Source organism: Nonomuraea roseola, from assembly GCF_039535395.1.
In the GTDB taxonomy this organism is placed as follows: Bacteria; Actinomycetota; Actinomycetes; order Streptosporangiales; family Streptosporangiaceae; genus Nonomuraea; species Nonomuraea roseola.
In genome coordinates this window covers 4,304,828-4,416,350 of record NZ_BAAAXC010000015.1, presented here as the reverse complement: position 1 = coordinate 4,416,350, position 111,523 = coordinate 4,304,828, and the positions used below count along the sequence as shown (strand labels likewise).

106 protein-coding genes, 3 tRNA genes, 2 pseudogenes and 1 riboswitch (2 of these 112 cut by a window edge) are annotated in these 111,523 nt (G+C 70.4%); of the genes and pseudogenes, 45 read left to right on the top strand and 66 right to left on the bottom strand.

Translation table 11 applies throughout. The features are described 5' to 3' along the window. Nucleotides 1–93, bottom strand: the beginning of a protein-coding gene (locus ABFX55_RS44405; RefSeq protein WP_312895838.1) for a helix-turn-helix domain-containing protein. Its footprint begins 501 nt before the window's first position; 93 of the gene's 594 nt are visible here — the first part of the coding sequence; its start codon is at nt 91–93; its stop codon lies off the left edge, out of view. Between the two features lie 26 nt (nt 94–119). On the opposite strand from ABFX55_RS44405, the gene ABFX55_RS44400 reads away from it, so the two are divergent. Then, complete coding sequence (locus ABFX55_RS44400) at nt 120–956, top strand: EamA family transporter (RefSeq protein ID WP_346129699.1); 837 nt, start codon at nt 120–122, stop codon at nt 954–956. Between the two features lie 24 nt (nt 957–980). Then, nucleotides 981–1,847 carry an anti-sigma factor RsbA family regulatory protein gene (locus ABFX55_RS44395; protein ID WP_346129697.1) on the top strand — a complete coding sequence of 289 codons (867 nt, stop codon included), beginning with the start codon at nt 981–983 and terminating at the stop codon, nt 1,845–1,847. On the opposite strand, the gene ABFX55_RS44390 is transcribed toward ABFX55_RS44395, so the two are convergent. Continuing rightward, the gene (locus ABFX55_RS44390) at nt 1,844–2,440 is read right to left on the bottom strand and encodes a sigma-70 family RNA polymerase sigma factor (RefSeq protein ID WP_346129695.1); all 597 of its coding nucleotides are present in this window, start codon (nt 2,438–2,440) and stop codon (nt 1,844–1,846) included. The two genes, ABFX55_RS44395 and ABFX55_RS44390, sit on opposite strands and share 4 nt — an antisense overlap. 236 nt (nt 2,441–2,676) lie before the next feature. On the opposite strand from ABFX55_RS44390, the gene ABFX55_RS44385 reads away from it, so the two are divergent. After that, complete coding sequence (locus ABFX55_RS44385) at nt 2,677–3,747, top strand: PLP-dependent cysteine synthase family protein (protein ID WP_346129694.1); 1,071 nt, start codon at nt 2,677–2,679, stop codon at nt 3,745–3,747. A gap of 103 nt (nt 3,748–3,850) precedes the next feature. Here ABFX55_RS44385 and ABFX55_RS44380 read toward each other — a convergent pair whose 3' ends face one another. After that, nucleotides 3,851–4,849, bottom strand: a complete 999-nt coding sequence (locus tag ABFX55_RS44380) for an ABC transporter substrate-binding protein (protein WP_346129692.1) — start codon at nt 4,847–4,849, stop codon at nt 3,851–3,853. 48 nt (nt 4,850–4,897) lie between these two features. Here ABFX55_RS44380 and ABFX55_RS44375 point away from each other — a divergent pair, with 48 nt between their 5' ends. From ABFX55_RS44375 to ABFX55_RS44365, 3 genes are read left to right on the top strand one after another with little or no spacing between them, the layout of a single operon-like run. Beyond that, on the top strand, nt 4,898–5,944 hold the full coding sequence (locus ABFX55_RS44375) for a FecCD family ABC transporter permease (RefSeq protein ID WP_346129691.1): 1,047 nt from the start codon (nt 4,898–4,900) through the stop codon (nt 5,942–5,944). Next, on the top strand, nt 5,941–6,984 hold the full coding sequence (locus ABFX55_RS44370) for a FecCD family ABC transporter permease (RefSeq protein WP_346129689.1): 1,044 nt from the start codon (nt 5,941–5,943) through the stop codon (nt 6,982–6,984). The genes ABFX55_RS44375 and ABFX55_RS44370 overlap by 4 nt, the downstream gene beginning before the upstream one ends. After that, nucleotides 6,981–7,763 carry an ABC transporter ATP-binding protein gene (locus tag ABFX55_RS44365; protein WP_346129688.1) on the top strand — a complete coding sequence of 261 codons (783 nt, stop codon included), beginning with the start codon at nt 6,981–6,983 and terminating at the stop codon, nt 7,761–7,763. Before ABFX55_RS44370 ends, ABFX55_RS44365 begins: the two co-directional genes overlap by 4 nt. 22 nt (nt 7,764–7,785) lie before the next feature. On the opposite strand, the gene ABFX55_RS44360 is transcribed toward ABFX55_RS44365, so the two are convergent. The 6 genes from ABFX55_RS44360 to ABFX55_RS44335 all read right to left on the bottom strand — a co-directional run bounded on the left by ABFX55_RS44360 (nt 7,786) and on the right by ABFX55_RS44335 (nt 16,343). Further along, nucleotides 7,786–9,438 (bottom strand): tetratricopeptide repeat protein, encoded by a 1,653-nt coding sequence (locus ABFX55_RS44360; RefSeq protein WP_346129686.1) that lies wholly within the window; start codon nt 9,436–9,438, stop codon nt 7,786–7,788. A 269-nt stretch (nt 9,439–9,707) separates the two neighbouring features. Beyond that, the gene (gene ftsY, locus ABFX55_RS44355; RefSeq protein WP_346129685.1) at nt 9,708–10,880 is read right to left on the bottom strand and encodes a signal recognition particle-docking protein FtsY; all 1,173 of its coding nucleotides are present in this window, start codon (nt 10,878–10,880) and stop codon (nt 9,708–9,710) included. Nucleotides 10,881–10,939: 59 nt separating this feature from the next. Then, the gene (gene smc, locus ABFX55_RS44350) at nt 10,940–14,635 is read right to left on the bottom strand and encodes a chromosome segregation protein SMC (protein ID WP_346129684.1); all 3,696 of its coding nucleotides are present in this window, start codon (nt 14,633–14,635) and stop codon (nt 10,940–10,942) included. Between the two features lie 173 nt (nt 14,636–14,808). After that, entirely contained in the window at nt 14,809–15,003 is a 195-nt protein-coding gene (locus ABFX55_RS44345; protein ID WP_183656443.1) for a hypothetical protein, read from the bottom strand. A gap of 190 nt (nt 15,004–15,193) precedes the next feature. Then, nucleotides 15,194–15,472, bottom strand: coding sequence for an acylphosphatase (locus ABFX55_RS44340; protein ID WP_346129682.1), 279 nt, complete (start codon nt 15,470–15,472; stop codon nt 15,194–15,196). Further along, nucleotides 15,465–16,343, bottom strand: a complete 879-nt coding sequence (locus tag ABFX55_RS44335; protein ID WP_346129680.1) for a LysR family transcriptional regulator — start codon at nt 16,341–16,343, stop codon at nt 15,465–15,467. Before ABFX55_RS44335 ends, ABFX55_RS44340 begins: the two co-directional genes overlap by 8 nt. Before the next feature lie 79 nt (nt 16,344–16,422). On the opposite strand from ABFX55_RS44335, the gene ABFX55_RS44330 reads away from it, so the two are divergent. Next, the gene (locus tag ABFX55_RS44330; protein WP_346129678.1) at nt 16,423–17,571 is read left to right on the top strand and encodes an MFS transporter; all 1,149 of its coding nucleotides are present in this window, start codon (nt 16,423–16,425) and stop codon (nt 17,569–17,571) included. Here ABFX55_RS44330 and mutM read toward each other — a convergent pair. From mutM to ABFX55_RS44290, 8 genes are all read right to left on the bottom strand, one after another. Beyond that, nucleotides 17,519–18,346 (bottom strand): bifunctional DNA-formamidopyrimidine glycosylase/DNA-(apurinic or apyrimidinic site) lyase, encoded by an 828-nt coding sequence (mutM, locus tag ABFX55_RS44325; protein ID WP_346129676.1) that lies wholly within the window; start codon nt 18,344–18,346, stop codon nt 17,519–17,521. The genes ABFX55_RS44330 and mutM overlap by 53 nt on opposite strands. 1 nt (nt 18,347) lies before the next feature. Further along, nucleotides 18,348–19,067: a ribonuclease III gene (rnc, locus tag ABFX55_RS44320; RefSeq protein WP_183660455.1), complete on the bottom strand. Its 720-nt coding sequence runs from the start codon at nt 19,065–19,067 to the stop codon at nt 18,348–18,350. Nucleotides 19,068–19,280: 213 nt separating this feature from the next. Further along, the gene (gene rpmF / locus ABFX55_RS44315; protein ID WP_183656428.1) at nt 19,281–19,460 is read right to left on the bottom strand and encodes a 50S ribosomal protein L32; all 180 of its coding nucleotides are present in this window, start codon (nt 19,458–19,460) and stop codon (nt 19,281–19,283) included. 1 nt (nt 19,461) lies between these two features. Further along, nucleotides 19,462–20,031 (bottom strand): YceD family protein, encoded by a 570-nt coding sequence (locus ABFX55_RS44310; RefSeq protein WP_379479040.1) that lies wholly within the window; start codon nt 20,029–20,031, stop codon nt 19,462–19,464. Between the two features lie 52 nt (nt 20,032–20,083). Next, nucleotides 20,084–20,560, bottom strand: a complete 477-nt coding sequence (gene coaD / locus ABFX55_RS44305) for a pantetheine-phosphate adenylyltransferase (protein WP_183656422.1) — start codon at nt 20,558–20,560, stop codon at nt 20,084–20,086. A 14-nt stretch (nt 20,561–20,574) separates the two neighbouring features. Then, nucleotides 20,575–21,138 (bottom strand): 16S rRNA (guanine(966)-N(2))-methyltransferase RsmD, encoded by a 564-nt coding sequence (gene rsmD, locus ABFX55_RS44300; protein WP_346129672.1) that lies wholly within the window; start codon nt 21,136–21,138, stop codon nt 20,575–20,577. A gap of 390 nt (nt 21,139–21,528) precedes the next feature. Continuing rightward, complete coding sequence (recG, locus tag ABFX55_RS44295) at nt 21,529–23,703, bottom strand: ATP-dependent DNA helicase RecG (protein WP_346129671.1); 2,175 nt, start codon at nt 23,701–23,703, stop codon at nt 21,529–21,531. Between the two features lie 34 nt (nt 23,704–23,737). Further along, the gene (locus ABFX55_RS44290) at nt 23,738–25,294 is read right to left on the bottom strand and encodes a DAK2 domain-containing protein (protein WP_346129669.1); all 1,557 of its coding nucleotides are present in this window, start codon (nt 25,292–25,294) and stop codon (nt 23,738–23,740) included. Between the two features lie 193 nt (nt 25,295–25,487). Between ABFX55_RS44290 and rpmB the strand changes: the two genes are divergently transcribed. Then, nucleotides 25,488–25,673, top strand: coding sequence for a 50S ribosomal protein L28 (gene rpmB, locus ABFX55_RS44285; RefSeq protein WP_183656410.1), 186 nt, complete (start codon nt 25,488–25,490; stop codon nt 25,671–25,673). A 72-nt stretch (nt 25,674–25,745) separates the two neighbouring features. Here rpmB and thiD read toward each other — a convergent pair whose 3' ends face one another. The 3 genes from thiD to ABFX55_RS44270 form a co-directional block, all read right to left on the bottom strand. Continuing rightward, nucleotides 25,746–26,552 carry a bifunctional hydroxymethylpyrimidine kinase/phosphomethylpyrimidine kinase gene (thiD, locus tag ABFX55_RS44280; protein ID WP_346129667.1) on the bottom strand — a complete coding sequence of 269 codons (807 nt, stop codon included), beginning with the start codon at nt 26,550–26,552 and terminating at the stop codon, nt 25,746–25,748. 8 nt (nt 26,553–26,560) lie between these two features. Then, complete coding sequence (locus ABFX55_RS44275; RefSeq protein ID WP_346129666.1) at nt 26,561–28,075, bottom strand: hypothetical protein; 1,515 nt, start codon at nt 28,073–28,075, stop codon at nt 26,561–26,563. A gap of 77 nt (nt 28,076–28,152) precedes the next feature. Continuing rightward, entirely contained in the window at nt 28,153–29,190 is a 1,038-nt protein-coding gene (locus ABFX55_RS44270; RefSeq protein ID WP_346129664.1) for a thiamine-phosphate kinase, read from the bottom strand. Between ABFX55_RS44270 and ABFX55_RS44265 the strand changes: the two genes are divergently transcribed. After that, the gene (locus ABFX55_RS44265; protein WP_346129662.1) at nt 29,174–29,407 is read left to right on the top strand and encodes an Lrp/AsnC family transcriptional regulator; all 234 of its coding nucleotides are present in this window, start codon (nt 29,174–29,176) and stop codon (nt 29,405–29,407) included. The genes ABFX55_RS44270 and ABFX55_RS44265 overlap by 17 nt on opposite strands. Next, entirely contained in the window at nt 29,404–29,826 is a 423-nt protein-coding gene (locus tag ABFX55_RS44260; RefSeq protein WP_346129661.1) for a DUF3515 family protein, read from the top strand. Before ABFX55_RS44265 ends, ABFX55_RS44260 begins: the two co-directional genes overlap by 4 nt. Here ABFX55_RS44260 and ABFX55_RS44255 read toward each other — a convergent pair. Genes ABFX55_RS44255 through ABFX55_RS44240 form a run of 4 tightly spaced genes read right to left on the bottom strand, consistent with a single transcriptional unit; the run spans nt 29,823 to nt 33,593 of the window. Further along, the gene (locus ABFX55_RS44255; RefSeq protein WP_346129659.1) at nt 29,823–30,917 is read right to left on the bottom strand and encodes a D-alanine--D-alanine ligase family protein; all 1,095 of its coding nucleotides are present in this window, start codon (nt 30,915–30,917) and stop codon (nt 29,823–29,825) included. The genes ABFX55_RS44260 and ABFX55_RS44255 overlap by 4 nt on opposite strands. Nucleotides 30,918–30,928: 11 nt before the next feature. Then, nucleotides 30,929–31,867 carry a PLP-dependent transferase gene (locus tag ABFX55_RS44250; RefSeq protein WP_346129657.1) on the bottom strand — a complete coding sequence of 313 codons (939 nt, stop codon included), beginning with the start codon at nt 31,865–31,867 and terminating at the stop codon, nt 30,929–30,931. After that, nucleotides 31,864–32,874 (bottom strand): NAD(P)H-dependent glycerol-3-phosphate dehydrogenase, encoded by a 1,011-nt coding sequence (locus ABFX55_RS44245; RefSeq protein WP_346129656.1) that lies wholly within the window; start codon nt 32,872–32,874, stop codon nt 31,864–31,866. The genes ABFX55_RS44250 and ABFX55_RS44245 overlap by 4 nt, the downstream gene beginning before the upstream one ends. A 5-nt stretch (nt 32,875–32,879) precedes the next feature. Next, nucleotides 32,880–33,593, bottom strand: a complete 714-nt coding sequence (locus ABFX55_RS44240; RefSeq protein WP_183656388.1) for a lysophospholipid acyltransferase family protein — start codon at nt 33,591–33,593, stop codon at nt 32,880–32,882. Between the two features lie 80 nt (nt 33,594–33,673). On the opposite strand from ABFX55_RS44240, the gene cofC reads away from it, so the two are divergent. Further along, the gene (gene cofC, locus ABFX55_RS44235; protein WP_346129655.1) at nt 33,674–34,321 is read left to right on the top strand and encodes a 2-phospho-L-lactate guanylyltransferase; all 648 of its coding nucleotides are present in this window, start codon (nt 33,674–33,676) and stop codon (nt 34,319–34,321) included. Between the two features lie 133 nt (nt 34,322–34,454). On the opposite strand, the gene ABFX55_RS44230 is transcribed toward cofC, so the two are convergent. Beyond that, the gene (locus ABFX55_RS44230; RefSeq protein WP_346129653.1) at nt 34,455–35,684 is read right to left on the bottom strand and encodes an MFS transporter; all 1,230 of its coding nucleotides are present in this window, start codon (nt 35,682–35,684) and stop codon (nt 34,455–34,457) included. A gap of 56 nt (nt 35,685–35,740) precedes the next feature. Between ABFX55_RS44230 and ABFX55_RS44225 the strand changes: the two genes are divergently transcribed. Next, nucleotides 35,741–35,941, top strand: a complete 201-nt coding sequence (locus tag ABFX55_RS44225; RefSeq protein WP_346129651.1) for a hypothetical protein — start codon at nt 35,741–35,743, stop codon at nt 35,939–35,941. Nucleotides 35,942–36,005: 64 nt separating this feature from the next. On the opposite strand, the gene ABFX55_RS44220 is transcribed toward ABFX55_RS44225, so the two are convergent. The 4 genes from ABFX55_RS44220 to leuC form a co-directional block, all read right to left on the bottom strand. Beyond that, on the bottom strand, nt 36,006–36,305 hold the full coding sequence (locus ABFX55_RS44220; protein ID WP_183656376.1) for an HU family DNA-binding protein: 300 nt from the start codon (nt 36,303–36,305) through the stop codon (nt 36,006–36,008). Between the two features lie 119 nt (nt 36,306–36,424). After that, nucleotides 36,425–36,646 carry an SCO5555 family protein gene (locus ABFX55_RS44215; protein ID WP_183656373.1) on the bottom strand — a complete coding sequence of 74 codons (222 nt, stop codon included), beginning with the start codon at nt 36,644–36,646 and terminating at the stop codon, nt 36,425–36,427. Then, a complete protein-coding gene (leuD, locus tag ABFX55_RS44210; protein ID WP_346129649.1) occupies nt 36,625–37,212 on the bottom strand; it encodes a 3-isopropylmalate dehydratase small subunit in 588 nt (195 codons plus the stop codon). The genes ABFX55_RS44215 and leuD overlap by 22 nt, the downstream gene beginning before the upstream one ends. A gap of 12 nt (nt 37,213–37,224) precedes the next feature. Then, complete coding sequence (gene leuC / locus ABFX55_RS44205; protein WP_346129648.1) at nt 37,225–38,610, bottom strand: 3-isopropylmalate dehydratase large subunit; 1,386 nt, start codon at nt 38,608–38,610, stop codon at nt 37,225–37,227. Between the two features lie 64 nt (nt 38,611–38,674). On the opposite strand from leuC, the gene ABFX55_RS44200 reads away from it, so the two are divergent. Beyond that, nucleotides 38,675–39,391 carry an IclR family transcriptional regulator gene (locus tag ABFX55_RS44200; protein ID WP_183656364.1) on the top strand — a complete coding sequence of 239 codons (717 nt, stop codon included), beginning with the start codon at nt 38,675–38,677 and terminating at the stop codon, nt 39,389–39,391. Between the two features lie 313 nt (nt 39,392–39,704). Continuing rightward, complete coding sequence (locus ABFX55_RS44195; protein WP_346129647.1) at nt 39,705–41,429, top strand: hypothetical protein; 1,725 nt, start codon at nt 39,705–39,707, stop codon at nt 41,427–41,429. 104 nt (nt 41,430–41,533) lie between these two features. On the opposite strand, the gene ABFX55_RS44190 is transcribed toward ABFX55_RS44195, so the two are convergent. Next, nucleotides 41,534–42,232 (bottom strand): CTP synthase C-terminal region-related (seleno)protein, encoded by a 699-nt coding sequence (locus ABFX55_RS44190; protein WP_346129646.1) that lies wholly within the window; start codon nt 42,230–42,232, stop codon nt 41,534–41,536. Nucleotides 42,233–42,302: 70 nt separating this feature from the next. On the opposite strand from ABFX55_RS44190, the gene ABFX55_RS44185 reads away from it, so the two are divergent. After that, on the top strand, nt 42,303–43,148 hold the full coding sequence (locus ABFX55_RS44185; RefSeq protein ID WP_346129645.1) for a LysR family transcriptional regulator: 846 nt from the start codon (nt 42,303–42,305) through the stop codon (nt 43,146–43,148). 46 nt (nt 43,149–43,194) lie between these two features. Here ABFX55_RS44185 and ABFX55_RS44180 read toward each other — a convergent pair. From ABFX55_RS44180 to ABFX55_RS44170, 3 genes are all read right to left on the bottom strand, one after another. Beyond that, nucleotides 43,195–43,267: transfer RNA gene (locus ABFX55_RS44180), tRNA-Glu, on the bottom strand. Between the two features lie 17 nt (nt 43,268–43,284). Further along, nucleotides 43,285–43,360, bottom strand: a tRNA-Glu gene (locus ABFX55_RS44175). A gap of 138 nt (nt 43,361–43,498) precedes the next feature. Continuing rightward, a tRNA-Gln gene (locus tag ABFX55_RS44170) sits at nt 43,499–43,570 on the bottom strand. Nucleotides 43,571–43,725: 155 nt separating this feature from the next. Between ABFX55_RS44170 and ABFX55_RS44165 the strand changes: the two genes are divergently transcribed. Then, on the top strand, nt 43,726–45,693 hold the full coding sequence (locus ABFX55_RS44165; protein ID WP_346129644.1) for a M3 family metallopeptidase: 1,968 nt from the start codon (nt 43,726–43,728) through the stop codon (nt 45,691–45,693). On the opposite strand, the gene ABFX55_RS44160 is transcribed toward ABFX55_RS44165, so the two are convergent. Further along, nucleotides 45,671–46,222 (bottom strand): PadR family transcriptional regulator, encoded by a 552-nt coding sequence (locus ABFX55_RS44160; RefSeq protein ID WP_346129643.1) that lies wholly within the window; start codon nt 46,220–46,222, stop codon nt 45,671–45,673. The genes ABFX55_RS44165 and ABFX55_RS44160 overlap by 23 nt on opposite strands. Before the next feature lie 30 nt (nt 46,223–46,252). Here ABFX55_RS44160 and ABFX55_RS44155 point away from each other — a divergent pair, with 30 nt between their 5' ends. Next, nucleotides 46,253–47,530 carry an MATE family efflux transporter gene (locus ABFX55_RS44155; RefSeq protein WP_346129642.1) on the top strand — a complete coding sequence of 426 codons (1,278 nt, stop codon included), beginning with the start codon at nt 46,253–46,255 and terminating at the stop codon, nt 47,528–47,530. On the opposite strand, the gene gltX is transcribed toward ABFX55_RS44155, so the two are convergent. Together gltX and ABFX55_RS44145 are read right to left on the bottom strand one after the other, a co-directional pair. Continuing rightward, nucleotides 47,424–48,791, bottom strand: coding sequence for a glutamate--tRNA ligase (gltX, locus tag ABFX55_RS44150; protein ID WP_346131435.1), 1,368 nt, complete (start codon nt 48,789–48,791; stop codon nt 47,424–47,426). The genes ABFX55_RS44155 and gltX overlap by 107 nt on opposite strands. 94 nt (nt 48,792–48,885) lie before the next feature. Further along, nucleotides 48,886–49,650, bottom strand: a complete 765-nt coding sequence (locus ABFX55_RS44145) for a fumarylacetoacetate hydrolase family protein (protein ID WP_183656342.1) — start codon at nt 49,648–49,650, stop codon at nt 48,886–48,888. A gap of 149 nt (nt 49,651–49,799) precedes the next feature. Here ABFX55_RS44145 and ABFX55_RS44140 point away from each other — a divergent pair, with 149 nt between their 5' ends. The 6 genes from ABFX55_RS44140 to ABFX55_RS44115 are packed head-to-tail and all read left to right on the top strand — an operon-like array spanning nt 49,800 to nt 52,278. Then, nucleotides 49,800–50,267 carry an Asp23/Gls24 family envelope stress response protein gene (locus ABFX55_RS44140; RefSeq protein ID WP_346131433.1) on the top strand — a complete coding sequence of 156 codons (468 nt, stop codon included), beginning with the start codon at nt 49,800–49,802 and terminating at the stop codon, nt 50,265–50,267. Next, entirely contained in the window at nt 50,264–50,542 is a 279-nt protein-coding gene (locus ABFX55_RS44135) for a hypothetical protein (protein WP_346129641.1), read from the top strand. The genes ABFX55_RS44140 and ABFX55_RS44135 overlap by 4 nt, the downstream gene beginning before the upstream one ends. Next, nucleotides 50,539–50,727 carry a hypothetical protein gene (locus ABFX55_RS44130; protein WP_183660650.1) on the top strand — a complete coding sequence of 63 codons (189 nt, stop codon included), beginning with the start codon at nt 50,539–50,541 and terminating at the stop codon, nt 50,725–50,727. The genes ABFX55_RS44135 and ABFX55_RS44130 overlap by 4 nt, the downstream gene beginning before the upstream one ends. Then, nucleotides 50,724–51,065, top strand: coding sequence for an Asp23/Gls24 family envelope stress response protein (locus ABFX55_RS44125; RefSeq protein ID WP_346129639.1), 342 nt, complete (start codon nt 50,724–50,726; stop codon nt 51,063–51,065). The genes ABFX55_RS44130 and ABFX55_RS44125 overlap by 4 nt, the downstream gene beginning before the upstream one ends. Next, nucleotides 51,062–51,700 carry a DUF6286 domain-containing protein gene (locus ABFX55_RS44120; protein ID WP_346129637.1) on the top strand — a complete coding sequence of 213 codons (639 nt, stop codon included), beginning with the start codon at nt 51,062–51,064 and terminating at the stop codon, nt 51,698–51,700. The genes ABFX55_RS44125 and ABFX55_RS44120 overlap by 4 nt, the downstream gene beginning before the upstream one ends. Further along, on the top strand, nt 51,697–52,278 hold the full coding sequence (locus ABFX55_RS44115; RefSeq protein ID WP_346129635.1) for an Asp23/Gls24 family envelope stress response protein: 582 nt from the start codon (nt 51,697–51,699) through the stop codon (nt 52,276–52,278). The genes ABFX55_RS44120 and ABFX55_RS44115 overlap by 4 nt, the downstream gene beginning before the upstream one ends. Before the next feature lie 41 nt (nt 52,279–52,319). On the opposite strand, the gene ABFX55_RS44110 is transcribed toward ABFX55_RS44115, so the two are convergent. Next, entirely contained in the window at nt 52,320–52,523 is a 204-nt protein-coding gene (locus ABFX55_RS44110) for a cold-shock protein (protein WP_183656327.1), read from the bottom strand. Nucleotides 52,524–52,629: 106 nt separating this feature from the next. On the opposite strand from ABFX55_RS44110, the gene ABFX55_RS44105 reads away from it, so the two are divergent. From ABFX55_RS44105 to ABFX55_RS44095, 3 genes are read left to right on the top strand one after another with little or no spacing between them, the layout of a single operon-like run. Then, nucleotides 52,630–52,917, top strand: coding sequence for a hypothetical protein (locus ABFX55_RS44105; protein ID WP_346129634.1), 288 nt, complete (start codon nt 52,630–52,632; stop codon nt 52,915–52,917). Beyond that, complete coding sequence (locus ABFX55_RS44100; protein WP_346129632.1) at nt 52,917–53,147, top strand: hypothetical protein; 231 nt, start codon at nt 52,917–52,919, stop codon at nt 53,145–53,147. The genes ABFX55_RS44105 and ABFX55_RS44100 overlap by 1 nt, the downstream gene beginning before the upstream one ends. Before the next feature lies 1 nt (nt 53,148). Beyond that, entirely contained in the window at nt 53,149–53,523 is a 375-nt protein-coding gene (locus tag ABFX55_RS44095; RefSeq protein WP_346129631.1) for an antibiotic biosynthesis monooxygenase family protein, read from the top strand. On the opposite strand, the gene ABFX55_RS44090 is transcribed toward ABFX55_RS44095, so the two are convergent. Continuing rightward, nucleotides 53,520–54,107: an HD domain-containing protein gene (locus ABFX55_RS44090; RefSeq protein WP_346129629.1), complete on the bottom strand. Its 588-nt coding sequence runs from the start codon at nt 54,105–54,107 to the stop codon at nt 53,520–53,522. The genes ABFX55_RS44095 and ABFX55_RS44090 overlap by 4 nt on opposite strands. Before the next feature lie 231 nt (nt 54,108–54,338). Here ABFX55_RS44090 and ABFX55_RS44085 point away from each other — a divergent pair. Further along, nucleotides 54,339–54,800, top strand: a pseudogene (locus ABFX55_RS44085) (heparinase II/III family protein); the annotation flags it as partial. Nucleotides 54,801–54,906: 106 nt separating this feature from the next. Further along, entirely contained in the window at nt 54,907–55,836 is a 930-nt protein-coding gene (locus tag ABFX55_RS44080; RefSeq protein WP_346129628.1) for a heparinase II/III domain-containing protein, read from the top strand. Nucleotides 55,837–55,879: 43 nt separating this feature from the next. Here ABFX55_RS44080 and cimA read toward each other — a convergent pair whose 3' ends face one another. Then, complete coding sequence (cimA, locus tag ABFX55_RS44075; protein ID WP_183656301.1) at nt 55,880–57,454, bottom strand: citramalate synthase; 1,575 nt, start codon at nt 57,452–57,454, stop codon at nt 55,880–55,882. A 189-nt stretch (nt 57,455–57,643) separates the two neighbouring features. After that, nucleotides 57,644–58,282 carry a DsbA family protein gene (locus tag ABFX55_RS44070; RefSeq protein ID WP_346129626.1) on the bottom strand — a complete coding sequence of 213 codons (639 nt, stop codon included), beginning with the start codon at nt 58,280–58,282 and terminating at the stop codon, nt 57,644–57,646. 80 nt (nt 58,283–58,362) lie between these two features. Between ABFX55_RS44070 and ABFX55_RS44065 the strand changes: the two genes are divergently transcribed. From ABFX55_RS44065 to sigJ, 4 genes are all read left to right on the top strand, one after another. Further along, nucleotides 58,363–59,007, top strand: a complete 645-nt coding sequence (locus ABFX55_RS44065; protein WP_346129624.1) for an O-methyltransferase — start codon at nt 58,363–58,365, stop codon at nt 59,005–59,007. A gap of 82 nt (nt 59,008–59,089) precedes the next feature. Then, nucleotides 59,090–59,665, top strand: coding sequence for a Uma2 family endonuclease (locus ABFX55_RS44060; protein ID WP_346129623.1), 576 nt, complete (start codon nt 59,090–59,092; stop codon nt 59,663–59,665). A 45-nt stretch (nt 59,666–59,710) separates the two neighbouring features. Beyond that, a complete protein-coding gene (locus tag ABFX55_RS44055) occupies nt 59,711–60,280 on the top strand; it encodes a GNAT family N-acetyltransferase (protein WP_346129622.1) in 570 nt (189 codons plus the stop codon). A 10-nt stretch (nt 60,281–60,290) separates the two neighbouring features. Beyond that, nucleotides 60,291–61,142, top strand: coding sequence for an RNA polymerase sigma factor SigJ (sigJ, locus tag ABFX55_RS44050; RefSeq protein ID WP_346129621.1), 852 nt, complete (start codon nt 60,291–60,293; stop codon nt 61,140–61,142). 487 nt (nt 61,143–61,629) lie between these two features. On the opposite strand, the gene ABFX55_RS44045 is transcribed toward sigJ, so the two are convergent. Next, nucleotides 61,630–62,727 (bottom strand): branched-chain amino acid aminotransferase, encoded by a 1,098-nt coding sequence (locus tag ABFX55_RS44045; RefSeq protein WP_346129619.1) that lies wholly within the window; start codon nt 62,725–62,727, stop codon nt 61,630–61,632. 162 nt (nt 62,728–62,889) lie between these two features. Continuing rightward, nucleotides 62,890–63,942 (bottom strand): 3-isopropylmalate dehydrogenase, encoded by a 1,053-nt coding sequence (locus ABFX55_RS44040; protein ID WP_346129617.1) that lies wholly within the window; start codon nt 63,940–63,942, stop codon nt 62,890–62,892. A 98-nt stretch (nt 63,943–64,040) separates the two neighbouring features. Then, nucleotides 64,041–64,184: riboswitch (cyclic di-AMP (ydaO/yuaA leader) on the top strand. A 60-nt stretch (nt 64,185–64,244) separates the two neighbouring features. Between ABFX55_RS44040 and ABFX55_RS44035 the strand changes: the two genes are divergently transcribed. Further along, nucleotides 64,245–64,811 (top strand): C40 family peptidase, encoded by a 567-nt coding sequence (locus ABFX55_RS44035; RefSeq protein ID WP_346129616.1) that lies wholly within the window; start codon nt 64,245–64,247, stop codon nt 64,809–64,811. A gap of 602 nt (nt 64,812–65,413) precedes the next feature. Here ABFX55_RS44035 and serA read toward each other — a convergent pair. Further along, complete coding sequence (gene serA, locus ABFX55_RS44030) at nt 65,414–67,003, bottom strand: phosphoglycerate dehydrogenase (RefSeq protein ID WP_346129615.1); 1,590 nt, start codon at nt 67,001–67,003, stop codon at nt 65,414–65,416. Nucleotides 67,004–67,231: 228 nt separating this feature from the next. Here serA and ABFX55_RS44025 point away from each other — a divergent pair, with 228 nt between their 5' ends. From ABFX55_RS44025 to ABFX55_RS44015, 3 genes are read left to right on the top strand one after another with little or no spacing between them, the layout of a single operon-like run. Further along, nucleotides 67,232–68,104, top strand: coding sequence for a hypothetical protein (locus ABFX55_RS44025; RefSeq protein WP_346129614.1), 873 nt, complete (start codon nt 67,232–67,234; stop codon nt 68,102–68,104). A 45-nt stretch (nt 68,105–68,149) separates the two neighbouring features. Beyond that, nucleotides 68,150–69,520, top strand: coding sequence for an MFS transporter (locus ABFX55_RS44020; RefSeq protein WP_346129612.1), 1,371 nt, complete (start codon nt 68,150–68,152; stop codon nt 69,518–69,520). Beyond that, nucleotides 69,468–70,217 carry a class I SAM-dependent methyltransferase gene (locus ABFX55_RS44015; protein ID WP_346129611.1) on the top strand — a complete coding sequence of 250 codons (750 nt, stop codon included), beginning with the start codon at nt 69,468–69,470 and terminating at the stop codon, nt 70,215–70,217. Before ABFX55_RS44020 ends, ABFX55_RS44015 begins: the two co-directional genes overlap by 53 nt. Here the strand turns inward: ABFX55_RS44015 and ABFX55_RS44010 are convergent. Genes ABFX55_RS44010 through ABFX55_RS44000 form a run of 3 tightly spaced genes read right to left on the bottom strand, consistent with a single transcriptional unit; the run spans nt 70,210 to nt 73,939 of the window. After that, nucleotides 70,210–72,741 (bottom strand): FtsX-like permease family protein, encoded by a 2,532-nt coding sequence (locus ABFX55_RS44010; RefSeq protein WP_346129609.1) that lies wholly within the window; start codon nt 72,739–72,741, stop codon nt 70,210–70,212. The two genes, ABFX55_RS44015 and ABFX55_RS44010, sit on opposite strands and share 8 nt — an antisense overlap. Next, on the bottom strand, nt 72,738–73,430 hold the full coding sequence (locus ABFX55_RS44005; protein ID WP_346129607.1) for an ABC transporter ATP-binding protein: 693 nt from the start codon (nt 73,428–73,430) through the stop codon (nt 72,738–72,740). Before ABFX55_RS44005 ends, ABFX55_RS44010 begins: the two co-directional genes overlap by 4 nt. Further along, nucleotides 73,427–73,939, bottom strand: coding sequence for a PadR family transcriptional regulator (locus ABFX55_RS44000; RefSeq protein ID WP_183656265.1), 513 nt, complete (start codon nt 73,937–73,939; stop codon nt 73,427–73,429). The genes ABFX55_RS44005 and ABFX55_RS44000 overlap by 4 nt, the downstream gene beginning before the upstream one ends. Nucleotides 73,940–74,028: 89 nt before the next feature. Here ABFX55_RS44000 and ABFX55_RS43995 point away from each other — a divergent pair, with 89 nt between their 5' ends. Beyond that, a complete protein-coding gene (locus ABFX55_RS43995; protein ID WP_183656262.1) occupies nt 74,029–74,583 on the top strand; it encodes an FHA domain-containing protein in 555 nt (184 codons plus the stop codon). Between the two features lie 143 nt (nt 74,584–74,726). Continuing rightward, nucleotides 74,727–76,271: a D-alanyl-D-alanine carboxypeptidase/D-alanyl-D-alanine endopeptidase gene (gene dacB / locus ABFX55_RS43990; protein ID WP_346129604.1), complete on the top strand. Its 1,545-nt coding sequence runs from the start codon at nt 74,727–74,729 to the stop codon at nt 76,269–76,271. Between the two features lie 86 nt (nt 76,272–76,357). On the opposite strand, the gene ABFX55_RS43985 is transcribed toward dacB, so the two are convergent. After that, nucleotides 76,358–76,696, bottom strand: coding sequence for a transposase (locus tag ABFX55_RS43985; RefSeq protein WP_346129603.1), 339 nt, complete (start codon nt 76,694–76,696; stop codon nt 76,358–76,360). Between the two features lie 113 nt (nt 76,697–76,809). Between ABFX55_RS43985 and ABFX55_RS43980 the strand changes: the two genes are divergently transcribed. Together ABFX55_RS43980 and ABFX55_RS43975 are read left to right on the top strand one after the other, a co-directional pair. Next, a complete protein-coding gene (locus tag ABFX55_RS43980) occupies nt 76,810–77,664 on the top strand; it encodes an NAD(P)H-binding protein (protein ID WP_346129601.1) in 855 nt (284 codons plus the stop codon). A gap of 315 nt (nt 77,665–77,979) precedes the next feature. Then, nucleotides 77,980–78,780, top strand: a complete 801-nt coding sequence (locus ABFX55_RS43975; protein ID WP_346129599.1) for a CAP domain-containing protein — start codon at nt 77,980–77,982, stop codon at nt 78,778–78,780. 952 nt (nt 78,781–79,732) lie between these two features. Here ABFX55_RS43975 and ABFX55_RS43970 read toward each other — a convergent pair. Beyond that, nucleotides 79,733–82,891 (bottom strand): AfsR/SARP family transcriptional regulator, encoded by a 3,159-nt coding sequence (locus tag ABFX55_RS43970; RefSeq protein WP_346129597.1) that lies wholly within the window; start codon nt 82,889–82,891, stop codon nt 79,733–79,735. A gap of 134 nt (nt 82,892–83,025) precedes the next feature. Between ABFX55_RS43970 and ABFX55_RS43965 the strand changes: the two genes are divergently transcribed. Then, nucleotides 83,026–84,552: an MFS transporter gene (locus ABFX55_RS43965; RefSeq protein ID WP_346129596.1), complete on the top strand. Its 1,527-nt coding sequence runs from the start codon at nt 83,026–83,028 to the stop codon at nt 84,550–84,552. Between the two features lie 58 nt (nt 84,553–84,610). On the opposite strand, the gene ilvC is transcribed toward ABFX55_RS43965, so the two are convergent. From ilvC to ABFX55_RS43940, 5 genes are all read right to left on the bottom strand, one after another. Continuing rightward, on the bottom strand, nt 84,611–85,600 hold the full coding sequence (gene ilvC, locus ABFX55_RS43960; RefSeq protein WP_183660450.1) for a ketol-acid reductoisomerase: 990 nt from the start codon (nt 85,598–85,600) through the stop codon (nt 84,611–84,613). A 22-nt stretch (nt 85,601–85,622) separates the two neighbouring features. Then, nucleotides 85,623–86,147 (bottom strand): acetolactate synthase small subunit, encoded by a 525-nt coding sequence (ilvN, locus tag ABFX55_RS43955; RefSeq protein ID WP_183656248.1) that lies wholly within the window; start codon nt 86,145–86,147, stop codon nt 85,623–85,625. Then, a complete protein-coding gene (locus ABFX55_RS43950; protein ID WP_183656239.1) occupies nt 86,144–87,880 on the bottom strand; it encodes an acetolactate synthase large subunit in 1,737 nt (578 codons plus the stop codon). Before ABFX55_RS43950 ends, ilvN begins: the two co-directional genes overlap by 4 nt. Before the next feature lie 208 nt (nt 87,881–88,088). Further along, nucleotides 88,089–90,734, bottom strand: coding sequence for an EAL domain-containing protein (locus ABFX55_RS43945; RefSeq protein WP_379479051.1), 2,646 nt, complete (start codon nt 90,732–90,734; stop codon nt 88,089–88,091). A 303-nt stretch (nt 90,735–91,037) separates the two neighbouring features. Then, a complete protein-coding gene (locus tag ABFX55_RS43940) occupies nt 91,038–91,946 on the bottom strand; it encodes a 2-hydroxyacid dehydrogenase (protein ID WP_346129592.1) in 909 nt (302 codons plus the stop codon). 38 nt (nt 91,947–91,984) lie between these two features. Between ABFX55_RS43940 and ABFX55_RS43935 the strand changes: the two genes are divergently transcribed. Continuing rightward, the gene (locus tag ABFX55_RS43935) at nt 91,985–93,049 is read left to right on the top strand and encodes a PQQ-dependent sugar dehydrogenase (RefSeq protein ID WP_346129590.1); all 1,065 of its coding nucleotides are present in this window, start codon (nt 91,985–91,987) and stop codon (nt 93,047–93,049) included. Here ABFX55_RS43935 and ABFX55_RS43930 read toward each other — a convergent pair whose 3' ends face one another. The 3 genes and pseudogenes from ABFX55_RS43930 to ABFX55_RS43920 all read right to left on the bottom strand — a co-directional run. After that, nucleotides 93,050–95,038, bottom strand: a complete 1,989-nt coding sequence (locus tag ABFX55_RS43930) for a VanW family protein (protein WP_346129589.1) — start codon at nt 95,036–95,038, stop codon at nt 93,050–93,052. Between the two features lie 74 nt (nt 95,039–95,112). Continuing rightward, a complete protein-coding gene (locus ABFX55_RS43925) occupies nt 95,113–95,766 on the bottom strand; it encodes a response regulator (RefSeq protein ID WP_346131431.1) in 654 nt (217 codons plus the stop codon). A 78-nt stretch (nt 95,767–95,844) separates the two neighbouring features. Continuing rightward, nucleotides 95,845–97,263, bottom strand: a pseudogene (locus tag ABFX55_RS43920) (ATP-binding protein); the annotation flags it as partial. 178 nt (nt 97,264–97,441) lie between these two features. Between ABFX55_RS43920 and ABFX55_RS43915 the strand changes: the two are divergent. Genes ABFX55_RS43915 through ABFX55_RS43905 form a run of 3 tightly spaced genes read left to right on the top strand, consistent with a single transcriptional unit; the run spans nt 97,442 to nt 100,518 of the window. Continuing rightward, nucleotides 97,442–98,416: a Bug family tripartite tricarboxylate transporter substrate binding protein gene (locus ABFX55_RS43915; protein WP_346129587.1), complete on the top strand. Its 975-nt coding sequence runs from the start codon at nt 97,442–97,444 to the stop codon at nt 98,414–98,416. Beyond that, nucleotides 98,416–98,994 carry a tripartite tricarboxylate transporter TctB family protein gene (locus ABFX55_RS43910; RefSeq protein ID WP_346129585.1) on the top strand — a complete coding sequence of 193 codons (579 nt, stop codon included), beginning with the start codon at nt 98,416–98,418 and terminating at the stop codon, nt 98,992–98,994. Before ABFX55_RS43915 ends, ABFX55_RS43910 begins: the two co-directional genes overlap by 1 nt. Continuing rightward, entirely contained in the window at nt 98,995–100,518 is a 1,524-nt protein-coding gene (locus ABFX55_RS43905) for a tripartite tricarboxylate transporter permease (protein WP_346129583.1), read from the top strand. 106 nt (nt 100,519–100,624) lie between these two features. On the opposite strand, the gene ABFX55_RS43900 is transcribed toward ABFX55_RS43905, so the two are convergent. The 10 genes from ABFX55_RS43900 to ligA all read right to left on the bottom strand — a co-directional run. Then, nucleotides 100,625–102,193, bottom strand: coding sequence for a heparinase II/III domain-containing protein (locus ABFX55_RS43900; RefSeq protein WP_346129581.1), 1,569 nt, complete (start codon nt 102,191–102,193; stop codon nt 100,625–100,627). Next, nucleotides 102,190–103,056, bottom strand: coding sequence for a hypothetical protein (locus ABFX55_RS43895; RefSeq protein WP_346129578.1), 867 nt, complete (start codon nt 103,054–103,056; stop codon nt 102,190–102,192). Before ABFX55_RS43895 ends, ABFX55_RS43900 begins: the two co-directional genes overlap by 4 nt. After that, nucleotides 103,049–103,609, bottom strand: coding sequence for an RNA polymerase sigma factor (locus ABFX55_RS43890; RefSeq protein WP_183656207.1), 561 nt, complete (start codon nt 103,607–103,609; stop codon nt 103,049–103,051). The genes ABFX55_RS43895 and ABFX55_RS43890 overlap by 8 nt, the downstream gene beginning before the upstream one ends. A gap of 150 nt (nt 103,610–103,759) precedes the next feature. Next, a complete protein-coding gene (locus tag ABFX55_RS43885; protein ID WP_346129576.1) occupies nt 103,760–105,082 on the bottom strand; it encodes an MFS transporter in 1,323 nt (440 codons plus the stop codon). A gap of 93 nt (nt 105,083–105,175) precedes the next feature. Then, nucleotides 105,176–106,660 carry an Asp-tRNA(Asn)/Glu-tRNA(Gln) amidotransferase subunit GatB gene (gene gatB / locus ABFX55_RS43880; RefSeq protein WP_346131429.1) on the bottom strand — a complete coding sequence of 495 codons (1,485 nt, stop codon included), beginning with the start codon at nt 106,658–106,660 and terminating at the stop codon, nt 105,176–105,178. 5 nt (nt 106,661–106,665) lie between these two features. Continuing rightward, nucleotides 106,666–108,156, bottom strand: a complete 1,491-nt coding sequence (gene gatA, locus ABFX55_RS43875) for an Asp-tRNA(Asn)/Glu-tRNA(Gln) amidotransferase subunit GatA (protein ID WP_346129574.1) — start codon at nt 108,154–108,156, stop codon at nt 106,666–106,668. Further along, a complete protein-coding gene (gene gatC, locus ABFX55_RS43870) occupies nt 108,153–108,452 on the bottom strand; it encodes an Asp-tRNA(Asn)/Glu-tRNA(Gln) amidotransferase subunit GatC (RefSeq protein ID WP_183656201.1) in 300 nt (99 codons plus the stop codon). The genes gatA and gatC overlap by 4 nt, the downstream gene beginning before the upstream one ends. Nucleotides 108,453–108,553: 101 nt before the next feature. Beyond that, nucleotides 108,554–110,620, bottom strand: coding sequence for a putative bifunctional diguanylate cyclase/phosphodiesterase (locus ABFX55_RS43865; RefSeq protein WP_379479037.1), 2,067 nt, complete (start codon nt 110,618–110,620; stop codon nt 108,554–108,556). Between the two features lie 127 nt (nt 110,621–110,747). Then, nucleotides 110,748–110,957: an EF-hand domain-containing protein gene (locus ABFX55_RS43860; RefSeq protein ID WP_346129572.1), complete on the bottom strand. Its 210-nt coding sequence runs from the start codon at nt 110,955–110,957 to the stop codon at nt 110,748–110,750. Nucleotides 110,958–110,982: 25 nt separating this feature from the next. Then, on the bottom strand, nt 110,983–111,523 hold the 3' portion of the coding sequence (gene ligA / locus ABFX55_RS43855; protein ID WP_346129570.1) for an NAD-dependent DNA ligase LigA. Its footprint extends 1,640 nt past the window's final position; 541 of the gene's 2,181 nt are visible here — the last part of the coding sequence; its start codon lies off the right edge, out of view; its stop codon occupies nt 110,983–110,985.

Here is a 111,523-nt window from a genome sequence, read left to right as displayed (position 1 = left end):
CGTCAGCCCTCGGTGGGCACGCTGGGCGCGCACGTTGGTGGCGATCGCCGCCGTGATCGTCTCGGGGTCCATGTAGTCCAGTGTAGTGAACACTCTTACCAATGTGGTGTACTAAGCCCATGACGGCGGTGATTCTGGCGACAGCATGCGCGATCGTGTACGGCACAGCGGACTTCTGCGGCGGACTGGCCACCCGACGCTCGCGCGTGCTCTCAGTCGTGGCGCTGTCGCAGATAGCCGGATTCGCCCTGGTACTGGCGATGATGCCGGTCCTGCCGGGGGCGGCCTCCGAGGCCGCGCTCAGCTGGGGCCTCGGCGCGGGCGTGGCCGGAGCGGCAGGGCTGGTGCTGTTCTACCGGGCGCTGGCCGCCGGCGTGATGTCGGTGGTGGCGCCCACGACAGCGGTCACCTCGGCGGCGCTGCCCGTGCTGTTCGGGCTGGTCAGCGGGGAGCGTCCGGCCGTCGTGCAGGTGGTGGGCGTCGTGCTCGCCCTGCTGTCGGTGCTGCTGGTCAGCAGGAGCCCCTCGACCGAGCAGCGCTCCTCGCCCGCCTCGATCGCCATGGCGCTGTCGGCCGGCGCCGGCTTCGGCGGCTTCTTCATCCTGCTCGCCCAGGCGCCCGACGGCAGCGGCCTGTGGCCCCTCGTCGGCGCCAGACTCGCCTCGATCAGCCTGGTGGTCCTGCTGGCCGTCGTCACCCGCAGGACGCTGAAGCCGGGCGGGGGCGCCCTCGGCATCATCGCGCTTGCCGGCGTGCTCGACATGGCGGCCAACGTCCTGTACCTGCTGGCCGAGCAGCAGGGCCTGCTCAGTCTGGTCGCCGTGCTGGTCTCGCTCTACCCGGCCAGCACGCTGGTGCTGGCGCGATACGTGCTCGGCGAGCGGCTGCAGGCGATCCAGATGGCGGGTGTCGCCTTCGCGCTCGGCGCGGTCGCACTGATAGCCGTTGCCAGTTAGTCAAGCGCTTGTTACGGTCTGGCCGTGCACGCCCATCGGACGTTCAGGCATGTCGCCGTGCCGTACGACTCCGATGAGGGTTTCCTCCGGATGGTCCTGCCCAGGGTGCGGCACGCGCTGGCCGAGGGCAGGCAGGTGCTGGTGGTCACCGACGAGGCCAAGCTGGCGCTGCTGGGCCTCGACGTCGACACCAGGCTCGCCAGCCGTTGGTACGGTCACCCGCACCGCACGCTGGCCGCCTATCTCGACTACATGCGCGGCAGGCGCACACTGGTCGTCGGCGAGCCGCCATGGGAGGGCTGGGACGAGCGCGAGTCCAGGGAGTGGATCCGCTACGAGTCGATCACCAACGCGGCGCTGGGCGGGGTCGACGCCACGCTGCTGTGCCTCTATCGCACGGAGTTCGCCTCGCGGGCCTACCTGACCCACCCCGAGGTGCTCAGCACCCGTTACGTGGAGCCGTGGTCGCTGGTGCTCGACGGCGACCTCGCCCCGCTCCCCGAGCCGGACGGCACCGCGGTGATCACACCGTTCGCCGACCGAACGCTCAACCGGTTGCGCAGGAGCGTCTCCGACTTCGCCAGGCAGGCGGGCATGGACCGCAACCTCGTCGCCTCCCTCGTGCTGAGCGTCTCGGAGATCGCCGCCAACAGCGTCGAGCACGGCGCGGGCCACGGCACGGTCGCCATGTGGACAGAGGGCGACGAGGTGGTGTGCGAGATCCTCGATCCGGGCGGCGGCGAACTGGACGATCCCTTACCCGGCTACATACCGCCAGAGCCCGAATCCCCTCGGGGATACGGGCTCTGGATAAGTCGTCAGTTGTGCGATCAGGTGCTGGTGCGGGCCGACAGCGGCGGCCTGCGCGTGCGCCTGCACATGAGGATCTAGGCGGCGGCACGCTGGGCGGGAAGGCGCACGGCGCCCTCCTCGCGGGCATACCCCTCCAACATGGAGCGCAGCTGGCGCCGGCCGCGGTGCAGACGCGACATCACGGTACCGATGGGGGTGCCCATCCGCTCGGCGATCTCCTTGTAGGGGAAGCCCTCCACGTCGGCCAGGTAGACCGCGACCCTGAAGTCCTCGGGAAGGGCGCGCAGCGCGTTCATCACCGCGCTGTCGGGCAGCCGCTCCAGCGCCTCGGTCTCGGCCGACTTCAATCCGCTCGACATGTGCGACTCAGCCGCGTGCAGCTGCCAGTCCTCGACCTCCTCGGCGGCGGCGAGCTTCGGCGAGCGCTGCTTCTTGCGGTAGTCGTTGATGAAGTTGTTGGTCAGGATGCGGTGCAGCCATGCCTTGAGGTTGGTGCCCTCGCGGAACTGGTGGTAGGACGTGTACGCCTTCGCCACCGTCTCCTGCACGAGGTCCTCGGCGTCGGCCGTGTTGCGGGTAAGGCGCATCGCGGAGGCGAACAGCTGTGAGGTCACCGGAACGACGTCGCGTTCGAACCAGTCCTGGCGCTGCTCATCGGTCATAGTGATCATGGATTCCCCCTCCGTGCTCTCCCCCCGGATGCCTGTCAATCGCCCAGGCGTAACCATCCTCGCAAGCCCGGCGTAAGGGCGGCGTTAGGGGTTCTACCTGGTCAGGGGGCCATTCGGTCCGTATGCTCGCGGCGTGCACCATCACGTCCACGGCCGGACAAGTCTCATTATCGTAACACTCTCTACTCGATTTTGCCTGAATAGTGGTCAGAGTCACATGAGATAGCGTATTGACCATGGAATACGTGGACCGTCACGACAGTCGAGCCCGGCGCTGGGTGGCTGAGGCCATTCGTAGGGTCGAGGCCGACACCAACCGCAGCTCTGACACTCACCTCCATGTGTTTCCGCTGCCCCCGCACTGGGGGGTAAACCTCTATCTGAAAGACGAGTCGGTCCACCCCACCGGTTCACTCAAACACCGGCTCGCCCGCTCCCTTTTCCTCTACGGGCTCGCGAACGGATGGATCGGCCCCACCACCACGATCGTCGAGGCCTCCAGCGGTTCCACCGCGGTCAGCGAGGCCTACTTCGCCAGGCTCGTCGGCCTGCCCTTCGTCGCGGTGATGCCGGCGACCACCTCTCCCGAGAAGATCTCGCTCATCGAGTTCTACGGCGGCAAGTGCCACCTCGTGGAGGATCCGTCCTCGATCTACGACGAGTCGCACAGGATCGCCGCGGAGACCGGCGGCCACTTCATGGACCAGTTCACCTATGCCGAGCGCGCCACCGACTGGCGCGGCAACAACAACATCGCCGAGTCGATCTACGCGCAGATGGCCATGGAGCCGTACCCGGAGCCCGAGTGGATCGTGGTCGGTGCGGGCACCGGCGGCACCTCGGCCACGATCGGCCGCTACATCCGTTACCGTCGCTACGACACGCGCCTGGCGGTCGTGGACCCCGCCGGCTCGGCGTTCTACCCGTCGTGGACCACGGGCGAGGAGGTCGGCGCGCCAGGCTCGCGCATCGAGGGCATCGGGAGGCCCAGGGTGGAGCCCTCGTTCCTGCCCGGCGTGATCGACAGGATGATCCAGGTGCCCGACGCGGCCTCGATCGCCGCGATGCGCTGGGTGCGCGAGGTCACGGGCCGCGACGTGGGCGGCTCCACGGGCACCAACGTGGCCGCGGCCGTGCAGCTCATCACCGAGATGCGGGCGGCGGGCGACCAGGGCAGCGTCGTCACGCTGATCTGCGACAGCGGCGACCGCTACCGGGGTACCTACGGCGACGACGCGTGGCTGGCCTCCAAGGACATCGACATCTCCGCCGATCTCGCGGCCTTCCGCTCCTTCCTGACCAGTTAGCACGCCAGGGACGCGCCGCCCGTCCGACGGCGCGTCGATGGAAAGACGTGAGCCCCGCGCCTTGGACGGCGCGGGGCTCGCGTGCTTCGGGAGAGGGAGGGGGTCAGGCGCCGCGCGCCGGGTCGACCTCGAAGATCTTGGCGAGGTCGTCCAGGATGGAGTGGGCGCCCTGGATGCCCACCGCGCTCATCCACGTGGTGTCGGTCACGTCGTGCTTCTCGCCCTTGAGCTTGCCCCACAGCGGGTTGTTCACGAACTGCTTCTTCGGCCCCTCGGCCGACGGGTCGGCGTAGGTCGAGACGAAGATGTGGTCGGCGTCGAACTCGGCGATGCGCTCTTGGCTGATGTCCACGGCGATCTTCTTCGGGTCCTTCGGCTGGTTGGCGGGGCGGGGGAAGCCGACGTCCTTCAGCACGATGCCCGAGTAGGAGTTCTCGACGTAGAGCCTGGTCGTCGGCTCACCGGCGAAACGGACCACCGAGACGGTCGGCAGCTCGCCGTCCTTCGCCTTGATCGCCTCGCCGACCTTCGCCGCGCGGGCCTCGAACTCCTTGAGCTTGGTGTCGGCCAGCTCCTCCTTGCCGAGCGCCTGCCCCATCAGGCGGACGTTCTCCTTCCAGATGGCGCCGGTGGTCTCGCTGAACACCGTGGGCGCGATCTGCGACAGCTTGGCGTAGAGGGCCTCGTGCCTGACCTTCGCCGAGACGATCAGGTCGGGCTTGAGCGCCATGATCTTCTCAAGGCTCGGCTGCTCGAGCGTGCCGACAGGGGTGGCCTCCTTGCCGTACTCGGCGGCAACGGAGCCGAGGTAGTCAGGCAGCTTGTCCTCGATCGAGCGGTAGGTCGTGTAGCCGACCACCGGGGTCTCCAGGGTGAGCACCGCGTCCACGAAGCTCTGGTCGAGCGCGACGACGCGCTTCGGCTGGGCAGGGATCTTCGTCTCGCCCATCGCGTGCTTGATCACGCGGAACGGCTGACCCTCAGCCGGCTGCGTCCCGGCGGGCTGGCTTCCGGCGGTGGTGCTGGTCGAGCCACAGGCGGCCAGGCCCACGCTCAGTACGGCCCCCGCCACGCCCATGGCCACGGCGCGAAACGCTCTCATCAGGATCCCTCTCAGGTTTAGGTAAGGCAAACCTCATTTAGATTAGCTATGCCTAAGCTGGCATACTTCACCCGGGTCAGCAACAGCGAGGAGGAGCAGGTGAGGAGACGCACCGCCGTGTTCGGCGCGCTTCTCGTCATCGTCCTGATCACCGTGGTGATGAGCATCACCATCGGCTCCAAGCCCGTCCCGCTGACCGACGCCTGGCACGCGCTGACCTCTCCGACCGGCACGGAGAACGACATCGTCATCCGCTCGCTGCGCGTGCCGCGCACCGTGCTGGGCGTCCTGGCGGGCATCGCCCTGGGCGTCGCGGGCGCGCTGATGCAGGGCCACACCCGCAACCCGCTGGCCGACCCCGGGCTGCTCGGTGTCACCCAGGGCGCGGCGTTCGCCATGGTGGCAGGCATCATCTTCCTCGGCATGACCAGCCTCTACGCCTACATCTGGTTCGGCATGGCAGGCGCGTTGATCGCCAGCGTCGGCGTCTTCGCGCTGGGCATGGTCGGCGGCAGAGGCGGCCCCACCCCCGTCACACTGGCCCTCGCGGGCACCGCCGTCAGCGCCTTCCTCTACGCGCTCACCTCGGCGCTGGTGCTGATCGACGAGCAGGCCATGGACGTCTTCAGGTTCTGGCAGTCCGGCTCCATCGCCGCAAGGGGCGAGGAGGTCGTGTGGCAGGTGCTGCCCTTCATCCTGGCGGGGCTGCTGCTCGCGCTGATCAACGCTCCAGGCCTGAACGCCCTCTCCCTCGGTGAGGACGTCGCCCGCAGCCTCGGCCAGAACATCGCGCTCACCAGGGGCATCGGCATCGCCGCCGTCACCCTGCTGTCGGGGGCCAGCGTCGCGGCGTGCGGCTCGCTGTCCTTCATCGGGCTCATCGTCCCGCACCTGGTCCGCCCGCTGTCCGGCACCGACCACCGGTGGCTGCTGCCGTACTCGGGGCTGGTGGGAGCGGCGCTGCTGCTGTTGGCCGACGTCATCGGCCGCGTGGTCGCGCCGCCCGGCGAGCTGGAGGTCGGCATCGTGCTCGCCCTGATGGGCGCGCCCTTCTTCGTCGCGCTGGTCAGGCGCAGGAAGCCGGTGCGACTGTGAGCGCTCTCGCCCTGCGGGTGGCAGGGCTGTCCTGGCGCGTACGACCGCGCGGCGTCGCGGTCACCGTCGGCGGTCTCGCCGTCGTGGTGCTGCTCATGGCGCTCAACATGCGCATCGGCGACATCCCGATGAGCGTGGCCGAGGTGCTGCGCGCGGTCGTGGACGCCGGCAGCGACAACCACTTCGTCGTCATGGAGCTGCGCCTGCCCCGCGCGCTGACCGGCGCGCTGGTCGGCGCGGCGCTCGCGCTGGCGGGCGCGATCACGCAGTCGATCGCCCGCAACCCGCTGGCCAGCCCCGAGATCCTCGGCGTCACCACGGGGGCCTCGGTCACCGTGGTCGCGGGCGTGGTGCTGAGCGGCAGCGCGGCCGGAGGGGTGAGCGGCGCGCTGGCCAGCTTCGGCATCCCCGCCCTCGCCCTGCTCGGCGGCCTGGCGGGCGCGGTGATCGTCTACTCGCTCGCGTGGCGGCGCGGCCTCGACGGCTACCGGCTGGTCCTCGTCGGCATCGGCGTGGCGGCGGTGTTCACCAACGTGAAGTTCTGGTTGCTGACCGTCGGCGACGTCAACGACACCAGCAGGGCCATGGTCTGGATCAGCGGCTCGCTCAACGGGCGCGGATGGGAGCACGTAGGACCCGTCGCCCTGGCGCTGGTCCTGCTGATCCCCGCCACGCTGCTCGGCGCCCGCTCGCTCGACGCGCTTCGCTTCGGCGACGACACCGTGACCTCGCTCGGCGTGCGGATGAACCTCGCGCGCGGGCTCATGATCTTCGCCGCCGTCCTGCTCGCCGCGGTCGCCACCGCCTCGGCGGGGCCCATCGCCTTCGTCGCGCTGGCCTCGCCGCAGATCGCGCTGCGCCTGACCAGGTCGGCGCAGCCGCCGCTGCTGGCCTCCGCGGTTGTCGGCGCGCTGCTCACCACCGCCGCCGACCTCATCGCCCGCACCGCCTTCTCCCCCATCGAGCTGCCCGTCGGCGTCGTCACGGCGGTGCTGGGCGCGCCGTACCTGATCCACCTCATCTGGAGGGCCCGTAAATGAGACTTCAGGCACGCGACGTCAGGCTCGCCTACGGCGAGCGCGTCATCGTGGACGGTCTCGACCTCGGCATCGAGGCGGGCACCGTCACCACGATCATCGGCCCGAACGGCTGCGGCAAGTCCACGCTGCTGCGCGCCCTCGGCAGGCTGATGAAGCCCACGGGCGGCGAGGTGCTGCTCGACGGCAAGCGCATCGACAAGATCCCGACCCGCGAGGTGGCCAAGGTCCTCGGCATGCTGCCCCAGTCGCCCACGGCGCCCGAGGGGCTGACCGTGGCCGACCTGGTGGCGAGGGGCAGGCACCCGCACCAGACCTGGTACCGCCAGTGGTCCTCCGACGACGAGTCGTCGGTCACCGAGGCGCTGACCATGACCGGCCTGGCCGACCTCGCCGAGCGCCCGCTCGACGAGCTGTCGGGCGGGCAGCGTCAGCGTGCGTGGATCTCCATGGCGCTGGCGCAGGGCACCGACCTGCTCCTGCTGGACGAGCCGACCACCTTCCTCGACCTGTCACACCAGGTGGAGGTGCTGGAGCTGGTACGCCACCTGCACCAGGAGGCGGGCAGGACCATCGTCATGGTGCTGCACGACCTCAACCTGGCCGCCCGCTACACCGACAGGCTGGTCGCCATGCGCGAGGGCAGGGTGGTCGCGGCGGGCACCCCGCACGAGGTGCTGACCGAGGGCCTGCTGCGCGAGGTGTTCGACCTGGACGCCAAGGTCATCGCCGACCCTGTCGCGGGCACCCCGCTGGTTGTGCCCATCGGCCGCAGGTCCTAGCCGACGCTCGACGCCGCGCGCGTCACTGCTCGGCCAGCGCCCGCCGTACGTCCTCGTCGCCGGGGGCCAGCTCCCTCGCCCTGACCAGATCGGCGCGCGCCTCTTCCAGCCTCCCCAGCGCCCGCAGCGCCACCGACCGGTTGAACCGCAGCTCGGCGCTGTCCTTCAGCTCGATCGCCCTGGTCAGGTCGGCGACCGACGAGGCCAGGTCGCCGTTCTCGTAGGAGAGCACGCCCCTGGCCGCCAGCGCGGTCACCATGGAGGGGTCGCGTTCGAGCGCGGAGCCGAACGCCTTGTAGGCCTCCTCCGGGTTCCCCTCGGCCGCCTCCACCTGTCCGAGCGCGCACAGGAGGTAGGGGTTGGCGGCGTCGCGCTCGGCGTCGGCCCTCGCCCTGCCGTACTCGCCCATGGCCACCAGCAGGCCGGCCCTGTTGACGTACGCGTCGGTGAAATCGGGGTCCAGCTCGATCGCGTAGTCGAGGTCGGCCAGCGCGCCTTCCAGGTCGCCCTCGGCGAACCGCAGCTCGGCCCTGTTGTAGTAGGGCTCGGGGAAGGGGGGACCGACCCGCATCGCCCGCTCGTAGTCGGCCAGCGCCTCCTGCGACCTGCCCAGCTTGACCAGCAGGTTTCCCCTGTCGAGGTAGTAGTCGGGGTAGCCGGGGTCGGCGGCGATCGTCTGGTCGAGGTCGGCCAGCGCCGCCGTGCTCGTGCCGCGAAGCAGCGCCCTGTTGGCGCGCAGGACCAGCTTGTGGATCGGCTGCTCGCCGGGACCGAGATCGCGCTCGGCCAGCTCGATGGCGCGTTCCACCAGCTCCATGGCCTCCTCGAAGCGGCCCCTCCGCACCTGCACCAGCGCCTTGCCGTTCAGGTCGAAGCTCAGGTGGAAGGCGCGCAGCTGGAGGTCGGGCAGCAGGTCGGTGATCGTGATGGCCTCGTTGATCCAGGCCAGCGCCTCCTCCGGGTCGCGCATGGCCGGGTCGTGGTGCCTGACCAGCAGCATCGCGGTCGCGTACGCGCACGTCGCCCGGTGCTTGGCGGTGACGCTCACCCGCCTCGCGTGGTCGAGCAGCGCCCGCGCCTCGTCCTCCCGCTCCAGCGCGGCCAGGGCCGTGGTGGTCCTGTGCAGGATCGTCCACCACTCCTCCGAGTCCTCGGCGAGCTCGGGCAGCAGCAGCCCGCCCGCCTCGGCCATCGCGTGGTGGAAGCCCTCGTTGCGGTAGCGGTCGGTGTCGAGCGGCAGCGTGCCGTCCCTGGGCGTGCTCGGCCCCTCCACGACCACCAGCAGCTCGGCGGGCACCCTGCGCCGAAGCACCTCGAGGAACTCGACATCGGTCGCGTCGGCCTCGCCCGCGTTGGCGACCGTGACCGTCAACGGCCCGCCGCGGGCCAGGTGGTCACGGACGAACTCGGCCAGCCCGTTGGCCAGCCGCAGCGTACGGCGGGGCGCCGGCACCAGGATGCGCTCCTCCTGCGCCACCCCGTCGGCCAGCGACGTGCGCCTGGCCGGAACGAGCTCCCTCAGCCCCGGCGCGGCCGCCCTGACCTCGATGTCGTGCGAGTGGACCAGCTCGGGCCACCGGGCGAGCGCCTCGGGCACGAGCACGTGCAGCAGCCCGCCGGCCAGCGTGTACGGCCCGCGCAATCGCCTGTCTGCGTCAAGAACGATCTGGTTCATAAGATGCGGAAGGGAGCCGATGCCCTCACCGTAGGCACCGACCCCCTCAGCCTTGGTCAGGCCGCGTGCTTCGGAGTCGCGGCACCGGTCAACCTGACCGTGCCGGGCTTGTGAACAACGACCTTCTTCATACGGCCTTCTTTCGGATCAATGACAGACGATCGCCCAATATCAACACGGGAACGGTGTACCCACAAGCCCCTGACCGGTAAGGGACATTTCCCTACTGGTTTCCCTACTGTCGCTTAAAGAGCGAGCTATTCGCCTGGTCAGTCACCCAGGATGGCGTCGACGAACACCTCCGGGTCGAAGGGCGCCAAATCGTCAGGGCCCTCTCCGAGCCCCGCCAGTTTGACGGGCACGCCGAGCTCCCGCTGCACCGAGATGACGATGCCGCCCTTGGCCGTGCCGTCGAGCTTGGTCAGCGCGATGCCCGTGATGTTCACCACTTCGGCGAAGACCTGCGCCTGGCGCATGCCGTTCTGGCCCGTCGTGGCGTCGAGGACCAGCAGGACCTCGTCGACCGTCGCCTTCTTCTCGATGACGCGCTTGACCTTGCCGAGCTCGTCCATCAGGCCCGTCTTGGTGTGGAGCCTGCCCGCGGTGTCGACGATGACCACGTCGACCTTGTCCTCGATGCCCTTGGCAGTCGCGTCGAAGGCCACGGAGGCGGGGTCGCCGCCCTCGGGGCCGCGCACCACCTCGGCGCCGACCCTGTCGCCCCAGGTCTGCAGCTGGTCGGCGGCGGCGGCGCGGAAGGTGTCGGCCGCGCCGAGCACGACCTTCTTCCCGTCGCCGACCAGCGAGCGGGCCAGCTTGCCCGTGGTCGTGGTCTTGCCCGTGCCGTTGACACCCACGACGAGCACGACCGCGGGACGCTCGCCGTGCTTGGCGACGTGAAGGGTGCGGTCGAGGTTGGGGTCGATCTGCTTGAGCAGCTCCTCGCGCAGCAGGCCGCGCACCTCCTCGGGGGTGCGGGTGCCGAGGACCTTGACCTTGGTGCGCAGCTCCTCGACCATGGCCTGGGTCGGCGCGACGCCGACGTCGGCGGTGATGAGGCTCTCCTCGATCTCGTCCCAGACCTCGTCGTCGAGCCGGTCTCTGGACAGCAGCTCCAGCAGGCCCTTGCCGAGGGCGCTCTGCGAGCGGGCCAGGCGCGAGCGCAGCCGGACCATCCGGCCCGCGGACGGCGGAGGAACCTCGAGCTCGGGCGCCTTGATGACGGTCTCGGCCGGCTTGACCGGTGGCGGCACCGTGGTGGTGCTGCCCTCCTCCTCCGGCGCGGGCGGCTTGACCTGCGGTTCGGGCGCAGGCTTCACCTCGGGCGGCTCGACCGGCGGGGGCACGGCCTTTCCGCCCGGCCTGAACAGGAAGTACATGCCGCCGGCCGCCAAGAGGGCGACGACGACCACGATCACGATGATGCCGAGGTAGTCGTTCACAAGCACTCAGTTTTCCAGATCGTCCGGGATGGTCACGCCTTACGACCCACCCTGGCGAGTCAGACCTTTTCCCTGAGCCGCTGGGAAACCACCTGGGTGACACCGTCGCCGCGCATCGAGACGCCGTAGAGGGCGTCGGCGATCTCCATCGTCCGCTTGTTGTGCGTGATGACGATCAGCTGGGAGCTCTGCCTCAGCTCCTCGAAGAGGGTCAGCAGCCGCTGGGTGTTGGTGTCGTCGAGGGCGGCCTCGACCTCGTCCATCACGTAGAACGGCGAGGGCCTGGCCTTGAAGATCGAGATCAGGAACGCCACGGCCGTCAGCGACCGCTCGCCGCCCGACAGCAGCGACAGCCGCTTGACCTTCTTGCCTGGCGGCCTGGCCTCCACCTCGATGCCGGTGGTCAGCATGTCGTCGGGATCGGTCAGCACGAGCCTGCCGTCGCCGCCGGGGAAGACCCTGGTGAAGATCTGCTCGAACTCGCGGGCGACGTCCTCGTAGGCGGAGGAGAACATCTGCTCGACCCTGTTGTCGACCTCCTGCACGACGGTCATGAGCTCGCGCCTGGTCTTCTTGAGGTCCTCCAGCTGGGAGGTCAGGAACGCGTGACGCTCCTCCAGCGCGGCGAACTCCTCCAGCGCCAGCGGGTTGACCTTGCCGAGCTGGTTCATCTGCCGCTCGGCGGCGCGCATCCGCTTCTCCTGCTCCGCCCTGACGTAGGGCACGGGAGGATCGCCTGGCACGGGCGCCGCGGGGCCGTACTCGCCGACCAGGGCCTCGGCCTCGACGCCGAACTCCTCCAGCGCCCGCTGCTCGAGCTGTTCGAGCCGGAGCCGCTGCTCGGTCCTGGCCACCTCGCTGCCGTGGACCCTGTTGACCAGCTTGTCGAGCTCCTGGCTCAGCTCGCGGACCCTGACCCTGACCTGCTTCAGCTCGGCGTCGATCGCCACCCTGGCCAGGTCGGCCTCGTCGCGCTCGCGCGCCGCCCGCTCGACCGAGGCGCCCAGCGCCTTCAGCACCTGCTTGGCCCCGAGCGCCACTGCTTCGGCGACCACCGCCTGCCTCCTGCGCCGCTCCCGCTGCGCGGCGGCCGTCAGCCGCTCCTGGCGCTCGCGCTGGGCGGCCCTCACCAGGCCCTCCGCCCTGCCCGCGATGCCCTTGACCCGCTCCTCGGCCGTGCGGACCTGCAGCCTGGTCTCCATCTCGCCCTGCCTGGCCACCTGGCAGGTCGCGGCCAGATCGTCGCGCAGCTCGGTGGTCGGCTCGGTCTCGAGCTCCTGGGAGTACTCGGCCTCGGCCAGCTCGATCTCCAGCTCCGAGAGCTCGGCCAGCCCCTCCTCGCGCGCCTCCTGCGCCGCGCGCACGCCGCCCGCGAGGCGCTCGGCCTCGTCGGCCGCCGCCTTGGCCGCGGCGCCGAGCTGGGCCAGCCGCCGCGCGGCCGCCGCGTTCGCCTGGTCGGCCTCCCGCTGGCGCGCCCTGACCTGGTCGAGCGTGCCCTGGGCGGCGTTGACCCCCGCCTGCGCGCCGCCTGCCGCGGTCTGCGCCTCGTTGACATGCGACTGCGCGGCCTCCAGCGCCGCCTGGGCCGCCTGCTCGGCCTGGACCGACTCCTCCAGCGCGATCGCGGTGTGCTCGGCCCGCTCCCTGGCCTCCTCCAGGTCGGCGACGGCGTCATCGAGGGCGGCCCTGACCTGCAGCACCGAGGTGCCGCCCGCGGAGCCGCCGACCGCCAGACGCGTGCCGACGAGGTCGCCGCCGCGTGTGACGGCCCTCAGCTCGGGATGCCGCTCCACCAGCGCGCGGGCGTCGTCGAGGTCCTGGACCACGACCACGTCGGCGAGCAGGTGGTCGACCGCCGCTCTGAGGTGGTCGGGCACGCCGACCAGCTCTGCGGCCCACCGCGCCTCTCCTGTCAGCTCGGCCCGCGCCCGGGACGAGCCCGCGTGCGAGGGAGAGCCTCCTGAAGCGCCTGCCACCAGGAGCGTCGCCTGGCCCGCCTCCTTGGCTCTGAGATGGTCGAGCGCCTCCACGGCCGCGCCCACCGACTCGACCGCCACCGACTCGGCGACCGAACCCAGCACGGCCGCGACGGCCATCTCGAAGCCCTGCGTCACCGTCATCGACGCGGCCAGCGGCCCGAGCACCCCTGGCAGCCCCGCCGCCAGCAGCGCGGCGCCGCCGTCGGCCCCCTTGGCCAGGCCGAGCTCCAGGGCCTCACGCCGGGCGTCGAGCGCCGCGACCGCGCGCTGGGCCTGCTGGTCGGCGGCGCGGGCCGTACCGACCGCCGACTTGGCGGCCATCAGGGCCGCTCGCGGGCCCGCCAGCGCCTCCTTGGCCTGCTCCACCATCTCGCGCGCCGCCTCGGCCAGCGCCCTGGCCTCCTCGACGGCACCCTGCGCGGCCGCCAGCTCCTCGGCGAGGGCGGGATCGACGGCGGGCTCCTCGCTCTCGTGCTCCTCGAGATCTTCACGCGCGCGCTGCGCCCGCTGCTCGGCCTCGGAGAAGGACCTGCTCAGCCTGCCGATCTCGTCCTCGGCGGCGCGCGCCCTGCTGCGGGCCGACTCGACCCGCCCGCGCAGCCTGGCCAGCGCTTCACGCCGATCGGCCGCCGCCCGCGAGGCCATGGCCAGCCGCCGCTCCTCGGCGTCGAGCGCGGCCTCTGCCTCCTCGCGCCTGGCGACGGCCGCCTCGAGCAGCTCCTGGGCCTGCTCCAGCGCGGCCGCCAGCTCCAGCTCCTGCTCGCGGACCTCGGCCGCCTCGCGCTCCAGTTCCTCGGGGTCGCGCCCGCGCCGCTCGATGGAGGCGGCGTCGAGCGCGTGCCTGTGCCGCTCGGCTGCCAGGTGCTCCAGCCCGGTGAAACGCTCACGCAGGGAGGCCAGCCTGAAGTAGGTCTCCTGGGCGGCGCTCAGCCTGGGCTGCGCCTCGGCCTCGGCCGCCTCCAGTGCCTGCTCGCGCTGCTGGCCCTCGGCCAGCTCGGCCTCCACCTGGGTCCTGCGCGTCAGGATCGCCGCCTCGTCGGCGGCCTCCTTCGCGAGGTTCTCCCTCAGGATGCACACATCGTCGGCCAGCAGCCGCAGCCGCGCGTCGCGCAGGTCGGCCTGGATGACCGCGGCCTTGCGGGCGATCTCCGCCTGCTTGCCCAGCGGCTTGAGCTGGCGGCGCAGCTCGGTGGCGAGGTCCTGGACGCGGGTGAGGTTGGCCTGCATCGCGTCGAGCTTGCGGAGCGCCTTCTCCTTGCGCTTGCGGTGCTTGAGTACGCCCGCGGCCTCCTCGATGAAGGCCCTGCGGTCTTCGGGACCGGCGTGCAGCACCGCGTCGAGCTGGCCCTGTCCGACGATGACGTGCATCTCGCGCCCGATGCCGGAGTCGGACAGCAGCTCCTGGATGTCGAGCAGCCGGCAGGTGTCACCGTTGATCGCGTACTCGCTCTGCCCCGACCTGAACATCAGGCGGCTGATCGTGACCTCGGTGTAGTCGATGGGCAGCGCGCCGTCGGAGTTGTCGATCGTCAGCGTCACCTCGGCCCTGCCCAGGGGCGGCCTGCTGGAGGTGCCGGCGAAGATGACGTCCTCCATCTTGCCGCCGCGCAGCGACTTGGCGCTGTGCTCGCCCATGACCCACGCCAGGGCGTCGACCACGTTGGACTTGCCTGACCCGTTGGGCCCCACCACGCAGGTGATGCCGGGCTCCAGGCGCAGGGCGGTGGCGGAGGCGAAGGACTTGAATCCGCGCAGCGTGAGCGTCTTCAGATACACCGAACGCTGCCCTCCCCTGAACCGACTGCGGGAAAGCCTACTGGCCCGCGCCGCCTGCCGCTGGTCACAGCGATCCAGCGGTCGGGTGGGCAGTAAAAAGACCCCCGCGGACGGGGGTCGAAAAATTACGAGGGACGCCTCTCCGAGACGTCCCTGATTCGCGCTCCGACCTCTCAGGTGAGAGCCGGCTCGCGCTCCTGCAGGCGGCTGAACGCCTCATCGCGGGTCTGCGCTGCAAGAGCGTCGTTCTGTGCCTGGAGCCGGGTGAGTTCTGCCTCCAGGTCGCGGATTCGCTGCTGCAAGCGGCGCATCTCCGAGACCATCCGAGGGTCAGGACCGCCGACGTGGCCGAGTAGAGCCTTCGCCATAGTAAAGGGTCCTCCACGCTGAGTGACCAGACTGGTTCGCGCACTTCGTGTTCCGCGGGAGGGGTGCGCGTGGTACCTAACAAGAGTCGCACCGGCAGTGTGGGCGGTCAAGTCGAACGCACCGCACAGGACTACCGTCGGGCACTCCCGACATATAAATATACCCTATTTGGCTGGTTTGGCGGAAGGGCTACCGCTCCACAAAGCCGCGCAAACTACCTCGGGGTTCACTCCAGCGTTCTACAACTCCATCGACTCGGCCGGGTGTGTCGCAACCCTTGATCAGCTCCAGGAGCTTGACTCCTGCCTCGCGGGGGCCCTCGGCCACCACCTCGACCCGCCCGTCGTCGGTGTTGCGCGCCCACCCCACCAGCCCGAGCTCCAGCGCCCTCGCCCTGGTCCACCATCGGAACCCGACACCCTGGACGCGTCCGCGCACCCAGGCGGTCAGCCTCACCACGTCACTCATGATCCACTCCTGCCTGCTGGAAGGCGCGCACCGCGGCCGTCTCCCCCTCCTTGCGCCAGACCAGGCCGAGCACCGAGTCGGGCAGGCCGGCGACCGGCACGAACCTGACGTCGCCCCGCCCGTGGTAGGCGGCCGTGGGGGTGCAGAAGAGCATGGCGCCCCTGTTCAGCGCGACCTGAGTCAGGCCTTCCTGGCTGGTGGAGACAGTACCCGCCGAGGGGATGGGCCGGCCCATCGGCGTGCTCGTCGGAGCGACGAGCTCACGCCACCTGCGGGGCGCGGGATCGTCGAGCCCGACCAGCGGCAGCTGCGCGAGCTCCTCGGCCTCGATGCGCGCCCTGTCCGCCAGTGGGTGCCGCGGCGAGAGCGCCACCTGCAGCGGGACCTTGTTCAGGCCCGCCCCCGTCTCGAGGTCGGGCTCGTCCACGGGCAGCAGGGTGAAGCTCACGTCCACCCTGCCGGCGCGCAGCTTGCCGAAGGGGTCGGCCATCGGCACCTCGACCAGCTCCACCTCACAGGCGGGGTTGCGCCGCTCGAACTCCCTGACCGTGCTGGTGACGACCTCCGTCGGCGTGCCGAGGAAACCGACCCGCAGCACGCCCTCGACCAACCTGGCGGCCGACCTCGCCCTGGTGAGCGCGGCTCCCAGCCCTTCGTAGGCGGGGTGCAGGTCGGCGAGGAAGCGCTCGCCCAGCGGCGTCAGCCGTACGCGCCTGCTGGTCCTGTCGAACAGCCTGGCGCCGACGCGGGTCTCCAGCGCCCGCACCAGCTGGCTGACCCTGCCGGGCGACAGGTAGAGCCGCTCGGCGGCCCTGGCGAAGTGCAACTCCTCGCTGAGCACGACGAAGCACTCCAGCTCCCTGAACTCCATCACGACTCCTTAGCCTGACTAAACCAAGGCTTCGATCTTCGCCATTGTTCCCGCACGTCGGGCCCAGAACGCTGGGGTCATGACGACAATCGAAACCGCCCGCGCGCCATGGCCTGCCGTGTCCTCCGTCGCGGTCGGCACCTTCACGATCGTGACGAGCGAGATGCTGCCCGTCGGCCTGCTGACGCCCATCGGCTCCACGCTGGGCGTCTCCGACGGCGTGGCCGGGCTGACCATGTCGGCGCCCGGAGTCGTCGCCGCCCTCTCCGCGCCTCTGCTGACCGTCGTGGCAGGACGGCTCGACCGGCGGATCGTGCTGATCGCGTTGATGGCCCTGCTGGCCGGCGCCAACCTCCTGGCCGCCTACTCCCCCACCTACGCGGTGATGCTGGTCGCCAGGGTGCTGGTCGGTGTGAGCATCGGGGGCTTCTGGGCGTTCGCCGCCACGCTCCCCACTCGGCTGGTGCCCGAGCAGCACGTCGGCAGGGCCGCCGCGATGATCGCGGGCGGTGTCTCCGTGGCGTCGGTGCTCGGCGTGCCGGCCGGCACGCTGATCCTGTCGCTGGCGGGGTGGCGGACGGCGTTCGTGGCGGTGGCCGTGCTCGCCGTCGTTGTCCTGGTCGCGCTGGTCCTGGTGCTGCCGCCGCTGCCCGCCACCCAGGCGGTACGGCCTGCCCAGCTGCTCGCGGTCTGGCGCGACAGCGCGCTCAGGGCCGCCCTGGTCGCCACCGCGCTCGTCGTGACGGGCCACTTCGCCGCCTACACCTACATCCGCCCGTTCCTCGAGCAGGTCTCCGGCGCGGGGCCGGCCCTGATCAGCGGCCTCCTCCTCGCGTACGGCGTCGCGGGCGTGGTCGGCAACTTCGGCTCAGGAGCCCAGGCCGCACGCGGGCCCAGGCAGATCATGGTGGTGCTCGCCGTGCTGATCGCCGTCTCCACCATGGGGATGCCGCTGGCGGGCGCCGTGATGCTGCTGCTGTGGGGCCTCTCCTACGGCGGCGTCTCGGTGACGGGACAGCTCTGGGTCGCCAGGTCGGGCGGCGGCGAGGCGGGCATGGCCATGCTGTCGTCGGTCTTCAACGCCGCCATCGCGCTGGGCGCGCTGCTCGGCGGCGTGATCGTGGACGCCGCCTCACCCAGCGCGGTGATGTGGTTCGGGGCCGTGCTCGCCCTGCTCACCGCGGCTTACGCTGGCACCTGGGGCAGGAGAAGGACGATCGGTTCATGAACGCCTCGCGCCTGATCGGCGTGCCGCACCTCGAGCACGGCTGGTCGCGCCTGCCGTACGCCTCGAGGGAGCGGTCGAAGTAGCCGCTCTCGCCGTTGACGTTGACGTAGAGGCTGTCGAAGGAGGTGCCGCCCTGCAGGAGGGCGGCGCCCATGACCTGGCGGACCGCGGCGAGCAGCTCGGCGATCTTGGGCTTGGTGAGGGTCTCGGTGGAGCGCGACCAGTGGAGCCTGGCAAGCCAGAGCGCCTCGTCGGCGTAGATGTTGCCGACACCGCTGATCAGCGACTGGTCGAGCAGGGCCCGCTTGATCTCCGTGCGCCTTGCCCTGAGCCTGCGGGCGAAGACGTCGTCGTCGAAGGCCGCCTCGAACGGGTCGGGGGCGATGTGCGCGATGGGCTCGGGCACGCCGTTGACCAGCGAGGTGAGCATGACGTGGCCGAAGGTGCGCTGGTCGACGAAGCGCAGGTCGTTGCCGCCGTCGGCGAAGGCCAGCCGTACCCTCAGATGCTTCTCCAGCAGGGAGTCGGGCGAGACCACGAGCAACTGGCCGCTCATGCCGAGGTGGGCGAGGATCGCCTCTTCGCCGTCGAGCGGCAGCCACAGGTACTTGCCGCGCCGCTCGGCGGAGGTGATCGTGCGCCCCGTGACCAGGAACGGCCCGATCTGGCGGCGTACGGCCCTTGGATGCAGGACCTCGGCGGTGCCGATCGTGCGCCCTGTCACCCAGTCGGCCAGGCCCCTGCGGACGACCTCTACCTCGGGAAGCTCAGGCATGCTAGCCCGCCGGCTGGCTCTCGCGCTGCTCTCTGCGCGCCCTGATGCGGGTCCAGGCCGCCTCGGCCGCCTGCTGCTCGGCCTCCTTCTTGCTGCGGCCCTTGCCCGAGCCGTAGGACTCGCCGCCGACCCGCACCTCGGCGGTGAAGGACTTGGCGTGGTCGGGACCGCTCTCCTCGACGTGGTACTCGGGGACGCCCAGCGCCTCCGAGGCGGTGAGCTCCTGCAGCGAGGTCTTCCAGTCGAGCCCCGCGCCCAGCGAGGCCGAGCGCGTGATCAGCGGGTCGAACAGCAGGTGCACGACCCTGAAGGCCTCGTCGAGCCCGAGGTCGACGTAGACGGCGCCGATCAGCGCCTCGAGGGTGTCGGCGAGGATCGAGGACTTGTCGCGCCCTCCGGTGCCCTCCTCGCCCCTGCCGAGCCGCATGAAGCGGCCCAGGCCGAGGTGGCGGGCCACGTCGGCCAGCGCGCGCATGTTGACCACGGCCGCCCGCAACTTGGCCAGCTGGCCCTCGGGCAGGTCGGGGTGGTTGCGGTAGAGCGTGTCGGTGACCACCAGGCCCAGCACCGAGTCGCCGAGGAACTCCAGGCGCTCGTTGGTGGGCAGGCCGCCGTTCTCGTACGCATAGGAGCGGTGCGTCAGCGCCCGCTCGAGAATGTCGGCGTCGAGCCTGACGGAAAGGACCCGCTCCAGCTCGTCTCTGGCGACCTCGACGGCCACCGGCTTGGGACCTGCGCCCACGTGTTACCTCCTCAGAGCATCTCTCCGAAGCGCGTGGGCGAGGGAACTGAGAGATGCCCGAAAACGTGGTGGGCGTCGGGGACCAGCCCCGGCGTCCACCACGGCCGCGGGCGAACCGCCGCCGCACGCACCTGAGACGGTGACGCCGACCGGAGCAGCATGGGCACCGGCCGGCATTCCGTCATTGTGCGATCAGGCAGACGGCTCGATGACCTGACGGCGGTTGTAGGTGCCGCAGGTCGGGCACGCGATGTGCGGCTGCTTGGGCGAACGGCACTGCGGGCAGCTCACCAGCGCGACAGCAGACGTCTTCCACTGGGCGCGGCGGGAGCGGGTGTTGCTCCGCGACATCTTCCGCTTCGGGACGGCCACGTCACTTCTCCTGATCGTTATCGTTCTCGGAAATCAGACCTTGCAACGACGCCCAGCGAGCGTCGATCTTCTCGTGCCCGTGGTCAGGGCCGGCCTGGGCCAGCTTGACCCCGCAGTCCACGCACAGCCCCCTGCAGTCTTCCCTGCACACGGGGCTGAGCGGCAGTGCGAGCACCACCGCGTCGCGGAACGTCGGCTCGAGGTCGAGAAGTTCACCGTCGAGCAGCGAGTCCTCCTCCGAGGCGTCCTCGTCGGAGTAGAAGAACAGCTCCTGCAGGTTGACCTCGATCTCCGAGGACAACGGGTCGAGACACCGCGAGCACTCCCCCGCGAGGGGAGCGTGTGCGGTGCCCGAGACGAGCACGCCTTCCATCACTGCTTCGAGCCTGATGTTCAGCTCGACTTCGGTGTCCTTGGGGACACCGATCATGTCGACGCCGAGATTTGCCGGTGCCGGGAGGGACAGAGTCATCTGCCGCATCGAGCCCGGCCGCCTGCCCAGGTCATGAGTGGAGATCACCCAAGGGGCGCGGGGGTCGAGGTGCTGAGTCATCCTGCTCTCGCTAGGCATGGCGAAATATCGCCGTCGTACAAGGCCAGATAGCAACGATACCAGGCGCGGGTCAGCCCCTGAGCCGTTCGATCAAGAGCTTGTGCACCAGATCAGGGACGAGCCCGGAAACATCGCCACCGTACCGGGCGATCTCCTTCACCCTGGACGACGACAGGAACGAATATTCCGGATTCGTCGGCATGAAAAGCGTCTCCACGCCCGACAGACGGTAGTTGAGCTGCGCCATCTGCAGTTCGTAGTCGAAGTCGCTGACCACGCGGATGCCCTTGACGATCGCGGGGATGTCGTTCTGGCGGCAGAAGTCGACGAGCAGGCCGTGAAACTTCTCGACCCTGACGTTGGGGTAGTCCTTGGTGACCGTGGTGAGGATGTCGATGCGTTCCTCGACCGTGAACAGGCTCTTCTTCTCGACATTGATCAGTACGGCGACTGTCACCTCGTCATACAGCCGGGCGGCCCGGCCGATGATGTCGAGGTGTCCGTTGGTGATGGGGTCGAACGACCCTGGGCACACTACGCGGCGCACATCGCCTCCCACGTTTACGGGTTCCCGGCGGCGCGACCGTACCAAACGGACGCTTCGCCGTAACGACGGACCCTCTCCTCCTCGTAGCCAGGGGGCCACACCAGGTCCTTCCCCCTGCTCTCGCGTTCCACCGCGACGAGCGCGTCCGGCGTGAGCCAGCCGTTGTCGCGCAGCAGTTCGAGCATCCTCGTGACGTCCTCGTCGGTGACCGCGTAGGGCGGGTCGGCGAACACGATGTCGTACGGCTCGCCCTGCCTGGCCAGCAGCCGCTCCACCCTGTCGGCCACCACCGTCGCCTCGCCGAAGCCGAGCTCCCTGATGTTGGCCTTGATGGTCTTCACCGCCCTGGGGTCGGACTCCACCAGCAGCGAGTGGGCCGCTCCCCTGGACACCGCCTCCAGCCCGACCGCCCCCGAACCCGCGTAGAGATCGATCACCCTCGCGCCGCCGAGCCCGTGCAGCGAGTCGAGCGTCAAGAAGATCCCTTCTCTTGCCCTGTCACTCGTCGGCCTCGTCGTACGGCCCTGCGGCACCGCCAGCCGTCTGCCACCCGCGCTCCCCGCGATGATCCGCGTCATGCCACCCATTGTTCCGCATGTCAGCGCAGGTCAAGAGTGGACAAGTGTCTGCCTCGACTGCGCAAGGGTCGTAGCTATCGCTCCGATCGGCCCGCATGATGAGTTCTGCGACCTTCGAGGTGACCCAAATGAAGGTCGACCGGCGTGATCGTGAGCCCTTCCGCACGCCGGTTCCCTCGGCACCTGACCCGAGGGTGGGCCCAGCCGGGGACGGCATTCGGGGGGAGGCCGTCCCCGGCGCTGGGCCCGTCACCACCGCATCGGCGGTGGTGACGGGCGGCGCAGGACGAACTCCCCCGCACGACGAAGCGTCCCCGCAGGACGAGCTTCCCCGCAGGACGAGCTTCCCGCAGGCCGGAGTATCCGGCCCGAACCTTCGCGGACCGGACCTCAGGTCTTCTCCAGGTATCCCGCCCGCTCGTCGGCCAGCAGCCTGTCGATCTCGGCGCGCAGGCCGGGCAGGGACGACAGCTCGGGGTCGGCCGACAGCAGCGCCGCCGCCTCCTCGCGGGCGGCCACGATCACGTCCTCGTCCCTGAGCAGCTGCAGCATCTTGAGCGAGGAGCGCTTGCCCGACTGGGCCGCTCCGAGCACGTCGCCCTCACGCCGCTGCTCCAGGTCGACCCTCGACAGCTCGAACCCGTCGAGCGTGGAGGCGACCGCCTCGAGACGCTCCCTCGCCGGAGTGCCCGCGGGGAACTCGGTGACGAGCAGGCACAGCCCGGGCAGCCCGCCTCGGCCCACGCGCCCCCTGAGCTGGTGCAGCTGCGACACCCCGAACCTGTCGGCGTCCATGATGATCATGACGGAGGAGTTGGGCACGTCGACGCCCACCTCGATCACCGTCGTGGCCACCAGCACGTCGACGGCGCCCTGCGAGAAGGCGCGCATGATCGCGTCCTTCTCCTCGGGAGGGAGCTTGCCGTGCAGCACCTCGACGCGCAGCCCGTGCAGCGGCCCTGAGGCGAGCATCTCGGCCACCTCGAGCACCGCCAGCGGCGGCCGCTTGTCGTCGTCGCCCGCCGCGAGGTCTCCCTCGTCGCCCTCCAGGTCGCCGATGCGGGGGCAGACGATGTAGGCCTGGCGGCCGAGGCCGACCTCCTCGCGCACGCGCTCCCACGTGCGTTCGAGGTAGTGGGGCTTCTCCGCGGCGGGAACGACGTGCGTGGTGATCGGCGCGCGGCCCGAGGGGAGCTGCGACAGCGTCGAGACCTCGAGATCGCCGAAGACGGTCATGGCGACCGTGCGCGGAATGGGCGTGGCGGTCATGACCAGCACGTGTGGACGCCCGCCCGACACCTTCTCGCGCAGCGCGTCGCGCTGTTCGACGCCGAACCTGTGCTGCTCGTCGACGACGACGAGGCCCAGGTCGGCGAACTGGACGTGCTCCTGCAGCAGCGCGTGGGTGCCGACGACGATGCCCGCGGTGCCCGACGCGGCGTCGAGCAGGGCCGATCGGCGCGCGGCCGTGCCCATGGAGCCGGTGAGCAGCCCCACCGCGGTGCCGCCGAACATGCCGCCGGCCGCCAGGTCGCCCAGCATCGAGGTGATCGAGCGGTGGTGCTGCTGGGCCAGCACCTCGGTGGGCGCCAGCAGGACGGCCTGCCCCCCGGCGTCGACGACCTGCAGCATGGCGCGCAGCGCCACCACCGTCTTGCCCGCGCCGACCTCGCCCTGGAGCAGCCGGTGCATCGGGTGCTCCAGCGTGAGGTCGGCCGCGATCTCCTCACCGACGGCCGCCTGCCCCTCGGTCAGCGAGAACGGCAGCCGCTCGTCGAAGGCCGCCAGCATGCCGCCCGCCACACGCGGGCGCGCCTTGGCGGGCCAGGCCACCGCTGCGGCCCTGCGCTGCAGCAGGACGGCCTGCAGCACGAACGCCTCGTCGAACTTCAGCCTCTTGCGCGCCCTCGTCACGTCGCCGAAGTCGCGCGGCCTGTGGACGGCCACCAGCGCGTCGGCCAGGTCGGGCAGCTCGTGCCTGCGGCGCAGCTCGGCGGGGAGCGGATCCTCCAGCGGGCCGAGCGTGTCGAGGACCACCCCGACGGCCCTGCGGATGGCCCAGGGGGTGAGGTCCTTGCCCGCGGGGTAGATCGGCACGGGCGCGGCGGCGAACTCGGCCGCGTTCGCCTCGGCCTCCTCTTCGAACAGCTCGAACTCGGGATGGGTCAGCTGCCAGCGCGGCGTCGCCCTGGCGCCGAACAGCCCCACCTTGCCCGCGAACATGCCGCGCCGCCCGGTCTTCAGGCGCGACTCGGCCACGTGGGAGCCCTTGCCGAAGAACGACAGGTAGATCTTCTTGCCGGTGCCGTCGACGACCTCGACCTCGAGCCAGGTGCCGCCCCTGTTGCGCATGGGTTTGCGCATGAGCCTGGTGACCTCGCCGACGACCGTGACGTGCTCGTCGACCTCGAGCGCGTCGAGCGAGGTCAGCTCGCCGCGCTCGGCGTAGCGGCGCGGGTAGTGGCGCAGCAGGTCGCCGACCGTCTCCAGGTCGAGCACGCTGTGCAGCAGCTTGGCGGTCTTGGGATCGAGCGCCTTGCTCAGGGGCTCGTCGAATCGACTCACGTCAACCAGTTGTACCGCCTGCGACCGACAGGATTCACTCGACACCGATGAGCAACGGGTAACCGCCCTGTTCTCCGTCGTACACCACGACCTCCACGTCGGGCCTGGTGGCCGCCAGACGCTCCTCCACCGACGCGGCGAGCCGTACCGGCGCGCCCGCCCCTGTGACCAGGGTGACCAGCTCGCCTCCGCCCGCCACCATCCTGTCCACGATCAGCGCCGCGACCTCGGTCAGCGAGCCGCCGATGACCGCGACGTCGCCGTCGATCATGCCGAGCACGTCGCCTGGCGTGCACATGCCCGCGCTGGTGAAGGCCTGCCTGTCGGCCACCGTCAGATGCCCGTAGCGGGTGTGGCCCGCGGCGTCCGTCATGGCCACCACGTCGTCGTCGAAGCGGCGCAGCGGGTCGTGGACGGCCAGCGCGGCCAGCCCCTGCACGGTCGCCTTGGTGGGCAGCACGCTCACCACCACGCCGTCCTCGCGCGCGATCTCCGACGCCGCGACCGCGACCGCCCTCACGCCCTCGTCGTTGGGCAGCACCGCCACCTCGCTGCCCGCCTCGCGGATGGCCGCCAGCATCGCCGGCAGCGGAGGGCTCGAACCTGGCTCCCGCCGTACGACGACGGCCCCGCACTCCTCGAACAGGGCGGCGATGCCGTCGCCCGCGGCCACCGCGACCACTCCCCTGCCGCCGCCGGCCCTGTGCGTGCGGCCGGGCGCGGCCAGGTAGGTCACCTTGATCCGGTGCGGCCTGCCCGCCCTCATGCCCGCCTCGATCGCCTGGCCCGCCTCGTCGACGTGTACGTGGACGTTCCACAGCCCGTCGCCGCCGACCACCACCAGCGAGTCGCCGAGCGAGTCGAGCTCGGCGCGCAGCTTGCCCACCGCCTCCTCGTCGGCGTCGAGCAGGAACATCACCTCGTAGCCGGCGCCCGACTCGGTCATCGGCGTCACCCTGCCCGTCGGCGGGGGCACGTCGTAGCGCTCGGCGTAGGAGTCGGTGATCACCGCGGCGAGCGCCTCCAGGATGATCGCCATCCCCGCGCCTCCGGCGTCCACCACGCCGCTGCGGGCCAGCACGTCGAGCTGGCCGGGGGTGCGGCGCAGCGCCGCCCTCGCCTCCGCCGCCGCTCCTCGCGCGGTCGCGGCGAGATCACCCGCGGGTACGGCCGAAGCCACCGCCTCGAGCACGGTCAGCACGGTGCCCTCGACCGGCCTGGCCACCGCCGACCTGGCCAGCTCCGCCGCCCGTGCCAGTCCCTCGCACAGGTCGGCGCCGGTGCCCTCGCGATCCTTGAGCACCTCGGCCAGCCCCCTGAGCGCCTGGCTGACGATGACGCCCGAGTTGCCCCTGGCCCCGACCAGCGCGCCGTACGCCATGGTCTGCCACACCACGGCGGCGCCCATGTCGTCGGGCAGCGCCTCCACGGCCTCGGCCGCGGAGATCATCGTGAGGTGCAGGTTGGTGCCCGTGTCGCCGTCGGCCACGGGGAAGACGTTCAGCGCGTCGATCTCCGCCCTCGCCCTTCCCAGGGTGTCGGCGGCCAGCCGCGCCCAGCGGCGCACCGCGGGCGGGTCGAGAACCTCCATGTGTGCTCCCTCGCGGCCCCGATGCGCTAGCGTTATTGCGGAGAATATCCCCAACACCCACCCGCTGCCGCTCGAGTTCGCGGTCAGGGGTGCGGATCGGATATCCTCGTCTGGCTGGCCGGTTGTCCCCGGCATGCCCTCCGCCCGCAACATCCAAGCGGACTGGGCTTATCGACTGAAAAGGAGCGATACCGTGGCTTCCGTCTGCGATGTCTGCCGCAAGGGCCCGACGTTCGGTAACAACGTGTCCCACTCCCACCGTCGCACCCGTCGTCGTTGGAACCCCAACATCCAGACGGTGCGCGCGGTCGTTGGTGGCACGCCGAAGAAGATGAACGTCTGCACCTCGTGCATCAAGGCTGGCAAGGTCACCCGCTAGTCTTCACAACTTCCGAAAGCCCGTCGCTCATCCGAGCGACGGGCTTTCGGCTTTTCACACCGTCTTTGACGGCTACGAGCGCCACATCCAGGCGTGGTCCACGGGGCCGATGCCGTCGCCCAGGGGAAAGCCGCGGCTGATCGCGCCCGTGACGTAGTCCTTCGCCTTGCCGGCCGCCGTCGGCACGTCGTCACCCATCGCCAGGTACGACGCGATCGCCGAGGCGAGCGTGCAGCCCGTGCCGTGGGTGTGGCGGTTGTCCAGGCGCGGCGCCCTGAAGCGGAACTCCGCAGCTCCGTCCGTCAGCAGGTCGACGGGCTCGCCCGGCAGGTGCCCGCCCTTGATGAGGACCCAGGTGGGGCCGAGCGCCAGGACGGCGTCGGCGGCTCGGCGCAGGTCGCGCTCGTCCTCGACCTTGACGGAGGTGAGCTGCTCGACCTCCCACAGGTTCGGCGTGACGACCGTGGCGACGGGCAGCAGCAGCGTCTTGAGGGTGTCGACGGCCTCGGGCGCGAGCAGCGAGTCGCCGTGCTTGGAGACGCCGACGGGGTCCACCACGACGGGGGCGCCGGCGGCGGCCAGCGCCTCGGCGACCGTCTCCACCAGAATGGGCGAGGCCAGCATGCCCGTCTTGACGGCCTGCGCGCCGATGTCGCTCAGCACCGAGTCGAGCTGGGCGCGCACCGCTTCGGGCGGCAGCTCCCAGTACCCCTGGACGCCCAGGGAGTTCTGGGCGGTCACGGCGGCGATCACGCTCATGCCGTGGACGCCGAGCGCCAGCATCGTCTTCAGATCTGCCTGGATTCCCGCGCCGCCGCCGGAGTCGGAGCCGGCGACGGTGAGGACGCGAGGAGGGGGCGAAACGGTCATGGCCTCCATCCAACCATTCAGGCGACCGTGCACTCCCCGCCCACCATGCCGCAGGTCTGGGGCTCGGTGGCGGTGCCGTCCGCGGTGAAGGTGATCTGGACGGCCTCCCCCGCCTCCAGATCCGCGTCGGGCTGGATGACCAGCAGGTCGCCGTCCTGGCTCCACTGCGCGCCTCTCACGGCGGACACGGTGCCGTCCACGGGGACGCTGACGGTCAGATCGGCCAGCGCCTTGCCCGACTCGTTGACGACCCGCAGCTCGGCGGTGTAGCCGGCCAGGCGCTGCCTGACCACGTCGAACCTGACGTTGACCGCGGCGCCGCCCCTGCTGCTGGTGCTCCTGCTGCTGTTGGTGCTGCTGGTGCCGCTGCCCACCTGCGAGGTGGCGGTCGGTCCCGGCTCCACGTCGCTGACGGGGGGCGGGGCGGTGTTGTCGGCCTCCCTCATCCCCGAGGGCTCGGCCGAGGCCGTGGGCTCCTCACTGGGCGCGAAGTCGTCCTCCGGCGTCGACCGCGGGGTGTTCTTGACGGTCGGCCTGGGCGTGCTGGTACGTCGGGGCGCCCGCGCCGAGGCCGTGGCCGTGGGGCGGGGCCGCACGTTCCTGGTCTCCGAGGGCTCCTCGCTCGGCTCCTCCGTGCCGCCGGCCACGGGAGCCTCCTCGGTGCCTTCGGGGGCGTCCGTGGGCTCAGGCTCCGGTTCGGGCTCATCCGAGATCGAGGGGGGCGCCTGGGTGACCGACACCTTGCCCGCCGTCGGCGTCTTCTCCGACGAGCCGACCATCCGCACGCCGACGACGGTGCCGCCGAGCACGATCGCGACGGCCGCCACCGACAGAATGGCGACCTTGCCCCTGCCGCCGGACCCCGCTTCACGCGGAGGGGCTGAGGGGCGTCGCCTCCCGCGCCTGCGGGAGCCCTTGTCACCTGGCTCCTCGTCCCAGCCCGCGGGTCCCTCGTCCCAGCCGCCCGCGCCGAGGAAGCCGGTCTCCTGCACGTCGGAGGGCTCCTCCCACGCGGCCACGGGCTGCCTGGGAGGCCCTGTGGCCACCAGCCGGTCCGTCGGCGGGTTGTAGGCGGCCGTGGGCTCGCTCTCCGGTCCCACGCCCTCACCGCCGAGGGGAGCGCGCTGACCGGCGGGCCCCGCGGGCTCACCGTAGGGCGCGGGCCCCCCCTGAGACCCTGGCACGCCGGCCTGGGGAGCGCCGCCGAAGGCGGACACAGGCCCGCCGAAGGCGTCGTTCGCCGACATCGGCCCCGTCGCGGGGCCGCCGAAGACGTCAGGGTGGTGCGGCGGCACGGCCCACTCTCCCGTGGAGGGCCCTGCCTGGACCTGCTGGTCAAGCTGGTCGGGCGGCGCGGGCCAGCCCGACTGCTCCACCACGGGTGCCATGAAGGCGCCCGTGGTTATGGGGTCGTCGAAGGAGCGAAAGTCCGCCTCCTGCGGGTCTTCCGAGTCGCGTCCCCCCTGAGACCACGCGTGCTCTGGTTCGCCGGTGCCGTGGCGGGCCATGGGCGCCCTTCCTGCCGGATACATGGGCCGCCCATCTTAATAACATCTTTAATACGCGTTTGTCTCAACTTTCACGGGGGTATCTTCTCGAAACCGACATTTCACTCTCTGAAGTGGTCCCACCCGCCGAGCCCTGTCGTACGGCCCGCGACCTGGACCTTCGTGCCTTCCACGACATGTCCGACGACCGTCCAGTGGGGCGGCAGCCGTACCTCGGGAGGGAAGACGGCGGCCAGAGCGTGATCTTCGCCACCCGTGAGCACCCAGTCGACCGGGTCGGCTCCGAGCTCCTTGGCGGCGGCGGCCACCGGCTCGCCGATCGGGAAGGCGGTGGGGTCGAGCGTGATGCCCACGCCGCTCGCGGCGGCCACGTGCCCGAGGTCCTGCAGGAAACCGTCGCTCACGTCGAGCATCGCGGCCGCGCCCATGCGCGCGGCCTCGGGCCCGCACGCGTACGGCGGACGCGGCCTCCTGTGTCCCTCGACCGCCTCGAGAAGCGGCCCACCCTCCGGCACCAGCCCCGCCTCCAGCAGGGCCAGGCCCGCGGCCGCGTATCCCAGCCGCCCAGCGAAGGCCACGACCTGTCCAGGACGCGCCCCCGAGCGGGTGACGGGCGCGTGCCCGCCGAGATCGCCGAGCGCCGTCACGCCGATGACCACAAGCTCGGAGCGGGTGATGTCGCCCCCCGCGACGCTGGCTCCCACCAGCGCGCACTCCTCGCGGAACCCGTCGGCGAGGCCGTCGACCCAGGCCACGGGAACGTCTGCGGGCATCCCGAGGCCCACCACGAGGGTCGTCGGAATCGCCCCCATCGCGGCGACATCGGAAAGATTCTGTGCTGCGGCCTTCCTGCCTACGTCATACGCGCTGGACCAATCGCGGCGAAAGTGCCTACCCTCGATCAACAAGTCCGTTGACACTACGACCCGCCCATCGGGCGCTTTCACCACCGCAGCGTCGTCACCGGGGCCGAGCAGCACGCTCTCGCCCTGTGGCAATCGTCCGGTGATACGTGCTACAACTCCGAATTCGCCGAGATCTCCGACTGTGATGGCGCACCTCCTGTCGGCACACAGGGTACGGTGGCCCTTCGGCGCTGATCCAATCGCCCGGGAGGACGTAATGGTGCAGGCGTACATCCTTATCCAGACCGAGGTGGGCAAGGCCGCGACCGTGGCACGAGAGATCGCCGGCATCACCGGGGTCACCCAGGCCGAGGACGTGACGGGCCCCTATGACGTCATCGTGCGCGCCGAGGCTCGCAACGTCGACGAGCTCGGCAAGCTCGTCGTCGCGCAGATCCAGGCCGTCGATGGCATCACCCGTACTCTGACGTGCCCTATTGTCCACATATGAAGCAAGGTGTTGCCGTCCTGGCGCTGCTCCTCCTCGCCGGGTGCGGCAGCGCGGTCCAGGTGGAGCCGCCCGTCCCCGAAGGTGACGCGGTGGCCGCCTGCACCAGACTCAGCCCCCTGCTGCCCGCCAAGCTCGACGGCGCGGAGCGCACGACCTCCACACCCGAGTCGCCCTACGTCGCCGTGTGGGGGTCGGCCGAGATCGCGCTGCGCTGCGGGGTGCCCCGCCCTGCGCGGATGGCGGCCACCGACCAGCTGGCCGAGCTCGACGGGGTCGGGTGGTTCGCCGACCCCACCGTGCCCACCCTGTTCACCGCCGTGACGAGCACCGCCTACGTGGAGGTGACGATCGCCAGGACGCACGAGGCCACCGGTGTCCTGATGGAGCTCTCCGGGCCGGTGAAGAAGGCCACCGGCTAGCGCAGACCCGCCTTGCGACCCAGCGCGAGCTGGATGAGGCGCTCGACCAGCTGGGCGTAGGTCAGGCCGCTGGCCGCCCACAGCTGGGGAGCCACCGACAGCGACGTGAAGCCGGGCATGGTGTTGATCTCGTTGAGGACGATCCTGCCGTCGGGGGTGTAGAAGAAGTCCACCCGCGACAGCCCCTCGCAGCCCAGCGCCTCGAAGGCGCGTACGGCCATCGCCCGCAGCTCCTCGGCCGTCTCGGCGGGGATGTCGGCGGGCACGGTCAGCGACATCTGGTCGGGGTAGTACTTGGCCTCGAAGTCGAAGAACTCCTGCCCGCCCTCGACCAGCACCTCACCGGGCGTCGAGGCGGCGGGCGGCTCGTCGCCGAGCGACTCCAGCACCGCGCACTCGATCTCGCGCCCGACGATGGCCGCCTCGACCAGCACCTTGGGGTCGTGGGCCTGGGCGAACTCGACGGCGGTCTCGAGCGAGGCCAGGTCGTGTGCCTTGGAGATGCCCTGGCTCGAGCCCGCGCGGGCCGGCTTGACGAAGACCGGCCAGCCCAGCTGCTCGACCTCCTTGACCACGCGGTCCCTGTCGAGGCGCCAGTCGCGCTCGCGCACCACCACGTACGGCCCGACGGGCAGCCCCGCGGCGGCCAGGATCGCCTTCATGTAGGCCTTGTCCATGCCGACCGCGCTGGCCAGCACGCCCGAGCCGACGTAGCGCACCCCAGCCATCTCCAGCAGGCCCTGGATCGTGCCGTCCTCGGCGAAGGGGCCGTGCATGACGGGGAAGACCACGTCCACCGTGCCCAGCTCGACCGGGATGCTGCCCGGCTCGTAGGCCACCAGCGCCGCCTCCCCCGAGGGCAGCGCCAGCTCCGCGCCCGAGGTGTCGACGACGGGCAGCTTGCCGTCCTCGATCGCGTATCGCTGGTCGCCGGCGGCCAGCACCCAGCGGCCGTCCTGGGCGATCCCGATGGGGACCACCTCGTACTTCGACCTGTCGATCGCCTCGAGAACGCTGCCCGCCCCCATGAGGGAGACGGCATGCTCCGAGTTGCGACCCCCGAAAACGACCGCGACGCGTGGCTTGCTCATGACGCCCGAATCTACCCTGCTTGTGAGTCAAGGGCTCGTGTCACGTCCGCGACGAGATCTTCGACGTCTTCGAACCCGATCGAGAAGCTGACCGCCTTGCCCTGTCTCACGGCCCACGTGCTGTCGCCGATCAGCCTCAGCGACTTGACCAGCTCGTCCGCGTCACCGCGTGGCGTGACGATCACGCGGGTGCCGAACCTGGTGCCCTCCGGCCCTGAGTCGAACAGCTGGCGCGCCAGGTGGTGGCCGGGATCCTGCGGCAGGCCCGGATAGCCGACGGCGACGACCGACGGATGCTTGGCCACGGCGGCGGCGAACTCCATGGCGGTCGCGCACCTGCGCCTGACCCGCAGCGTCAGTGTCCCCATGGCGCTGAGCAGGGCGGGCTCGTCGGCTGGCGACAGCGGGGCGCCGAGGTCCTTGGTGAGCCTGTGCATGAGGTCGTGCCTGCCGACCACGACGCCGCCCTCGCGGTCGCCGAGCAGGGCCCCTGTCGAGTGGAGCACCAGGTCGGCGCCGTGCTCCAGCGGCCGGCAGACGATCGGCGTGGCGAGGGTGGAGTCGACCACGAGCATCGCGCCGACCTCGCGGGCCAGGCGGTACAGGCCGCGCAGATCGGCCACGCCGGTGTCCGAGAGCGTCTCGGCGTAGATCAGCTTCGTGTGGCCGCGGACGGCCTGCCGTACCGCCGGCAGGTCGGCCGTGTCGACGAAGTCGGCGCTCACGCCGAACCTGCCGAGCACGTTGGCGACGAAGCCCGCCCTCGAGGGGGCGACCACGTGCGTGCCGCCGCGCAGGAACGACAGCAGGACGGCGGCGAGCGCCGCCTCACCCGTGGCGTAGGACTGGCCCGCCACGTTCTCCGGCGCCGCCGCCCCTTCGAGGGCCGCCACGGCGGCGGCGAACCGGCCCTCCGCCGGCGCGCGCACGCACCTGGTGTTCTCTCTCACACGCCGTATCTCTCCGGTTTGGGGGTGCGCGACATCAGCAGCACCCCTGCCTCGTCCGGGGTCATCCCGTCGTGGACGACGCCCACCACCACCTCGGTGATCGGCATCTCCACGTCGTGCTTCCTGGCCAGCTCGAGCACCGACTCGCAGGACTTGACGCCCTCGGCGGTCTGCTTGGTGGCCGCGATGACCTCGGCCAGCGTCATGCCCTTGCCGAGGTTCTCGCCGAAGGTGCGGTTGCGCGACAGCGGCGAGGTGCAGGTGGCGACCAGGTCGCCCATGCCCGCCAGGCCGGCGAACGTGTGCGGGTCGGCGCCGAGCGCCGCCCCCAGACGTGAGATCTCGGCCAGTCCGCGGGTCATGAGCATCGCGCCGACGTTGTCGCCCATGCCCATGCCCGAGGCGACGCCGACCGCCAGCGCGATCACGTTCTTGACCGCCCCGCCCAGCTCCACGCCCACCACGTCGGGGTTGGTGTAGGGGCGGAACCACGGCGGCACGTGACAGGCCTCCTGCAGGTGCTCCATGGTCCGCTCGTCGGGGCAGGACACCACGGTCGCCGCGGGCTGGCCCTGGGCTATCTCGGGCACCAGGTTGGGCCCGGAGACGACGGCCACCCGCTCCTGCGGCACCTCGGCGACCTCCATGATGACCTCGCTCATGCGCTTGGTCGTGCCGAGCTCGATGCCCTTCATCAGGCTGACGAGCACCGCGCCCTTCGGCAGGTGGGGCTTCCACGCGGTGAGGTTGGACCGCAGCGTCTGCGAGGGGACGGCCAGCACGACGAAGTCGGCGCCCTCCAGCGCGCGGGCGGGATCACCCGTGGCGCGCATCGTGGGGGGCAGTGTGACGCCCGGCAGGTAGTCGGGGTTCTCGTGGCGGCGGTCGATCGCCTCGACGATCTCGGCGCGGCGGCCCCACAGCGTGGTCTCCACGCCCGCCCTCGCCATGATCATGCCGAACGTCGTGCCCCATGATCCGGTCCCGAACACGGCGGCCTTGGTCATCCGCTTCACCGTCCAGCCGGATCGTAGGGGGTCTCTGGAGCTTTCTCTCCCCTGATTTCGGCAAGCTGAACGGTGATGGCGGCCATGATGTCGGCGGTCGCCTCACGCAACACGGACCCTCGCAACGGCTGCCCTTCGTATTTCGACAGGTCGACTGGTGGCCCGACCCGCACGGAGAACGTCTTGCGCGGGAGGAGCCTTGGCTTCTTCTGGCCGTAGGGCAGCAGCTCGTGCGCGCCCCAGTGCGCGACGGGGATCACCGGGGTGCCGGTCTCCAGTGCCAGGCGGGCCGCGCCCGTCTTGCCCACCATCGGCCACAGGGCGGGGTCACGGGTGACCGTGCCCTCCGGGTAGAACAGGATCGCGCCACCCGCGCGCAGCCGCTGCTCGGAGATCTCCAGCGACCTGGCGGCCTCGCTGGTGCCCCTCGAGACGGGGATCGCCTGCAGCGCGCGGACCGCGACCTTGAGCAGCGGCACCCTGAACAGCGCGGCCTTGGCGAGAATGGTCGGCCAGCGCCCGTTGTTGTAGAGGAAGTGCGACAGCAGGACCGGATCGGCCCACGAGAGGTGATTGGTCGCGATGATGATGCCGCCGGTCCTCGGGAGGAGCTCGCCCCTGCGCCAGTCCTTCTTGACCAGCAGCCACGAGAGCGGTTTGACGATCACGACGGCGAAGGTCTCCCAGGGACGCGATGGTCGGCCGGGGCGGCGGCTCATGAACTCCTCCAAGAGAGACGGCTTGCGCCCCAAGTCTCCCGGTTGGCCGCGCAGGATGTCGAGACGAGATGCTTAAGCCTATGAGCTTCCGCTGGTCACTCGTCATCCCGGTGAAGACCCTGGTAGCGGCCAAGACCCGGCTGGCGGCCGCGACGGGCCCGCACCGCACCGCGCTGGCGGTCGCGGTGGCCAGCGACACGCTCTCCGCCGCGCTGGCTTGCCCCGCCGTGGCGCGCGTCATCGTGGTCACCGCCGACCCCGCCGCCGCGGGTCCGCTGGCGGCCCTGGGGGCCGTGGTCGTCCCCGACCCTGACCGCGGTCTCAACACCGCGCTGCGTGCGGGCGCCGCGCATGCCGTACGGCTGGCGCCGCGCGACGGGATCGGCGCGCTCCAGGCCGACCTGCCCGCGCTGCGCGCCGCCGAGCTCGGCAGGGTGCTGGAGGCGGCGGCCGACTTCGACCAGTCGTTCGTGCCCGACGCCCTGGAGGTCGGCACCACCTTCTACGGCGTGCGGCCGGGGGTGCCCTTCGAGCCCCGCTTCGGCGGCGAGTCGAGGGCCAAGCACCTCGGAGGAGGCGCGAAGGAGCTCGCGCCCGACGGGATCGACTCGGTCAGGCGCGACGTCGACACCCCCGACGACCTGCGCGCCGCCGTCAGGCTCGGTCTCGGCCCGCACACCGCCGCGGTGGCGGCCCTGCTCGGTCTCGCGACCGACCCCGGCCGCTAGACCGCTCGCTCCCTTGGTCCTGCTCCGCTCGGCCCGCCCGGGTAGGGGTGCTCGGCCGCGGCTGCTCGGCGGCTGGTCGGCCAGGGGTGCCCTGCCAGGGCTGCTCGGCGGCCGGTCGGCCAGGGGTGCTCGGCTAGGGCTCTTCGGCGCGCAGGGCGCGGATCCAGGGCGACACGATGAACGGCAGGTGTCCCACGACGGTGGCGAGACAGGCCACCCACAGCAGCGTCCAGACGCTCAGCTGCTCGGCCAGCAGGCCGCCGAGGACGCCGCCCACCGGCATCGCGCTCCACATGAGGAAGCGCATGCTGGCGTTCATCCTGCCGCGCAGGTGGTCGGGGGTGACGGCCTGGCGGTAGCTGCCCTGGCCGACGTTGAGCACGATCGAGGAGGCGACGATCAGAGCCATGCCGACCGGGTAGAGCACCACGCGCCAGCCCTCGCCGGTGAACCCGACGAGCAGAGGGAACAGTCCGGCCAGGACGGCCCCGCCGTACATGGCGCCGCCGTTGCCGTACCGGTCGATGATCTTGGGCGCGAGCACGCCGCCGACCACGCCGCCCACGCCCGTGGCCGAGACGATCAGTCCGTAGGCGCCGGCGCCGAGGTCGAGCTCGCGCACGAGCAGCAGCGGCTGCACGACCGCCCACAGGCCGTTGGCCAGCATGTTCAGCGCACCGACCATGGCGATGAGGCGCAGCACGCGGTGCCCGAGCACGTACCTCAGCCCCTCGGCGACCTCCGCCCTGAGGTTCCTTCGCCGCTGCGGGTCGGGGCGCTCGTCGGCCCTGATCGTGGACAGGATGACCGCGGAGCAGGCGTAGGTGATCGCGTCGGCCAGCAGCGCGACGGGGGCCGTGAGCACCTGGACCAGCCAGCCGCCGAGCCCTGGACCGGCCAGCCACGCTCCGCTGCGCAGCGTCTCCATGGTGCCGATGCCCCTGGGCAGGTCGTCCCTGTCCACGATGGACGGCACGAAGCTCATGTGCGCGACGTCGAAGAAGACCGTGCCCACGCCGACGATCAGCGCCACGACGTAGAGCTGCGCCAGCGACAGGACTCCCGCGAAGGCGGCCAGCGGGATGCTGAGCAGCGCCACGGCCCGCACGGCGTCGGCGGCGACCAGGATCGGACGGCGGCGCAGCCGGTCGGCCCACACCCCCGCGGGCAGGCCGATGAGCAGGAAGGCGGCCATCTCTGCGGCAGTGAGCAGACCCAGCTGGAACGGGCTGGCCTCCAGTGTCAGCAGCGCGGTCAGCGGCAGCGCCACCAGCGTCACCTGGGTGCCGAACTGACTAAGCGCGTCGGCGCCCACCATCCGCTGGAAGGCGGCGTTCCGCCAGATGCTCTGCTTCGTCGGCACGACCCGTGATCCTCACCCGCCTCCTTCTCGGCGGTCAAACCATTTACGCTGGGTTCGTGCAGGCGACAGTGCGGAGTTTCGATCCGGTGACCCGATCGGGGTCGGTGTTCCTCGACGACGGAAGCGTGCTGGAATTCGGCACCCGCGCGTTCGACGCAGGCCCGCTGCGGCTGCTGCGGACGGGCCAGCGGGTCAACCTCGTCCTTTCGGGGGACGACATCACCTTCGTCACGCTGTCGACGTTTCCGCTGCCCTGATCACATCAGGAAAACGACAAGCGCCCGGACCCATGAAAGGTGTCCGGGCGCGGTCGCGCTGCGGCTACTTCTTCTTCGCGGACTTCTTGCCGCTGACGTTCACCAGCTCCTTGAAGTCGGAGCCCGGACGGAACTTGGGCCCCCAGCTCTCGGCGACCTTGATCTCCGCGCCGGTTGACGGGTTCCTTGCGGTGCGCGCCGGCTTGTGAACCATCTCGAACGCGCCGAAGCCCGTGATCGAGACCTTGTCACCGGCCGCCACGGCCTTCTGGATGGCCTCGAGAATGGCGTTCACGGCCTCGGTGGCCGTCTTCTTGTCGCCCACCCGGTCCGCGATGGCGTCGACGAGTTCCCGCTTGTTCATTAGGTTTCGCTCCCCCTGTTACGGCTCGGGGTTCCAGCAGACGAGTCCAACGGTCGAGAAACCCCTTACGGGTTGAATCTAAAGCGGGACCGCCTGTGAACTCAATCACCCTGGCGGTTTTATTGGGCGTCCGGCGTGTCGAAATCGCTGGTCAGATCGGTAAGGAAGGTCTCCAGCCGGGTCGCCGCCCGGTCCGGATCACGCTTGGCGAGATCACAGATCGCCAGATATCTGCGGGAAAAGCGTTCTCGGTCGGCGGCGGGGAGCATGCGGACGCGGCGGTGCGCTTCGCGCAACCGCCGCGCCAGTTCGTCGTCTTCTAGACGGTCGTCGGCAGCCATGGCTGCCGACCATTCTCGTACGTGGTGATGTCGTCGGCGTGACGCAGGGTCAGGCCGATGTCGTCGAGGCCCTCCATCAGGCGCCAGCGGGTGTAGTCGTCGATCTCGAAGCCGACGCTCTCGCCCGCCCAGCGGACCTGACGTTCGCCCAGGTCGACGGTGACGGCCAGCTTCGGATCCGCCTCGACGGCGGCCTGCAGCGCCTCGACCTTCTCGGCGGGCAGGATGACGGGCAGCAGGCCCATCTTGGTGGAGTTGTTGCGGAAGATGTCGCCGAACCTGGCGGCGATCACGACGCGGAAGCCGTACTGCTGGAGGGCCCACACGGCGTGCTCGCGCGAGGAGCCGGTGCCGAAGTCGGGGCCGGAGACCAGGATGCTGGCGCCCTCGTAGGACGGGTCGTTCAGGACGAAGGTCGGGTCCTCGCGCCAGGCGGAGAACAGGCCCTTCTCGAACCCGGTGCGGCTGACCTGCTTGAGCCAGACGGCGGGGATGATCTGGTCGGTGTCGACGTTGCTGCGGCGCAGCGGCACCGCCGTACCGGTGTGGGTGGTGAAAGCGTCCATGATCAGCGGTCCTTACAGGTCGGCGGGGGCGGTCAGCTTGCCGGTGACGGCGGTGGCGGCGGCGACGGCGGGAGAGACCAGGTGGGTGCGCCCGCCCTTGCCCTGACGGCCCTCGAAGTTGCGGTTGGAGGTCGAGGCGCTGCGCTCGCCTGGCGCGAGGGTGTCGGGGTTCATGCCCAGGCACATCGAGCAGCCCGCCTCCCTCCACTCGGCGCCCGCGGCCTTGAAGACCTCGTCGAGGCCCTCCTTCTCGGCCTGCAGCTTGACCAGCATCGAGCCGGGGACGATGAGCGTCCTGGTCCTGACCTGCCGTCCGCGCAGGATGTCGGCGGCGGCCCTCAGGTCCTCGAGGCGGCCGTTGGTGCAGGAGCCGACGAAGACGGTGTCGACCTCGATCTCGCGCAGCGGCGTGCCCGCGGTCAGCCCCATGTACTCCAGCGCCCGCTCGGCCGCGGCCCGCTCCGTGGGGTCGTCGAACGAGGAGGGCTCGGGCACGGCGGCGTCCAGCGGCAGGCCCTGCCCCGGGTTGGTGCCCCACGTGACGAACGGCGTCAGCGTCGAGGCGTCGATCTCGACGACCTTGTCGAAGACGGCGTCGTCGTCGGTCCTGAGCGAGCGCCAGTACTCCACCGCCTGGTCCCACGCCTCGCCCTCGGGCGCGTGCGGACGGCCCTTCAGGTACTCGAACGTCGTCTCGTCCGGGGCGATCATGCCTGCCCTGGCGCCCGCCTCGATCGACATGTTGCAGACGGTCATCCTGCCCTCCATGGAGAGCTTGCGGACGGCCTCGCCGCGGTACTCGACGATGTAGCCCTGGCCGCCGCCGGTGCCGATCTGCGCGATGATCGCCAGGATCAGGTCCTTGGCGGTGACGCCCACGGGCAGCGCGCCCGAGACCTCGATCGCCATCGTCTTCGGCCGGTAGGCGGGCAGCGTCTGGGTGGCCAGCACGTGCTCCACCTCGGAGGTGCCGATGCCGAACGCGATGCCGCCGAAGGCGCCGTGCGTGGAGGTGTGAGAATCGCCACAGACGATGGTCATGCCCGGCTGGGTCAGGCCGAACTGCGGGCCGATGATGTGCACCACGCCCTGGCCGGCGTCGCCCATCGGATGCAGCCTGACGCCGAACTCGGCCGCGTTCTTGCGCAGCGTCTCGACCTGCGTCTTGGAGACGGGGTCGGAGATCGGGCCGAGCACCGTCGGGACGTTGTGGTCCTCGGTGGCGATGGTGAGATCGGGCCGCCGCACCTTGCGCCCTGCCATGCGCAGGCCGTCGAAGGCCTGCGGGCTGGTCACCTCGTGAATGAGGTGCAGGTCGATGAAGAGCAGGTCGGGTTCGCCCTCGGCGCGGCGCACGACGTGCTGCTCCCAGACCTTCTCCGCGAGTGTGCGGCCCATGATCTCCTCCTTGAGACTTTGCCCCGACTTGCCTTCTCATATGTCGAGACGGCAGTATCGGTGTATGGACAACTCTAGCGGAGTCGGCGTACTGGACAAGGCCGTTCTCGTGCTCAATGCCCTCGAAGCAGGTCCGGCCTCCCTCGCCCAGTTGGTTCAGGCCACAGGACTGGCCCGCCCGACCGCCCATCGGCTCGCGGTGGCGCTGGAGCACCACAGGATCGTCTCGCGCGACACGCAGGGGCGATTCGTCCTCGGTCCCAGGCTTTCGGAGTTGTCCACGGCGGCGGGCGAGGACCGGCTGCTCGCCGTCGCCGCTCCTGTGTTGACCCAGCTGAGGGATCTGACGGGAGAAAGCGCGCAACTGTACCGCCGCCAGGGTGACGAACGGGTCTGCGTCGCTGCCGCCGAGCGTTCCAGCGGCTTGCGCGACACCGTCCCCGTTGGTTCGGCGCTGCCCATGACGGCAGGCTCGGCGGCGCAGATCCTGCTGGCGTGGGAGGAGCCCGACCGTCTGCACAGGGGGTTGCGCGGGGCCAAGTTCACCGCCGCCACCCTCGCCTCGGTACGGCGGCGCGGATGGGCCCACAGCGTGGGAGAGCGCGAGCAGGGGGTGGCCAGCGTCTCAGCCGCCATAAGGGGTACGGGCGGCAAGGTGATCGCGGCCGTCTCGGTCTCCGGACCGATCGAGCGCCTGACGCGCACGCCCGGACGGCTGCACGCCGTTCCCGTCATGGCCGCGGCCGAGCGCATCACCGAGGCCATGCGCCGCGCCAACTGAGCCTTCTCGCCCCCTCTTCCCTGATCCCTCAGGCCCGCCTTCGCCCCCGGCTCCCGAGACACGCCGGGCGAGCAGCGAGGGCGGGCCTCGGAACTCCGGCCGTTCCTCACCCGCCTTCCCCCTCTTCCTCCTCGCCCTCGCCTCCGTCACAGCCCCGCCTCCTTCGGGCGCGTCGGCCGGGAGACGCGGGAGGGGTTTGGTGGGCTTTGGATGCGCTCCCACGCGCACTATCCCCCCATGTCATGACTTTTCGTGATCGGCGCTAGGGGCATTTCGGGGGCCGACCGCAGCCAGGGCGCACTAGCCTGAGTGCGTGACAGATCGCATCGAGGTAGCCGCCGCTGAGCTGCGTCCCCTGCTCGAAGAGTTCATCGTGTGGGCCCGGGAACACGCCCCAGGCAGCGACCCCGACCTGGTCGGCCCGGCGGCGTTGTGGCACAGGCTCGCCGCCTCCGACGACGTCCGCCGCTGGCGGCGCGCCGACCTGCGGCCCGTGCTGCTCGAGCGCATGCCCAAGGTCGTGGAGGATCCCGACGAAGCGGCCGATGGAACCATCGGCGCCGTCCGCGCCTACCTGACCTTCCTGTCGGACACCGGCAAGCTGGTCGAACCGTCCGACTCCCTCGACGATCTGCTCGACGAACTCGACGAACTCGAGGACGACTTCGTCGAGGCCATGGAGGATCTCATCGACGACGTGGCCGACGACGACGTGCGTGAAGAGGGCGGCGACCTCGGCGACTTCGAGGCGCTCGCCGACGAGCTGGCCGATCTGCCCACGATCAGGCTGCGTCCCGACTCGGAGCTGGCCGCGGCCGCCCGTGCGGTGCCGCTGATCGCCAAGGCCCGCGACCTGGCCGTATGGGTCGGCGACGCGCGCGAGGTCGGCGAGGACAGCCTGCTGTCCGACGCCGAGGTCGAGGAGGCGCTCGGCGTCATCGGCCTGCCCAAGCCGCAGACCGAGGGCCCGCTGTCCGCCGCCGTCCCGCAGCTGTGGAACATCTGGAACCTCGCCGTCGACCTGGAGTTCCTCGAGCCCGAGGGCGCCGACACCGTCGGCGTCGACGACGACACCTCCGAGTGGCCCTTCGACGACGACGAGGACGTGCTCGACGCCTGGATGCTCGGCCTCAACTCGATCGACTACGGCGACCCCGAGCTCGAGGACGACGACCTCACGATGACGCTCGTCGGTCTCACCCGCGCGCTGCTGGTCCGCCTGCTGATCGGCGGCGGCTCGCGCAACCTGGGCGAGCTGCGCGAGGAGCTGGCCGAGGCCGCCGCCGACCTCGACGAGCTCGGTGCCGACGCGTGGAACGAGGCCCGCGACCACTACGGCGACCCGCTGGCGCCGGTGCTCGACTGGCTGGTCGGCTACGGCATGGTGACCGTCAACGGCGACGAGGTCGCGCTGACGGCCCTCGGGACCGAAGGCGTGGTGCACCTGGTCGACGACTCCGACATCGAGCTCGACGCCCGTCCTGCGATCGACGCGATGACCGCCCTCGAGCTGCTGGCCTTCAGCGCCGAGCTGCCCGAGGACGAGGCGGACGCCGAGTTCGCCGCCTGGATGGAGCTGCGTGAGCCCGCCGAGGCGGCCCGTGAGCTGCTCGAGGCGGCCGCGGAGGACGACACCGACGCGCTGATCAGGGTGCAGGCCGCGAGCGTGGTCGGCACGCTGGGCGAGGCCGCCGTCCCCGCCTGGCAGTCCGCGCTGAAGGAGCCGTCGCTGCGGCCGTACGCCGCCACGCACCTCACGCAGCTGGAGGTGGAGGACGCTCCCGAGCCCACCCAGGACGACACCCACTGGCTCATTCTCGACATGTGGACCATCTCCGCGGGCCTGGGGCGTTCGGAGTTCGTCAGTAGCCTGCGCGACATAGGGCCTGACCTGCTCAACAACCTGCTCGAGGTGATCTGGAAGATCCCGCACGCGCACGTGGAGGAGCTGCTGGAGCTGATCTCGCAGGTCCACCCCGACAAGAACGTGGCGAAGGCGGCCAAGCGGGCCCTGTTCAAGGCCCGCTCGACCGCCTGACCCCGACGGTCACCCGAAGGACCCCACCCGGAGAGCCGCGAGGAGCGGCTCGTGGCCGGCTGTGGGGTCCCTCACGGCTCGGGAATCGTTCGAAGCCCCGAGAGCTACGGCCTGCCTGCGGTGAGGACACAGGCGGCGACCGCGCGGGCGAAGGCGGCGATGATCGGATGCGGCCGGGTGCCGTCTCCCGACAGCTCCGGCTGGAAGAGCGTGGCCAGGAAGAAGGGGTGTCCGGGCAGCTCGGCGGCGCGCACCTGCCCGTCCTCGTCGTGCGCGGTGAAGCGCAGCCCGCCCTCCTCCAGCGCGGGCAGATAGGCCGCGTTGAGGCCGAACGAGCAGTGGTAGCGCTCGATCGCGCGCTCGGCGCCGACGGCCTGGCCGATCAGCGAGCCCTGCGCGAGCCGTACCTCGCCCTCGTGACCCACCAGCGAGCAGGTCAGCGGCGCGAGCAGGAGGTCGCGCCCGGCATCGGGTTCGTTCTCCGCGTGGGCGACGTCGAGATCGCAGACGCCGCGGGCGTACTCCAGCATCGCGTGCTGGAAGCCGCCGCAGGTGCCGAGGAACGGGATGGCGTGCTCGCGGGCGGTCCTGACCGCCCGCAACGCGCCGTCCTCGCTGCGGTAGGGGCTGCCGGGCAGCAGCCAGATGCCGTCGAAGCCCCGCAGATCGTCCACCTGCTCGGTGGGGATCCAGTAGGCGTCGAGAGTGAGTCCTTCACGTTCGCGCAGCGCCTCCAGCAGCAGCGGCACGCGGACATGGGAGCGGACGGTGGCGGAACGGTCCCCGACCAGGGCGAGTCTCATGCCAGCCATCCTGCGGGCCCCTCGAGTTAAGCGCCAACGATAATCCCTGCTGCTCTGATAAGTATTGCTGATGGACCCCCACCTGCTCAGGACCTTCGTGACGGTCGCCCACCGGCAATCGTTCTCGGCCGCCGCCGAGGAACTCGGGTACACCCAGTCGGCCGTCTCCCAGCAGATCGCCGCGCTGGAGGCCGATCTCGGGCTGGCGCTGCTGCGCCGCCGTCCTGTGGAGCCCACACCGGCGGGCGCCAGGCTGCTGGAGCACGCCGAGCCGCTGCTGCTGCGCCTGCGGGCGGCGCGCGTCGACGTCCTGCGCGCGGCGGCGGCCCCCTCCCCCAGACTCACGCTCGCCGCCTCCCCGCTGGCCCTCACCGAGGACCTGGCCGTACGGCTGGCGCGACCGCCCCGCGGGGAGCTCACGATCAGGGCCACCAGCCGCGACGACGTGGCCGCCGTGGTCGCCTCGGGCGAGGCCGACCTGGGCCTGGTCGACGGCATCGCCGCCCCGAGCGACCCGTTGCGGCTGCCCGACGTGGGCCCGTTGTCCACGATCGGCGTCGGCGAGCAGGACCTCGTCGTCGCCCTGCAGGAAGGCCATCCTCTGGCGGGCCGCGCAGGGCTGCGGCTGGCCGATCTCGTGGACGCGCTCTGGCTGCAGACCCCGCTGTGTCCCGTGGAACGGCTGCGTGACATCGCGGGAGACGGCTTCAGGATCGGCATGACCTACACGGGCGACGACCTCCACACCGTGCTGCGCCTGGTGGCGGCCGGGCACGGCCTGACCCTGCTGCCCGCGGGCGCCGCCTCGCCTGTGGCGGTGCCGCTGGTCGCGCCTCGGGTCGTGCACAGGATCGAACTGCTGCACGGCACGCTGGCCGGTCACGCCGAGCGGGTAGCCGAGAACCTGTGGCGCTGAAAGGAAAAAGCCCGGACGCGTAAGCGGCCGGGCTTTTTCTTCGGTGTAGTCCCGACCGGATTCGAACCGGCGCTACCGCCTTGAGAGGGCGGCGTCCTGGGCCACTAGACGACGGGACCGAAGCAGCTTGTGACAGTGGTAGTCCCGACCGGATTCGAACCGGCGCTACCGCCTTGAGAGGGCGGCGTCCTGGGCCACTAGACGACGGGACCCTGTCCACAAGCGATGTGCCGGGGGCCTCCCCGGCAACGGATGTAACTCTACCGCACCTCGAGGAGCACAACCAAACTCACGGAACCAGCCCGGAAAAGCAAAAACGGATGCCCGATGATCGGACATCCGTTGCAGAGCTGGGGTACCAGGACTCGAACCTAGAATAACTGAACCAGAATCAGTCGTGTTGCCAATTACACCATACCCCACCGGCCACGACCCTCTTGCGAGGCCCGCTTGCTGGCGACTCCGAAAGAATAGCCCAGGTAGGGGGACAAGACCAAAACGATTGCTCAACAAGCGCGCCAACGCCCCGCACATGCCAAGCTGAAGGGGACAAAACACCACGTGGAGGAGCCAAGCGTTGGCTGAGAATCCGTTCTTCGCACCGAGCAGCCTGCCCTACCAGCTGCCGCCGTTCGAGGAGATCCGCGAGGAGCACTACCTGCCCGCGTTCGAGCGTGGCATGGCCGAGCACCTCGCCGAGGTCGACGCGATCGCGAACAGCACCGAGCCGCCCACCTTCGACAACACCCTCGCCGCCCTCGAGCGCTCGGGCCAGGTCCTGAAGCGCGCCGCGATGGCCTTCTTCAGCGTCGCCGCCTCCGACTCCACCGACGGCATGATGGCGATCGAGACCGAGATCTCCCCCAAGCTGACCAAGCACACCGACGAGGTCAAGCTCAACCGGGCGCTGTGGGCCCGCATCAAGCAGGTCTCCACGGACGTGGCCGAGGAGTCGTGGCTGCTGGAGAAGTACCGCGAGGACTTCATCGGCGCGGGCGCCGACCTCGGCGAGGCCGAGCAGGCCAGGCTCAAGGAGCTCAACGAGGAGGTGTCGAAGCTCTCCACCGAGTTCTCGCAGAACCTGCTGAAGGCCTCCACGGAGGAGGCGCTGGTCGTCCACGACGCCAAGGAGCTCGACGGCTTCGACGAGGCCAGGATCGAGTCGATCAGGAAGGACGACGCGTACGTCCTTCCTCTGCTCAACTACACCAACCAGCCGGGGCTCGCCCAGCTGACGAACAGGGAGACCAGGCGCAGGCTCTACCAGCTGAGCGTCGAGCGGGCCCGACCCAACTTCGAGCTGGCCATCAGGATCGCCACGCTGCGCGCCGAGCGGGCCGCTCTTCTTGGCTTCCCCAACCACGCCGCCTACACCGTCACCGACCAGACGGCCAAGACCGTCGAGGCGGTCGAGGCGATGCTCGGCCAGCTGGTGGAGCCAGCCGTACGCAATGCCAAGAAGGAGGCGGAGGCGCTCGCCGAGATGGCGGGCTTCGACATCGAGCCGTGGGACTGGTCGTTCTACGCCGAGAAGGTGCGCCAGGCCCGCTACGACTTCGACGCCGACGCGATGCGGCCCTACTTCGAGCTGAACAGGGTCGTCGAGGACGGCATCTTCCACGCGGCAGGCAAGCTCTACGGCCTGACCTTCACCGAGCGCCCCGACCTCAAGGGCTACCACCTGGACGTGACGGTCTTCGAGGTGTTCAACGAGGACGGCTCGGCGCTCGGGCTGTTCCTGCTCGACCCGTACGCCAGGCCGACCAAGCGCGGCGGGGCGTGGATGAACAACCTGGTCGACCAGTCGTACCTGTTCGGCGAGAAGCCCGTGGTGATGAACAACCTCAACATCACCAAGCCGGCCACAGGCCCGACGCTGCTGACCTACGACGAGGTCAACACCGCCTTCCACGAGTTCGGCCACGCGCTGCACGGCCTGTTCTCCGAGGTGCGCTACCCCAGGGTGTCGGGCACCAACGTGCCGCGCGACTTCGTGGAGTACCCCTCGCAGGTCAACGAGATGTGGACGACCTGGCCCGAGATCCTGGCCAACTACGCCAAGCACCACGAGAGCGGCGAGCCCATGCCCGCCGAGCTGGTGGAGAAGATGAAGGCGGCGGAGAAGTTCAACCAGGGCTTCGCCACGGTGGAGTACCTCGCCGCGACGCTGCTCGACTGGGCCTGGCACAAGCTGGAGCAGGGACAGACGGTCGAGGACGCCGAGGCGTTCGAGGCCGAGGCGCTGGAGGCCGCCCAGATCGCCTTCCCGCTGGTCCGGCCGAGGTACAGGACCAACTACTTCCAGCACATCTTCGCCAGCGGCTACAGCGCCGGCTACTACTCCTACATCTGGAGCGAGGTGCTCGACGCCGAGAGCGTGGAGTGGTTCAAGGAGAACGGCGGGCTCACGCGCGCGAACGGCGACCACTTCCGCAAGGAGCTGCTCTCGCGGGGCGGCGGCATGGACCCCCTGACCGCCTTCCGCAACTTCCGCGGCCGCGACCCGCGCATCGAGCCGCTGCTCAAGCGCCGCGGCCTCGACTGAGCTCGGCGATGGTCTCCTTGAGCCACTGAAGCTCCGCCGTACCTGTGGCTCTGGCGACCAGCAGCATGCCGCGATGGAAAGGGTCGGAGACCTCCTCGGCCCGCAGCGGCCTGTCCCCTTCGTAGAAGAAGCTCGCGGGCGCCTCGAGGAAGTCGAGGCGCCTGCGCAGCACCCCGGCCTGGAGTGACGGATCCTCCAGCGCTGACAGGAACGTCAGCAGCGCGAAGAACCGCGTCTGGTCGCTGATGTCCAGCTCGGACGGCTCCCGCAGCCGCCTGAGCAGCTCCTCCCGCCCTTCGGCGGTGATGGTGAGCACCTGCCTGCGCGCCGCGGCCGCGCCCTCCTCCTCGTGCCGTTCGAGCAGGCCCTTGGCCTCCAGCCTGGCGATGGCCGGATAGAGCGCGCCGTCGCTGACGGGCCTCAGATGCCCGCTCAGCGCGGTGAGGCGCGACTTGAGCTCGTAACCGTGCATCGGCCGCCGGTTGAGGAACCCCAGGATCATCAGCGTCAGATCCCCGCCACTTGCCATGGAAGCATCGTATCGCTATACCTCTTATCGATGTATAACGAAAAGATGCTCAAGCTGGCCGCCCCGATCTACGTGGAGCTGCTCACCGCCGTCGTCGCCGTGAGCGTGATCGACCTGCTCTGGGTCTCCGGGCTCGGCGAGGCCGCGATCGCCGCCGTGACCATGGCCACGACCGTCGAGTACTTCGCCTACGGGCTGATCCTGGCGCTGCCGACGGGCCTCACGGTCCTGGTCGGCAGGCGAGACGGCGTGGCCCCCGTCACCCCGCTGATCAGGTCGGGCTGGCTGCTGTGGCTGGCCGGCTCGACCGCGATCGCGCTCCCCTGCGTGCTGCTGAGGGAGCCGCTGGCCAGGCTCCTCACCGCCGACGCCGCCACGGCCGCGCTGGCCGCCGACTTCCTGCTCGTCGCGATGGCGGGGCTGCCGATCTACTTCGCCCAGACGGTGGCCGACGGCGTGCTCAAGGGGCTCGGCAACGCCAGGATCCCGATGCGCAACGCGCTGATCTGCAACGCCCTGGTGATCGCGCTGGACCCGCTGTTCATCTACGGCCTGGGCCTCGGCGTCCAGGGCGCCGCGCTGGCCACCGTGCTGGCCCGCGCCCTCACCCTGGCCGTCTCCCTGAAGACGCTGGTACGGCTGGCGCCCCGCGACGCCGAGGGCCGGGCGGGCGCCAGGGAGATCATCGGCACCGGTCTGCCCATGTCGGGAGACTTCCTGGCCCGTGCCGTGGTCGGCCTGCTCCTGATGGAGATCGTCGCCAGGTTCGGCCTCGCGGCCCAGGCCGGCTACGGCATCGGCCTGAAGATCATGCTGGTGGGGGTGATGGCGTTCTACGCGCTGAGGCAGGCCGCGATGATCCGTACGGCCCGATCAGAGGAGACGGGCTCGCCGCTGAGGACGGGGCTGCTGGCCGGGGTGGCGGTCGCGGCGGCGCTCAACCTCGTCGCCGCGCCCGCCGCGAGCCTGTTCACCGACGACCCCGAGGCGGCGGTGAGCTTCCTGCGCTGGATGACGCTCTACCTGATCCCCTTCGGCGGCCTGATCGCGGCGGGCGGGGTGGCCCAGGCGAGCGGAAGGGGCAGCCGCCTGCTGGCCGCCACGCTGGCGGGCTTCGCGGTGCAACTGCCCCTCGCCTATCTGCTGAGCTCCTGGCTCGGTCTCACGGGTGTGTGGCTGGCCATGGCGGCCGGGACCACGGTCAGCCTCGCAGCCGCTCCAGTGCGGCGCGCAGGCGCTCCTGGACGCGCTCCCGACCCAGCACCTCGATCGACTCGAACAGCGGCAGACCCACGGTGCGACCCGTGACGGCGACCCTGATGGGCGCCTGGGTCTTGCTGAGCTTGAGCCCTCCGAGGGAGGCGCCGACCTCTTCGAGCGCCTCCTTCAGCGACTCGGGGTCCCAGTTGACCGTGTCGAGCCTAGCCAGGTAGCCCTCGATGACCTCGGGGGCGTTGGCCTTCATCGCCTTGTCCCACGAGGCCTGGTCGAAGACCGGCTGCTCGAGGAAGAGGAAGTCGACGTTCTGCCTGATCTCCGACAGCACGGCGACACGGGTCTGGGCGAGCGAGGCGACCTTGCTGAACAGCTCGGCGTCCCAGGAGGGGTCGAGGTAGGGCAGGCAGCGCTCCTCGAAGGTCTCCAGCGGCAGCGCGCGGATGTACTCGCCGTTGAAGGCGCGTAGCTTCTTCTCGTCGAAGAAGGCGCTGGCGGAGTTGACGTCCTCGAGGCGGAACCTCGGGACCATCTCCGCCCACGGCATGATCTCGCGGTCCTCGCCGGTGCCCCAGCCGAGCAGCATGAGGTAGTTGACCATCGCCTCGGCGAGGTAGCCCTCCTCGCGGTAGGACTCGAGGGCCACCTTGTCGCGGCGCTTGGACAGCTTCTTGCGCTGCTCGTTGACGATCACCGGCAGGTGCGCCCACACCGGCGGCTTGGCGCCGAGCGCGGGCCACAGCAGCATCTGCTTGGCCGCGTTGCCGAGGTGCTCCTCGCCGCGCACGACGTGGGTGATGTTCTGGGTGATGTCGTCGACGGCGTTGGCGACCACGTAGAGCGGCGAGCCGTCGGTGCGCGCGACGACGAAGTCCTCCTGCGCGTTGTTGGGGAACTCCACCCGGCCGCGGATGACGTCCTCGACCACGGTGACGCCCTCGTCCGGCGTGCGGAAGCGCACCGCGCCCGAGGTCAGTCCTCGCTCACGGCAGTGGCCGTCGTAGCCCTTGTGCTCCGAGCCCGTGCGCGCGACCAGGTCGTCGCGGGTGCAGTCGCAGTAGTAGGCCATGCCCTTGGCCAGCAGGAGGTCGACCGCCTCGCGGTGCTGGGGCTCGAAGGCCGACTGGAAGTAGGGCCCCTCGAAGACCGGGTTGGTGCCGTTGATGCCGATCCAGTCGAGCGCCGAGATGATGCCCTCGGTCCACTCGGGCCTGTTGCGCGTGGCATCGGTGTCCTCGATGCGCAGCACGAACCTGCCGCCGGACTGCTCGGCCAGCGCCCAGTTGAACAGCGCCGTGCGGGCGCCGCCGACGTGGAACATGCCGGTGGGGGACGGGGCGAAGCGCACCCGCATGTCAGTCACCTGCTTGATTGTTCCCTCACCCTTCTCATTCGCTGCGCGGCCGGCATGCTTCGCGGCGCCGCCCACTCCGCTCACCGCGTCGGGTTCAGTCACGGGAGACCACCTTGTTCGTCAGGGTGCCGATGCCCTCGATGCCGACGCTGACCTCGTCACCGATCTCCATCGGGCCCACGCCCGCGGGGGTGCCTGTCAGGATGACATCGCCGGGAATCAGCGTCATGACCGCGCTGACGTAGGCCACCAGCGCGGGGATGTCGTTGATGAGCTGGGAGGTGCGACCGCTCTGCCTGATCTCACCGTTGACCGTGGTGGTCAGCGCCAGGTCGGAGGCGTCGAGGTCGGTCTCGATCCACGGGCCGATCGGGCAGAAGGTGTCGAACCCCTTGGCCCTGGTGAACTGGACGTCCTTCTTCTGCAGGTCGCGAGCGGTGACGTCATTGGCGCAGGTGTAGCCGAAGATGACGTCCTTGGCCCGCTCGGCGGGCACCTCACGGCAGAGCCTGCCGATCACCACGGCCAGCTCGCCCTCGAAGTCGACGCGCTCCGACTGCGAGGTGGGATAGGCGATGGCGTCGCCGTGGCCGACCACCGAGGTGGACGGCTTCATGAAGATGAGCGGCTCTTCGGGGACCTCGTTGCCGAGCTCCTTGGCGTGCTCGGCGTAGTTCCTGCCGATGGCGATGACCTTGCTGGGCAGCATCGGAGCCAGCAGCCGCACCTCGGCCAGCGGGTAGCGCTCACCGGTGAACTGGATCTGGTTGAACGGATGACCGGCGATCGTCGAGATGACGTCGCCCTCGACCACGCCGAAGACAACCTCGTCGCCTGTGGAGAACCTCGCTATACGCACATGACAAGGCTAGTGCCGTCCACCTGGTGCCTCGTCGGGTCTATTAATCCCCAAAACCCGCTTTAAACCCTGAATGGCAGTGAATCGCCTGGTAACAGGTCGAAGTGAGTCGATATCGACACCGGGGGTGACTGATCGTGGCTGACACGATGGCCAGAGATAGCGGCACGGCGACGCCGGCCGTACCGAGAGCACGGACGCAGGGCGGCAGCTCGCTCGTCACCGAGCAGGGCAGGACGACCATCGCCGACGGCGTCGTGGCGAAGATCGCAGGACTGGCCGCGCGCGAGGTCTCCGGCGTGTACAGCATGGGCGGTGGCACCGCTCGGGCCCTGGGCGCGATGCGTGGCATGGTCGGCGCCGAAAAGAGCGTGAGCCAGGGAGTGTCGGTGGAGGTGGGCGAGCGGCAGACCGCCGTCGACCTCGACCTCACAGTGGAGTACGGCGCGGCCATACCCGACCTGGCCGGCGCGGTCCGCAGGAACGTGATCTCGGCGATCGAGCGGATGACCGGCCTCGAGGTGACCGAGGTGAACGTCAGCGTCAACGACGTGCACCTGCCCGAGTCGCCCAAGAACGAGGAGGAGTCCACCGAAAGGGGGCCACGAGTCCAATGACAGACGACGGGCTGGCCCATGCCATCGCGGAACGGGTACGAGGCTGCCCGGGTGTGGCGGATCTCTCGGGCGGCCCGTTCGGGACCGTGGCGACGTACCTGCCGGGCAGGCGGCTGAAAGGGGTGGCCGTTCGCGACGACGAGGTGGAGATCGCCATTGTCGCGCGCGCCGGCCGCTCCCTGCTCGAAACCGCCGACCAGGTGCGCAGCGTCGTCGTCCCGCTGACGGACGGCCGCCCCGTGAACGTGGCGATCCAAGATCTGGAGGACTCATGAACACCATCCCCGTGCTGCCGATCATCGGCATGGCGGTCGGCATCATCCTGGGTCTGGCCGGCGCCTTCGGCGGGCTGGGGGCGTTCCTGCTGGTCCTCGTGCTCGGCGCGCTGGGCCTGCTGGTCGGGCGCATCGCGGAGGGCGGCGAGATCGACCTGTCGCACCTCACCGCGAGGCGACGATGACGGTTCCCGCCCACGGCATACTCATCCCCGCCCAGCGGATCCCCGCCGAGCAGCGGGGACGCACGCGTATCGAGGACAGGGTCGTCTCCAGCATCGCGCTGCAGGCGGCCAACGAGGTGGAGCAGGTGCGCGAGGTGCTGCACCGCCGCTCACCCGCCGCCAGGGTGGACGGCGACCTGGCGACGATCCGCGTGGACGTGGCGCTGGACTACCCGGCGCCGGTCCGCACGATCGCCTCCGAGATCAGAAACCACGTGGCGCGCAGGGTGCTGGAGCTGACCGGCCTCGAGGTCGCCCAGGTCGACGTGCGCGTGACAAGTTTGGAGGTGAGATCATGACGCTGGAGGCCAGGCCGGAGCCGCAGACGACGCCGCAGCAGCAGACCGCGCCGCAGACCGCCCCCGTCGCGCCGACCGATCCGGCGGCCGACAGGGCCGCGCTCCGTGCCTTCAAGTCGCGCAGGATGGTCGCCGCCACCGTGGCGGCTCTGGTGCTGATCGGGATCGGCTTCGTGGCCGCCGTCGAGATCATCTCGACGCTCGTCAACAGGCCGGTCAGCTGGCTGCCCAAGGCGCCTGCGCTGTCGTGGGCCTCGGCGACCCCGTGGAGCAGCCCGCAGGTCCTGGCGGCGGCGAGCGTCCTCGTCCTGGTCGGGCTCGGACTGCTGGCGCTGGCCATGAAGGCGGGCCGTCCTCATGTGGTGCCGGTGCGCACGGGCGATCCCGACCTGGTCATCGGTCTGCAGCCGAAGGGCTTCGCCTCGGCGCTGGCCCGCGCGGCCGAGGACGTGCCGGGGGTCCACTCGGCCAAGGCCGGCGTGGGCGGCGGCAGGGTCGCCGTGACCGCCTACGCGTCAGGGTGGGACGACGCCAGGCTGACGGAGGCCGTACGGCAGGCCGTCCTCGCACGGCTCGGCACGATCGGCCCCATCAACCACTACAGGGTGTCAGTCGCGATGAAGGAGCGGCGATGACGACCGGCCGCGCCAACCGCATCGGGCTGGCCGTCATCGGTCTGATCTGCCTCCTGTGCGGAGGGCTGACGCTGGCCAGAGGGCTGCGCGCCTTCCCCCAGGACTGGGCGCCCGCCGACGAACCGCTGGTCAACGGGCCCGTTCAGGAGTTCTTCACCCGGTTCTCCCCGTGGCTCTGGTGGGCGCTGGCCGTGCTGGCGGTGATCCTCGCGCTGATCGGCCTGCGGTGGCTGGTCGCGCAGAGCCGTCACGAGACCATGGGCGAGGTCAGGGTGGACAGCGGAGCCGAGGGCCAGACGACCGTCACCTCGGCGGCCGTGGCGAAGGCGGCCGCGGCCGAGTTGACCGCCGTGCCGTCCGTGACGTCGGCGACCGCGGCGCTGGCGGGCGACCACGACCACCCCAAGGTACAGCTGCGCCTGGCGGCCGACGAGCGGACGCCGATGAGCGCGCTGCGGGAGGAGCTGAGCACGGTGACCGTGCCGCACATGAGGCTCGCGCTCGGGGCCGACCGGCTGCCCACGGTCGCCAGGGTCAGCCTGGAACCGGCGGCTCCGCCCAAACGAGTGGTGAGATGAAGAAGCGGGGCCCCGGCGAAAGGGCCCCGCTTCATCGTTGGTTACAGCGGAACAACCTGCTCAGCCTGCAGACCCTTCGGCCCACGGGTGGTCTCGAACGAGACCCGCTGGTTCTCCTCGAGCGAGCGGTAGCCGTTGGTGGTGATGGCCGAGTAGTGCACGAACACGTCCGCGCTGCCGTCGTCGGGCGCGATGAACCCGAAGCCCTTCTCGGCGTTGAACCACTTCACGGTGCCTTCAGACAACTGCTTCTCCTTCTGATGAGCCCCGCTACTTCAGCAGGGCTGCGTTGCGGACCCTACCCCGCAATCGCCTCCGCAGACGAGCGAAGTACCAAGCCGGGTGCCAACAGTGGGCAAAAAGCTTGGCATCATCGGCCGCCGGGAGCTCATCACGGCCGATCTACTCATTCCGGGCGACGGCCAGCCCGTACGGCAGGCGGCCGTCGTCATGGAGAACGGCCTCATCCGCTACGCGGGCCCCGCCCGGAACGCCCCCGACACGACGGGCCGGCGGCCTCGGCGTCCACCTGGCCCATGCCGTCGCGGAGGGCTCGATCGAGGGGGCACCCTCCTGGCGGCCACCTGCACGGTGATCGACGTGCTCATGACCGCGCGGGCGGCCTGCCTCCCGTGCTGATGGACAAGCTGAAGGCGGTGGCCGAGGTCCACGCGGGCGCGGTCGCCCTCGCCCGCTCCAGGGGCGTACGGCTGGGCGCCCAGGCGCCGCGCAGCGGGGTGCTGGCCGAGGGGTACGACGCCGACGTGATCACGCTCGACGCCGACCCGCTCGACGACATCACGGTCATCTCCGATCCCGATCACGTGACGGGTGTGTGGAAGGCTGGCAGGAGGGTGAAGGGAGCCTGACATGTCCGTGGTGAAGATCAACGCGTTGACCGTGCCCGCCGAGATGCGCGAGGAGCTGGAGCGGCGTTTCTCCGGCAGGGCCGGAATGGTGGAGTCGTCCGACGGCTTCGAGTGGTTCGAGTTGCTGCGCCCCGTCGAGGGCACTGACACCTACCTCGTGTACACCCGCTGGCGCAGCGAGGAGGACTTCCAGGCCTGGCAGTCCAGCAGGGCCTTCCAGGCCGGCCACGCCCAGGCCGCGGGAGAGCGGCCCGGGCACGGTCACGGTCAGGGGGAGGGCCACGGGCAGGGACACGGTCACGGCCAGGGCCCCGCCGCCTCCGGCGCGGAGCTGTGGTCCTTCGAGGTCGTCCAGAGCACGGGGCCCAAGGCCTAGTGGTCGAGCGGGTTCGCCGCCACTCTCGCGGCGAACCCGCTCCGCACGAAGCTCGCCGCCAGGCTGCCCGGCTTGCGCGCGGCCTGGCTCTCGAAGCAGGCCACGAACTCCTCGGCGAGGCCGAGGCGCGGGTAGCGGCCCAGCACCTCCTCGCGCACGTCGCCGGGGATCGCGTCGGTGCCGCGTCCCGAGACGTCCATGCCCGTCGACAGCTCCAGCAGGTGGCCTTCGGGGTCGTCGCGCACGTCGACCTCGTCCCACATGTGGCGGACGATCACCTCGGCCGCGCGCCGCCTGCGCTCCACCGGCCAGCCCGCGCCCGCGCCGAACACCCACGCCACGTGCCCGCCCGCCTCCTCGAACGGCAGGCTGTGGTTGTCGAAGGCCTCGGCCAGGCCGAGATCGTGCAGCATCGCCGCCACGTAGAGCAGCTCGGCGTCGAAGTGGATGCCCCTTCTGCGCGCGTAGTAGGCGGCCCAGAGATAGGCCCGCACGGAGTGGTTGAGCAGCGCGGGCGAGTGGTAGGCGGTCGCCACTTCGAGCGACGCTCGGCACGCCGATGTGTCCGGGATCACGAGGTTCATGCCGTCACGATAACGATGTCTCATACCAGCTTGACCAGGTGATCTTATTCCGGACAGCATGTTCCGCCCCCTCGGTTCGGCCCGGAAGGATCTGGCGTGCGTCGCCTCGCTCTCCCCCTCGCTCTCCTGCTCGCCCTCGGAGGGCTGGCCGACACCGCGGGCGCCACCGTGAAACGCACCGCGGAGTGCCAGGGCGACTGGCTGCCCGCCACGCCGACGGCGGCCGAGGTGATGAAGGGCGAGGTCGCCTTCCTCGACCTGCCGCCCGTCAAGGTCGGCCAGGACGTCGACTGGCGCACCAACCCGTACAAGAACCGCTCGTGGGGCATGGTGTTCCACTCGCTGCGGTGGATGGGCCGCCTGGTGGCCGAGTACGAGAACAACGGCGAGGAGCGCTACCTCGCCAGGGCCACGGAGATCGCCCAGGACTGGGTGAAGGACAACCCGCGCGGCCGACCCGCCAGCCCGTACGCCTGGGCCGAGCACCCCATCGCGCTGCGCGCTCCCGCGCTGGTCTGCCTGAGCAGGCACGTCGACGCCAAGTGGCTCAAGGACAGCCTGTCCGAGCACGCCAGGGTCCTCGGCGACGACCGCCTCTACGAGTGGGGCCACAACCACGGCATCGACCAGGACATCGCGCTGCTCGGCATCGGCTGCCGCCTGAACGACAGGCGCTGGCAGGACCACGCGATCAAGCGCCTCACCAAGACCGTGAAGCTCGACATCGACTCGCAGGGCGCGCTGATGGAGCAGGCCCCCCCGCTACGCGATCTACGTCCACGACCGGCTGAAGGTCGCCATGACCAACCTCAAGGACTGCGGCCGCAAGGTGCCCGGCGACATCTCCGCGCGCTGGTCGAAGCTGAGCGGCTTCATCATGCACTCCACCAACCCCGCCGGGTTCATGGTGCCGATCGGCGACGGCGGCGCCGACCACGAGCCCTCGGGCTTCCCGAACCCCTCGGAGCGGGTGAAGGTCTTCAAGGCCGGCTACGTGTACGGCAGGACCGACTGGGCCAAGCCCGAGTCGGCCTTCTACTCCATCAGGTTCGGCCCAGGCACGAAGTACCACGGCCACGAGGACCACCTCGGCCTCACCTACTACGCCCAGGGCAGGGACGTCCTGGTCGACGCCGGTTTCCACTCCTACGAGCCCACGCGCTACCGGTACTGGACCATGTCGCCCGAGGCGCACAACGTGCCGACCGTCGTGGGCGCCCGTTTCAGGCCGAGGACCGCGACCAGGCTGTCCAGGACCGCCTACGACTCGGGCCGCCAGCGCTACCGGCTCACCGACAAGGCGTACGGCGTGAGCCGTACCAGGTCGGTGCTGGTCAACCACGACGAGGACGTGATGGCCGTCCTGGACGGCGCGGGCGGCGGCAAGAAGGTCAGGAACATCTGGCGCTTCGACCCCTCGCTCAAGCTCGTCTCCAACTCCGGCGGCAAGGTCGTGCTGGCCGACGGGAAGTTCAAGGTCAGCCTGGTGCAGCTGTCCGGCTGCAAGCCGGTGAGCGGCCAGAAGGTGGAGCGCGGCGGCAGGCTCGGATGGGTGTCGCCCTCGTACATGGCCAAGAACCCCGCGACGACGGTCGTGTCCCCGGCTTCCGCGTCGCTGCTGACGGTGATCGTGCCGGGCACCGACCAGCCGAAGGTGTCGTGCGCAGGGGGCAAGGTCACCGTGCAGACCGCCGACGGCGCCGTCGGCTTCAAGGCGTCGATCTTCTAGACCTGCCTGACGGGGCGGCCGGATGGGCCGCCCCGCCGCAGCCTCAGACCTCTCTGCCCGAGCGCAGCAGGCCGTAGGTGACGGCCTGCTCAAGGGCCTGCCAGCTGGCCTCGATGATGTTCTCGTCGACGCCCACGGTGGCCCACTCGCCGCTCTCGTCGCTCGAGGTGATCAGCACGCGGGTGATGGCGCCCGTGCCGTGCGAGCCCTCCAGGATGCGCACCTTGTAGTCGACGAGCTCGAGCTTGGCCAGCTCGGGATAGAGCTTCTCCAGCGCCAGCCTGACCGCCCTGTCGAGCGCGTTGACGGGACCGTTGCCCTCGCCCGTGGCGACGATGCGCTCGTCCTTGGCGTGGACCTTGACCGTGGCCTCGCTGACCACCTCGCCGCCCTTGGTGCGCTCGACGATCACCCGCCACGACTCCACCTCGAAGTGGCGCTTGCGCTCGCCGTGGACGGTGTCGCGCAGCAGCAGCTCGAAGGAGGCGTCGGCGGCCTCGAAGGTGTAGCCCTTGGACTCCAGGTCCTTCACCCTGCCGACCAGGGTCTTGGTGGACTCAGGGGTCAGCTCGTAGCCGAGCTCGCGGCCCTTGAGCTCGACCGAGGCGCGCCCTGCCATGTCCGAGACCAGCATGCGCATGTCGTTGCCGACCATGGCGGGGTCGATGTGCTGGTAGAGGTTCGGGTCCACCTTGATGGCGCTGGCGTGCAGGCCCGCCTTGTGGGCGAAGGCGGAGGTGCCCACGTAGGGAGCGTGGGAGTTGGGGGTGACGTTGGTGACCTCGGTGATCGCGTGCGCGATGCGGGTCATGTCGGCCAGCGCCTGCGGGGGCACCAGGTCGAAGCCGCGCTTCAGCTGGAGGTTGGCCACCACCGTGAAGAGGTTGGCGTTGCCCGAGCGCTCGCCGTAACCGTTGGCGCAGCCCTGGACGTGCGTGGCGCCCGCCTTGACCGCGGCGAGCGTGTTGGCGACGGCGCAGCCGGTGTCGTCGTGGCAGTGGATGCCGACGCGCGCGCTGGTCTGCACGGCCGCGTGGACGACCTCGGCCAGCTCGTCGGGGAGCATGCCGCCGTTGGTGTCGCACAGGGCGATGACGTCCGCGCCCGCTTCGGCCGCGGTCAGCAGCACCTCCAGCGCGTAGGCTGGGTTGGACTTGTAACCGTCGAAGAAGTGCTCGGCGTCGAGGAAGACTCGCTGTCCCCCCGCACGAAGGTGAGAGACCGTATCGCGGATCATCGCGAGGTTCTCCTGGAGAGTCGTGCGGAGGGCCAGCTCCACGTGCCGGTCGTGGCTCTTGGCGACAAGGGTCACGACCGGCGCGCCGGATTCGCGCAGAGCGGCCACCAACGGGTCGTCGGCTGCCTTCACACCGGCTCGGCGGGTCGCGCCGAACGCGGCGAGCTGCGCGTGCTTCAGGTCGAGCTCTGTTTGAGCGCGCCTGAAGAACTCTGTGTCCTTGGGGTTGGCGCCCGGCCAGCCCCCCTCGATGAATCCGACGCCCAGCCCGTCCAGGTGCCGCGCGACAGCGAGCTTGTCGGCGACGCTGAGGTTCAGGCCCTCCTGCTGTGCGCCGTCTCGCAGCGTGGTGTCGTAGACGTGGAACCGATCGTCGGCCATCGAGATCTCCTGAGGAAAAGTCTGTGCAGAAAAGCAAAAGACCCCTCACGGACGTGAGAGGTCTGCGCGCTGGCTATGTCCCTTGTCAGCCAGCGCGCCTGCCGATAATGAGCAGAGCAGAACACATGATGCCTGCGAGTCTGCCACACGCATTCACCATCTGGCACATCGATCTCATATTTCGGGACGTCACACCGAGGTGCCCTGCTGTTCGATCGCCGACAGGTCCCTGATCGGCTGGCCGTCGAGGAGGAGCGTGGGGGTGCCGTCGATCCGGATCTTCGCGTTGTCCTCGAGGTGCTTGCCCGCGTGGCGCTGCGAGGTCACGCACTGCTCGAAGCCCGCGTCGGTGACGCCCGCGCTCCTGCCGGCGGCCACCAGCTCCTCGACCGTGTAGCCGGTGGCCTGGCCGTGCGGGGCGGGCTGCATGCCGTACAGCTTGTCGCGGAAGGCGAGCCAGTTGGCCGACGGCACGCAGCGCGCGGCCGCGGCGGCCCTGATGGAGTTGGAACGGCTGGGCTCGTCGGTGAAGATCGTCACGGTGTGGAAGACGACGGCGAGCTTGCCCTCACCGACCATCTGCTCCAGACGCCGGCCCGAGGTCTCGTGCAACTCCTTGCAGAAGGGGCAGTCGAAGTCCTCGAACAGGTCGAGCACGGGCGCGTTGGCACCGGGCCTGGCCAGCAGCATCGAGCCGTCGGCCCGCCGTACGAGCTTGACGTCCTGCGCCGAGCTCCCCTTCGGGAGCCCCGCGATGATCAGCAAGCCGGCGAGTACGGCAAGCGCCACGAAGGCGCCGACCATCTTGGACCGTCCACGCCTCTCCACCGTCAACTCCACGTATGGCTCCGCCCATAAGATCCGTTTTCAACCGCGTGTCACCTTATCGGGTGGGGAGAATGTGCCCCATGAAGGCCTCTTACCTCTCGCCCGCTGTCGGGCAGTACATCCTGGCCCACTCGACCCGCCCCGACGAGCTGCTCGACGAGCTCGCCGCCGAGACGCGCGCCGCCACAGGGCCTGACGCGGGGATGCAGATCTCCCCCGACCAGGGCCGCTTCCTCACCATGATCACTCAACTCGTCAAGCCCACGCTGGCCGTCGAGGTCGGGACGTTCACCGGCTACTCCTCGCTGTGCATCGCCAGGGGACTCGCCGGCGGGCGGCTGCGCTGCTTCGACGTGAGCGAGGAGTGGACCTCGATCGCCCAGCGGTACTGGGAGAAGGCGGGGGTCGCCTCGAGGATCACGCTCAGGCTCGGCCCCGCCACGGAGTCGCTGCGGGCCCTGGAGGAGCAGATCGACCTCGCCTTCATCGACGCCGACAAGATCAACTACCCGGCCTACTACGAGCTGGTGATGGAGCGGCTGCGCCCCGGCGGGCTGGTGCTGGTGGACAACACGCTGTGGGACGGCTACGTCGCCGACCCCTCGTACGAGGACGAGATGACCAGGAGGATGAGGGAGTTCAACGACCTGGTGATGAACGACCCGAGAGTCACCTCGGTGATGCTGCCGATCGCGGACGGCCTGACGATGATTCGAAAGAAGTAGCGAAATCATCTCCACGAGATGGTTACGATGTGTCGCGTGCTGAACACGTTGCGCTCGACCATCCGGCGGGGATGATAGTGACATGGCCAAGGTTCTGGAGCGACCGATCACAGAGATGCCGACAATGCAGGAAAGCTACAAGCGCGCCTGCGAGCTGTTTCCCAGCCACCGCGTCGAGTTCGTCGACGGCCGGATCGTGGTGAACGACGTGCCTACCTGGGATCATAACGAGATCATTTCCCGACTGCTCAAGCTCATCATCAGCATTGTCACCGACCGTGACTGGGAGATCGGCACCAACATCCAGCTCTTTCTCGGCGCTCAAGCTGATCGCTACATTCCCGACCTGACCATCGTGCCGCCTCACCCACGGATGTGGGGAGATGACGAGGTCTACGGCGAGGACACCAACCTCGTCGTCGAGGTCGTCTCGCCCTCCAGCGTCCACGACGACCACGCCGTCAAGCCCCGCGAGTACGCCAGGGCGGGTGTCCCGCTGTACCTGCTGATCGACCCCGCGCAGGGCATCGCGATCCTCTTCAGCCTGCCCGCCGAGAAGGGCTACCAGCACAGGACCCAGGTGGAGCTCGGCACCGCGCTCGACCTGCCTGAGCCGTGGAAGCTCTCCATCGACACGGGCACGCTCGTCGAGCCCTGACCCCCGCCCCTTCCGGCGGCGCGACCGTGGCCGGGACAATGGGGCGTGCACATCATTCTGGAGACCGAGCGGCTGGTGTTGCGCCGCTTCACCGAGGACGACCTCGACCATCTGGTCGAGCTGGACAACGACCCCGAGGTCATGCGCTATCTCAACGGCGGCAGGCCCGTCGCCCGCGACCTGATCAGGGACGTCACGCTGCCCAGGTTGATGTCCTACTACGAGCGTCCCGACGGGTTCGGGTTCTGGGCGGCCGAGGAGAAGCCCACGGGTGAGTTCATCGGCTGGTTCCACTTCAGGCCCGGCAAGAACGCCCCTCCTGGAGAGCTCGAGCTGGGCTACCGGCTGCGGAAGGCGGCGTGGGGCAAGGGCTACGGCACCGAGGGCTCCCGCGCCCTGATCGACAGAGGCTTCGCCGAGCAGGGCGTCGAGCGGGTGACGGCCGGCACCCTGGCCGTCAACACGGGCTCGAGACGGGTGATGGAGAAGGCCGGGCTGACGCACGTGCGCACGTACTTCGACGACTGGCCCGAGGGCATCGTGCGATCCGAGGAGGGCCTGGTCGAGTACGCGCTGACCAGGGCCGAGTGGGAGGCGAACAGGTCCGGCTTGTAGAAATGAGGCCATGTCCGTCTTGCAAGCCGAGTGGGAGCAGCATCGGCCGGCGGTCTTCGGCGCGGCCTACCGGCTGCTCGGGAGCGTGGCCGACGCGGAGGACGTCGTCCAGGACGTGTGGCTGCGTGCCGCGCAGGCCGATCTGGACGACGTGGCCGACCTGCGGGCCTGGCTCGTGACGGTCTCCGCGCGCACCTCCTACAACCTGCTCAACTCGGCGAGGGCTCGAAGGGAGAGCTACGTCGGGCCCTGGCTGCCGGAGCCGCTGCTGACCGGGCCGGACGCGGCCGCCCCCGTGCTGGTGGACGAGTCGGTGAGCTTCGCGATGCTCCTGGTCATGGAGGAGCTCTCCCCGCCCGAACGCGTGGCGCTGGTGCTGCACGACGTGTTCGCGCTGCCGTTCGACGAGATCGCCGAGGTGCTGGGCAACACCCCGGCCGCCAGCAGGAAGCTGGCCTCCAGGGCCAGGGGCCGCATCGCCAAGGCCAGGCGGCGGCAGCCGCCGTCCAAGGCCGAGACGGCCGAGGCGCTCCAGGCGTTCAAGGCGGCGGCGCAGGCCGGCGACCTGGCCAGGCTGGTCGAGCTACTCCATCCCGAGGCCGTCTACGTCGCCGACGGCGGCGGCAGGGTGACCGCGGCCCGCGCGCCCGTCCATGGTGGCGAGCGCGTCGCGACGCTGACCATCCGGGTGGCGCTGCAGGCGCGGCCCGACAGCATCGAGCTGATCGAGCTGAACGGCGAGCCCGCGCTCGCCGCCTACCGCGACGGCGCGCTGCTGTGGGTCGACACGGTCGAACTCGTGGACGGCAGGATCGCCGCGATCAGGCGCGTGGCCAATCCCGAGAAGATCGGTCACATCTGAGCGAGCGGCCTTGTTCAGCCGGGTACTCGAGCCCATCGGGGTCGGGCACCCGCGGGCGGCGGTGACCGGCATCGACACCGGGCGCGGCACCGTGACGGCCGGCGGCGAGGTCATCGCCTACGACCGGCTGGTGCTGGCGGCGGGCAGCGCCCTCGTGCGCCCCGACCTTCCTGGCGCGCGGCACCTGTTCGACGTCGGCGGCCTTCACCAGGGGCTGGGAGCGCGCGGTGATGGCCTCGGGCGTGGACGGCAAGGAGGTCAAGCGGTGAATCATGGAGATGATCCACCCGCCCGTCGACGACGCCGCGACCCTCCTGGCGGCCTCCGACCACCCCTGTTTCGAGATCCCGTTCTACGAGGGCCGCTGACCGGCGCGGCGAGTCCAGGCAGCTTGGATCTGTCGTCGCACGAAACGTGCCCTCATGGCCGAGGCGCCGCCGACCAGGGGGTCGGCGGCGCGAGGGGGAAGCGAGTCGGCGGGGGCGGATCAGGAGATCTTGTGGATCCAGTGGTGGGTGTCGGGGCGGGTGCCGTACTGGATGCCGAGCAGCTCCTCACGGATCTTGAGGGTCACCGGGCCTGGGGTGCCGTCGCCGATGGTCCAGGCGCGGTCGGCGCCCTTCACCGACCCCACGGGCGTCACCACCGCGGCCGTTCCGCAGGCGAAGACCTCGGTGAGCGTGCCCGACTCGCACCCCGCCTGCCACTCCTCGATCGAGATGCGCCCCTCCTCGGCCTCCAGACCCAGGTCGGCGGCCATGGAGAGGATGGAGTCGCGGGTGATGCCCGGCAGCAGGGTGCCGGTCAGCGCGGGGGTGACCAGCTTGTTGCCGAAGACGAAGAACAGGTTCATCCCGCCCATCTCCTCGACGTAGCGGTGCTCGTGGGAGTCGAGCCACACCACCTGGTCACAGCCCTGGGCGACGGCCTCGCGCTGGGCGACGAAGGCCGCGGCGTAGTTGCCTCCGCACTTGGCGGCGCCGGTGCCGCCGGGCGCGGCACGGGTGTAGTCGGTGGACAGCCACACCGACACCGGCTTGACGCCTCCGGCGAAGTAGGAGGCGGCGGGCGAGGCGATGACCATGTACTTGTAGGTCTTGGACGGGTAGTTGACGCCCAGCCCGACCTGCGTCGCGATGATGAAGGGCCGCAGGTAGAGGCTGTGGCCCTCGCTCGTGGGCACCCAGTCACGGTCGGTCTGGGTGAGCAGTTCGAGGGACTCGACGAAGGTGTCCTCGGGCAGCTCGGGCATGGCCATGCGCAGGCAGGAGGCGTTGAAGCGGGTCGCGTTCGCGTACGGCCTGAAGGTCACGATCGAACCGTTGGCCTGGCGGTACGCCTTCAGGCCCTCGAACAGCTCCTGCGCGTAGTGGAAGACGGAGGTCGCGGGGTCGAGGACCAACGGCCCGTACGGCTGGAGCCGCGCGTCGTGCCAGCCCTCGCCCTCGGTGTAGTCGATCGAGATCATGTGGTCGGTGAAGACCTGCCCGAACCCCGGACTCGCCAGTACCTGCTCACGCTCTGCCGCAGTGCGAGCGTGGTCGGAGAGCTGCACATCGAAGCTGAGCTTCTGAGCGGTGGTCATGACGGAAATCCTTCTCTTTTCGCGAGATTTGCCCTGAGTCCATTTTGCGCTGGACCGGGTAACGGGAACCTACAGCAAACGCCTGGCGGTTCTCGCTGGCCGCCAGGCGTCAATGGAGCACCGGCGGCTGCGAGGCCGCCGGGCTGGGGGTGCACACGACGGTCAGGCGCCGCCGGATACTCGTGCGGTGATGTCGTCACCGATCTCGTGCGTGGTGCGGCCGGCCCATCCGGCCAGGCGCTCCACGATGTCGTCGGCGACGGCCTGCTCGACGCGGGCCGCCTCCTCGGTCAGGCCGAGGTGGTCGAGCATCATGGCGACCGACAGGATGGTGGCCGTCGGGTCGGCCTTGCCCTGGCCCGCGATGTCGGGGGCGCTGCCGTGGACCGGCTCGAACATGCTGGGCGCGGTGCGGTCGGGGTTGATGTTGCCGCTGGCGGCCAGGCCGATGCCACCGGCGATGGCGGCGCCGATGTCTGTGATGATGTCGCCGAAGAGGTTGTCGGTGACGATCACGTCGAAGCGCTCGGGCTGGTTGACGAAGAACATCGAGGCCGCGTCGATGTGCTGGTAGTCGGTGGTGACCTCGGGGAACTCGGGCGCGATCCTGTTGACCGTGCGCTGCCACAGGTCGCCCGCGTAGGTGAGCACGTTGGTCTTGTGGACCAGGGTGAGCTTCTTGCGCGGCCGCTCGGCGGCCCTGGCGAAGGCGTAGCGGACCACGCGCTCGACGCCGAAGGCGGTGTTGAGCGACTCCTGGGTGGCGATCTCGTGGGGCGTGCCACGGCGCAGGACGCCACCGGCTCCCGCGTAGAGGCTCTCGGTGCCCTCGCGGACGACGACCATGTCGATGTCGCCAGGGAGGGTGTCGGCCAGCGGGGTCTCCACGCCGGGGAAGAGCTTGACCGGGCGCAGGTTGACGTAGTGGTCGAGCTCGAAACGCAGGCGTAGCAGGAGTTCGCGCTCGAGGATGCCCGGCGGCACGCTGGGGTCGCCGATGGCGCCGAGCAGGATGGCGTCGTAGCCGCGCAGCTCCTGCAGGACCTCGTCGCTCAGGGTCTCCCCGGTGGCGTGGTAGCGGGTGGCGCCCAGATCGTAGTGCGTGGACTCGATCTTGACGCCGACCGCCTCGAGGACCTTGAGCCCTTCGGCGACGACCTCGGTGCCGATCCCGTCGCCGGGGATGACGGCCAGACGAATGTTGCGCGACTCCATGGGCGGTACCTTACCGGCTCGTCTCGATGGACGAACACTCATCTCACTTGCCGGACGTCCAGTTTTGTCCTGTTTGCGGTGCTTTGACCCTTTCGTTAGAGTCCGTGCTGCCTAATCCGTTGCGGAGTCGCACGGAGCCGGGGACCCATTTCCCCCTGGGGCGAATCGGTGTCCCCACGCCGTAGGGCGGCTTCCACGCCCGAGCCCGTCAGCTAACCCGGTCGGCCACGTGGAAGGACAGTCCCCTGTCTCGCATCACCACGACCGCTGCCCTCTGCGGTCTTCTCGCCGCAGGAGCCCTCGTGACGGCATCCCCCGCCGTCGCGGACACCACCGGCTCCGACACCCCCTCGAGCTCCGCCACCGGCAAGAGCTCGGCGAGCAGCATCACCGGCGCCGACGTCAAGAAGGCGCGACTCAGCGAACAATCCACCCCCGCCTGGCGGGTCGCCCTCAAGTTCGCGCTGGCCAAGCGCGGCACGCCGTACGTCTGGGGCGGCACGGGCTCCGGCGGCTACGACTGCTCGGGCCTGATGCTCAAGGCCTACGAGAAGGCGGGCATCGAACTGCCCAGGGTGGCCGCCGACCAGTACCGGGCCTTCTCGAGGAAGATCTCGTGGGACAACCTCAAGCCCGGCGACCTGGTCTTCTTCAGCGGCCTCGGCCACGTGGGCATGATCTCCAGGCCGGGACACATGGTGCACGCACCCCGCTCGGGTGACGTGGTGAAGGAGGAGAAGCTCAGCGCCTGGCGACGGCAGGCGTTCGTCGGCGCGGTGCGTCCAGACCCCAAGGGTGTGGCGCTCGCGATGAAGCAGGCAAAGGCCAAGCAGGAACCCGCCCCCGCGATGCTGACCGCCACCCTGTAGGCGGCGGCACGCCCGTACAAGGCCGTCCCCTCGCGCCCTCGCCACCACGGCAGGCGCGGGGGGACGACTGCGCTCCTGCGGAAAGTGTCAGCGGTGGGGTCGCCCCGGTGGAGCAGGGGGACCTCCACCGGAACGGCCCGGATCAGCGAGGGGAGGGGGAACCGCCGTTGTCTCTGCGGTCCAGCGCGGTCTGGACGGCCTCAGCCGCCTCTTCCTCACGCTCTTCTGCACGGTTCCATGGGTACATGTCGTACACGTGACTCATCTCATTTCGCGGACGCGTATGAATCGGACGTCGGACTCCGGTCGCGAATCCGACCGGGCCTGAGCTCGTGCGGTCCGGGTCACGGACCGGACGAAGGGACTTGTGGCCGACACGACGCCGCTCACCGCGACGGGTCGTCGACCTGCCCTAACAGGCCCCGTCGCGGCAGGTAATAAGTACGAGTACCCAGCGCATTACTTCAAAAGTACCTGGCACGGTCCAGACTGTCTCGTAGGACGTCCGAATATCTCACGATATGAGACATCGTTGACGGCTACCCCGGAACGCGCGAACGCCCTCCCGCGGTGTGCGGGAGGGCGTTCCATGCGAGAGACGGTCAGTCGGTCAGGTCGACCGAGCGGCCGCTGTCGGCGCCGATCTCGGCCACGATCTGGTCGACCACGTCGGCGGGGATCGCCGAGTCGACGGTCAGGGCGATGAGCGCCTTGCCGCCCTTGACGTCGCGCGCCACCTGCATCGAGGCGATGTTGATGCCGTGCTCGCCCAGCAGCCTGCCGACGACGCCGACGATGCCGGGACGGTCGGTGTAGGTGAGGAAGGCCAGGTGGTCGGTCGGCTCGATCTCCATCTCGTAGCCGTTGACCTCGACGATCTTGGTGACCTGACGCGGGCCCGAGAGCGTTCCCGACACCGAGACGGTACGGCCGTCGGCCAGCACGCCCCGGACGCTGACGACGTTCCTCCAGTCGGGGCTCTCCGAGCTGGTGATCAGGTCGACCGTCAGGCCGCGCTCCTTGGCCAGGAGGGGGGCGTTGACATAGGTGACCGCGTCCTCGATGACGTCGGTGAAGACGCCCTTGAGCGCGGCCAGCTCCAGCACCCGCACGTCCTGGCTGGCGATCTCGCCGCGGACCTCGACGTCGAGCTTGGTGGCGGTCTCACCGGCCAGCGCGGTGAAGACGCGGCCCAGCTTCTCGGCGAGCGGCAGACCAGGCTTGACCTCCTCGGCCACGGCGCCACCCTGGACGTTCACCGCGTCGGGCACGAACTCACCGGCGAGCGCGAGCTTGACGCTGCGCGCGACCTGGGTGCCGGCCTTCTCCTGCGCCTCGTGGGTGGAGGCGCCGAGGTGCGGGGTGACGACGACCTGGTCCAGCTCGAACAGCGGGCTGTCGGTGCAGGGCTCCTTGGCGAAGACGTCGAGGCCCGCGCCCGCGACACGGCCCTCCTTGATCGCGGAGTAGAGGGCGCCCTCGTCCACGATGCCGCCGCGCGCCACGTTGACGATCCGCACCGACGGCTTGACCTCGTGCAGTTCCTTGTCGCCGATGAGACCGAGGGTCTCCTTCGACTTGGGCAGGTGCACGGTGATGAAGTCGGCGGTCTTGATGGCCTCCTCGAGGCTGACCAGCCTGACGCCCATGGCCGCGGCGCGCGCCGGCGGCAGGTAGGGGTCGTAGGCGATCAGCTCGACACCGAACGGCTGCAGGCGCTGCGCGACCAGCTGGCCGATCTTGCCGAGGCCGAGGATGGCGACGATCTTCTCGTCCAGCTCGACGCCGGTGTACTTGGAGCGCTTCCACTCACCGTTCTTGAGCGCTGCGTGCGCCTGGGCGGTGTTGCGGGCGCTGGCCAGGATGAGCGCGACGGTCTGCTCGGCGGCGCTGGTGATGTTGGAGGTCGGCGCGTTGACGACCATGACACCGGCCTTGGTGGCCGCCTCGACGTCGACGTTGTCCAGGCCGACGCCGGCGCGCGCGACGACGCGCAGCTTCGGGGCGGCGGCGATGGCCTCGGCGTCCACCTGGGTGGCGGAGCGGACGATGAGCGCGTCCACGTCGGCGAGCGCGGGCAGGAGCTGGGAGCGGTCGGCGCCGTCGGTGTGGCGGACCTCGAAGTCCGCACCAAGCACGGCGAGACCGGCTTCCGACAGCTCCTCTGCGACCAGAACGACGGGCTTGTTCACAGGTGGATCCTTAGGGGTCATGCGACGGGCTGAGGGACACGGCAGCGGGCCCCTCGGATCCCTCAGAGTCTATCCGGGCTTGTGAACGCATTCACGAGGGTCTCAGGATCTGGGCGCGTTACCCAGCAGCCGAGCGAGTCATCCCAACCCGAGCCAACTTTGTCTTGATCGGGAGATTTATTCGCTATTAGCCTGATAAGCCGTGGGCTACTACCTATCGTTCACCCTATGAGCATCGGGAACCCCGCTCTCGCCGACGTGCTCGCCCAGCATGGCAGTCCGCACCTGCTGCTGGCCGCACTCGCCGATGGGGGAATCCTGGTGGCCGTGCGCTCTGACCGCTCGGTCGTCCTGGGCACCACCCAGGTCGGCGACCGCGTGCTGCTCGGTTACACAGGCCCCCAGACCTACGCGCGCCACCGGGGTGGCCACTCGCTGTCGGCCTGCGACGCCGACACCATCCTCGACATCCAGCGCGTCACAGGCGTGCGGGAGATCGTGATCGACGCCGCAGGACCTGCCGCGGCAGCCGTTCCGATCGAGGACCTCCAGCGCTTCCTGGCATCCACACGGACTGGACCCCAGCCCGTGCTGTCAGGGGCGATGCCCACGGCGTACGCGACGGGCGCCATGGCCGCGGTCTCGCAGGGAGCGGCGGTGATGCACGGCGCGTCGCCGGCGCCGCCACCCGTGCGCTCCGTGCCGGCCGCGCCGCAGTCGTGGATCCCCGCGCCCCGTCCCCATCTGTCGGGCCCCATGCAGCAGGTGGATCCCGGCTACCGCCGCTGCACCCATCCGATCCTGCCCGCGCTGCGCGGGGCCATCGCGCTCCTGCTCGTCGACTACCCGCTGGTCCATCACGTGTGGATCTCCGAGGCGCGCACGGCCTCGGGGGCTCCCGGGATCATGCTGCACGTCAAGGTGCACATGTCGGCGGCCGAGGACGTGGTCCGCGACCTGCACCGAGGGGTCAGGGCCAGGCTGCCGCAGCTGGCGGCCAGCGAGGCGCCGATCCTCATGGCGAGGGTGGCCGACGCGCGCAGCGAGCGCAGGATGGTGGAGCTCGGCGCGCACGTGGTGTGCGCCGACGTCACCGACTGAGATCTGGGCCTGTCCGGACGGAGCATGCTCCGATTCAATGGGCCCATGATCGTCCCCAGGGGCGTGCGCCTCGGTTACGGTGTCGGCTCGTTCTGCACGGCGACGTTCGGCGCCGTGCCAGGACTGCTGCTGCTGTACTACATGACCAACTTCCTGGCCGTGCCCGCGTGGTTGGCAGGGGTGGTGGTGGCCGCGCCCAAGATCTGGGACCTGGTCGTGAACCCGCTGGTGGGCCGGTGGTCGGACCGTACGGTCTCCCGCATGGGCCCGCGCAGGCCGTGGATGCTGGCCGGGGCCTGCACGCTGCCGCTGGCCTTCGCCGCCCTGTTCGCGGGCCCACCCCTCACAGGGACACCCGCCGCGATCTACGTGGGCGTCGTCTTCCTGCTCGCCGCCACCGCCTACGCGCTGTTCGAGGTGCCCTACAAGGCGATGCCCGCCGAGATGACCGGCGACTACCACGAGCGGACGGCGCTGCTGCAGTGGCGCATGGTCTTCATCGGCGCCGCGACCGTGATCAGCGGCGTCGTCGCCCCCGCGATCGTCAACAGCCAGGGCGAGGGCGGCACGCTGTCCAGCTACCGGCTGATGGGCGTGACGATCGCGGTCGTGATGCTGGCCTCCATGCTGGGAGCCTTCTTCGGTACGGCCCGCGCCCCCGTGACCGGCGCCCCCGAGCCCGACGGCGGCACGCTGCGGTCGCAGTTCACCATGGTGCGCTCGAACCCGCCGTACATGTGGCTGCTGGCGCTGGGCTGCACGCAGTTCCTCGCGGTCGGCGTCATGCTGGCGGCGGCGCCGTACTTCGCCTCCTACGTCCTGGGTGATCCCAAGGCCACCAGCACGCTCTTCGCCGCGCTGATCGGCCCGATCCTGCTGACGATGCCGCTGTGGGTGAGGCTGTCCAAGCGCTACGAGAAGCGCGGCGCGATGCTCCTCGCAGGGCTGCTGTTCGGCGGCGGCACGGCCGCGGCGACGGCGACCCCTCTCCTCGGCGCCCTCTACGCGCACCTCATGCTGTTCGTGGTCGGGGTCGGCTTCGCGGGGGTGCAACTCCTGCAGTTCTCGATGCTCGCCGACGTGATCGCCCTCGACGCGGCCTCGACGGGCAAGCGGCGCGCCGGAGTGTTCACCGGGCTGTGGACCGCCATCGAGAGCGCGGTCAGCTCGTTCGGCGCGCTGATCTTCGGTGCCGTGCTCTCGATGGGCGGGTTCGTGTCGTCTGATCCGGGAAGGCCGGTGGTGCAGCCCGACTCGGCGATCACCGCCGTGCTGCTCGGTCAAACCGCCGTGCCAGCATTCATTATTTTTCTTGCCGTGCTCATGACGTTCCGTTACCGATTGACGGCGGAACATGTTCTGCATGACCCGCAACAGCCTTCTGCATCAGGCGAGATACGCCCTGCGGCACCCTGACAGAGTCATCCCCCACGCCCGGCGGCTCACCAGAGACCTGTGGTTCAGGCTCCAGACCCGCGACCACGTGGACTACTACCGGGCGGTGATGCGCTCCGACACCGAGCGCAACCCCGACCGTGCGGTCGGCTCCAAGAGCAGGGAGCGGTGGCTCAAGCTCGGCAAGACCCAGTTCGACTACCTCGTGAAGCACGGCCTGCTCCCCGAGCACCGGATGCTCGAGATCGGCTGCGGCAACCTGCGGGCGGGGCGGCTGTTCATCGACTACCTCCACAGCGGCCACTACTACGGGGTCGACATCTCCCCCGACATCCTCTTCGCGGCCCAGCAGACGCTGGCCGACTTCGACCTGCGCGACAAGCTCCCGCACCTGACCCCCGTCCACGACCTGCGCTTCGACTTCCTGCCCGACGAGTACTTCGACGTCGTCCACGCGCACAGTGTCTTCTCCCACTCACCCCCACGAGTGATCGAGGAGTGCTTCGCGCACGTGGGCCGCGTCATGAAGCCTGGGGGCTGGTTCGACTTCACCTTCGACAGGACCCAGGGCAGGGAGCACCAGGTCCTGCGCGAAGACTTCTACTACCGCACCGAGACGCTCGCCGAGATGGCCGAGCGGCACGGGTTCAAGGCGATGTTCATGGACGACTGGGAGCGGCTGCCGCACAAGCAGTCCAAGATGCGCCTGGTCAAGTAAGGCGACGGGTGAGAGGGAGCGCTCGCGTCCGCGCGAACGCTCCCGCCACCAGGGCGGCCAGCAGCGGCAGTCCGACCACGATCGCGCCCACCAGCTCCCACGGCACCGCCACCGTCGTCGCTTCGATCCGGTCGGCCAGGCCCTCCGGATTCAACGTGACGTAGTAGCCGGTCCTCGACGTCATGGCCCAGGCGAGCGCGACACCGGGGACCGCGCCCGCGATCGCGCCGACCAGCGCGCCGAGCCCCGCGATGTAGCCGGCCTGCCCTGCGAGGACCAGCCGCCCCGTCCTGGACGGCGCGCCCACCGCCGAGATCGTCGCCAGGTCGGGCCGCAGGTCGGCGGCGGCCAGGGCGGTGGCCACGAACGTGCCGCCGAGCACCAGAATCAGCGCGCCGCCCATCAGCACGAGCAGGAGGCTTGCGATGTCCGTCTGGAAGCCGTCCTCCAAATGGACGCTTACCTGCACGCTGGCCGCCTGTAGATCCTTTCGGAGCACCTCCACGTCCTGCGGCCAGTGCCGCGCGAAGATCAGGCGCTCCTTCAGTGTGAACCCCTTGGCCTTCATCGCGGCGGGTGAGAGCAGGATGCCGATCACCCGAGGGTCCGCCGCCTTCGCCACGACGGCCGGCACCTCGAACTTTCCGGCGTCAGAGGAGGGTCCTTCGAAGCCGGCGCGAAGGGAGAGGCGGCCGTGCCGCACCATCGAGGGGTCGAAGACGACCGCCTTGCCCTCGGCGAGCGCCGCGGCCGCCCTGGGGTCGTTCCCGCCCTGCATCAGCGAGAGCAGCCGCTGGTCTCCGACGAGCACCTCGCTGAGGTTGTAGCCAGTCGGACCGCACGAGGTGCACTCGGGGAGCAAGGCAATCGTTCTGCCTCTGGAGGTGACCGGCACGAACCCTTCGACCGGCTGGACGCCGGGCAACCGCTCCTGGGCGGCCTGGCGGATCCGCGCCCATTCCGCGTCGTCCACTTCGCGCGCGCCGATCGACAGCGTGCCGATCGGCGTCAGGGAGCGGAAAGACTCGCGGGCCTCGACGTACTGGCTGTTGACCCCGATGCCGGCCGCGACCGCTCCGGCCGTCGCCGCCATCACGGCCGCGACGGCCGAGGCCGTACGCATCCGGTGGCGAACGGCGTCGCGGACGCCCAGCCGCGGAGCCAGCGGCAGCCGTACGGCGAGCCGCCCCGTGAGCGCGACCAGTAGGGGCACCAGCGCCACCAGCCCCAGCAGCCCGAGCACGGCGGCGGCGAAGATCCATACCTCCTGAGTTCTGGAGGCCAGCAGCGTGGCGACCACGCCCGCCACCACCAGCACCAGTCCCAGCACGGGCCGTCCCGGCCCGCCGCGGGCCGCGCCCGAGCGCCCGGCCAGCACGGCGGCGGGGTCCTGGCGTCCGACCAGCACGGCGGGCGCCATGGCCGCCGCCACCCCGCTGACCAGCCCGAGCGCCATCACGCCGACCACCGGCCACCACGGCACCTCGAGCGGCCCCACCGAGTCCGACAGCACCGGGACCAGCAACAACCCGCCAGAGACTCCCGCGACGGCGGCCACCAGCGCCGCGGCCCCACCCATCACGAGCCCGTCGGCCAGCACGATCATCCGCAGGTGCGCCTTCGATCCCCCCTGCGCGGCGATCACCGCCAGCTCCGTCGCGCGCCGCCGCAGCCCGATCGCGAACGCGGGCCCCGCCAGCAGGACCGTCTCCATCCCCACCATGAACACCGCGACACCGATGCCCACCACGGTGGTGGTCTCCATGGAGATGGCGGGCTCGCGGGCGAGACTGGCAGGTGAGAGGCCGATCAGTCCCATCTCGTTGAGGCTGCGGGTGTCCTCCCACGTCGCGGGTGCGGGGGTGTCGGCCAGCCAGCCGGTGCCGCGGCCATCACGCTTGTCCTTCAGAAGGACGCCCCTGAAGCCGACGACCTGCTTGTACTCCGAGTCGAACGGGAACTCCACCACGCCGACCACCGTCACCCTGCGGTCGGCGCGGGTGACCTCGATCGTGTCACCGGGGCCTCGGCCCATCCTGGGCGTCACAGCGACCTCGTCGGCGGCGGCGGGATAGCGGCCCTCGATCAGCGGCCGCATGCCCTTGGTCAGAGGATCTCGCAGGTCGATCTCGATGGCGCTGACGTGGTCGTAACCACGGCCGGTCCTGACGTCCACGCTGCCCTCGTCGAAGCCGATCAGCCTGGAGCCCGGCTGGAGCCGTGCGGCCACCTCAGCGGCGGTGGTGGCGGCAGCGTTCTTGGGCCGCGCGGCTCCCTCGCCGTGGGGCATGCCGAAGTCACCATACTGCTCGTCCACCCTGGCGTAGTCGCTCGTCTTGATCCGCAGGTCGGCCGCGCCCAGCTTCCTGACGATCCCCTCGCTGAGCGTCACATCGGCCGTCGCGGCGAGGGTGAGCACGCCCGTGATCACCAGCACCGGCAGGCCGATCATCACCATGATCAGCACGGTGCGTCCCTTCGCCCTCAGGGCGTCGCGACGGGAAATCCGCAGCAGCGCTCTCATCGGGCGCTCACCACCGGCGCGGTCGAGTCGACGATCTGGCCGTCGCGCAGGAACACCACCCTGTCCGCCCATCCCGCGTAGCGCGACTCGTGGGTGACGAGCAGCACCGCGGCGCCCGCCTCGCAGCGGCTTCTGAGCAGTTCGAGGATCTCGTCACCCGTCGGGGTGTCCAGCGCGCCCGTCGGCTCGTCGGCCAGGATCAGCCTCCGCTCGCCCACCAGCGACCTGGCGATCGCCACCCGCTGGCGCTGCCCTCCCGACAGCTCGTCGGGGAACCTGTCGGCGACCGCCGCGAGCCCCATCTCCTCCAGGACGGCCAGCGCCTCGGCCCTGGCCTCGCGCGTCCGCACGCCGTCCAGCTCGCGGGGCAGCATGACGTTCTCCGCCCCGGTCAACGAGGGGATCAGGTTGAGGTCCTGGAAGACGTAGCCGATGCTCCTGCGCCGCAGCGCGGCCAGGTCCTTGACCGTCGAGAGGGGCACGCCCTCCACGGTGACCTCGCCGCTCGTGGGCCTGTCGAGGCCGCCCGCGAGGTTGAGCAGCGTGGACTTGCCCGAGCCCGAAGGACCCATCACGGCCACGAGCTCACCGGCCCGCACGTCGAGGCTGATCCCCCGCAGAGCGTGGACGGCCGTCTCACCCTCGCCGTGGACCCGCGCCACGTCCGTGAGTGTCACCACACTCGTCATTCCCCTGCCTCCTTGAGCACTGCCTCGCAGTGGTCGAGCCATCGCTGCTCGGCCTCCGCCTGAAAGATCATGGAATCCAGCACGAGGCGCTGCGCGGCGCCGTCGGTGCCGGTGCGCTTGGCCCTGGTCAGCTCCTGCAGGGCGCGCATCGTGGCGGTCCTCTGCCGCTGGATGACCGCGCCGACGTCGACGTCCTTCGCCGCGACGGCCATCGCCAGCTTGATGACCAGTTCGTCCCTCGGCCGGTCGGACTGGGCGACGGGGGTGCTGAACCATCGCTCCACCTCCGCCCGACCGGCCTCGGTGATCGTGTAGCCGACCCTGCCCTGCTCGTCCTGCTCTCCCGAGGAGACCAGGCCGTCGCGCTCCATGCGGGAGAGCGTCGTGTAGACCTGGCCGATGTTCAGCGGCCAGGTCGCCCCTGTGGACGACTCGAACTCCGCGCGCAGTTGGTAGCCGTACCTGGTCCCCTTGCTGAGCAAGGTCAGCAGGCTCTGTCTGATCGACATGAATACTCAGTATGCATACTCAGTATGGTCGACTCAAGGGATTCGCGAATTCTGGACAGGAAACGCCGTTCGGGCCGATACTCAGGGGCATGAGCTCGACGCAACCCCCATTTCGTGCCTCCGATGGGGAACGTGATCGCGCCATCGACGAGCTCCGCGACCGCGCCGTCGAGGGGCGCCTGTCCCATGACACCTTCGTGGGCCGGGTCGACCAGGCACTACGCGCGCGCAGCCGCTACGAACTCGACGATCTGGTCGCCGACCTGCCGCCACGCAACACGGTCCGCCAGAGGCTGACCGACATGGTCGCCTCCGTCTCGGAGTTCACCACCCGCGTGCAGTCGGCATGGCGCAAGCCCCGGCTGCCCAGGCTGGCGCTGCCCAACGACAGCAGGCTCAGGTACGTCGTGGGCCGTGGCTCGGCCTGCGACCTGGTCCTGGCCGACCTCACCGTCTCGCGGGTCCACGCCGAGCTGCGCAAGGAGGACGACGGCTCCTGGCTGCTGGTCGACCTGGGCTCGCTGAACGGCACCAGGCTGAACGGCTGGCGCCTGGTCGGTCCCGCACGGGTCCGCTCAGGTGACGAGATCTCCTTCGGCGACGTGGGGTTCCTGGTCTCCGCCGGCGCGGCGCCTGCCTCCTGATCCGCACTGCCGTCCCTTTGCCGGGCGGTTGTGGAACGCTCCCGAGCAGGGGCTCGCGAAAGATACGGATATTTGCGGATTGCGGCGAGGAGTGGGCGCTCCCATGATCCCTCCGAGACCTCGTACGCACCCTGGAGACCTCCATGCGTCGCACACCAGCTTCACTCGTCGCGGGCGCGCTCGTCGTCGCCCTCGCGTGGGCGTCAAGTCCTGTCTCTCCCGCCACCGCCGCCGACCCCTCCCCCGGCATCGCCGACCTGACCCAGGATCTCAACCAGATCCTCAGCGACTCCCGCCTGACCATCGCCAGAGCGGGCGTCGTGGTGAAGAGCGCGGCCACCGGCGAGGAGCTCTACTCCATCGACTCGGGCAAGCTCATGACCCCCGCGTCCAACACCAAGCTGTTCACCTCCGCCGCCGCGGCCGAGGTGCTCGGGCTCGACTACCGCTTCACCACCAGCGCGCTGGCCGCCGGCCGTACGGTGGGGTCGATTCTGAAGGGTGACCTGGTGCTGCGCGGCACCGGCGACCCGACCATGCTCGCCGCCGACTACGACGCGCTGGCGGCGGCCGTCGCCGCCAAGGGCGTCAAGGTCGTCACAGGAAGGCTGGTCACCGACGACAGCTGGTTCGACACCGTACGGCTCGGCCAGGACTGGGCCTGGGACGACGAGACCGCCTACTACGCCGCGCAGATCTCCGCACTGACCGCCTCGCCCGACAGGGACTACGACGCGGGCTCGGTGATCGTCTCCGTGGCCGCCGACGGGGACAAGGTCAAGGTCACGACCACCCCCGAGACCGACTACCTGAAGATCGTCAACAACGCGACGGTCGGCGCGTCGACCGACGTGCTCATCGAACGCCGCCACGGCACCAACACCGTGGTCATCACCGGCACCGTCGCGAGCCCCTACGACGAGTGGGTGGCCGTCGACGACCCCACCCGCTACGCCGCCTCGCTGTTCCGCAAGGCGCTGAACGCCCACGGCGTCAGGGTCCTCGGCTCCACCGTCTCGGGCGCTCCCGAGGGCGCGAGCGAGCTGGCCAAGCACGAGTCGATGCCGCTGAGCGAGCTGCTGGTGCCGTTCATGAAGCTCAGCAACAACATGCACGCCGAGATCCTCACCAAGGCCATGGGCCGCAAGGTGGCGGGCCAGGGCACCTGGACCGCAGGGCTCAAGGCCACCTCCGACTTCGCCAAGGCCAACGGTGTCCAGATCCTGAACCTCCGCGACGGCTCGGGCCTGTCCCGCCGCGACGGCGTCACCGCGGGCTCCATCGCCCAGCTGCTGCTGTCGGTGCGGAGCAAGCCGTGGTTCACGACCTGGTACAACGCCCTGCCCATCGCCGGCAACGCCGACCGCTTCACCGGCGGCACGCTGCGCAGCCGCATGCGCGGCACCCCCGCCGCGAACAACGTCCACGCCAAGACCGGCTCGCTGACCAGCGTCACGTCCCTGTCGGGCTACGTCACCAGCGCCGAAGGGGAGCCGCTGGTCTTCTCCATCATGCTCAACCAGTACCTGTCAGGCTCTCCCAAGGACATCGAGGACAAGATCGCCGTACGGCTGGCGAAGTTCAGCCGCACCACGCCCGACACCGCCGCCCAGCTCAGGAGCGACGTCCCCGCCTCCCAGGAGGGCGGCGACCTGGAGTGCTCATGGCTCAAGCCCGTCCAGTGCTAGCGCTCTGACCTGCGCGTACTCACGGCCCGCCCCGTCCAGGGGCGGGCCGTCCGCGTTCGCGCGGCGCATGTCTCGTTTGGTGAATTTCAGTCGTAGTGACGGCGTGCCGCGCAGTCGCGGATCACCCTGGTCCACTCGGCCAGCGCGGGGTCCGACGCCGTCGCCTCGTGCAGGTTCCGCCACAGCTCCGCCCTGCTCCAGCGGGCGAACCAGTGGTGGGCCGTGGGCACCGTGACGCCGAAGGAGTGCGGCAGGTGCTGCCAGGCGCAGCCGCTCGTGACCACGTAGACGACCGCCACCATGACCTGGCGCGCGTCGGCCGCGGCCCTGCCGCCGCCCTGGGGCCGCGGACGTGGCTCGGGCACGAGCGTGCTGGCCACCGCCCACAAGTCGTCGGGAACCAGTCGTCGAGCGAGTGCCTCCACGCCTGTGATCCTCTCGCATGGGCTCTGACCTGCCAAATGAGACATCAGCCCATGTGCGGCGAGGGGCCTTGCGGAGTTAGCGTCGGCCCCTCACCGACGAAGGGAGAAGATCCATGAGGATCCTCGTAACCGGCGCGACGGGCGTGGTCGGCCGCATCGTGGTCGACCGGCTGCTCGAGGCGGGACAGCAGGTGCGCGCGCTGACCAGGAACCCGGCCGCCGCGGGCCTGCCGGACGCCGCCGAGGTCGTGGCGGGTGACCTCACCGCCCCCTCCACGCTCGCCGGCGTGTTCGACGGCGTGGAGCGGGCCTACCTCCTGCCCGGCGTCCTCGACCCAGACCGCGCCGCCGAACAGGCCCAGTCCTTCGTGAAGCCGGCCGCCGAGGCAGGCGTCGACCGGGTCGTCGACATGTCGACCTCGGCAGTCACCGAGCGGCGTCCCGGCAGCTACGAGATGTTCCTCGAGGTCGAGCAGGTCATCGAGGCGTCGGGGCTGGCGTGGACCCACGTGCGGCCAGGCGAGTTCGCCGTCAACAAGCTCGACATGTGGGGCGAGTCGATCCGCGCTGAGGGCGTGGTCCGCAGCGCCTTCCCCGACGCGCTGGGGGTGCCCATCCACGAGGCCGACATCGCCGAGGTGATCGTGGCCGCCCTCCTGGAGGACGGCCACGAGGGGCGGGCCTACTCGCTGACCGGGCCGCAGGCCCTCAGCCACCGCCGGCAGGCCGAGGCCGTCGGTGAGGGGCTGGGCAGGCGGCTGCGCTTCGAGGCGCTGACGTACGGGCAGGCGCGGGCGGCCTACATCAGGGCCGGGTTTCCCGGGGGCAGCGCGGAGTACATCCTCGGGTACCAGGCCGAGTACGCGGAGGAGCCGCCGCAGGTCTCGCCCGACGTGGAGGAGGTCCTCGGCAGACCCGGCCGCACCCTGTCCCGCTGGGCCGCCGACCACGCCGCAGACCTGACCTGATTTGACCTGACCTGACCAGGGGCGCCTCCACACCGGAGGCGCCCCTTCTCTCGCGCCGAAGCCACATCCTCCCTGACCTGGAGGCAGCGATGTTGGTGGGACGCAGACGCGCAGGTGGGGGTGGGGGTTTACATGGGGTCGAAGCGGCCTATATTACGAATGGGACACATGGAGCCCCAGATTTCGTTGGTTTTTGCGTGACATGACCGTTGTGTGCAGACCAGAATGCGTGCTCGAACCAGCGTCTAAACCCCATCGGAGGACATCGTGCGCAGACAGCTCCAGGCACTCGCCTGCCTCGGAAGTCTGGCGGCATTGAGCACTCCGCTCGCCGCCGCGCATGCGGAGACCAAGCAGGACTCCTGTCGCGTGGTCGCGGCCAAGCCCTACCTCGACGCCAACGGCACGGTCAGGGGTGGCGCCTCGCGGGCGGGCTGTGACGACCAGGCGCGGCTGCGCGTCCGCATTGTCCAGCTGCGGCCTGGTCCCGACCGCACCCTCAAGAGCGGCTCCAAGCTGATCGGCAACGGCAGCCTCGTGGCCGGGGTCCGGTGCACCGAGGTGCCGCGGCGCCTCTACGTCACGGCGACGGACTACCGGGGCAACCAGCACCGCTCAGGTGTGGTCGCCCTGTCCTGCGACACCGCTCCGACACCCACCCCCACCCCCACGCCCACCGCGACTCCTACGACGTCCGCGACCCCCACGCCGTCTCCTTCGGGTTCGCCCTCAGGTGGCTCGGCCGTGGAGGAGGAGGTCGTCAAGCTGACGAACGAGGCACGGGCCACGTCGGGGTGCAAGCCGCTCACCCACGACCCGAAGCTGCACGCCGCCGCAGAGGGTCACTCGGCCGACATGGCCGCCAAGGGCTACTTCGATCACACCTCCCCCGACGGCCGTAACCCGGGCGACCGCATCAAGGCCTCGGGCTTCTCGCCGATCAGCGCGTGGGGCGAGAACATCGCCAAGGGCCAGCGCACCGCGGCCGACGTGGTGCGCGGCTGGCTGAACAGCCCTGGGCACAAGGCCAACATCATGAACTGCAACTACACCCACATCGGGGTCGGTCACGACGCCAAGGGCCCGGTCTGGACCCAGGTCTTCGCCCGCCACTGATACCAACCGGCTGAAGCCAACCCGCCAAAGCTGACCGCTGAAGCTGACCTGCCGAAGCCGGACCCGCCGAAGCTGACCCGCCTAAGCCGGACCCGCTGAAGCCAACTCGCGTCGGGTACCCCCAACCGCCCCCACCCGGCGCTCCCCCGCGGGCCCGTCCGCGCCTCCTCCTCCGCACGGAGAGCCGCAGGACGGGCCCGCCCCTCAGCCCCAGCCGATTTCGCCACCGCACATACGGCTCCACCGGCCCCCCGCCTGCAGCCGCCCGCGCCGTCGGTCACGGCCTCAGTGGCACCACTTCATGAGGCCCCCTCCCACCGAGGCCCGTCCCACCGATCAACACACCAAAGCCGCCACCCGCAAGCCATCACCCCACCCCACGAGCCACCGACCCAACCGAGATCGCCCCCTGGTGAGGGCACACTGGCACCGCCGGCATTCACCACCAAGAGATCCCAGCGTCACAAACCACCACCCCGCAACCCACCGCGCCACCGAGACCCGTCCACTGATCACGGCCCCACCGGCACCGCTCCGCAAGCCACCACCCCAGCGGCCCGTCACGGAGTCAACGCGGCACCAACTCCACCCCGCGAGCCATCTCCCCAGAGGCCCACCTCCAGGGTCACCTCTGCACAGGTCAGAGCCTCATTGGCTGTCGCTCCCCAGGTCACGGGTCACCTCGCCACCCACCCGGTCCCGCGAGCCACCGCCCCACCCGGGCCCGCCTCACGAGTCAGCGCCCCTCGCGAGCCATCTCCCGAGCCAGCGCCCCATCGGGGCCGTCTGTCTCGTCATTCAACGTCCCGCCCGAGTCAACGCCCCATCGGGGCCGTCTCGTGATTCAGCGCCCCTCCCGAGCCGTCTCCCGAGTCAACGCCCCGCCCGAGCCGCCTCGTGAGTCAGCGTCCCGCCGAGGCCGTCTCGTGAGCTCCGTGTCACCCCGCGCCGATCACACCGCCACCGGCTGGGCGCTGCCCTGTGCGAACTCCTCGAGGAAGGCCGCCTCGTCGAGGGTCTGCCTGCACCGCGCGATGACGCGGTCGACATCGCCCCGCTCGGCCGCCGGCAGCGGCCTGCCCACCGACTCGCGGGCCGCCGAGGCCGCACCCAGCAGCCGCGCCGCACCCCGGTGGTCGCCCGACAGCGACACCGCCCCCGCCATCCCCTCGAGGGCGAGCGCCAGGGCCCGGGGGTCGGAGGTCGCCGCCGCATGGGCGTGCCCCTCCCTGTGCAGCGCCAGCGCCTGCTCGGCGTCGCCGCGCAGTTCGGCGATGAACCCCAGCTCGGCCAGCAGCAGCGCGGCCCCCGCCTCGCCCTCCATCTTCATGATCCAGTCGAGCCAGGTGCGCAGGTGCTTCTCCGCCGCCTCGAACCTGCCCTGCCGCCGCGCGCTGAGCGCCAGCCCGATCTCGGCGTACTGCTCGGCATAGGGGTGCGCCTGCTCGGCCGCCAGCCGCCTGGCCCGTTCGTGCAGCTCGTCGGCCCTGGCGTAGTCGCCGGCCAGCAGCGCGATCCTGCCCAGCCCCGACAGGCTGCGTGAGACCTCGAACCACAGCTCGAGCTCCTCGGCCATGGCCAGCGCCCGCCGGTGGAAGCCCGCGGCCCTTTCGTAGTCGCCGTCGATCTCGGCCAGCATGGCCAGCGGCTCGACCGCCTGAAGCACGCCCCAGTGGTCGCCCAGCTCCTCGAAGAGCCTGAGGCTGCGCCCGCCCTCGCGTTCGACGGCGGCGAAGTCGCCTCTGATGGTGGCCTGGAAGGCCCTGCCGGTGAGCGCCGCCGCGGTGCCCCAGCGGTCGCCGAGCTCCTCGAAGGTGGCGAGTGACCGGCTGAGCAGCTCGGCGCTGAACGACAGCTCGCCCTGGCCCCACTGGACGAAGCCGAGCAGCCACTGCGCCGTGGCCAGCTGCACGGCGTCGCCCTCCGCTTCGAGCACCGCGAGCGCGTTCCTGGCCTGGCCCACGACGTCGTCGCAGCCGCCCAGGCGTAGCGTGAGCCCCGCGTGCCAGATCTGGGCGACCGCCCTGAGGCTCCGCTTCGCCTCGCCTGGCACCGACAGCGCAGTGATCAGTGCTCTGCGGCCCTCGTCGAACCGGCATCGCAGCATGAGGTGCCAGGCCATCGCGCTGGCCAGGCGCAGCGCCGTGTCGGCAGCGCCCTGGTGGTCGGCGGTGTCGAGGGCGGTGCGGATGTTGGCGCTCTCGGCGTCGAGCATGGCCAGCCATCGCGACTGGCCCGCGACCCGCAGATCGGCCCGCTCAGCAAGATCCAGGTAGTGGTGGGCGTGACGCAGCTTCACACAGTGGAGCTCGCCCGCCTCGCCGAGGCGTTCGACGCAGTAGGCGGCCACCGACTCGAGCAGGCGGTAGCGGATGCCGCTCGCCCCCGCGACGGTGACCACCAGCGAACGGTCGACCAGCCTGGCCAGCAGGTCGAGCACGTCGGCGGGGCGCACACCCTCTCCTGAACAGACCGCCTCGGCCGCCTCGAGCGTGCAGCCGTCGGCATGGACGGCCAGGCGGCGCAGCACGACACGCTCGGCCTCGGTCAGCAGCTCCCAGCTCCAGTCGATCATCGCGCGCAGCGTCTGCTGCCTGGCGGGAGCGTCGCGCCTGCCACCGGCCAGCAGGCGGAACCTGTCGTCGAGGCGCTCGGCGAGCTGGGCGGGGCTGAGCACCCGCATGCGGGAGGCCGCCAGCTCCAGCGCCAGCGGGATGCCGTCGAGCCGCCTGCAGATCGCGGCGACGGCCTCGGCGTTGCCGTCGTCGAGGGTGAAGCCGGGCGCGGCGGCCGTCGCCCTCGCGGCGAAGAGCTGGACCGCGCTGGAGGCGGTCGGCTCTCCCGCCCCGTCGGGCAGGTCGAGTGGCTGGACGGCGAACAGCATCTCGCCCTCGATGGCCAGCGCCTCCTGGCTGGTGGCCAGGACGCGCAGCGATGGGGCGGCGCGCAGCAAAAGCTCGGCGACGGCGGCCACCTGCTCGACCACGTGCTCGCAGTTGTCGAGCACCAGCAGCATCCGCTTGCCGCGCAGCACCTCGACCAGCCGCTCGTCCGCGCCCACGCCCCGCCGTCCGGCCGCCCTGTCGTCGCGGACGCCCACGACGGCGGCGATGGCGTCGACCACGCAGCCCGCCGAGGGATGGGCAGCCAGCTCCACCAGATAGACCCCGTCGGGGCCGACCCCGTCGAGGCCGGCCGCCGCCTCGAGCGCCAGCCTGGTCTTGCCGACCCCGCCGGGGCCTGTCAGCGTGACCAGGCGGTGGGCGGCGACCAGCGAGCGCACCTCGGCCGCCGCCGCCTCCCTGCCGATCAGGCCGGTCATCGGCACGGGCAGGTTGGTGCGCGCCCTGGCGGGCGCGGGCGCGAGGGCGGGGTCCTGCTCGAGGATCGCCCTGTGCAGCGCGACCAGCTCGGGGCCCGGGTCGACGCCGAGCTCCTCGCGCAGCCGGTCGCGCAGGTCGGCGTAGCTGTCGAGCGCCTCGCTCTGCCGCCCTGCCCCATAGAGGGCGCGCAGGTGCGCCGCGCGCAGCCGCTCGCGCAGCGGATGGGCGGCCACCAGGTCGGCGAGCTCGGCCGCCAGCTGCCCGTGCTGGCCGAGCTCCAGCCTGGCCTCGGCGTGCTCCTCCAGCGCCACGAGCCGCTGTTCGGCCAGCCTGGCGACCACCGGCCTGACGAACTCCTCGTCGGCGACGTCGGCGTAGGGCGCGCCTCTCCACAGCCCGAGCGCCTCGGCCAGCAGCGCGCACCTCGCCGAGGGATCGTCGCTCTCGCTCGCCCGCGCGACGAGCTCCTCGAACCTGTGGGTGTCGAGCGCGCCTGGATCCACCCGCAGCACGTAGCCCGAAGGGGCGAAGGCCAGCCGCTGCCTGCCGCCTGGCTCGGCCTCCTCCAGCACCCTGCGCAGCTGCGACACCTTGACCCGCAACGCGGCGGCCGGCTTGCCCGGCGGCGCGTCACCCCAGAGGTCGTCGATGAGGCGGTCGGCGGAGACCGGCCGCCCCGCGTGGGCGAGCAGGTCGGCCAGCAGGGCGCGCACCTTCGCCTCGGGTATGCGCAGCGACCTTCCCTCCACCGACCAGACCGCCAGCGGGCCGAGCACCCCGAATCGCATGTCGCTCAAGCTAACAAAGGCCTCCGACAATTTCGCTGCCACCGTAAGCGCTCCCAAATCCATCCATAACCGCCCGTCAGCAGAGTGCTGCCCATGAGTAAGAACACCGGCGGGTCATGGTCGGGGGCGCGGTCATGACCACTGCCTCCACAAGCCGCTGGGCGCTGCCCGTCCTGCTCGTCGCCGCGTTCGTCACCACGCTCGACTTCTTCGTCGCCAACGTCGCCCTGCCCGCCATCAGGGCCGACCTGGGCGCGGGAGAGTCCGCGACCCAGCTGGTGATCGCGGGCTACGGCCTGGCCTACGCGGCGGGCGTCATCATCGCGGGAAGGCTCGGCGACATCCACGGTCCTCGCAGGATCTTCGTCATCGGCCTCGCCCTGTTCACGCTGGCGTCCGCGGCCTGCGGCCTCGCGCCGGACCCCGTGTTCCTGGTGTCGGCGCGCGTCTTGCAGGGCGGCGCGGCGGCGCTCATGGCGCCGCAGGTGCTGACGCTGCTCACGGCTCTCTACTCAGGCCCCGAGCGGGCCAGGGCCTTCGGCTGGTACGGCACGGCGGTCGGCCTCGCGGGCGTCGGCGGCCAGGCGATCGGTGGCGCCGTGGTCGCGCTCGATCTCGCGGGCCTCGGATGGCGCGCCTGCTTCCTCATCAACGTCCCGATCGGCCTGCTCGCCCTGGCCTTCGTCCACCGCCTCGTCCCCGACGCGGGAAGGACGGCCGGCCCCGGCGGGCGTTCCGCGGGCAGGCTCGACGTCCTGAGCGCCGCCCTGCTCGCCGCCGCCCTCGTGGCGGTCGTCTTCCCTCTCGCCCACGGCAGGCAGGCGGGCTGGCCCGCATGGGCGTGGGCGTCGCTGGCGGCCTCGGTCCCGCTCGTGACCGCCTTCGTCGCCAGGCAGCGGCGGCTGGAGGAGCCCCTTCTCGACCTGGGCGTCTTCCGTCAGCGCAGGTTCGTGACCGGCCTCGCCGCCGTGGCGCTGCTGTTCGGCGGCTCGTCGGGGCTGTCGTTCGTGCTGGCCCTCTACCTCCAGGACGGGTGCGGGCTCGGCCCGCTCGCCTCGGGCGCGGTGTTCACGGCCGTCAACGCCGGCTTCCTGGCCGCCTCGTTCGGCGCTCGGCGCGGCGCCGGCGAACGCCTGGGCGGGCGGCTCCCCTTCGCGGGCGCGTTGGCGCTGGCCGCCGGGCTGCTGTGGACCTTCATGGCGGTGGGCGGCGCGCCCGGCGCCCTGGTTCCCGGGCTGCTCCTGGCGGGGGCCGGGATGGGGCTGGTGATGTCGCCGCTGCTGTCCATGGTCCTCGCCTCCGTACGGCAGGCGCACGCGGGCGCGGCGGCGGGCGTGCTCGGCACGGTGCAGGAGGTCGGCGGCGTGCTGGGTGTCACGGTCGTCGGGCCCGTCGTCTTCGGCGTGCTCGACGCCACCGACTGGACGGGCGCGGCGCGGGCCGGGCTCGCGGTGCTGGTGATCGCGGCGCTGGCGGCCTCGGTGCTGGTCTGGCGGCTGGCGCGGACGGGGGACGCCGTCCGTGACGGCGAGCGGCCACGCGCCCCCGAGGAGCGTCCCCTGGACAGGGGCGCGCCGGTGACCGCGCAGGCGCGCGGGGCGGCGTGCCGTACGGGCGGGAGGACGGAGAGCGGCGCGGAGCTGGTGGAAGCGGCCCGGTGACCACGCGAGCCGGAGGGACAAGGCGGGGCGCCCCGGACTGCGGGGCGCCCCTGAGGGATCAGCCCTCGGCCTTGAGCCAGCTCATCATCGGGCGCAGCTTGGCGCCGGTCTTCTCGATCGGGTGCTCGGCCAACTCCTCGCGGTAGCGGGTGAACTCCTTCTGCCCGCCCTCGAACTCCTCGACCAGCTGGCGAGCGAAGGTGCCGTCCTGGATCTCGGCCAGGATGCGCTTCATCTCCTTCTTCGTCTCCTCGGTGACGACGCGCGGGCCGCGGGTGTAGCCGCCGTACTCGGCGGTGTCGGACACCGACCAGTACATCTTGGAGACGCCGCCCTCGTACATGAGGTCGACGATCAGCTTCATCTCGTGCAGGCACTCGAAGTAGGCGACCTCGGGCTGGTAACCGGCCTCGATCAGCGTCTCGAAACCGGCCTTGATCAGCTCGGACACGCCACCGCAGAGGACCGCCTGCTCACCGAACAGGTCGGTCTCGGTCTCCTCGGTGAAGGTGGTCTTCAGGGCGCCCGCGCGGGTGCCGCCGATGCCCTTGGCGTAGGACAGGGCCAGGTCCTGGGCCGTGCCCGAGGCATCCTTCTCGACCGCGATGAGGCACGGCACGCCGCGACCTGCCTGGTACTGACGGCGGACCAGGTGGCCGGGGCCCTTGGGGGCGACCATGGCGACGTCGACGCCCTCGGGCGCCTCGATGAGGCCGTAGCGGATGTTGAGGCCGTGGCCGAAGAAGAGCGCGTCGCCCTCCTGCAGGTTCGGCTGGATGTCCTTCTCGTAGATGCCGCGCTGGAGGTGGTCGGGCGCCAGAATCATGATCAGGTCGGCCTCGGCGGCGGCCTCGGCGGGGGTGACGACACGCAGGCCCTCGGCCTCGGCCAGCTCACGGCTCTTGGAGGTCTCGGGCAGGCCCACGCGGACGTCCACACCGGAGTCGCGCAGGGACAGAGCGTGGGCGTGGCCCTGGCTGCCGTACCCGATGACGGCCACGACCCGCCCCTGGATGATCGACAGGTCGGCGTGGTCGTCGTAGAAGATCTCGGTCACTTACATAAACCTTTCAGGCGGTACGGTCCAGTGCCCTGAGGGACCGGTCGGTAATGGAACGGGCTCCGCGGCCGATGGCCACCATGCCCGACTGGACGAGCTCCTTGATGCCGAAAGGCTCCAGCACCTTGATGAAGGCCTCGAGCTTGTCCGGCGTGCCGGTGACCTCGATGGTCACCGCGTCGGACGCCACGTCCACGCAGCGGGCCCTGAAGAGCTGGACCAGTTCGAGGACGTGTGAGCGGCTGTCGGCGTCGGCCTTCACCTTGATCAGCATCAGCTCGCGCTGCACCGACTGCGAGGTGTCGAGCTCGACGATCTTCAGGACGTTCACCAGCTTGTTGAGCTGCTTGGTGACCTGCTCGAGCGGGAGCTCCTCGACGCTGACGACGATGGTCATGCGGGAGATGTCGGCGTGCTCGGTCGGCCCGACCGCCAGCGAGTCGATGTTGAACCCGCGCCGGCTGAACAGCGAGGAGACCCGGGCGAGGACACCCGGCTTGTTCTCCACGAGCACCGACAGAGTGTGCTTGCTCATTCTTCGCTCTCCCACTTCGGCGCCATGTCCCGGGCGATCTTGATGTCGTCGTTGCTGGTGCCCGCGGCGACCATCGGCCACACCATGGCGTCCTGGTGGACCACGAAGTCGACGACCACAGGGCGGTCGTTGATCTCCATGGCCTCCTTGATGACCGCGTCGACGTCCTCGGGCCGCTCGCAGCGCAGGCCTGCACAACCATAGGCCTCGGCCAGCTTGACGAAGTCGGGGATCCTGAGTTTCGCCTGCAGGTTGGTGTTGGAGTAGCGCTGGTCGTAGAAGAGCGTCTGCCACTGCCTGACCATGCCGAGGTTGCCGTTGTTGATGATCGCGATCTTGACGGGCACGCCCTCGATCGCGCAGGTGGCCAGCTCCTGGTTGGTCATCTGGAAGCAGCCGTCGCCGTCGATCGCCCACACCGTGGCGTCGGGGCGGCCCATCTTGGCGCCCATCGCGGCGGGGACGGCGAAGCCCATCGTGCCGAGACCGCCCGAGTTGATGAACGTGCCGGGGTTCTCGTAGTCGATGAACTGCGCGGCCCACATCTGGTGCTGGCCGACGCCCGCGACGAAGTAGGTGTCGGGTCCGGCGATGGCGCTCAGCCGCTCCATGACGTACTGCGGGGCCAGCGAGCCGTCGGAGAACTCCTCGTAGCCGAGCGGGTAGGTCTCCTTGTAGCCGTTGAGCGTCTTCCACCAGTCGGTGTACTCGCCCTTGCGAGGCTCGGCCTCGACCGCGTTGATCATCTCGGCGATGACCTCGCGGCAGTCGCCGACGATCGGCACGTCCGCGTGGCGGTTCTTGGAGATCTCGGCGGGGTCGATGTCCGCGTGGACGATCTTGGCGTAGGGGGCGAAGCTGGCCAGCTGGCCCGTGACCCTGTCGTCGAACCGCACGCCCAGGCCGATGATCAGGTCGGCCTGCTGGAGCGCGCCGACCGCGGAGACGCTGCCGTGCATGCCGGGCATGCCCATGTGCTGGGGGTGGCTGTCGGGGAAGGTGCCACGGGCCATCAGCGTGGTGACGACGGGGATGCCGGTCAGCTCGGCCAGCCTCATCAGCTCACCCGACGCGCCCGACTTGTGGACACCGCCGCCGACGTAGAGGACGGGCCGCTTCGACTCGACGATGAGCTTGGCCGCCTCGCGGATCTGCTTGGAGTGCGGCCTGGTGACGGGGCGGTAGCCGGGCAGCTGCATGACAGGCGGCCAGACGAAGGTGGTGTCGGCCTGCAGCGCGTCCTTGGAGATGTCGACCAGAACGGGGCCTGGACGGCCGGTGGAGGCGATGTGGAAGGCCTCCGCGATCGTGCGGGGGATCTCGGCGGCGTCGGTGACCAGGAAGCTGTGCTTGGTGATCGGCATGGTGATGCCGGAGATGTCGGCCTCCTGGAAGGCGTCCGTGCCGATCAGGCTGCTCGTCACCTGCCCGGTGATCGCCACGATCGGCACAGAGTCCATGTAGGCGTCGGCAATCGGGGTCACCAGGTTCGTCGCGCCAGGGCCGCTGGTCGCCATGCACACCCCGACCTTGCCCGTCGCCTGGGCGTATCCCTCAGCGGCGTGACCGGCACCCTGCTCGTGCCGTACAAGCACGTGACGAACCTTGGTCGAGTCGTAGAGGGGATCGTAGGCGGGAAGGATGGCGCCGCCAGGGATCCCGAACACGGTGTCGACTCCGACGTGCTCCAGTGCCCTCACGAGGGCCTGTGCACCTGTCATCCGTTCGGTCATCGCTCGTTCCTTGCGTGGCTTTGAGCACTGAGGACATAAAAAATGCCCCTCTCCCACGGATCTGTGGGACTCGGGGCGGCGCGCAGGTCGAAGTGCTTCGCTTAACGGCCTGCGCGCCGGCGAAGTACTACGAGAATCTCACTGCGAAGCATGGGGTCCACCATAGCCGCTCCCGGGCAGTGCATGTCAACCTGGTGAAACGCGAGTCTCACGATCCGAGACTGGTCAGGTTGGTCCGCATGAGGGAGTCGACCCCGCGCGCCGCCATCGGCCTGGCCACCAGGTAGCCCTGACCTCGGGTGCAGCCCATCTCCCTCAGCAGCTCGAGCTGCTCGGGCCGCTCGATGCCCTCGGCCACCACGATCAGCCCGAGATCGCCGCCGAGCCGCACGATGGTGCGGGTGAGCAGCGTGAGCGTCTCGTCGCGTCCGAGCCCTGAGACGAACGACGGGTCTATCTTGATCATGTCCACGGGGAGCTGCCGGAGGAACGCCAGCGAGGCGTAGCCGGTGCCGAAGTCGTCGATGGCCAGCCGTACGCCGAGGGAGCGCAGCTCCGACAGCCTGCTGATCGTCTCCTCGGCATCCTCGACCAGCATCTCCTCGATCACCTCGAGGGTGAGCGCCGAGGCGGGAAGGCCGCTCTCCTCCAGCGCCTCGGCGACCGTCTCGACGAACCTGGGCGCGGTGATCTGCCTGGCCGACAGGTTGAGCGAGAGCCCGATGTCCCAGGAGGAGGCGCGCCACGCCGCCACCTCGCGGCAGGCCTCGCGCAGGATCCACTCGCTCAGCGGCACGATCAGCCCGGTGTCCTCGGCGGGGCCGAGGAACTGCTCGGGCGGCACGAACACCGAGCCGCGCCACCACCGCACCAGCGCCTCGACCGCGGTCACCCGCGAGGTGGCCAGGTCGACGATGGGCTGGTACTCGATGGCGAACTGGTTCTCCATGAGCGCCCGCTGCAGGTCGGCGGCCAGCTCCAGCCTGCGCACCACGTCGGCGTGCATGTGCGCGGCGAACACCTCGACCCTGCGGCCGCCCAGCTCCTTGGCCCTGGCCATCGCCACGTCGGCGTTGCGGATCAGGTCGCCCGCGGGGACGCCGTCCTCGGCGAAGGCCACGCCCACACTGGCCGTCAGCGCCACGTCGCGGTCGGCCACCCTGAACGGCTCCTGCGAGACAGCCCGCACCAGCCGCTCGGCGACGTCGACCGCCACCTGGGCGGCCTCCGGCCCCGTCTCCACCAGCACGGCGAACTCGTCGCCGCCCCAGCGCGCCAGCGTGTCGTCGGGCCGTACGGCCCCGCGAAGCCGCCTGGCGGCCTGCCCGAGGAGGTAGTCGCCGCTGGCGTGGCCCACCGAGTCGTTGACCGAGGTGAACCCGTCGAGGTCCAGGAAGATCACCGCGGTGCGCCCCGACAGCCTGCCCTCGAGCACCTCGCGGGTGCGCTCCTCGAAGTAGGAGCGGTTGGGCAGCCCGGTGACGCCGTCGTGGAAGGTCAGGTGCGCGACCTGGTTGCGCAGCGCCTCCTGGTCGCTGATGTCGCGCGTGGTGACGAGCAGCAGTTCCTCGCCGCGGACGTGGCGGGTGGCCACGGACTCGGTCGGCCGCCAGGTGCCGTCGGCGGCCCTGACCCTGCAGGCGATCAAGCAGGCGCCTGGCGCGACGGGGTCCTCGTCGAGGCCCATCTGGCGCAGCGCGAGCTGGATGCCCGGCACGTCCTCGGGGTGGATGTAGTCGAAGATCGAACCGCCGACCAGTTCGTCGGGGTGGTAGCCGTAGGTCACCTCGACCCCGCTGCCGATCTCGTGGACCACGCCCTCGTAGTCGCACAGCAGGACCACGTCGCCCGTGCTCTCGGCCAGCTCTCTCAGCTGGCGGTCGCCCAGTGACACCAGGTGGCGCATGCGGGCGTTGGCGGTGATCAGCACGAACAGGCGGATGACCAGGATGACCACCACGGAGGCGGCGACCAGCGCCACGCCCGTCACCGGCCTGCCGTGCAGGTTGACGACCAGCGCGCCGGCGGCGATCAGCACCAGGACGAGCGGCACCGCGGAGATCAGGGTGGCGGTCACGTGGCCCGCGCGCGGGCGGGACTCCTCGGGGCTCGCGTGGACGACCCTGCTCGTCCTGCCGCTCCAGGGCAGGGCGGCGAGCAGGAGGAAGGCGACGGGCGCCAGCAGCAGGCTCCACCTCGGCGGATCGACGCCGCCGAGCCTCGCCACCGCCGCGGCCAGCTCGCCTGCCGAGGCGGCGGCCAGCACGGCGAAGCCGGCCAGGCCCAGCGGACGGATCGGCGATCGGGCCGTGACGACCACGGGGCCGACCGCGCAGGTCACCATGAGGCTGACCAGCGCGGGCAACAGCACGATCATGAAGGTCGACGAGTCGCCGACGTCGGCGTAGAGCGGTCTGAGCGCGACCACCCAGCTGATCAGGAACAGGGCGGCGGCGCACAGGTAGGCGTCGGTGAGATGGCGCAGCACGGCGCGGGCGTGCAGGGGCCTGCCCGCCGCCAGCACGCATCCGCCGGCCAGCAGCACGATCGACACCAGCACGAGCAGGTCGGCGAAGTTGACCACCAGACTGGAGCCCTCGGCGACGGGACGCAGCACCACGCCGAGGAGCCAGACGACCGCGCCCGAGCCGAGCCAGCGCGCGGCCGGCCGGTGCGCGGGCGCCGTCCTGACCGAGGCGAGCAGGAGCGAGACCGCGGCCAGCAGCGCGGCGATCCCGCCCGCGACCGCGCCGGTCGCCAGGGCCGGCGCGCCCGCGAGGAGCGCAGCGGCGAGCCCCGCCACGCCTGTCGCGGCTGCGACGGCGAGCGGCGCCCGTGGATCACGCCAGCGGATCAATGTCGTTGCCCATCCCGTGTCGAGTCAGCTCACGTGACTGCCGGAGGTCGGCAGTCGCACATCGCCAGTGTGTGCGCTCCGGGGTACGCGGGTGGTGACAACCCGGGAGTCGTCACCGATCTGATAACCATGAGGACCACTTCACTCGAAGATCTCCTTGACAACGGGTCAGCGATTGCTGTCGTGGTTTCCTCGATGACGCCCACCGTACGCACCGAAGGTCACGGGGCAGACACGGTCCGGATTCCCTTTGTCCGTACTGACGGGAAACGCGCGGCGCTCCCACCTGCGCGTTTCCTGTCAGTACGACTCGGTGATCACGTTGTTCAGCGGCTCGCCCGCCAGATGGCGCAGCAACTGGGAGCGGATCAGCCGCAGTGACCTGCGGGTGGAGGCCGGCGTGCTGCCCGCCACGTGCGGGGTGATGAGCACTCCTGGCGCGTTCCACAACGGGTGTCCCTCGGGCAGCGGCTCGGGGTCGCTCACGTCGAGGGCGGCGCGCAGCCGTCCCGACTCGAGCTCGGCCACCAGGGCGTCGGTGACGACCACCGCGCCCCTGGCGGCGTTGACCAGCAGCGCGCCGTCCTTCATCCTCGCCAGGAAGGCCGCGTCGACCATGCCCGTCGTCTCGGAGGTGGCGGGCACCAGCAGCACCACGACGTCGGCCTCGGGCAGCAGTGCTTCGAGCTCCTCCATCGGGTGGACGCCCTCGCGGGCCGTCCTGGCCACCCTGACCACCTCGACCTCGAACCCCTCGAGCCTGCGTTCGAGGGCGGCGCCGATGGAGCCGTACCCGACGATCAGCACTTTCGCGTCGGCCAGCACACCGGTGTGGTGGTAGGTCCACTCCCCCCTGCGCTGGGCGTCGACGAAGCCGGGGAACTCCCTCAGCACCGCGATCATCGCGCCGACCCCCCACTCGGCGGTTCCCGCGTCGTGCACGCCGCGGGCGTTGCACAGTGTCACACCGTGCGGCAGGTGCGGCCGGTACGGCTCCACGCCCGCGGTCACGGTCTGCACCAGCTTCAGCCGCTTCATCGCCGCCATCAGCCCCGGGATGTCGGGAACGGGGATCAGCGGCGGGATCCACACCTCGACCTCGTCGGCTCCGTCGGGGGCAGGACCCCTGCCGTCGTAGACGACGCACTCGACGTCGGGCAGGTCGGTCAGCACGCCGGCAGCCGCCTCGGAGGGCACCCAGATCTTCATACGCCGAACTTTATGGGCAGAGGGTCAGTATGGGACACATGAGGGTCTGGCTTGTGATCATGATGACCGTGGTCGTGACCGCGGGGTGCGCGGCGGCGCCCGCGGAGGTCGGCGGTGGCGCGAACCCCGTGGGCACGGCGCGGCCCGCGACCACGCCGGGTGGTCCCCGCACCGTCGCCGAGGGGTTGTCGGCGCCATGGGCGATCGCCTTCGCCGAGGGCGGCGACGCGCTGGTGACCGAGCGCGACAGCGCGAGGCTGCTGAGGGTGACGGCCGCGGGGCGGGTCACCTCCTTGGGGGAGGTCGAAGGCGTCGAGCCAGACGGCGAGGGCGGCCTGATGGGCGTGGCCGTGCGGGGTGAGCAGGTCTTCCTCTACTACACCGCCGCCTCGGACAACAGGATCGTCCGTTATCGCCTGTCCGGTGAGACGCTCTCGGACAGGAAGGTGATCGTCGAGGGCATCCCGAAGGGCGGCATCCACAACGGCGGCAGGCTCGCCTTCGGCCCCGACGGCTTCCTCTACGCCACGACGGGCGAGACCGGCGAGAGCCGGCTGGCCCAGGACCGCGACTCGCTGGCGGGCAAGATCCTGAGGATGACCACCGACGGCGCGCCCGCGCCGGGCAACCCGTTCGGCTCCCTCGTCCACAGCTACGGTCACCGCAACGTGCAGGGCCTGGCGTGGGACGCCTCCGGGCGGCTGTACGCCTCGGAGTTCGGCGCCAACTCCTTCGACGAGGTCAACCTCATCAAGGCCGGAGGCAACTACGGCTGGCCCGAAGTGGAGGGCGTCGGCGACGACTCCCGCTACGTCGATCCGATCGTCACCTGGAGCACCTCGGAGGCCTCTCCCTCGGGCATGGCGTACGCGGAGGGCTCGCTGTGGGTGGGCGCGCTGCGGGGTGAGCGGTTGTGGCAGGTGCCGCTCGACGCCGACGGCTCGGCGGGCCGTCCCGCCGCCCGTCTCCAGGGGGAGCACGGCAGGCTGCGCGCGGTCACCCTCGCCCCCGACGGGTCGCTCTGGGTCGGCACGAGCAACAAGGACGGCAGGGGCGACGCCCGTCAGGGCGACGACCGGATCATGTCGGTGCCCGTCGGCTGACTACTCCAGGTCGTCGGAGGGCGGCTTCACGCAGGTGATGAGCTTCTCCATGCGGTAGGTCGTGGTCTTCCTCTCCCGCTTGACCTCCGCGCCCTCGTCGGTGATCACGCGGGTCACGTCGATCGTGAACCCCTCGTGTCCCTCGGTCGGCTTGCAGTCGGGGCTGTCGTCCTGCTCGCGGACCACCGGCACGACGTTCCTCTTCGGCCCCGTGATCGACTCGACCTTGTCGTAGCGCTTGGTGCTCCACAGCGTCACGGTGATCGACGAGCCCGTGTAGGAGGTCTTGACCAGCACGCCGTACTCGGAGTCGTTCTTCCACTTCAGGTCCACCGTGGGCCAGAAGACCGTGGCCTCGCGTCCAGGGGGGTAGCGGGAGATCCAGAACATGTGCGCCAGGTGCTCGACGTCCTCGAAGCCGCCGAAGTAGGCCGCGTTGTACATCGTGGTCGCGAACTGTGAGACGCCCCCGCCGACGCCGTCCTCCATCTTGCCCGCGACGATCTGCCCGGCGGGCAGGTAGCCCTTGGCGGCGGTGCGCTCGCCCACGAGGCCGTTGATGGAGAAGGTCTCTCCTGGCTGGACGATGTGGCCGTCGACCGCGTCGGCCATCAGGTGGATGTTGGTCACCCTGTTCTGGCAGCAGGGGTGCTGGGTGGTGAAGGAGGCGACCTTCTCCTTGATGCCCATCTGGCGCAGCTCGCTGTCCGTCAGCCGCGGCGCGACGACCGCCAGCTCCACGGGGATCGTACGACTGCCGCCCGACTGCAGCGCCTTGGCCACGTCCGTGGCGAGCCTCTTGTCGTCCACGCCCTTGCCCTTGCGCGCGGAGATGAGCTTGAGCTTGTCGCCGACCACGTCGTAGGTGGCGTCGCGCGGCGCCTGGGCGGCGTCGATCAGCTGGCTCTCGATGCCGCTCAGCGCCTTCCTGGCGTCGAAGCGGGGCTCGAGCCCGCCCTCGCCGTCGGAGACGAAGGTGAGGTTGGCGGCGATGACGGCGACGGGGATCTGCGCCTGCTTGCCGTCCCTGGTCAGGGTGATCGGCGCGGACACCGCCTCGGCGGCCGTGGCGGCGGCCGCCTTGACCGCGGCGGGCGTGGTCTTGGGCTGGTCGACCTTGACGGGGAGGGACACGGTCTCACGCGACTTGAGGAAGCCCTCGCTGATCAGCTTGACCGCGGCCTCCCTGTCGAGGACGACGCCGTCGCGCGGGGTCACCGAGACGGGCTGGGTCCCCTTGAAGGCGACGCGTCCCTCTCTGGCCTTCTGGTCGACCTTGGCGGCCAGCGTCTCGACGGTCCTGGCGAGCTGGGCGGACTCCACGGAGACCTTCGGGGCGATCTCGGTCGTGCCGGTCAGCGCCCGCCACACCTCGACGGGGTTGGGGAAGCCGCTGGGCGCCTGCTCGATCGTGCCGACGACGTCGAGCTCGACGCCCGCCTCGTCGGACTCGATGGTCTCCTTGCGGCCGTTCACCTCGACGGCGAGGGGCAGCTCGACCTTGGGAGCCAGTTCGTCCCTGAGCCTGTCGGCCGCCTCGGTCACAGTGAGGCCGCCGATGTCGACGCCGCCGACCTTGGTGCCGCGCAGCACGGAGCCCGACATGACCACCGCGGGGACGACGTAGGCCAGCACCACCAGCACGCCCAGCACGATGGCGATCGTGGGAAGCAGGCGGCGTCCCTGCCTCTGCCGCGGGGGCGGCGGCTCCGACGGCCCGTCCTGGTGGCCGAAGACGGGAGGGGGAGGCGGCGGCGCGTCGTGGCGCTGCGTCTCGTTCATGGGCCACGGCTGGGGCGTGTGCGCCACGGGGGGCAGCGCGGCGGGTCCGACGGGGGCCGGTCCGCGCTGGGCTCCCGGGCCGTAGATGTCGGGTGAGACGCCAGGCGGCAGCCCGCCCATTCTGGGCTTCCTGCCGTTACCCGGAGGTGGCGTGGGCACCGAGGCGAACGGGTCGGTCGGTGGATCGATCGGTCGGGCGTTCGCCACGCCTCAAACTCCTCCCCATCGCTGCTCTCCCACAGGAAACAGTAAGGCACTCCTGGTGCGATATGTACCTTGAATCAGGACATCCAGCGGTAACGGTGTTCGGGGCGGCCCGTCGTGCCGTACCTGGGCCTGAGCTCGGCCCGGCCGGCCGCGCACAGGTATTCGAGGTAGCGGCGGGCGCTGACCCGCGACAGCCCGGTCAGCGTGGCGGCCTCGGTGGCCGAGAGATCGCCGGCCGCCTGGCGCAGCGCGTCGGCGACGAGGGCGCACGTGGCCGAGGACAGGCCCTTGGGCAGGGGCGCCCTGACCACGCCGAAGAGGCGGTCGATGTCATCCTGCCGTACCTCGGGACCGATGGTGGTGAGCTGCCTGCGGGTGTCGGCGTACTGCGTGAGCCGCTCGGCCAGCGCGGCGGCGGTGAAGGGCTTGATCAGGTAGCTGATCGCGCCGCCGCGCATGGCCTCCCTGACCGTAGGCAGGTCGCGGGCCGCGCTGATCATGAGGACGTCCACGCCGCGCAGCCTGTTCAGCACCTCGAGCCCCGACATGTCAGGCAGGTAGATGTCGAGCAGCACCAGGTCGGGGCGCTCCTCGGCCACCGCCTCCAGGGCGGCGGCGCCGGTGTGGGCGGTGCCGACGACCTCGAAGCCCGGCACCTTGGCCACGTAGCCGCTGTGGATGCGGGCCACCATGAAGTCGTCGTCGACGACGAGCACGCGGAAGGTCATGGCAGCAACGCCGTGAACACGGCGCCCCCCCGCGTTGTGGACGCGCACCCAGCCGCCCCTGCGCATGCACGCCTGCCTGGTGAGCGCCAGCCCGAGCCCGCGCGGCCCCGAGTGCGCCGCCTTGGTGGTGAACCCCTCCCTGAACACCTCTTCGACCAGGTCGGGGGTGATGCCTGGGCCGGAGTCGCCGACCCGCACGCTCAGCCCCTCCTCCGTCGCGCGCACCGAGACCTCGATCGTGCCCTGCGCGCCGTCGAGCGCGTCGAGCGCGTTGGCGACCAGGTTGCCCACCACGAGCACGGCGTCCTGCGGGTCGTCGATCACGCCCTCGGGTACGCAGGTGTCGTCGGACAGCACCAGGGTCGCCCCGCGCTCGGCGGCCTCCGCCGACTTGGCCAGCAGCAGCGCGGCCAGCGTGGGATCGGCGACGCGGTCGCGGATGCCTGTCGCGTAGGTGTCGCGGGTGGTCCTGGTGATGAAGCTGACCGCGGCGTCGTGCTCGCCCAGCTCCAGCAGGCCGACCACGGTGTGCATGCGGTTGGCGAACTCGTGGGCCTGGGCGCGCAGCGCCTCGGTGGTGGAGCTGGCCGAGTCGAGCTCGCGGGCCAGCCGTACCAGCTCGGTGCGGTCGCGCAGGGTGATCACCCAGCCGCGCTGCTTCCCGCGCACGGACACGGGGGTGCGGTTGAGCACCAGCACCCGCTCGCCCTGCAGGACGATCCTGTCCTCGCCGGGATCGGCCCCGCTCAGCACGTCGCGCATGCGCTCGGAGACCGGCATCGCGGTCAGGTCGGCGCCGACCCCGCCGAGCAGCTCGCGGGCGGCGTCGTTGACCAGCGTCACCCTGCCCTCCATGTCGAGGGCGAGCAGGCCCTCCTTGACCCCGTGCAGCACGCCCTCGCGCTGCTCGAGCAGCTTGGCGATCTCTCCTGGCTCGAGGCCGAAGGTCTGCCTGCGCACCCTGCGCACGATGAGCGCGGCTGCCGCCGAGCCCGCCACCAGGACGGCGAGCGCCGTGTAGAGCAGCGGCGCCAGAACCGCCCCCACCTGGGCGTCGACCTTCTCCACGAGCACGCCGACCGAGGCGAGCCCGATGACGGTGCCGTACTCGTCGTAGATCGGCGCCTTGCCCCTGACGGTGGTGCCGATCGTCCCTGTCTGCACGCCGACCCACTTCTGCCCCGTCAGCAACACCTCCGAGCCGTCGGTGGACAGCCGCTTGCCGATGAGCGAGGGATTGGGGTGGGCGTAGCGCTTCTGGTCCCTGTTGGCGATCACCACGTAGTCGGCGCCGGTCTCCAGCTGTACACCCGCGGCGATGGGCTGCAGGAGCGCGGCCGGATCCTGGACGGCGAAGGCGGCGCGCACCTGAGGCATCCCCGCCACCGCCTCGGCGATCGCCAGCGCCCGCTGCTGGTACTGCGAATCGAGCTGTGTGCGGGTGTGCTGGGCCCACACGACAGCGGTGCCGCTGACGGCGAGGACGACGATCACCATCTGCAGCACGAAGAGTTGCGTGCCGAGTCTCACACGGCCCATGGAAGCACCAGGAGGTCACGCGGGGGTCGCGACCAATATGACCTTTACGACGGCAAACGCGTAAACACTCGACGTGGGGGGATGTCCGTTTCACCATCCAGTATTCGAGATTGTGACCCCCCAATTTGGAGTGATCATGCAACTCCGCATACTTGCCACAATTGCCGCCCTCTCCATCGCGGCCCTGACCGGCTGCGGCGACCAGGGCACGGGCGGCAGTGGCGGAACAAGCGCGCTGCGCATCATGGCGCCCGCGGCGGTCGGCGGCGGCTGGGACCAGACCTCCCGTACGGCCGAGCAGGCGCTCAAGTCCGTCGACCCGCAGCGCAAGGTCGAGGTCTTCAACGTGCCCGGCGCCGGCGGCACGATCGGCCTGGCCCAACTCGCGGGCGAGAAGGGCAACGGCAACATGCTCATGACCATGGGCCTGGTCATGGTCGGCGCGATCGAGCAGAACAAGTCCAAGGTCACGCTGGCGGACACCACGCCCATCGCCAAGCTGACCGAGGAGTACGAGATCATCGTCGTGCCCGCCGACTCGCCGCTGAAGACGCTGGCCGACCTGGTCGCGGCGTGGAAGGCCGACCCCGCCAAGGTGTCGGTCGCGGGCGGCTCGGCCGGAGGCACCGACCACATCCTGGCCGGGCTGATGGCCAAGGCAGGCGGCGTCGACCCCAAGCAGGTCAACTACATCGCCCACTCGGGCGGCGGAGAGGCGCTCAACGCGCTGCTCGGCAACAAGGTCACCATCGGCGTCTCGGGCGTCGGCGAGTTCGCCGAGCACGTGAAGTCCGGCAAGCTGCGCGCGCTGGGCGTCTCCTCGCCCTCCCGCATCGACTCGGTGGACGCGCCCACGCTGAAGGAGGGCGGCCTCAACGTCGAGCTGGCCAACTGGCGCGGGTTCGTCGCCCCCGGCGGGCTGAGCGACGCCGACAAGAAGTCGCTGACCGACCTGGTGACCAAGATGCACGACTCGCAGGCGTGGAAGGACGCCGTGGCCAAGAACGGCTGGATCGACGCCTTCCAGACCGGCCAGCAGTTCACCGACTACCTGAACGCCGAGCAGGCGCGCGTCAAGGCGGTCATCGCCGAGATGGGGCTCGTCTCCTGATGTCCTCGCCGTACGATGACGGCGCCGCTCCCGGTGGCGCCGTCCCTCCATCCGCCGGCGGCCCCTCCGCGGGCTCCCCAGCAGAGGCGAAGCGGCACGCCTGGTGGCGGCCCGAGCTCGGCCTCTCCCTGGTCGTCTTCGTCCTGGGCGTGCTCGTCATCGTCGGCACCCTCGACGTCAGCGCCGCCAGCTCGGCGCTCGGCCTCGGCCCGAGGTTCTTCCCGATCCTGGTCGGGAGCGCCCTCATCGTCATCGGCGCCTTCTACACCCTCGACGTCCTGCGCGGCGGCAGGGGCGACCCCGAGGAGAGCGAGGACATCGACGCCGACGCCCCCGCCGACTGGAGGAGCGTCGGCCTGGTCAGCGGTATCTTCCTGGCCTTCACCGCGCTGCTGACCACCCTCGGCTGGATCATCGCCTCCTCACTGCTCTTCTTCGGCCTCTCCGTCACCCTGGGCGCCGACAGCAAGGTCAAGGCCGCGATCGTCGCCGTGGTCCTCGGCGTGGTCACCTACGTGGCCTTCGTCAGGGGCCTCGGCGTCACCCTGCCGGGCGGCCTCCTGCAGGGGGTGATCTGAGTGGAGTCGTTCCAGCTGCTCCTCGAGGGCTTCAGCACCGCGCTGACCCCCGTCAACCTGCTGTACGCGCTCGTCGGCGTCACGCTCGGCACGCTGGTCGGCGTCCTGCCCGGCATCGGCCCCGCCATGACCGTCGCCCTGCTGCTGCCGATCACCTTCACCGTGCCTCCCGCCAGCGCGTTCATCATGTTCGCCGGCATCTACTACGGCGGCATGTACGGCGGGTCCACCACCTCCATCCTGCTCAACACGCCCGGCGAGTCGTCCTCGATGATCACGGCGCTCGAGGGCAACAAGATGGCCAGGCGGGGCAGGGCGGCACAGGCTCTCGCGACGGCCGCCATCGGCTCGTTCGTGGCGGGCACGATCGCCACGGCGCTGCTGGTCGTCGCCGCTCCGCTGGTGGTCGACTTCGCGATCTCCTTCGGCCCCGAGGACTACTTCGCGCTGGCGATCCTGGCCTTCACCGCGATCTCCTCCGTGCTGTCGCGCTCGATGGTCCGCGGCCTGGCCTCCCTCGGCCTCGGCCTGGTCATCGGCCTGGTCGGCATCGACGAGCAGACCGGGCAGGCCCGCCTCACCCTCGGCATCGACCAGCTGCTCGACGGCATCGACGTGGTGGTCGTCGCGGTCGGCCTGTTCGCGCTGGGCGAGGCGCTCTACGTCGCCTCCAGGCTGCGTCACGCCACCCCCGAGGTGGTCCCCGTGGGCGCGGCGTGGATGGGCCGCTCGGACTGGGGCCGCTCGTGGAAGCCGTGGCTGCGCGGCACCGCGTTCGGCTTCCCCTTCGGCGCGCTGCCCGGCGGCGGCGCCGAGATCCCTACCTTCCTGTCCTACGCCACGGAGAAGAAGCTCGCCAAGGGCGTGGCCAAGGAGGAGTACGGCAAGGGCGCCATCGAGGGGGTGGCGGGCCCCGAGGCCGCCAACAACGCCTCGGCGGCGGGCACGCTGGTGCCGCTGCTCACCCTCGGTCTGCCCACCTCCGCCACCGCCGCGATCATGCTGGCCGCCTTCCAGCAGTACGGCCTCCAGCCGGGTCCCCAGCTGTTCGACCACAACCCCGCCCTGGTGTGGGGCATGATCGCCTCGCTGTTCATCGGCAACGCGATGCTGCTGGTGCTGAACCTGCCGCTGGCCCCGCTATGGGCGAGGGTCCTGCGCATCCCGAGGCCCTACCTCTACGCAGGCATCGTCATGTTCGCCGCGCTGGGCGTCTACGCGCTGAAGAGCTCGACCGTGGACCTCGTGGTGCTGTTCGTGCTCGGCCTGCTCGGCTACGCCATGCGCCGCTTCGGCCTGCCGATCGCCCCCGCGGTCATCGGCATGATCCTCGGCCCGATGGCCGAGATCCAGCTGCGCCGCGCGCTGGCGATCGGCGCGGGTGACGTGACGGTCCTGGTGAAGAGCCCGATCGCGGCCACCCTGCTCGGCCTGGCGGCTCTCGCCCTGCTGACGCCGCTGTTCAGGCGGCTGTGGGCACGGCGTCGCGTCGAAGCGGTCACACCTGGGTCACGGGTGGAGTAGAGGGAGGCCTGCCAGGGCATCTCCCCCGTGGTTCTTGGGACAAGACGTCGAGGCCCCGTCGGCCCGTCCAGCCGGCGGGGCCTTCGTGACGTCCGGACCGCTTTCTTCAGCGGATCCCCGAGGGGAATGCCACGGAGCCGTCACGACTCTGGACGGTCACCGTCCCTCCGTCGCAGCCCACCCTCGCCCTTCCCGGCACGATCACCGTCAGCAGCGACCTGGCGGCGGGCGAGGTGATCGTGACGGTCTTGACCCGCTTGAGGTAGCCGGGCGAGACCTCCCCCACGCCCTCCCGTTGACCGCCGATCCGGCGGCACGCGGGCATCTCGAACTGGACCAGCGTGGGCCGCTGCCCCGGAGCCAGGTGCCACAGGTTGCGCAGCCGGTGGCCTTCGGGCACCTCGTCAAGGACGGCGAGCACGTCCGTGCCGTGGTCGACCAGCACCTTCCTGGTACGGCTCACGCCGTACGCGTCGTCGGTGAGCTCGTAGGTCTGCCTCGTGGGGGTGATGGAGGAGCCGGTGAGGCGCGTCGCCGTACCCGGGCGGAAGGCGGCGCCCTCGACCACGGGCACGTTGTGCGCCTCGGGCGTGACGGTCCAGCGGGGGTAGGCCGCCCTCTCGTAGGAGTGGAAGCCTGCCTCCACCAGGACGTCGCGCCCCTTGGCCTGGTAGGTGACGCTCAGGTGGTCCTCGTGGCCGTGGTACCGGCGCGGCGGGCCGAACCTGATCGAGTAGAAGGCGGCCTCTCGCGACCAGTCGCTCCTGCCGAAGACGTAGCCGCCGTCGAACACCCCGACCGTGGAGTCAGGACGGCGGAAGCCGCTGGGACGCATGTCGGCGGGGCCGTCCCCGATGGCGGTGAGGCGGCCGTCGGGCTGGATGGCGTGCCCCACGTACGACTCGAGCGCCCTACGCCTGGTGGACAGCTCCTTCGGGATGCGGAGACCGCACTGCTTGATGGCGGCGAAGGCGACGCCCAGCCGCTGGTGGACGTAGACGCCGTAGCGCGGGGCCTGCTCCTGCAGGGTGCCCTGCCCGTCGATGGCGCGCCTGGCCGACTCCGTCATCCTGCTCAGCGCGAGGTCGCGCCACTTCGCCACGTCGAGCCTGCAGCCGATGCCCAGCAGCGCGATGTCCTGGTCGAGGCCGTGGTTGTGGCCACCCCTGTAGAGCGACGCGTCGGCCAGGACCTCGGCGTGCTCGACCAGCGTGTCCGACAGCCACTCCGCCTTCACGTGGGTGCTGAGGCAGACCAGCGCGGGGGCGCGCAGGGCGATGGGATGCTCGGCCCACGCCCATTCGCTGACCCCCGAGCCGCCGCGGGGGTTGTCGCGCACCCAGTCATGGGCGGTCCCCTCCGCGCGTCTGAGCGCGTCGGCGGCGCCCGTGGTCTCGTAGGCGACGACGAGGCGGCCGACCCAGCGCAACGCGTGCAGGTTCAGCGCCCACGAGCGGTTGCGGTAGGGGTCCATCCGCCAGTCGACGTCCACGCCGAGTTCCACGGGCGGCAGGCCGACGAAGGAGACGGGCCCTCGCATCACGTCGGCGGCGGCGAACTGGGTCCTGTCGCACATCGGCCGTCCTCTCGCCGCCGCCAGGCTGGGCTCGTCCGGCCTGACCAGGCAGCCGACCGCGAGCACGCAAAGGACGATCGACACGAGCACGCGCTTCACGGCTTGACGTCGGTCCATCCCGCTTCGAGCACGGCCTCGGTGGCCTGGCCCGTGGTCGCGCGCAGGACCTGGCCGCTGCGCCGGTCGATGACCAGCTCGCGGCGCACCCCTCGCACGTCGTAGCTGAAGGTCCCCTTGCCCAGGTATCGCACGTTGGACAGGCCGGCCAGGGCCCGGTAGGCGGCGGCGCGGACGTCGGGAGGGGCCGGCTTGCTCCACAGCAGGCCGGTGATCGCGTCGGCGACCACCCCTTCGCGCTCGTCCTCGGGGACGTCACCGAGGATGACGTGCACCTTCTCCAGCAGCGGCCCGACCTCGTCGGGCAGCGACTCGATCTGGGCGATCGTCAGCTCGTGGCCGTCCATCGTGAAGGGGCCCTTGCCGGTGAAGGGGACGGGCCTGCCCGCACCCTGGCTGGTCCAGGCGCGGCCGTCCCTCGCCACCCACAGCTGCCTGACTTCCGACCCGTCGAGCACCCGCTTGACGTGCCAGTAGGCGCCCTTCGTCGCGGGCCTGGTCTCCACCACGCCTGCGGCGGCCAGCAGGACGCCCTCTCCCTCGTCTGTCACGAGCCTGGGCCCGACGAAGGCCACCGCGGCCATGACGACGATCGCGGCCCCCGCCGCGATCGGCGCCCACCAGGACCTCGCCGCCCTGGCCGCCCGCCCGGTCCTGGCCGTCCCCGCCCTGCCGGGCGCGCGGTCGTCCCGGGGGCGGCCGGCGGCCGGCGCGGACCTGCGCGAGCCTCTCCTCCTGGCGGGTGCGGAGCGCTCCGCGTCGAGCCTGGCGGCCACCCGCGCCCTGACCTCGGAATCCAGGGACGGCTCGCCGTACAGCTCGCGCACCTTGTTCAGCTCATCCATGCTCGCCCTCCATCGGGTTGGTGCCGCCAAGGGCCTTGCGGAGCTTCTTCCTCGCGCGGTTCAGGCGGGAGCCGACCGTGCCGTAGGGAATGCCGAGCGCTGAGGCGATCTCCTCGTGGGAGAGCCCGGCGAGCGCGACGAGCAGCAGCACGTCCCGATCGCCCTTGCTCAGCCTGGAGATCGCGCCTGCCAGGCTCGGCCCGAGGCTCTGCGCGCTCACCCGCACGGCCACGCCCTCCGCGAGCCCCTGCACGTCGCGGTCGCGGGGCAGGCGGTCGAGGGCTCTGAGCGCGCGTGTCTCCGAGCGCCTGTGCTTGCCGACGAGGTTGGTGGCGATGCCGTACAGCCAGGTCCTCGCGCTGGCGCGGGAGGGGTCGTACTGGCCGCGTTTACGGAAGGCGGTGAGAAAGGTCTCGGCGACCACGTCCTCGGCGTCGTCGGGGCCGAGTCGCTGGGCGACGTACCGGTGGATCTCCCCGAAGTGGGCGTCGAAGATCTCGCCGAAGCCCTCGGGGTCGGCGAGATCCGGTTGGTGCACCGCGGCTGCGGTCATGGGTGGCCTTCCGTGTGCGAAGCGGTCGATAGGTATCACCCGATCGGCCGGTTCACTTTCACGGTCTGTCAGCGCAGATCGCGGGCCTGCCCGCGTACCGCTCGGTGAGGGCGGCGATCGCCCCCCTCACCGCCCAGCGCATGGCCGAGATCATGACATAGGAGCAACTGCCGGAGTGGCGACTCGTGCGGTCTGGAAGCGGGGCGCGACCCAGAGCCCGGCCAGCGCCATGAGCAGCGTGGCCGCGTAGACCGCCCAGTAGCCCGAGTCCGCCGCGACGAACAGCGCACTGGTGACCGCGACCGCCACCACCGAGAAGACCGACTCGCCGACCTGCAGGGCGGAGCTGTTCACGCCCTCCTCGCCGGGGCTCGACAGTTCGAGCGTCAGCACCGACAGCGTCGGATAGACCAGTCCCATGCCGAATCCCGTGACGATCCACGCCGGGTAGGCGAGGGCGACGGGCACGCCGTCGAAGGTGACCGCGCCCATGAACATGATGCCGAGGGCGATCGCCACCGAGCCGCCGAACAGGTTCGTCCTCCTGCTGAACACCTCGCGACCCTGCAGCCATGAGGCGAACGACCAGGTGAGCGCGCCGCCGGTCAGCGCGAACCCGGCCAGCAGAGGAGACAGGCCGCGCTCGTTGATCAGCATCAGCGGGATGATCACCTCGGCGGCGAAGAACGCGCCCGTGGCCAGGCCGCGCAGGGCCACGACCGAGGGCAGCCCCCTGGCGGCGCGCAGCGTGCCCGCGGGCAGCAGCCTCGGAAGCGCCACCAGCAGCACGACGAGCCCCACGACCAGGAGGAGGAACCTGCCGTCGCTGCCGTACTGCATGAGGCCCGCGCCCACGGCCGTCAGCATCGCCCAGCCGACCTTCCTCGCCAGCCCCGGCGCGGGCTCGGCCTGCCCGCCGGTGACCGGCTGCCCGGCCAGCCCGCGCAGCAGCATCAGCCCTGCGATCACGGTGAGCACCGGCACCGAGAGGAAGACCCACCGCCAGCCCAGCGTGTCGACCACGAGGCCGACGATCGCGGGGCCGACCATGGAGGGCACCACCCACGCCGTGGCGAACAGGGAGAAGATCTTCGGATGTGACTCCTCGGGATAGACCCTGGCCACCACCACGTAGAGCGCCACGCTGACCAGCGCTCCGCCGAAGCCCTGGACGAGCCGGCCGGCGATCAACATCTCCATGGACTGAGCCGCGCCCGCCAGCACGAGTCCGGCGATGAAGGCGACCGCTCCGGACCACAAGGGGGCGCTCGGCCCTCTCAGGTCGGCCCATCGGCCGCCGAGGACCGTGCCGACGACGGCGGCGGCCATCGCGCCGCTGAAGGCCAGGCCGTACAGGTGCAATCCGCCCAGCTCACGTGCCACGACCGGCATGGCGATGGCCACGGCGATGTACTCGAAGGCCACCAGCGACACCAGTGCCACCAGGCCCGCGGTCAAGGATGTGCGCGTCATGCATGCGACGCTACGGCGGGGCGCCGCGAAGCACATCGGGCCGAAGTCCTAGGCACCGGCCTAGGACTTCGGCCACCCGCTCCGAGACGGCGCCTACTCGGAGACGCCGAGCTTCTCCAGGATCAGTTCGCGGGCCCGCGCGGCGTCGGCCTTGCCTCGGCTGGCCTTCATGACGCCGCCGACCAGCGCGCCCACCGCGGCGATCTTGCCGGAGCGGACCTTCTCCACGGCGTCGGCGTTGCCGGCGAGCACCTGCTCGACGATCGTCGCCAGCTCGCCCTCGTCGGCGATCTGCAGCCCCCTGGACGCGACGACGTCGTCGGGGCTGCCCTCGCCCGCCAGCACGCCGTCGAGCGCCTCACGGGCCAGCTTGTCGTTGAGCGTGCCGGAGGCCACCAGCTCGGTCACCCTGGCGACCTGCGCGGGGGTGATGGGCAGGTCGGCCAGGGCCTTGCCCGACTCGTTGGCCCTGCGGGCCAGCTCGCCCATCCACCACTTGCGGGCGTCGGCGGCGGGCGCGCCCGCCGCGATCGTGGCCTCCACGATCTCGATGGCGTCGGCGTTGTGCATCGACTCCATGTCGTGGTCGCTCACGCCCCACTCGGCCTGCAGCCGCTTACGCCGTACGGCGGGCAGCTCGGGCAGCGCGGACTTGAGCGTGGCCACCCACGCGGGGTCGGGCGCGATCGGCACCAGGTCGGGCTCGGGGAAGTAGCGGTAGTCCTGCGCCTCCTCCTTGGACCTGCCCGACGTGGTCATGCCGGTGTCCTCGTGGAAGTGGCGCGTCTCCTGGATGATCCTGCCGCCCTCGGCGAGGATCGCCGCCTGCCGCTGGATCTCGCTCCGTACCGAGCGCTCGACGCTGCGCAGCGAGTTGACGTTCTTGGTCTCGGTGCGGGTGCCCCACTCGGAGGAGCCGCGCGGCATGAGCGAGACGTTGACGTCGCAGCGCATGGAGCCCTCCTCCATGCGCACGTCGGAGACGCCCAGCGAGCGCATGACCTCGCGCAGCTCGGTGGCGTAGGCGCGGGCGACCTCGGGGGCGAGCCTGTCGGTGCCGGGGATCGGCTTGGTGACGATCTCGACCAGCGGGATGCCCGCGCGGTTGTAGTCGACGATGGAGTAGTCGGCGCCCTGGATGCGGCCCGTCGCGCCACCCACGTGGGTGGACTTGCCGGTGTCCTCCTCGAGGTGGACGCGCTCGATCTCGATGCGCACGGTCCTGCCGTCGACCTCGACGTCGAGGTAGCCGTCGAAGCAGAGCGGCTCGTCGTACTGCGAGATCTGGTAGTTCTTCGGCATGTCCGGATAGAAGTAGTTCTTCCGGGCGAAGCGGCACCACTCGGCGATCGAGCAGTTCAGCGCCAGGCCGATGCGGATCGTCGACTCGATCGCCATCTCGTTGGCCACCGGCAGGGAGCCGGGCAGCGCGAGGCAGGTCGGGCAGACATGGGTGTTGGGCGGCGCGCCGAAGGTGGTCGAGCAGCCGCAGAACATCTTCGAGTGGGTGCCCAACTCGACGTGGGTCTCCAGGCCGAGGACCGGCTCGTACCGCTCCAGGGCCTCGTCGTACGCCATGACGCTCACAGTGCGGGAGCCTCCTTCAGCAACGGGCCGCCCCAGCGGCTCTCCAGGGCCTTCTCAACGGCGGCGCCGACCCTGTAGCAGCGGTCGTCGCCGAGGACCGGGGCCATGATCTGCAGGCCGACCGGCAGGTTGTCCTCGTCGGCCAGGCCGATCGGGACCGACATGGCCGCGTTGCCCGACAGGTTGGACGGGATCGTGCACAGGTCGGCGAGGTACATCGCCATCGGGTCGTCGGCGCGCTCGCCGATCGGGAAGGCCGTGGTCGGCGTGGTCGGCGAGATCAGCACGTCGACCTGGTGGAAGGCGGCCTCGAAGTCGCGCGAGATGAGCGTGCGGACCTTCTGCGCCTGGCCGTAGTAGGCGTCGTAGTAGCCGCTCGACAGCGCGTAGGTGCCGAGCATGATGCGCCGCTTGACCTCGGGGCCGAAGCCCGCGGCCCTGGTGAGCGCCATGACCTCCTCGGCGCTCCTGGTGCCGTCGTCGCCGACGCGCAGGCCGTAGCGCATGGCGTCGAAGCGGGCCAGGTTCGAGGAGCACTCGGACGGCGCGATCAGGTAGTAGGCGGGCAGCGCCGTGGTGAACGAGGGGCAGGAGAGCTCGACGACCTTCGCGCCCAGCGACTCGAGCAGCTCGACGGTGTCGTGGAAGCGGTTGAGCACGCCCTGCTGGTAGCCCTCGCCGCCGAACTCCTTGACGACGCCGATGCGCATGCCCGCGATGTCGGCGTTGCTCGCCGCCTCGACGACGTCGGGGACGGCCGCGTCGATGGAGGTGGAGTCCATCGGGTCGTGCCCTGAGAAGGCCGCGTGGAGCAGCGCCGCGTCCATGACGTTGCGGGCGAAGGGCCCGGGGGTGTCGAGGGAGCTGGCGAAGGCGATCAGGCCGTAGCGGGAGGAGCCGCCGTAGGTCGGCTTCATGCCCACGATGCCGGTGACGGCGGCCGGCTGCCTGATCGAGCCGCCGGTGTCGGTGCCCGTCGACAGCGGCGCCTGGTAGGCGGCGACCGCCGCGCTGGAGCCGCCGGAGGAGCCGCCGGGAACCCTGGTGAGGTCCCACGGGTTGTGCGTGGCGTGGTAGGCGGAGTTCTCCGTGGAGGAGCCCATCGCGAACTCGTCGAGGTTGGTCTTGCCGAGGATGACCAGCCCGGCCTTGCGCAGCCGCGCGGTGACGGTCGCGTCGTACGGCGGGCGCCACCCCTCGAGGATCTTCGAGGCGGCGGTGGTGGGCATGTCGCGCGTGGCGAAGATGTCCTTGTGCGCGATCGGCACCCCGGCCAGCGGGCCGAGCTTCTCACCCTGCCTGAGGCGCTCGTCGACGGCGCGGGCCTGCTCCAGCGTGACCTCGCGGTCAACGTGGAGGAACGCGCGCACCTTGGGTTCGACCTGCTCGATGCGGTCGAGGTGGGCCTCGGCGACCTCGGCGGCGCTCGCCTCACCCGAGGCGATCAGCGCGCCCAGCTCGGCGGCGGTCTTGTGGATCAGACTCATGCTTCCTCCCCGAGAATGCGCGGAACCCGGAAGCGGTCGTCCTCGACGGCCGGAGCGCCCGAGAGCGCCAGCTCGGGCGTGAGGGACTGTCGCACCTCGTCGGCACGGAAGACATTGGTCAGCGGGAGCGCGTGCGACGAAGGCGGAACGTCCTCGGCGGCGACCTCTGCCACCTTCGCGACCGCGGCGATGATGTCATCGAGCTGGGTCGCGTAGTGGTCGAGTTCGTCGTCGGAGATCGCCAGCCGGGACAACCGGGCCAGGTGCGCGACCTCGTCGCGGGTTATGGCGGACATGAGTCGTTGAACCCGTTTCGTGGATGGAGTTTGGACACTGTCATCCTAGGGCTCTTGACGGAGCGTGGCCGAACCATTAGCGCCGCCTCCAGGCATCGCTCTCAGATCTCGACGTACTCGGCTTCCTGCACGCCGACGCGCTCCCTCAGCCAGACGGTCGCGTCGGCGGGCGCCATCGGCCTGCCGAACAGCCAGCCCTGGCCCATGTCGCAGCCCATGCCGGTGAGCTTGAGCGCCACCTCCTCGGTCTCGACCCCCTCGGCCACCGACCGCAGGCCGAGAGAGCGGACCAGGTCGACGATCGAGCGGACGATGCGCTCGTCGTCCTCCGACGACGACAGCCGCTGCACGAACGAGGCGTCGATCTTCACCTCGGAGGCGGCCAGCCGCTGCAGGCGGATGAAGGAGGAGTAGCCGGTCCCGAAATCGTCGAGCGCCAGCGGCACGCCGAGCGCGGCCAGCGCCTTGATGGTCTCGTGGGTGTAGGCCTGGTCGCCCATCAGGATCCGCTCGGTGACCTCCAGCTGGATCGCCTCGGGCGGCAGCCTGAACCGGGAGAGCCCGGCCTCCAGCTGGTCGGGGAGGGCGGAGTCGAGCAGGTCGCGGGCCGAGACGTTGACCGAGATCTGCACCTGCAGCCCGGTGTGCCACCAGCGGGCCGCCTGCTCCATCACCGCGTCGATGACGTACTCGGTCAGCTGCCGCATCAGGTAGGACTGCTCGGCCAGCGGGATGAAGTCGTCAGGGGGGATCGGCCCGCGCACCGGATGACGCCAGCGCAGCAGCGCCTCCATCCCCCGCACCTCGCCGGTGGCGAGATCGACCTTGGGCTGGTAGTGCAGCCGCAGCTCGCGGTTGTCGACCGCGCGCCGCAGGTCGCCGAGCAGGCCGAGGCGCTCGGGCGAGTTGCGGTCCTTGTCCTGCTGGTAGAGCTCGACCCCCGTACGCCCCTCCTTGGCCAGGTACATCGCCACGTCCGCGCGCTGCAGCAGCAGCTCGAAGTCGGGGGCGTGGTCGGGGAAGAGCGCGATGCCGACCGAGCCGTCCATGTCGAACGTCATGCCCTCGAGGCGGACGGGCTCGGTCAGCGCGGCCCTGAGCCTGGCCGCGACCTCCCTCGCCGCGTGGGAGTCTCTGATGGACGGCAGCAGCACCGCGAACTCGTCGCCGCCGAGGCGTGCGACGACGTCGCCGGGCCGTACGGAGTGGGTGAGCCTGTGGGCGACCATCTGCAGCAGCCGGTCGCCGACCGGGTGCCCCATGGTGTCGTTGACCTCTTTGAACCTGTCGAGGTCGATGAGGAACAGCCCCACCCGCTCGTCGTGGCGCGCCTCGGCCAGCGCCTCCTCGGTGGAGACGATGAGCATCTTGCGGTTGGGCAGCCCCGTGAGCTCGTCGTGCATCGCCTGGTGGTCGCGGCGCATGGAGAGCGTGGCGGTGAAGTAGACCGCGGCCAGCGGCGCCACGAACAGCGGCACCAGCCCCGGTGAGTCCTCCATGACCACGACGACCAGCGGCGCGAGGCCGAGCAGCGCCGTGTAGACCAGCGCCTGCGGGCCCACGGTCGCCCGCAGCACCCTGCTCAGCGAGCGCCGCTCGTGCAGCGCCACGGCGCCGCAGACCAGCATCGCCCGCGCGGCGAAGTAGGCCAGGCCCGACAGCGCGACGGCCGTCAGGGTGGGCCCTGAGGGCACCCACGGCGACGACGGGCTCGGCACGATGCCGAACAGGCCGAGCACGACCGCCGCCGCGGTGAACGCCAGAGTGGCCTGGGCGACGTTGAAGCTCACCCTGTGCCAGGCCTTGCGGGTGACGACGCCGTTGACCACGATGCCGACGACCTGCATGAGCACCGCCACCGCGAGCCCGTAGTGCAGGAGCACGGCGAAGGTGAACATGGTCGCCGGATAGGTGCCGCCCACCGCGGTGGCCGACGACACCATCACGGGACGCAGCTCGCCGAGCACCACCAGGACGGCCAGCACCCAGAAGAGCGGCGCCCTGGCCAGCTCGGCCAGTTCGAACAGGTCGAGGCGCAGCTCGGCCACGATCAGCGCGGTGAAGCCGATCACGGAGACGCCTGCGAGGAAGGCCCACAACGGGGTGCCTACGCGTGGTCCCGTGTCGCGCGTGTCATTCGGGTCGGTCATCGGTAACAGAACCCCCATGAGGTCACTATGGGAGGGTACGACCTTTACCCCACTTCCCGAAACCACCCGCCTACGTTCCGTCACACCACTTGCCCACATTTCCCGGCAGAACGAGGCATTTATCCGTTTTGCGAGAAAACTGGTCTCAGCCCAGAAGGCGGACGAACTCCTCGAAGGAGATCCGGCCGTCCCCGTCGGCGTCGGCGGTCTGCTCCAGCGACCCGAGCGCTTCGGCGGGCAGGCCGGGGAAGTGCTTCAGGAACTCCTCCTGGCTGATGAAACCGTCGCCGCTGACGTCGATCGAGGCGAAGGTCTGACGGAGCTCCGCCAACCGCTCACCACTGAGCTCGGACATATGACCACCTTTCCGTAGGGAAGGCCTATTCTTCCGGCTTGACGGCGACCTCCGCAGCGGCTTCGGGGCCCTGATCCAGCAGCACCCCGAACCCGGCCTCGTTGAGGACGGGCACTCCCAGGCTGACCGCCTTGTCGTACTTGGACCCCGCGTTCTCGCCCACCACCACGAAGGCGGTCTTCTTCGAGACCGACCCCGCGACCTTGCCGCCGCGCGAGGTGATGGCCTCGGCGGCCGAATCGCGGGTGAAGCCCTCCAGGGTGCCGGTGACGACGAACGTGAGGCCCTCGAGGGTCTGCGGGCCCTTCTCCGGCGCGGGCTCGTCCTCCATGCGGACGCCCGCCGCCTTCCAGCGCTGGACGATCTCGCGATGCCAGTCGACCGCGAACCACTCGCGGATCGTCGCGGCGACGCGAGGACCGATGCCCTCGACCGCGGCCAGCTCCTCCTCGGAGGCGTTCATGACCGCGTCGATCGAGCGCAGGGCGCCGGCCAGCTCCTGGGCGGTGGGCGGCCCCACGTGGCGGATGGAGAGCGCGACCAGCACCCGCCAGAGCGGCACGTTC

Bases quoted from the DNA above. Each gene is read 5' to 3' on its own strand.
- gatA (WP_346129574.1), bottom strand. From the start codon at position 108,156: ATGAGTCTGATCCACAAGACCGCCGCCGAGCTGGGCGCGCTGATCGCC.
- ABFX55_RS44380 (WP_346129692.1), bottom strand. From the start codon at position 4,849: ATGAGAGCGTTTCGCGCCGTGGCCATGGGCGTGGCGGGGGCCGTACTG.
- ABFX55_RS43915 (WP_346129587.1), top strand. From the start codon at position 97,442: ATGCAACTCCGCATACTTGCCACAATTGCCGCCCTCTCCATCGCGGCC.
- ABFX55_RS43970 (WP_346129597.1), bottom strand. From the start codon at position 82,891: ATGCGATTCGGGGTGCTCGGCCCGCTGGCGGTCTGGTCGGTGGAGGGA.
- ABFX55_RS44135 (WP_346129641.1), top strand. From the start codon at position 50,264: ATGACAGACGACGGGCTGGCCCATGCCATCGCGGAACGGGTACGAGGC.
- ABFX55_RS43860 (WP_346129572.1), bottom strand. From the start codon at position 110,957: ATGTCCGAGCTCAGTGGTGAGCGGTTGGCGGAGCTCCGTCAGACCTTC.
- ABFX55_RS44130 (WP_183660650.1), top strand. From the start codon at position 50,539: ATGAACACCATCCCCGTGCTGCCGATCATCGGCATGGCGGTCGGCATC.
- ABFX55_RS44345 (WP_183656443.1), bottom strand. From the start codon at position 15,003: ATGGCGAAGGCTCTACTCGGCCACGTCGGCGGTCCTGACCCTCGGATG.
- ABFX55_RS44290 (WP_346129669.1), bottom strand. From the start codon at position 25,294: ATGGAGGTTCTCGACCCGCCCGCGGTGCGCCGCTGGGCGCGGCTGGCC.
- ABFX55_RS44385 (WP_346129694.1), top strand. From the start codon at position 2,677: ATGGAATACGTGGACCGTCACGACAGTCGAGCCCGGCGCTGGGTGGCT.
- cofC (WP_346129655.1), top strand. From the start codon at position 33,674: ATGAGCTTCCGCTGGTCACTCGTCATCCCGGTGAAGACCCTGGTAGCG.
- thiD (WP_346129667.1), bottom strand. From the start codon at position 26,552: ATGGAGGCCATGACCGTTTCGCCCCCTCCTCGCGTCCTCACCGTCGCC.
- ABFX55_RS44060 (WP_346129623.1), top strand. From the start codon at position 59,090: ATGGCCAAGGTTCTGGAGCGACCGATCACAGAGATGCCGACAATGCAG.
- ABFX55_RS43965 (WP_346129596.1), top strand. From the start codon at position 83,026: ATGACCACTGCCTCCACAAGCCGCTGGGCGCTGCCCGTCCTGCTCGTC.
- ABFX55_RS44275 (WP_346129666.1), bottom strand. From the start codon at position 28,075: ATGTATCCGGCAGGAAGGGCGCCCATGGCCCGCCACGGCACCGGCGAA.
- ABFX55_RS44025 (WP_346129614.1), top strand. From the start codon at position 67,232: ATGAGCATCGGGAACCCCGCTCTCGCCGACGTGCTCGCCCAGCATGGC.
- ABFX55_RS44260 (WP_346129661.1), top strand. From the start codon at position 29,404: ATGAAGCAAGGTGTTGCCGTCCTGGCGCTGCTCCTCCTCGCCGGGTGC.
- ABFX55_RS44335 (WP_346129680.1), bottom strand. From the start codon at position 16,343: ATGGAGTTCAGGGAGCTGGAGTGCTTCGTCGTGCTCAGCGAGGAGTTG.
- ABFX55_RS44090 (WP_346129629.1), bottom strand. From the start codon at position 54,107: ATGAACCTCGTGATCCCGGACACATCGGCGTGCCGAGCGTCGCTCGAA.
- leuC (WP_346129648.1), bottom strand. From the start codon at position 38,610: ATGGGCCGCACACTCGCGGAGAAGGTCTGGGAGCAGCACGTCGTGCGC.
- cimA (WP_183656301.1), bottom strand. From the start codon at position 57,454: ATGGCCGACGATCGGTTCCACGTCTACGACACCACGCTGCGAGACGGC.
- ABFX55_RS44360 (WP_346129686.1), bottom strand. From the start codon at position 9,438: ATGAACCAGATCGTTCTTGACGCAGACAGGCGATTGCGCGGGCCGTAC.
- ABFX55_RS43995 (WP_183656262.1), top strand. From the start codon at position 74,029: ATGAGCTCGACGCAACCCCCATTTCGTGCCTCCGATGGGGAACGTGAT.
- ABFX55_RS43925 (WP_346131431.1), bottom strand. From the start codon at position 95,766: ATGACCTTCCGCGTGCTCGTCGTCGACGACGACTTCATGGTGGCCCGC.
- ABFX55_RS44125 (WP_346129639.1), top strand. From the start codon at position 50,724: ATGACGGTTCCCGCCCACGGCATACTCATCCCCGCCCAGCGGATCCCC.
- ABFX55_RS44185 (WP_346129645.1), top strand. From the start codon at position 42,303: ATGGACCCCCACCTGCTCAGGACCTTCGTGACGGTCGCCCACCGGCAA.
- ABFX55_RS43910 (WP_346129585.1), top strand. From the start codon at position 98,416: ATGTCCTCGCCGTACGATGACGGCGCCGCTCCCGGTGGCGCCGTCCCT.
- ABFX55_RS44215 (WP_183656373.1), bottom strand. From the start codon at position 36,646: ATGGCTGCCGACGACCGTCTAGAAGACGACGAACTGGCGCGGCGGTTG.
- ABFX55_RS43895 (WP_346129578.1), bottom strand. From the start codon at position 103,056: ATGGATGAGCTGAACAAGGTGCGCGAGCTGTACGGCGAGCCGTCCCTG.
- ABFX55_RS44040 (WP_346129617.1), bottom strand. From the start codon at position 63,942: ATGGAGTCGCGCAACATTCGTCTGGCCGTCATCCCCGGCGACGGGATC.
- ABFX55_RS43865 (WP_379479037.1), bottom strand. From the start codon at position 110,620: ATGGGGGTTCTGTTACCGATGACCGACCCGAATGACACGCGCGACACG.
- dacB (WP_346129604.1), top strand. From the start codon at position 74,727: ATGCGTCGCACACCAGCTTCACTCGTCGCGGGCGCGCTCGTCGTCGCC.
- rsmD (WP_346129672.1), bottom strand. From the start codon at position 21,138: ATGACGCGGATCATCGCGGGGAGCGCGGGTGGCAGACGGCTGGCGGTG.
- ABFX55_RS44340 (WP_346129682.1), bottom strand. From the start codon at position 15,472: ATGAGTGACGTGGTGAGGCTGACCGCCTGGGTGCGCGGACGCGTCCAG.
- ABFX55_RS44255 (WP_346129659.1), bottom strand. From the start codon at position 30,917: ATGAGCAAGCCACGCGTCGCGGTCGTTTTCGGGGGTCGCAACTCGGAG.
- leuD (WP_346129649.1), bottom strand. From the start codon at position 37,212: ATGGACGCTTTCACCACCCACACCGGTACGGCGGTGCCGCTGCGCCGC.
- ABFX55_RS44190 (WP_346129646.1), bottom strand. From the start codon at position 42,232: ATGAGACTCGCCCTGGTCGGGGACCGTTCCGCCACCGTCCGCTCCCAT.
- ABFX55_RS43935 (WP_346129590.1), top strand. From the start codon at position 91,985: ATGAGGGTCTGGCTTGTGATCATGATGACCGTGGTCGTGACCGCGGGG.
- ABFX55_RS44005 (WP_346129607.1), bottom strand. From the start codon at position 73,430: ATGACGAGTGTGGTGACACTCACGGACGTGGCGCGGGTCCACGGCGAG.
- ABFX55_RS44390 (WP_346129695.1), bottom strand. From the start codon at position 2,440: ATGATCACTATGACCGATGAGCAGCGCCAGGACTGGTTCGAACGCGAC.
- ABFX55_RS44020 (WP_346129612.1), top strand. From the start codon at position 68,150: ATGATCGTCCCCAGGGGCGTGCGCCTCGGTTACGGTGTCGGCTCGTTC.
- ABFX55_RS44095 (WP_346129631.1), top strand. From the start codon at position 53,149: ATGTCCGTGGTGAAGATCAACGCGTTGACCGTGCCCGCCGAGATGCGC.
- ABFX55_RS44160 (WP_346129643.1), bottom strand. From the start codon at position 46,222: ATGGCAAGTGGCGGGGATCTGACGCTGATGATCCTGGGGTTCCTCAAC.
- ABFX55_RS44400 (WP_346129699.1), top strand. From the start codon at position 120: ATGACGGCGGTGATTCTGGCGACAGCATGCGCGATCGTGTACGGCACA.
- ABFX55_RS44245 (WP_346129656.1), bottom strand. From the start codon at position 32,874: ATGACCAAGGCCGCCGTGTTCGGGACCGGATCATGGGGCACGACGTTC.
- ABFX55_RS43940 (WP_346129592.1), bottom strand. From the start codon at position 91,946: ATGAAGATCTGGGTGCCCTCCGAGGCGGCTGCCGGCGTGCTGACCGAC.
- ABFX55_RS44140 (WP_346131433.1), top strand. From the start codon at position 49,800: ATGGCCAGAGATAGCGGCACGGCGACGCCGGCCGTACCGAGAGCACGG.
- gltX (WP_346131435.1), bottom strand. From the start codon at position 48,791: ATGCGGGTGCGCTTCGCCCCGTCCCCCACCGGCATGTTCCACGTCGGC.
- ABFX55_RS43885 (WP_346129576.1), bottom strand. From the start codon at position 105,082: ATGACGCGCACATCCTTGACCGCGGGCCTGGTGGCACTGGTGTCGCTG.
- ABFX55_RS44310 (WP_379479040.1), bottom strand. From the start codon at position 20,031: ATGCCTAGCGAGAGCAGGATGACTCAGCACCTCGACCCCCGCGCCCCT.
- ABFX55_RS43890 (WP_183656207.1), bottom strand. From the start codon at position 103,609: ATGACCGCAGCCGCGGTGCACCAACCGGATCTCGCCGACCCCGAGGGC.
- ABFX55_RS44375 (WP_346129691.1), top strand. From the start codon at position 4,898: ATGCCTAAGCTGGCATACTTCACCCGGGTCAGCAACAGCGAGGAGGAG.
- ABFX55_RS44045 (WP_346129619.1), bottom strand. From the start codon at position 62,727: ATGACCACCGCTCAGAAGCTCAGCTTCGATGTGCAGCTCTCCGACCAC.
- ABFX55_RS44010 (WP_346129609.1), bottom strand. From the start codon at position 72,741: ATGAGAGCGCTGCTGCGGATTTCCCGTCGCGACGCCCTGAGGGCGAAG.
- ABFX55_RS44120 (WP_346129637.1), top strand. From the start codon at position 51,062: ATGACGCTGGAGGCCAGGCCGGAGCCGCAGACGACGCCGCAGCAGCAG.
- mutM (WP_346129676.1), bottom strand. From the start codon at position 18,346: ATGCCTGAGCTTCCCGAGGTAGAGGTCGTCCGCAGGGGCCTGGCCGAC.
- ABFX55_RS44200 (WP_183656364.1), top strand. From the start codon at position 38,675: ATGGACAACTCTAGCGGAGTCGGCGTACTGGACAAGGCCGTTCTCGTG.
- ABFX55_RS44115 (WP_346129635.1), top strand. From the start codon at position 51,697: ATGACGACCGGCCGCGCCAACCGCATCGGGCTGGCCGTCATCGGTCTG.
- ABFX55_RS43980 (WP_346129601.1), top strand. From the start codon at position 76,810: ATGAGGATCCTCGTAACCGGCGCGACGGGCGTGGTCGGCCGCATCGTG.
- ABFX55_RS44270 (WP_346129664.1), bottom strand. From the start codon at position 29,190: ATGTACGCCTGCACCATTACGTCCTCCCGGGCGATTGGATCAGCGCCG.
- ABFX55_RS44100 (WP_346129632.1), top strand. From the start codon at position 52,917: ATGGACAAGCTGAAGGCGGTGGCCGAGGTCCACGCGGGCGCGGTCGCC.
- sigJ (WP_346129621.1), top strand. From the start codon at position 60,291: ATGTCCGTCTTGCAAGCCGAGTGGGAGCAGCATCGGCCGGCGGTCTTC.
- ABFX55_RS44265 (WP_346129662.1), top strand. From the start codon at position 29,174: ATGGTGCAGGCGTACATCCTTATCCAGACCGAGGTGGGCAAGGCCGCG.
- ABFX55_RS44080 (WP_346129628.1), top strand. From the start codon at position 54,907: ATGACCAACCTCAAGGACTGCGGCCGCAAGGTGCCCGGCGACATCTCC.
- ABFX55_RS44330 (WP_346129678.1), top strand. From the start codon at position 16,423: ATGACGACAATCGAAACCGCCCGCGCGCCATGGCCTGCCGTGTCCTCC.
- ABFX55_RS44365 (WP_346129688.1), top strand. From the start codon at position 6,981: ATGAGACTTCAGGCACGCGACGTCAGGCTCGCCTACGGCGAGCGCGTC.
- ABFX55_RS44155 (WP_346129642.1), top strand. From the start codon at position 46,253: ATGTATAACGAAAAGATGCTCAAGCTGGCCGCCCCGATCTACGTGGAG.
- ABFX55_RS44000 (WP_183656265.1), bottom strand. From the start codon at position 73,939: ATGTCGATCAGACAGAGCCTGCTGACCTTGCTCAGCAAGGGGACCAGG.
- gatC (WP_183656201.1), bottom strand. From the start codon at position 108,452: ATGTCCGCCATAACCCGCGACGAGGTCGCGCACCTGGCCCGGTTGTCC.
- ABFX55_RS44015 (WP_346129611.1), top strand. From the start codon at position 69,468: ATGACCCGCAACAGCCTTCTGCATCAGGCGAGATACGCCCTGCGGCAC.
- ABFX55_RS44065 (WP_346129624.1), top strand. From the start codon at position 58,363: ATGAAGGCCTCTTACCTCTCGCCCGCTGTCGGGCAGTACATCCTGGCC.
- ABFX55_RS44240 (WP_183656388.1), bottom strand. From the start codon at position 33,593: ATGAGCCGCCGCCCCGGCCGACCATCGCGTCCCTGGGAGACCTTCGCC.
- ilvN (WP_183656248.1), bottom strand. From the start codon at position 86,147: ATGAGCAAGCACACTCTGTCGGTGCTCGTGGAGAACAAGCCGGGTGTC.
- ABFX55_RS43950 (WP_183656239.1), bottom strand. From the start codon at position 87,880: ATGACCGAACGGATGACAGGTGCACAGGCCCTCGTGAGGGCACTGGAG.
- ABFX55_RS44220 (WP_183656376.1), bottom strand. From the start codon at position 36,305: ATGAACAAGCGGGAACTCGTCGACGCCATCGCGGACCGGGTGGGCGAC.
- gatB (WP_346131429.1), bottom strand. From the start codon at position 106,660: ATGGCGTACGACGAGGCCCTGGAGCGGTACGAGCCGGTCCTCGGCCTG.